Origin of the sequence: Pseudomonas sp. S12(2018), assembly GCF_024355235.1 — a bacterium.
Classification (GTDB): domain Bacteria; phylum Pseudomonadota; class Gammaproteobacteria; order Pseudomonadales; family Pseudomonadaceae; genus Aquipseudomonas; species Aquipseudomonas palmensis.
Genome location: NZ_QLAD01000003.1, coordinates 115,343 through 228,586, shown reverse-complemented (window position 1 = coordinate 228,586; position 113,244 = coordinate 115,343). Strand labels below are relative to the sequence as shown.

Annotated in this window: 107 protein-coding genes, 3 tRNA genes and 1 riboswitch (2 of these 111 only partly in view); of the genes, 59 read left to right on the top strand and 51 right to left on the bottom strand. The window is 64.0% G+C overall.

What is annotated here, in order from left to right; translation table 11 throughout:
* Together DN388_RS08240 and DN388_RS08235 are read right to left on the bottom strand one after the other, a co-directional pair.
* Positions 1-356, bottom strand: the beginning of a protein-coding gene (locus tag DN388_RS08240) for a DUF559 domain-containing protein (RefSeq protein WP_078479643.1). Its footprint begins 610 nt before the window's first position; 356 of the gene's 966 nt are visible here — the first part of the coding sequence; it begins with the start codon at positions 354-356; its stop codon lies beyond the left edge, outside the window.
* A 145-nt stretch (positions 357-501) separates the two neighbouring features.
* Complete coding sequence (locus DN388_RS08235) at positions 502-1,170, bottom strand: FMN-binding negative transcriptional regulator (protein WP_058541302.1); 669 nt, start codon at positions 1,168-1,170, stop codon at positions 502-504.
* Positions 1,171-1,268: 98 nt separating this feature from the next.
* Here DN388_RS08235 and DN388_RS08230 point away from each other — a divergent pair, with 98 nt between their 5' ends.
* Positions 1,269-2,762: a PLP-dependent aminotransferase family protein gene (locus DN388_RS08230; RefSeq protein ID WP_254998607.1), complete on the top strand. Its 1,494-nt coding sequence runs from the start codon at positions 1,269-1,271 to the stop codon at positions 2,760-2,762.
* Here the strand turns inward: DN388_RS08230 and DN388_RS08225 are convergent.
* The 3 genes from DN388_RS08225 to DN388_RS08215 are packed head-to-tail and all read right to left on the bottom strand — an operon-like array spanning position 2,741 to position 4,319.
* Positions 2,741-3,166, bottom strand: a complete 426-nt coding sequence (locus DN388_RS08225) for an HD domain-containing protein (RefSeq protein ID WP_043860821.1) — start codon at positions 3,164-3,166, stop codon at positions 2,741-2,743. The two genes, DN388_RS08230 and DN388_RS08225, sit on opposite strands and share 22 nt — an antisense overlap.
* Positions 3,167-3,178: 12 nt before the next feature.
* Complete coding sequence (locus DN388_RS08220; RefSeq protein ID WP_043860822.1) at positions 3,179-3,694, bottom strand: GNAT family N-acetyltransferase; 516 nt, start codon at positions 3,692-3,694, stop codon at positions 3,179-3,181.
* A 55-nt stretch (positions 3,695-3,749) separates the two neighbouring features.
* Positions 3,750-4,319 carry an SPOR domain-containing protein gene (locus tag DN388_RS08215; RefSeq protein ID WP_054915273.1) on the bottom strand — a complete coding sequence of 190 codons (570 nt, stop codon included), beginning with the start codon at positions 4,317-4,319 and terminating at the stop codon, positions 3,750-3,752.
* A 93-nt stretch (positions 4,320-4,412) separates the two neighbouring features.
* On the opposite strand from DN388_RS08215, the gene DN388_RS08210 reads away from it, so the two are divergent.
* Positions 4,413-4,877: a cysteine hydrolase family protein gene (locus tag DN388_RS08210; RefSeq protein WP_254998600.1), complete on the top strand. Its 465-nt coding sequence runs from the start codon at positions 4,413-4,415 to the stop codon at positions 4,875-4,877.
* Between the two features lie 46 nt (positions 4,878-4,923).
* On the opposite strand, the gene DN388_RS08205 is transcribed toward DN388_RS08210, so the two are convergent.
* The 4 genes from DN388_RS08205 to DN388_RS08190 form a co-directional block, all read right to left on the bottom strand.
* A complete protein-coding gene (locus DN388_RS08205) occupies positions 4,924-7,170 on the bottom strand; it encodes an Orn/Lys/Arg decarboxylase N-terminal domain-containing protein (protein WP_254998596.1) in 2,247 nt (748 codons plus the stop codon).
* An 86-nt stretch (positions 7,171-7,256) separates the two neighbouring features.
* Complete coding sequence (gene dnaQ / locus DN388_RS08200) at positions 7,257-8,009, bottom strand: DNA polymerase III subunit epsilon (RefSeq protein WP_229589435.1); 753 nt, start codon at positions 8,007-8,009, stop codon at positions 7,257-7,259.
* Positions 8,010-8,095: 86 nt separating this feature from the next.
* Positions 8,096-8,551: a ribonuclease HI gene (gene rnhA / locus DN388_RS08195; RefSeq protein WP_043859728.1), complete on the bottom strand. Its 456-nt coding sequence runs from the start codon at positions 8,549-8,551 to the stop codon at positions 8,096-8,098.
* 9 nt (positions 8,552-8,560) lie between these two features.
* Positions 8,561-9,343, bottom strand: coding sequence for a class I SAM-dependent methyltransferase (locus tag DN388_RS08190; RefSeq protein WP_043859727.1), 783 nt, complete (start codon positions 9,341-9,343; stop codon positions 8,561-8,563).
* Between the two features lie 80 nt (positions 9,344-9,423).
* Here DN388_RS08190 and gloB point away from each other — a divergent pair, with 80 nt between their 5' ends.
* The 8 genes from gloB to fabI all read left to right on the top strand — a co-directional run bounded on the left by gloB (position 9,424) and on the right by fabI (position 20,056).
* Complete coding sequence (gene gloB / locus DN388_RS08185; RefSeq protein WP_043859726.1) at positions 9,424-10,203, top strand: hydroxyacylglutathione hydrolase; 780 nt, start codon at positions 9,424-9,426, stop codon at positions 10,201-10,203.
* A gap of 99 nt (positions 10,204-10,302) precedes the next feature.
* Positions 10,303-11,724 carry a LysM peptidoglycan-binding domain-containing protein gene (locus DN388_RS08180; RefSeq protein WP_254998589.1) on the top strand — a complete coding sequence of 474 codons (1,422 nt, stop codon included), beginning with the start codon at positions 10,303-10,305 and terminating at the stop codon, positions 11,722-11,724.
* 119 nt (positions 11,725-11,843) lie between these two features.
* A complete protein-coding gene (locus DN388_RS08175) occupies positions 11,844-13,676 on the top strand; it encodes an extracellular solute-binding protein (protein WP_054915278.1) in 1,833 nt (610 codons plus the stop codon).
* Positions 13,673-15,535: an extracellular solute-binding protein gene (locus DN388_RS08170; protein ID WP_254998586.1), complete on the top strand. Its 1,863-nt coding sequence runs from the start codon at positions 13,673-13,675 to the stop codon at positions 15,533-15,535. The genes DN388_RS08175 and DN388_RS08170 overlap by 4 nt, the downstream gene beginning before the upstream one ends.
* 1 nt (position 15,536) lies before the next feature.
* On the top strand, positions 15,537-16,610 hold the full coding sequence (locus tag DN388_RS08165; RefSeq protein WP_043864486.1) for a microcin C ABC transporter permease YejB: 1,074 nt from the start codon (positions 15,537-15,539) through the stop codon (positions 16,608-16,610).
* Position 16,611: 1 nt separating this feature from the next.
* The gene (locus DN388_RS08160) at positions 16,612-17,631 is read left to right on the top strand and encodes an ABC transporter permease (protein ID WP_043864487.1); all 1,020 of its coding nucleotides are present in this window, start codon (positions 16,612-16,614) and stop codon (positions 17,629-17,631) included.
* A 1-nt stretch (position 17,632) separates the two neighbouring features.
* Positions 17,633-19,243, top strand: coding sequence for an ABC transporter ATP-binding protein (locus DN388_RS08155; protein WP_043864488.1), 1,611 nt, complete (start codon positions 17,633-17,635; stop codon positions 19,241-19,243).
* A gap of 18 nt (positions 19,244-19,261) precedes the next feature.
* Positions 19,262-20,056: an enoyl-ACP reductase FabI gene (gene fabI, locus DN388_RS08150; RefSeq protein WP_043864489.1), complete on the top strand. Its 795-nt coding sequence runs from the start codon at positions 19,262-19,264 to the stop codon at positions 20,054-20,056.
* A gap of 195 nt (positions 20,057-20,251) precedes the next feature.
* Here fabI and DN388_RS08145 read toward each other — a convergent pair whose 3' ends face one another.
* From DN388_RS08145 to DN388_RS08115, 7 genes are all read right to left on the bottom strand, one after another.
* Positions 20,252-22,123, bottom strand: coding sequence for a SurA N-terminal domain-containing protein (locus tag DN388_RS08145; RefSeq protein WP_054915281.1), 1,872 nt, complete (start codon positions 22,121-22,123; stop codon positions 20,252-20,254).
* A gap of 196 nt (positions 22,124-22,319) precedes the next feature.
* Entirely contained in the window at positions 22,320-22,592 is a 273-nt protein-coding gene (locus DN388_RS08140; RefSeq protein ID WP_003183171.1) for an HU family DNA-binding protein, read from the bottom strand.
* Positions 22,593-22,738: 146 nt separating this feature from the next.
* Complete coding sequence (gene lon, locus DN388_RS08135; protein WP_043864491.1) at positions 22,739-25,135, bottom strand: endopeptidase La; 2,397 nt, start codon at positions 25,133-25,135, stop codon at positions 22,739-22,741.
* Positions 25,136-25,287: 152 nt separating this feature from the next.
* Positions 25,288-26,571 carry an ATP-dependent Clp protease ATP-binding subunit ClpX gene (gene clpX, locus DN388_RS08130; RefSeq protein ID WP_043864492.1) on the bottom strand — a complete coding sequence of 428 codons (1,284 nt, stop codon included), beginning with the start codon at positions 26,569-26,571 and terminating at the stop codon, positions 25,288-25,290.
* Positions 26,572-26,676: 105 nt separating this feature from the next.
* Positions 26,677-27,312 carry an ATP-dependent Clp endopeptidase proteolytic subunit ClpP gene (gene clpP / locus DN388_RS08125; RefSeq protein ID WP_043864493.1) on the bottom strand — a complete coding sequence of 212 codons (636 nt, stop codon included), beginning with the start codon at positions 27,310-27,312 and terminating at the stop codon, positions 26,677-26,679.
* A 91-nt stretch (positions 27,313-27,403) separates the two neighbouring features.
* Positions 27,404-28,714: a trigger factor gene (tig, locus tag DN388_RS08120; protein WP_043864494.1), complete on the bottom strand. Its 1,311-nt coding sequence runs from the start codon at positions 28,712-28,714 to the stop codon at positions 27,404-27,406.
* A 263-nt stretch (positions 28,715-28,977) separates the two neighbouring features.
* Positions 28,978-29,283: a DUF6388 family protein gene (locus DN388_RS08115; protein ID WP_043864495.1), complete on the bottom strand. Its 306-nt coding sequence runs from the start codon at positions 29,281-29,283 to the stop codon at positions 28,978-28,980.
* 226 nt (positions 29,284-29,509) lie between these two features.
* Here DN388_RS08115 and DN388_RS08110 point away from each other — a divergent pair, with 226 nt between their 5' ends.
* The 3 genes from DN388_RS08110 to DN388_RS08100 all read left to right on the top strand — a co-directional run bounded on the left by DN388_RS08110 (position 29,510) and on the right by DN388_RS08100 (position 32,945).
* Entirely contained in the window at positions 29,510-31,339 is a 1,830-nt protein-coding gene (locus tag DN388_RS08110; RefSeq protein ID WP_058541306.1) for an SLC13 family permease, read from the top strand.
* Positions 31,340-31,482: 143 nt separating this feature from the next.
* Positions 31,483-32,001 carry a sigma-70 family RNA polymerase sigma factor gene (locus tag DN388_RS08105; RefSeq protein ID WP_043864497.1) on the top strand — a complete coding sequence of 173 codons (519 nt, stop codon included), beginning with the start codon at positions 31,483-31,485 and terminating at the stop codon, positions 31,999-32,001.
* On the top strand, positions 31,998-32,945 hold the full coding sequence (locus tag DN388_RS08100) for a FecR domain-containing protein (RefSeq protein ID WP_254998537.1): 948 nt from the start codon (positions 31,998-32,000) through the stop codon (positions 32,943-32,945). The genes DN388_RS08105 and DN388_RS08100 overlap by 4 nt, the downstream gene beginning before the upstream one ends.
* A gap of 13 nt (positions 32,946-32,958) precedes the next feature.
* Here DN388_RS08100 and DN388_RS08095 read toward each other — a convergent pair whose 3' ends face one another.
* The 6 genes from DN388_RS08095 to DN388_RS08070 are packed head-to-tail and all read right to left on the bottom strand — an operon-like array spanning position 32,959 to position 39,895.
* A complete protein-coding gene (locus DN388_RS08095; RefSeq protein ID WP_058541308.1) occupies positions 32,959-33,723 on the bottom strand; it encodes an ATP-binding cassette domain-containing protein in 765 nt (254 codons plus the stop codon).
* On the bottom strand, positions 33,724-34,734 hold the full coding sequence (locus DN388_RS08090; RefSeq protein WP_054915286.1) for an iron ABC transporter permease: 1,011 nt from the start codon (positions 34,732-34,734) through the stop codon (positions 33,724-33,726).
* Positions 34,731-35,513 carry a hemin ABC transporter substrate-binding protein gene (locus DN388_RS08085; protein ID WP_168186855.1) on the bottom strand — a complete coding sequence of 261 codons (783 nt, stop codon included), beginning with the start codon at positions 35,511-35,513 and terminating at the stop codon, positions 34,731-34,733. The genes DN388_RS08090 and DN388_RS08085 overlap by 4 nt, the downstream gene beginning before the upstream one ends.
* 50 nt (positions 35,514-35,563) lie before the next feature.
* Entirely contained in the window at positions 35,564-36,508 is a 945-nt protein-coding gene (locus tag DN388_RS08080) for a ChuX/HutX family heme-like substrate-binding protein (protein WP_254998533.1), read from the bottom strand.
* A 28-nt stretch (positions 36,509-36,536) separates the two neighbouring features.
* Complete coding sequence (locus tag DN388_RS08075) at positions 36,537-37,469, bottom strand: ChaN family lipoprotein (protein WP_254998531.1); 933 nt, start codon at positions 37,467-37,469, stop codon at positions 36,537-36,539.
* 17 nt (positions 37,470-37,486) lie between these two features.
* On the bottom strand, positions 37,487-39,895 hold the full coding sequence (locus tag DN388_RS08070) for a TonB-dependent receptor (protein WP_254998528.1): 2,409 nt from the start codon (positions 39,893-39,895) through the stop codon (positions 37,487-37,489).
* A 268-nt stretch (positions 39,896-40,163) separates the two neighbouring features.
* On the opposite strand from DN388_RS08070, the gene DN388_RS08065 reads away from it, so the two are divergent.
* Positions 40,164-40,349, top strand: a complete 186-nt coding sequence (locus tag DN388_RS08065; RefSeq protein ID WP_054915290.1) for a hypothetical protein — start codon at positions 40,164-40,166, stop codon at positions 40,347-40,349.
* A 100-nt stretch (positions 40,350-40,449) separates the two neighbouring features.
* On the top strand, positions 40,450-40,842 hold the full coding sequence (locus tag DN388_RS08060) for a RidA family protein (RefSeq protein WP_058541313.1): 393 nt from the start codon (positions 40,450-40,452) through the stop codon (positions 40,840-40,842).
* 99 nt (positions 40,843-40,941) lie between these two features.
* Here the strand turns inward: DN388_RS08060 and DN388_RS08055 are convergent.
* From DN388_RS08055 to DN388_RS08045, 3 genes are all read right to left on the bottom strand, one after another.
* Positions 40,942-41,026 (bottom strand) — tRNA-Leu (locus DN388_RS08055).
* Positions 41,027-41,079: 53 nt separating this feature from the next.
* Positions 41,080-41,155: transfer RNA gene (locus tag DN388_RS08050), tRNA-His, on the bottom strand.
* 41 nt (positions 41,156-41,196) lie between these two features.
* Positions 41,197-41,273, bottom strand: a tRNA-Arg gene (locus DN388_RS08045).
* A gap of 285 nt (positions 41,274-41,558) precedes the next feature.
* On the opposite strand from DN388_RS08045, the gene folD reads away from it, so the two are divergent.
* The 11 genes from folD (at position 41,559) to DN388_RS07990 (ending at position 52,210) form a co-directional block, all read left to right on the top strand.
* A complete protein-coding gene (gene folD / locus DN388_RS08040) occupies positions 41,559-42,413 on the top strand; it encodes a bifunctional methylenetetrahydrofolate dehydrogenase/methenyltetrahydrofolate cyclohydrolase FolD (RefSeq protein WP_054915292.1) in 855 nt (284 codons plus the stop codon).
* Between the two features lie 137 nt (positions 42,414-42,550).
* Positions 42,551-42,754, top strand: a riboswitch (cobalamin riboswitch).
* 120 nt (positions 42,755-42,874) lie between these two features.
* A complete protein-coding gene (locus DN388_RS08035) occupies positions 42,875-44,809 on the top strand; it encodes a TonB-dependent siderophore receptor (RefSeq protein WP_254998520.1) in 1,935 nt (644 codons plus the stop codon).
* 98 nt (positions 44,810-44,907) lie between these two features.
* Entirely contained in the window at positions 44,908-45,249 is a 342-nt protein-coding gene (locus tag DN388_RS08030; protein ID WP_116055008.1) for a ferredoxin, read from the top strand.
* On the top strand, positions 45,246-46,172 hold the full coding sequence (locus DN388_RS08025; RefSeq protein WP_054915294.1) for an ABC transporter substrate-binding protein: 927 nt from the start codon (positions 45,246-45,248) through the stop codon (positions 46,170-46,172). The genes DN388_RS08030 and DN388_RS08025 overlap by 4 nt, the downstream gene beginning before the upstream one ends.
* A gap of 133 nt (positions 46,173-46,305) precedes the next feature.
* Positions 46,306-47,223: a citrulline utilization hydrolase CtlX gene (gene ctlX, locus DN388_RS08020; RefSeq protein ID WP_043864655.1), complete on the top strand. Its 918-nt coding sequence runs from the start codon at positions 46,306-46,308 to the stop codon at positions 47,221-47,223.
* A 23-nt stretch (positions 47,224-47,246) separates the two neighbouring features.
* On the top strand, positions 47,247-48,293 hold the full coding sequence (locus DN388_RS08015) for an ornithine cyclodeaminase (RefSeq protein ID WP_254998505.1): 1,047 nt from the start codon (positions 47,247-47,249) through the stop codon (positions 48,291-48,293).
* A 274-nt stretch (positions 48,294-48,567) separates the two neighbouring features.
* A complete protein-coding gene (locus DN388_RS08010; RefSeq protein WP_088515235.1) occupies positions 48,568-49,347 on the top strand; it encodes an ABC transporter substrate-binding protein in 780 nt (259 codons plus the stop codon).
* Between the two features lie 74 nt (positions 49,348-49,421).
* Positions 49,422-50,147: an ABC transporter permease gene (locus DN388_RS08005; RefSeq protein ID WP_254998502.1), complete on the top strand. Its 726-nt coding sequence runs from the start codon at positions 49,422-49,424 to the stop codon at positions 50,145-50,147.
* Positions 50,144-50,857: an ABC transporter permease gene (locus tag DN388_RS08000; protein WP_043864512.1), complete on the top strand. Its 714-nt coding sequence runs from the start codon at positions 50,144-50,146 to the stop codon at positions 50,855-50,857. Before DN388_RS08005 ends, DN388_RS08000 begins: the two co-directional genes overlap by 4 nt.
* Positions 50,858-50,860: 3 nt before the next feature.
* Positions 50,861-51,703, top strand: a complete 843-nt coding sequence (locus tag DN388_RS07995) for an ABC transporter ATP-binding protein (RefSeq protein WP_236066305.1) — start codon at positions 50,861-50,863, stop codon at positions 51,701-51,703.
* 12 nt (positions 51,704-51,715) lie between these two features.
* Entirely contained in the window at positions 51,716-52,210 is a 495-nt protein-coding gene (locus DN388_RS07990; protein WP_043864513.1) for an Lrp/AsnC family transcriptional regulator, read from the top strand.
* A 49-nt stretch (positions 52,211-52,259) separates the two neighbouring features.
* Here DN388_RS07990 and DN388_RS07985 read toward each other — a convergent pair whose 3' ends face one another.
* Both DN388_RS07985 and DN388_RS07980 read right to left on the bottom strand, forming a co-directional pair.
* Positions 52,260-53,957, bottom strand: a complete 1,698-nt coding sequence (locus tag DN388_RS07985; RefSeq protein ID WP_043864514.1) for a bifunctional diguanylate cyclase/phosphodiesterase — start codon at positions 53,955-53,957, stop codon at positions 52,260-52,262.
* Between the two features lie 21 nt (positions 53,958-53,978).
* Positions 53,979-55,544 (bottom strand): PAS domain-containing methyl-accepting chemotaxis protein, encoded by a 1,566-nt coding sequence (locus DN388_RS07980; RefSeq protein ID WP_254998485.1) that lies wholly within the window; start codon positions 55,542-55,544, stop codon positions 53,979-53,981.
* Between the two features lie 186 nt (positions 55,545-55,730).
* Between DN388_RS07980 and DN388_RS07975 the strand changes: the two genes are divergently transcribed.
* From DN388_RS07975 to DN388_RS07955, 5 genes are all read left to right on the top strand, one after another.
* A complete protein-coding gene (locus DN388_RS07975) occupies positions 55,731-56,045 on the top strand; it encodes a helix-turn-helix domain-containing protein (protein WP_043864657.1) in 315 nt (104 codons plus the stop codon).
* 251 nt (positions 56,046-56,296) lie between these two features.
* Entirely contained in the window at positions 56,297-57,610 is a 1,314-nt protein-coding gene (locus DN388_RS07970; protein ID WP_043864516.1) for a C4-dicarboxylate transporter DctA, read from the top strand.
* 36 nt (positions 57,611-57,646) lie between these two features.
* Positions 57,647-58,351 carry a FadR/GntR family transcriptional regulator gene (locus DN388_RS07965; protein ID WP_043864517.1) on the top strand — a complete coding sequence of 235 codons (705 nt, stop codon included), beginning with the start codon at positions 57,647-57,649 and terminating at the stop codon, positions 58,349-58,351.
* A 14-nt stretch (positions 58,352-58,365) separates the two neighbouring features.
* Positions 58,366-59,052, top strand: a complete 687-nt coding sequence (locus DN388_RS07960) for a GntR family transcriptional regulator (protein ID WP_043864518.1) — start codon at positions 58,366-58,368, stop codon at positions 59,050-59,052.
* Between the two features lie 146 nt (positions 59,053-59,198).
* Entirely contained in the window at positions 59,199-59,564 is a 366-nt protein-coding gene (locus DN388_RS07955; protein ID WP_254998481.1) for a hypothetical protein, read from the top strand.
* A gap of 18 nt (positions 59,565-59,582) precedes the next feature.
* On the opposite strand, the gene DN388_RS07950 is transcribed toward DN388_RS07955, so the two are convergent.
* The 4 genes from DN388_RS07950 to DN388_RS07935 form a co-directional block, all read right to left on the bottom strand.
* The gene (locus DN388_RS07950) at positions 59,583-61,934 is read right to left on the bottom strand and encodes a TonB-dependent siderophore receptor (protein ID WP_254999524.1); all 2,352 of its coding nucleotides are present in this window, start codon (positions 61,932-61,934) and stop codon (positions 59,583-59,585) included.
* A 173-nt stretch (positions 61,935-62,107) separates the two neighbouring features.
* Complete coding sequence (locus DN388_RS07945; protein ID WP_043864520.1) at positions 62,108-63,082, bottom strand: FecR domain-containing protein; 975 nt, start codon at positions 63,080-63,082, stop codon at positions 62,108-62,110.
* Positions 63,083-63,086: 4 nt separating this feature from the next.
* Positions 63,087-63,617 (bottom strand): sigma-70 family RNA polymerase sigma factor, encoded by a 531-nt coding sequence (locus tag DN388_RS07940; RefSeq protein WP_054915299.1) that lies wholly within the window; start codon positions 63,615-63,617, stop codon positions 63,087-63,089.
* Positions 63,618-63,701: 84 nt separating this feature from the next.
* Positions 63,702-64,142 (bottom strand): PACE efflux transporter, encoded by a 441-nt coding sequence (locus DN388_RS07935; RefSeq protein WP_043864659.1) that lies wholly within the window; start codon positions 64,140-64,142, stop codon positions 63,702-63,704.
* A 99-nt stretch (positions 64,143-64,241) separates the two neighbouring features.
* Between DN388_RS07935 and DN388_RS07930 the strand changes: the two genes are divergently transcribed.
* From DN388_RS07930 to DN388_RS07880, 11 genes are all read left to right on the top strand, one after another.
* The gene (locus tag DN388_RS07930; RefSeq protein ID WP_254998475.1) at positions 64,242-65,132 is read left to right on the top strand and encodes a LysR family transcriptional regulator; all 891 of its coding nucleotides are present in this window, start codon (positions 64,242-64,244) and stop codon (positions 65,130-65,132) included.
* A 144-nt stretch (positions 65,133-65,276) separates the two neighbouring features.
* Positions 65,277-67,157, top strand: a complete 1,881-nt coding sequence (locus tag DN388_RS07925) for a methyl-accepting chemotaxis protein (protein ID WP_254998473.1) — start codon at positions 65,277-65,279, stop codon at positions 67,155-67,157.
* Between the two features lie 155 nt (positions 67,158-67,312).
* A complete protein-coding gene (locus tag DN388_RS07920; protein WP_043864524.1) occupies positions 67,313-68,098 on the top strand; it encodes a sulfite exporter TauE/SafE family protein in 786 nt (261 codons plus the stop codon).
* 478 nt (positions 68,099-68,576) lie between these two features.
* The gene (locus DN388_RS07915; RefSeq protein WP_043864525.1) at positions 68,577-68,903 is read left to right on the top strand and encodes a DUF485 domain-containing protein; all 327 of its coding nucleotides are present in this window, start codon (positions 68,577-68,579) and stop codon (positions 68,901-68,903) included.
* A complete protein-coding gene (locus DN388_RS07910) occupies positions 68,900-70,558 on the top strand; it encodes a cation acetate symporter (protein ID WP_058541320.1) in 1,659 nt (552 codons plus the stop codon). The genes DN388_RS07915 and DN388_RS07910 overlap by 4 nt, the downstream gene beginning before the upstream one ends.
* Before the next feature lie 84 nt (positions 70,559-70,642).
* A complete protein-coding gene (locus DN388_RS07905) occupies positions 70,643-71,911 on the top strand; it encodes an OprD family porin (protein ID WP_054915302.1) in 1,269 nt (422 codons plus the stop codon).
* Positions 71,912-72,045: 134 nt separating this feature from the next.
* A complete protein-coding gene (locus DN388_RS07900) occupies positions 72,046-72,348 on the top strand; it encodes a type II toxin-antitoxin system HigB family toxin (protein ID WP_054915303.1) in 303 nt (100 codons plus the stop codon).
* A 4-nt stretch (positions 72,349-72,352) separates the two neighbouring features.
* Complete coding sequence (locus DN388_RS07895; RefSeq protein ID WP_043864529.1) at positions 72,353-72,742, top strand: type II toxin-antitoxin system HigA family antitoxin; 390 nt, start codon at positions 72,353-72,355, stop codon at positions 72,740-72,742.
* Positions 72,743-72,779: 37 nt separating this feature from the next.
* Entirely contained in the window at positions 72,780-73,484 is a 705-nt protein-coding gene (locus tag DN388_RS07890; RefSeq protein WP_254998457.1) for a hypothetical protein, read from the top strand.
* Between the two features lie 38 nt (positions 73,485-73,522).
* On the top strand, positions 73,523-75,400 hold the full coding sequence (locus DN388_RS07885) for a DUF294 nucleotidyltransferase-like domain-containing protein (protein WP_043864531.1): 1,878 nt from the start codon (positions 73,523-73,525) through the stop codon (positions 75,398-75,400).
* Positions 75,397-76,107 carry a 3'-5' exonuclease gene (locus tag DN388_RS07880; protein ID WP_043864532.1) on the top strand — a complete coding sequence of 237 codons (711 nt, stop codon included), beginning with the start codon at positions 75,397-75,399 and terminating at the stop codon, positions 76,105-76,107. Before DN388_RS07885 ends, DN388_RS07880 begins: the two co-directional genes overlap by 4 nt.
* A gap of 139 nt (positions 76,108-76,246) precedes the next feature.
* Here DN388_RS07880 and DN388_RS07875 read toward each other — a convergent pair whose 3' ends face one another.
* Positions 76,247-77,917 carry a BCCT family transporter gene (locus DN388_RS07875; protein WP_054915306.1) on the bottom strand — a complete coding sequence of 557 codons (1,671 nt, stop codon included), beginning with the start codon at positions 77,915-77,917 and terminating at the stop codon, positions 76,247-76,249.
* A 203-nt stretch (positions 77,918-78,120) separates the two neighbouring features.
* On the opposite strand from DN388_RS07875, the gene DN388_RS07870 reads away from it, so the two are divergent.
* Positions 78,121-78,468: a hypothetical protein gene (locus tag DN388_RS07870; RefSeq protein ID WP_254998440.1), complete on the top strand. Its 348-nt coding sequence runs from the start codon at positions 78,121-78,123 to the stop codon at positions 78,466-78,468.
* A gap of 6 nt (positions 78,469-78,474) precedes the next feature.
* On the opposite strand, the gene DN388_RS07865 is transcribed toward DN388_RS07870, so the two are convergent.
* Entirely contained in the window at positions 78,475-79,440 is a 966-nt protein-coding gene (locus tag DN388_RS07865) for a GlxA family transcriptional regulator (protein ID WP_054915308.1), read from the bottom strand.
* Between the two features lie 126 nt (positions 79,441-79,566).
* Between DN388_RS07865 and DN388_RS07860 the strand changes: the two genes are divergently transcribed.
* A complete protein-coding gene (locus DN388_RS07860) occupies positions 79,567-80,208 on the top strand; it encodes an HD domain-containing protein (protein WP_043864536.1) in 642 nt (213 codons plus the stop codon).
* Here the strand turns inward: DN388_RS07860 and DN388_RS07855 are convergent.
* Positions 80,205-80,444, bottom strand: coding sequence for a divalent metal cation transporter (locus DN388_RS07855; RefSeq protein ID WP_254998434.1), 240 nt, complete (start codon positions 80,442-80,444; stop codon positions 80,205-80,207). The two genes, DN388_RS07860 and DN388_RS07855, sit on opposite strands and share 4 nt — an antisense overlap.
* Before the next feature lie 259 nt (positions 80,445-80,703).
* Between DN388_RS07855 and dusA the strand changes: the two genes are divergently transcribed.
* The 3 genes from dusA to DN388_RS07840 all read left to right on the top strand — a co-directional run bounded on the left by dusA (position 80,704) and on the right by DN388_RS07840 (position 84,822).
* Positions 80,704-81,714: a tRNA dihydrouridine(20/20a) synthase DusA gene (gene dusA, locus DN388_RS07850; protein ID WP_254998432.1), complete on the top strand. Its 1,011-nt coding sequence runs from the start codon at positions 80,704-80,706 to the stop codon at positions 81,712-81,714.
* Between the two features lie 120 nt (positions 81,715-81,834).
* Positions 81,835-82,761, top strand: coding sequence for a transaldolase (gene tal / locus DN388_RS07845; RefSeq protein WP_043864539.1), 927 nt, complete (start codon positions 81,835-81,837; stop codon positions 82,759-82,761).
* Between the two features lie 174 nt (positions 82,762-82,935).
* Entirely contained in the window at positions 82,936-84,822 is a 1,887-nt protein-coding gene (locus tag DN388_RS07840) for an alkaline phosphatase D family protein (RefSeq protein ID WP_254998427.1), read from the top strand.
* A 40-nt stretch (positions 84,823-84,862) separates the two neighbouring features.
* Here the strand turns inward: DN388_RS07840 and rssC are convergent, their stop codons facing one another.
* The gene (gene rssC / locus DN388_RS07835) at positions 84,863-85,345 is read right to left on the bottom strand and encodes an anti-sigma factor antagonist RssC (protein WP_043864541.1); all 483 of its coding nucleotides are present in this window, start codon (positions 85,343-85,345) and stop codon (positions 84,863-84,865) included.
* Positions 85,342-86,526: a two-component system response regulator RssB gene (gene rssB / locus DN388_RS07830; RefSeq protein WP_043864542.1), complete on the bottom strand. Its 1,185-nt coding sequence runs from the start codon at positions 86,524-86,526 to the stop codon at positions 85,342-85,344. Before rssB ends, rssC begins: the two co-directional genes overlap by 4 nt.
* Before the next feature lie 270 nt (positions 86,527-86,796).
* On the opposite strand from rssB, the gene DN388_RS07825 reads away from it, so the two are divergent.
* Entirely contained in the window at positions 86,797-87,096 is a 300-nt protein-coding gene (locus DN388_RS07825; RefSeq protein WP_043864543.1) for a PilZ domain-containing protein, read from the top strand.
* A gap of 50 nt (positions 87,097-87,146) precedes the next feature.
* Here the strand turns inward: DN388_RS07825 and DN388_RS07820 are convergent, their stop codons facing one another.
* Entirely contained in the window at positions 87,147-87,851 is a 705-nt protein-coding gene (locus tag DN388_RS07820) for a VacJ family lipoprotein (RefSeq protein ID WP_123752345.1), read from the bottom strand.
* A gap of 206 nt (positions 87,852-88,057) precedes the next feature.
* Between DN388_RS07820 and DN388_RS07815 the strand changes: the two genes are divergently transcribed.
* Both DN388_RS07815 and DN388_RS07810 read left to right on the top strand, forming a co-directional pair.
* The gene (locus DN388_RS07815; protein ID WP_054916180.1) at positions 88,058-88,645 is read left to right on the top strand and encodes a hypothetical protein; all 588 of its coding nucleotides are present in this window, start codon (positions 88,058-88,060) and stop codon (positions 88,643-88,645) included.
* A gap of 124 nt (positions 88,646-88,769) precedes the next feature.
* Complete coding sequence (locus tag DN388_RS07810; RefSeq protein ID WP_043864546.1) at positions 88,770-89,033, top strand: DUF4404 family protein; 264 nt, start codon at positions 88,770-88,772, stop codon at positions 89,031-89,033.
* Positions 89,034-89,082: 49 nt separating this feature from the next.
* Here DN388_RS07810 and queF read toward each other — a convergent pair whose 3' ends face one another.
* Both queF and DN388_RS07800 read right to left on the bottom strand, forming a co-directional pair.
* Entirely contained in the window at positions 89,083-89,913 is an 831-nt protein-coding gene (gene queF / locus DN388_RS07805; protein WP_054916181.1) for an NADPH-dependent 7-cyano-7-deazaguanine reductase QueF, read from the bottom strand.
* 57 nt (positions 89,914-89,970) lie between these two features.
* Positions 89,971-90,492: a plastocyanin/azurin family copper-binding protein gene (locus DN388_RS07800; protein WP_043864548.1), complete on the bottom strand. Its 522-nt coding sequence runs from the start codon at positions 90,490-90,492 to the stop codon at positions 89,971-89,973.
* 152 nt (positions 90,493-90,644) lie between these two features.
* Between DN388_RS07800 and DN388_RS07795 the strand changes: the two genes are divergently transcribed.
* Both DN388_RS07795 and DN388_RS07790 read left to right on the top strand, forming a co-directional pair.
* Complete coding sequence (locus tag DN388_RS07795; protein WP_043864549.1) at positions 90,645-91,325, top strand: heavy metal response regulator transcription factor; 681 nt, start codon at positions 90,645-90,647, stop codon at positions 91,323-91,325.
* Positions 91,322-92,680, top strand: a complete 1,359-nt coding sequence (locus DN388_RS07790; RefSeq protein WP_236176613.1) for a heavy metal sensor histidine kinase — start codon at positions 91,322-91,324, stop codon at positions 92,678-92,680. The genes DN388_RS07795 and DN388_RS07790 overlap by 4 nt, the downstream gene beginning before the upstream one ends.
* A 102-nt stretch (positions 92,681-92,782) precedes the next feature.
* On the opposite strand, the gene DN388_RS07785 is transcribed toward DN388_RS07790, so the two are convergent.
* The 3 genes from DN388_RS07785 to DN388_RS07775 form a co-directional block, all read right to left on the bottom strand.
* Positions 92,783-94,027 carry a lipoprotein-releasing ABC transporter permease subunit gene (locus DN388_RS07785; RefSeq protein ID WP_043864660.1) on the bottom strand — a complete coding sequence of 415 codons (1,245 nt, stop codon included), beginning with the start codon at positions 94,025-94,027 and terminating at the stop codon, positions 92,783-92,785.
* 72 nt (positions 94,028-94,099) lie between these two features.
* Positions 94,100-94,783 carry a lipoprotein-releasing ABC transporter ATP-binding protein LolD gene (gene lolD / locus DN388_RS07780; protein WP_173925058.1) on the bottom strand — a complete coding sequence of 228 codons (684 nt, stop codon included), beginning with the start codon at positions 94,781-94,783 and terminating at the stop codon, positions 94,100-94,102.
* 7 nt (positions 94,784-94,790) lie between these two features.
* Positions 94,791-96,041, bottom strand: coding sequence for a lipoprotein-releasing ABC transporter permease subunit (locus tag DN388_RS07775; RefSeq protein WP_054916186.1), 1,251 nt, complete (start codon positions 96,039-96,041; stop codon positions 94,791-94,793).
* 94 nt (positions 96,042-96,135) lie between these two features.
* Here DN388_RS07775 and DN388_RS07770 point away from each other — a divergent pair, with 94 nt between their 5' ends.
* Together DN388_RS07770 and DN388_RS07765 are read left to right on the top strand one after the other, a co-directional pair.
* Positions 96,136-96,723, top strand: a complete 588-nt coding sequence (locus DN388_RS07770) for a PilZ domain-containing protein (RefSeq protein WP_043864553.1) — start codon at positions 96,136-96,138, stop codon at positions 96,721-96,723.
* 27 nt (positions 96,724-96,750) lie between these two features.
* Complete coding sequence (locus tag DN388_RS07765; RefSeq protein WP_043864554.1) at positions 96,751-97,473, top strand: glycerophosphodiester phosphodiesterase; 723 nt, start codon at positions 96,751-96,753, stop codon at positions 97,471-97,473.
* 42 nt (positions 97,474-97,515) lie between these two features.
* Here the strand turns inward: DN388_RS07765 and sthA are convergent, their stop codons facing one another.
* From sthA to DN388_RS07750, 3 genes are all read right to left on the bottom strand, one after another.
* On the bottom strand, positions 97,516-98,910 hold the full coding sequence (sthA, locus tag DN388_RS07760; RefSeq protein ID WP_043864555.1) for a Si-specific NAD(P)(+) transhydrogenase: 1,395 nt from the start codon (positions 98,908-98,910) through the stop codon (positions 97,516-97,518).
* 187 nt (positions 98,911-99,097) lie between these two features.
* The gene (locus DN388_RS07755; RefSeq protein ID WP_254999523.1) at positions 99,098-100,009 is read right to left on the bottom strand and encodes an FAD:protein FMN transferase; all 912 of its coding nucleotides are present in this window, start codon (positions 100,007-100,009) and stop codon (positions 99,098-99,100) included.
* Between the two features lie 166 nt (positions 100,010-100,175).
* Positions 100,176-101,639, bottom strand: a complete 1,464-nt coding sequence (locus DN388_RS07750; RefSeq protein ID WP_043864557.1) for a glyceraldehyde-3-phosphate dehydrogenase — start codon at positions 101,637-101,639, stop codon at positions 100,176-100,178.
* A 180-nt stretch (positions 101,640-101,819) separates the two neighbouring features.
* Between DN388_RS07750 and mfd the strand changes: the two genes are divergently transcribed.
* Genes mfd through DN388_RS07735 form a run of 3 tightly spaced genes read left to right on the top strand, consistent with a single transcriptional unit; the run spans position 101,820 to position 108,511 of the window.
* Complete coding sequence (gene mfd, locus DN388_RS07745; RefSeq protein WP_043864558.1) at positions 101,820-105,269, top strand: transcription-repair coupling factor; 3,450 nt, start codon at positions 101,820-101,822, stop codon at positions 105,267-105,269.
* 10 nt (positions 105,270-105,279) lie between these two features.
* The gene (locus DN388_RS07740; RefSeq protein WP_043864559.1) at positions 105,280-105,852 is read left to right on the top strand and encodes a CsiV family protein; all 573 of its coding nucleotides are present in this window, start codon (positions 105,280-105,282) and stop codon (positions 105,850-105,852) included.
* A 4-nt stretch (positions 105,853-105,856) separates the two neighbouring features.
* On the top strand, positions 105,857-108,511 hold the full coding sequence (locus tag DN388_RS07735; RefSeq protein WP_254998382.1) for a DEAD/DEAH box helicase: 2,655 nt from the start codon (positions 105,857-105,859) through the stop codon (positions 108,509-108,511).
* A 73-nt stretch (positions 108,512-108,584) separates the two neighbouring features.
* Here the strand turns inward: DN388_RS07735 and nagZ are convergent, their stop codons facing one another.
* From nagZ to DN388_RS07720, 3 genes are read right to left on the bottom strand one after another with little or no spacing between them, the layout of a single operon-like run.
* Complete coding sequence (gene nagZ, locus DN388_RS07730; RefSeq protein WP_173925092.1) at positions 108,585-109,583, bottom strand: beta-N-acetylhexosaminidase; 999 nt, start codon at positions 109,581-109,583, stop codon at positions 108,585-108,587.
* A gap of 22 nt (positions 109,584-109,605) precedes the next feature.
* On the bottom strand, positions 109,606-110,130 hold the full coding sequence (locus DN388_RS07725) for a L,D-transpeptidase (RefSeq protein WP_177333000.1): 525 nt from the start codon (positions 110,128-110,130) through the stop codon (positions 109,606-109,608).
* Between the two features lie 45 nt (positions 110,131-110,175).
* A complete protein-coding gene (locus tag DN388_RS07720; protein WP_043864562.1) occupies positions 110,176-110,889 on the bottom strand; it encodes a TetR/AcrR family transcriptional regulator in 714 nt (237 codons plus the stop codon).
* A gap of 228 nt (positions 110,890-111,117) precedes the next feature.
* Here DN388_RS07720 and lexA point away from each other — a divergent pair, with 228 nt between their 5' ends.
* Both lexA and sulA read left to right on the top strand, forming a co-directional pair.
* Positions 111,118-111,726 carry a transcriptional repressor LexA gene (gene lexA / locus DN388_RS07715; RefSeq protein ID WP_043864563.1) on the top strand — a complete coding sequence of 203 codons (609 nt, stop codon included), beginning with the start codon at positions 111,118-111,120 and terminating at the stop codon, positions 111,724-111,726.
* 12 nt (positions 111,727-111,738) lie between these two features.
* Positions 111,739-112,221, top strand: coding sequence for an SOS-induced cell division inhibitor SulA (gene sulA / locus DN388_RS07710; protein ID WP_054916190.1), 483 nt, complete (start codon positions 111,739-111,741; stop codon positions 112,219-112,221).
* Positions 112,222-112,287: 66 nt separating this feature from the next.
* Here the strand turns inward: sulA and DN388_RS07705 are convergent, their stop codons facing one another.
* The 3 genes from DN388_RS07705 to DN388_RS07695 all read right to left on the bottom strand — a co-directional run.
* Positions 112,288-112,524 (bottom strand): hypothetical protein, encoded by a 237-nt coding sequence (locus DN388_RS07705; RefSeq protein ID WP_043864565.1) that lies wholly within the window; start codon positions 112,522-112,524, stop codon positions 112,288-112,290.
* 50 nt (positions 112,525-112,574) lie between these two features.
* Positions 112,575-113,096 carry a DUF6586 family protein gene (locus DN388_RS07700; protein WP_123752343.1) on the bottom strand — a complete coding sequence of 174 codons (522 nt, stop codon included), beginning with the start codon at positions 113,094-113,096 and terminating at the stop codon, positions 112,575-112,577.
* 89 nt (positions 113,097-113,185) lie between these two features.
* Positions 113,186-113,244: the 3' portion of an HAD-IB family hydrolase gene (locus DN388_RS07695; RefSeq protein WP_123752342.1), read on the bottom strand. Its footprint extends 694 nt past the window's final position; only the last 59 of its 753 coding nucleotides appear in the window; its start codon lies beyond the right edge, outside the window; its stop codon occupies positions 113,186-113,188.

Sequence of the window (113,244 nt, the reverse complement as noted above, 5' to 3'; positions counted from 1 at the left end):
CAACGCTGCGGATGATCCCTGACGTCGCGGTTGGCAAAGCGCAGCACCCGCCAGCCCTGGGAAGTGAGTGCAGACTGCCGCCGCTGCCAGTCGATGAACTCGGGGTGCGACATGCCGGTACCCGTACCGCTTTTGTCATAGCCATCGATTTCGATGGCGATGCGCACGTCTCCCTCTTCATTGATGACAAGGTCGCAGTAGCGTTGCTTGCCGTCATTGTCCTTGAAGGGGTATTGCGCACTCAGCGACTCGTAACGGATGCCCGCCACGAGGCTGAGCACGTTGCTGGCGAACAATCGTTCGTAGTCACTGCCGAACCGCGCCGCATTGGCCTTCAACCACTCGTCCTGGGTCATGTGCTGTCGTCTGCGCTGGAAAGTCGGGCCGGTGCAAAAGCACCCACTCTCGACCGATGCAGTCAAAAAGCCATAACGCAGCCGAGCCGCCGATTCTGGCCGACTCTGTAGGAAAAGTCGATTTTCAGGTGGGATCAGGCGGCGGTCATTCGGGCGCCTTCGCCGGCAAGGCCGGCCCGTGCAGGGGGTGACCGGTGGCGCTCAACATGGCTTCGCCCACTGCTGGTTTGCCCGACGCCTTCAACCCCTGGGCGGCGCCCTGGATATCCCGCGCCTCCTTGTTCTGGCCCAGCTTGAACTTGCCGACCAGACGGGTGATCTCGATCTCGAGCCCGACGATGGCCTTGAGCATGTCGCGGATGTAGTCCTTCGGCGCGTCGGACATCTTCCACGGCACGGGCTGGGATGCTTCGTGGGTGCGCGTGAGCAGGGCCACCAGGCCACGCACGTAGTGCTCGTCATCGTGCAAGGTCACGCGGCCATGGGCGTGCACCACCTGATAGTTCCAGGTGGGCACCTGTTTGTGGGTCTCGTGCTTGCTGGGGTACCAGTTGGGCGAGATGTAGGCATCGGCGCCGCGAAAGATCACCAGCACTTCATCGCCATCCTTGAGTTCGCGCCACAGCGGGTTGGCCCGCGATACGTGAGCATGCAGCACCCCCTGCGTGCCCTCCTGCGGCTTGAAGTGGAACGGCAGATGGTTGGCATCCAGCCCACCCTCGCCGTGGCTGACCAATACACCCAGCGGGTTCTGCATGATCAGTTGATGCAGCACCTCGGGGCGCGACTCGTTGAAAGACTGCGGTACGTACATGGTTTGCATCCATCCGGCACAGGGCGATGGCAAATTGTGTGGCGCAACTGGCCCATGGTATAGATCCACTATCGAACAAAATGACTGGACCAGAAAACATGGCGCGCAAAGCCAATGTGGTGGATATTCCTTCGCTGGGCACGCTGGACCGCAGCAGCGGCCAACTGGGGCGCCAACTGGCCCAGGCGCTGCGTGCGGCGATCCGGCGCGGAGACCTCAAGCCCGGCGAGCCGCTGCCCTCGACCCGCATGCTGGCCAGATCGCTGATGATCGCGCGGGGCACGGCCATCGAGGCGTTCGAGCAACTGACGGCCGAGGGGTTTCTGGAGTCCCGCGGCCGTGCCGGCACGCGGGTCGCGCACAGCCTTGAAGAGCCACCTGCCGCGCACACGACAGGTGTGGCGCGGCCCGCCGCCAGCTCGGCACGCATCGAACGCTTTGCACAACTTGCCCGCCGCTTCGGCGAGGTACCCCAGGTACCGTTCGCCGTCTCGGTACCGCTGGGCAAGGCCGCGCCGGATGATATCTGGCGGCGCCTTGGCAACCGGGTGCGCGCCCGCGGCCCGGGCGCCCCTTCCGGCTATGGCGACCCGCTGGGGGAAATCGAGCTGCGCGAGGCGGTGGTGGACTATGTGCGCAAATCCCGCTCGGTACGCTGCGAGGCCAGCCAGGTGATCATCACCTCCGGCACCCAGCAGGGCCTGTACCTGGCCTGCCAGGTGCTGCTGGACATCGGCGATTTCGCCTGGGTCGAAGACCCGGCCTACCGCGGTATCACCGCCATTCTCGAAAGCGCCGGGCACAGCGGGCAGATGGTGCGCGTGCCGGTGGACGCCGAGGGCATGGACGTGGAACACGCCGTCGCTACCTGCCCCCACGCCCGCGCCGCCTTCGTCACCTCTTCGCACCAGTACCCGCTGGGCATGCCGATGAGCATGACCCGGCGCGAGGCACTGCTGAGCTGGGCCAGAACCCACAATGCATGGGTGATCGAGGACGACTACGACGGCGAGTTGCGCTATGCAGGGCACCCCTTCCCCTCGTTGCAGGGGCTGGACCCTGAACGGGTGATCTACCTGGGCACCTTCAGCAAGATCCTGTTCCCGTCACTGCGCCTGGGCTATGCGATCGTGCCGCCGGACCTGGTGGACGCCTTCTGCGGTGCCCGCGTGCTGATGGACCGTCATCCGGCCAACGCCGACCAGCAGGTACTGGCGGCCTTCATCAACGAAGGCCATCTGGACCGGCACATCCGCCGCATCCGCGGTGTGTACGCCACCATCCATCGCCAGGTGAACGAAGCGGTGGCGCGCTGGCTGGAGCCTGAGCTGGCCTGGCTGCAACCGACCGACCAGGGCATGCACCTGGTGCTGTGGCTGGCAGCCGGTATCGACGACAGGCAGGTAGCGGACCAGGCCGCAGAGGCCGGGGTGGTGGTGCGCGCGGTATCCCCCATGTATGCGGGGCCGCACGGCAGGCCCGGGCTGGTGCTCGGCCTGGGTGGGTTCAGTGGCGAAGCCATCGATGCGGCGATGCAGCGCCTGGCACGGGTGATCGAAAGCGCCAGCGTTCAGGCCAGCGCCTGCAGGTAGGCGCTGGCCTGTTGATAGCGCTGCAGGCGCGCGATGTCTTCGGGGCCGGGCATGGCGATGCGCGAAAGGTCGCTGTTGTCGGCAAGGTCGGCAAGCTTTACCACCCGTGCCAGCGGGTCGCTGCCCAGCCGTGCGACGAAGGCCTCGTAGCTTTCGTCATCGCGCCGGCTCAGCGCCTGCACCGCCGCCAGTATCTTCAGGGCGAAGCCTTCGCGGGCCAGGTCCGACAAGCTCATGCTGGTATCTTCAAGCACGTCGTGCAGCACCGCGACGATGCGCTGTTCGGTGGTCTGCACCCTCAGCATCACCCGCAACGGGTGCAGGATATACGCAGTGCCGCCCTTGTCCTGCTGCCCTTCATGGGCCCTGGCGGCAACCGCAATGGCTCGCTCCAGTGTGGACATAAGCCCCCTCCTCTAACCCTCGCGCCGTCGCAGGCGCGCCATGCTGCAGGCATCGGTGAACACACCGTCACGTAAAGCATAGTCGCGCAAATGCCCTTCCACCTCGAAGCCGTGGCGCCGGTACAGCGCCAGTGCCGGCTGGTTATCGGCGTAAACAGTGAGTTCGACGCGCTGCAGGCCCATCCAGTTGTCCGCCACCTCGAGCACCGCCGACAACAGCCGTGTGCCCACCCCCTGCCCTTGCCAGGCCGGGGCGACGCCCATGCCGATGCCGCCGCAGTGGCCGCGACGTACACGTATGAACTGCTCGAGCGTACAGCTGCCGATCACCTCGCCTTGATGTAAGGCCACCAGAAACACCATTCGTTCGTTGTCGGTGGCGATGCGTTTGCGCCACAGGTCGGCGCTCTGATACGGCATCTGCAGCACCTGCCGCGCCACCTGTGGGTGGTTGTACAGGGCCGTGAGCCCCTCGACGTGCTGTTCGGTACAACGTTGAAGGGTAATGGCGAAGGGCGAATCACTCATGACGGCTCATCCTTGAAGACAAGCCGTGAGTGTAAGAGGCGCCGCCGCGTGCTGGCTAGCGCTCGGCGCCGTGCTGGATGACCACCGAATCGGTACCCAGGCGCGCCATCACATCGTTCTTGCTGGCCAGGGCCTCCTCTTTTGTCGGATAAGGGCCCAGGAGTACCACCGGCTTGCCGTCGCGGTACACCACCGAGGATGGAATCTGTTTTTCGATCAGGCGCGCGGTCATGTCGCTGAGGGCGCCCATGTTCGGGCCCTGGATGATCTCGACGTCCCAGCCTTCGGGCGCGGGCTGGTCGGCCAGGGCATCGGCACGGCGCTGCAGGTCGGCACCACCGCAGATTTCGCGGATGCGCAGGTCGCCGCCGGTTTCGTCGATGATGATCTGGTAGTCGTCGCCCTGCTTGATGGCCACGTAGCTGCGGTAAGGCTGGAACACACCGGCCGCGTCCTTGCCACGGAACTGGCCGCAGATATCGCCCTGCTTGTTGAATCGCACGTTGGCGAACTTGGCCGTCTTCGGGTTATCCAGATGCTCGGCAACCTGCTTGTGTACCCGTTCGGCATCGTTGTCACAGCCGGCCAGGGCCAGCACTGCCATTACCACCGCCACTTTGCGCACGCGTCTATCTCCAGGTTTCAAGCGGCGGATTTTAGCATCTGTGCAAGGCCGGGGGTTACAATCGCCCGGCCTTGAACTTCCATAGGGCATTCCATGCGCCAGGTACTGCTGATTATCGACGTACAACCCTCGTTCAACCCGCCGCAATGGCTGGTAGACGGCATAGCATCACTGATCGGCCGCATGCCGTCGGTGGCGAGCGTGGAGCGCCATGATGAATCGGTGACCCCGTTTCAACGTCAGCTGGGCTGGCAACCGGCGGCGCACGACCAGAGCCTGGTGGCGGCAGATCGCATCTTCATCAAGCATGGCTACGCCCCTACGGCCGAGATGCTGGATTACCTCAGGCAATTGAACCCCGAGCGCGTGCTGGTGTGCGGCATACAGACCGACACCTGCGTGCTGGCGGCGGGGTTCGCGCTGTTTGATGCGGGGCTGCAGCCGACCCTGATCAGCGACCTCACGGTAGGGTCGTCGCTGGATCGCTCGGGGCAGTTGGGGGTGAGCCTGTGGCTGCATCATTTCGGGCACGTGGTGAGTACGCAACAGTTGCGGTGAAGGCTTCGCCGGCAAGGCCGGCGAAGCGGCCAGCACAAGCCATCCCTCATTCGCGGATGCAATCCACCGTATACACGTCCCCCACCTCATGCTGCAGCCCGTGCACATCGGCCACAAACCCGGGGAACCCACGGTCGAACGCCCGTGCAAAGCTCAGGTAGTCGATGATCGAGCGTGTCGACTCGGTAAAGCGCTCCCCGGGCATGATCAACGGAATCCCCGGCGGGTACGGCACCAGCATCACCGCCGCCACCCGCCCGATCAGGCGCTCGATCGGCACCGCCTCGACCTCGCCGCGCACCAGCTTGTCATACGCATCCCCCGGCTTCATCACCACCTCGGGCAAGCGCGTGTACAAGCGCTTGAGCTGCTTGGCCGTGGCGTTGGCGCGGTAGCATTCGTGCAACTGCTCGCACAGGTCGCGCAGGCCCATGCCGTGGTAGCGCAACGGGTCCAGCTGCGCCACGCACGGCAGGCTCTGCAGCAGCGCGGTATTGGCGTCGTAGTTGCGCTTGAACTCCAGCAGTTCGGTGAGCAAGGTGCTCCACTTGCCCTTGGTGATCCCCATCGAGAACAGCACCAGAAACGAATACAGGCCGGTCTTCTCCACCACCAGCCCGCGCTCCCACAGGAACTTGCTGACCACTGCCGCAGGAATACCATGCTCGCCCAGGCTGCCGCCCGCATCCAGCCCCGGCATCACCAGCGTGACCTTGATCGGGTCGAGCAGCACGTAGTCTTCGCTCACATCGCCAAAGCCGTGCCATTCGGCCTGGGGTTGCAGCAGCCAGTCCTCGGTCGCCACGCGGTGAATGCCACCCACCTGCGGCGGTTGCCAGATACTGAACCACCAGTCGTCGTCGGCCAAGTGCTCGCGCAGGTTGGCCAGCGCACGCCGGAAGCTCAGCGCCTCGTCGAACATTTCCTGCAGCAGCGAGCGCCCAGCCGGGCCTTCCATCATCGCCGACGACACGTCCAGCGAGGCCAGGATGCTGTACTGGGGCGAGGTGGAGATATGCATCATGAACGCCTCGTTGAATCGATCACGGTCGAGCTGACGTGCACCGCCGTCCTGCACGTGGATCATCGAGGCCTGGCTGAACGCGGCCAGCAGCTTGTGGGTGGAATGGGTGCTGAACACCAACGGGCTGTCGGCACTGCGCGAAGTACCCATGGCGTAACGCCCGGCAAAGAATTCGTGAAACGCCGCGTAGGCGTACCAGGCCTCGTCGAAATGCAGCACCTCGACACTGTTGCCCAGCACCTGCTTGATCATCTCGGCGTTGTAGCACAGCCCGTCATAGGTGGAGTTGGTCACCACCGCCATCTTCACCCGCGGCTCGCGACCTGCGGCCAGCGGGTTGGCCGCGATCTTGGCCTGGATCGCCTCGCGGCTGAACTCGCTCAGCGGGATGGGGCCGATGATGCCCAGCTCGTTGCGCTCCGGACACAGGTACAGGGGGATTGCGCCGGTCATGATGATTGCGTGCAACACCGACTTGTGACAGTTGCGATCCACCAGCACCAGGTCGTCACGCCCGACCATCGAGTGCCAGACGATCTTGTTGGCGGTGGAGGTGCCGTTGATCACGAAGAAGGTGTGGTCGGCGCCGAAGTTGCGCGCCGCACGCGCTTCGGCCGCCGCCAGGGGGCCGGTATGGTCGAGCAGCGAACCCAGCTCCGGCACCGACACCGACAGGTCCGAACGCAGGGTGTTCTCGCCGAAGAACTGGTGAAACGCCTGGCCCACCGGGCTCTTGCGATACGCCACGCCACCGCCATGGCCCGGCGTGTGCCAGGAGTAGTTCGATTGCGCGGTGTGCTGCACCAGAGCCTTGAAGAACGGCGGCAGCAGGCCGTCCAGGTAGTTGTGCGCCGCCCGCGCCACTTGCCGGGCCAGAAACGGCACGGTGTCTTCGAACAGGTAAAGGATGCCGCGCAACTGGTTCAGTTCGCTCATGGCGTCGGCCGGGGCGTTCTCCAGGGTCACCTGCTCGCCCAGTGCGAAGATCGGCAAGTGCGGTGCGCGCACCCGCGCCAGGCGGATCAGCTCGACCATGTTCTGCAGCAGGTGGGTGTTTTCCCCCGCGCCTTCGGCCGCAATCAGCATGCAGGCCAGGCCGTGGTGGGTGGCCGCTACCAGGCGGCCCTCGGCGTAGTCCACCGCCGGCAGAATGGTAAAGCCGTCCTGGGCCAGTTCCTGGGCAATGCCGCGCACGCGATCACCGGCCACACTGTCGGCCTTGATATCGCGGTGCACGATGAGTATCGGAAACTTGAGGTCCTTGTACATGGGCGCCGGCACCTTCTGAGCGACAGGCCGTGAGGCCGTTCATTTCAGGGTAGAAGGTCGGCGCCAGGTACGCGGCGGGATTTGCTTCAGCGGGCCTCGAGCAGTTGCTGCCACAAGGCCGGGCCACCGGTGGATTTTGCCACCGCTTCAAGGCGCGCCATGTGCGCTTGCAGTTCTGCCTCGGTGGCCGGGATGATGCGCCCCGGTTGACGCCCCACCAGCCGACGGATCTCGCTGCCCTGGCTGGACTGGCCTTCGCCCTCGCTGTCGCTGCCGGCCAGTGACAGGCTGGTCTGGCCACCGGTCATGGCCAGGAACACGTCCGCCAGCAACTCGGAGTCGAGCAACGCGCCGTGCAGTTCGCGGCCGGAGTTGTCTACGCCATAGCGTTTGCACAAGGCATCGAGGCTGTTGCGCTGGCCGGGGTGACGCTCACGGGCCATCAGCAGGGTGTCGAGCACCTCGCAGTGCTGTGCGATATCGGCGCGATCGTGCTGGCCGAGCATGGCGAATTCGTTGTTGATGAAACCAACGTCGAACGCCGCGTTGTGGATGATCAGCCGCGCGCCCTTGATGTACTCGAAGAACTCGTCGGCGATTTCGGCGAAACGCGGCTTGCCCACCAGGAATTCGTCGGTGATGCCGTGCACCCCGATCGCGCCTTCGTCGCTTTCGCGGTCAGGCTGCAGGTACACGTGGAAATTGCGTCCGGTCATGCGCCGGCCGACCAGCTCGATACAGCCGATCTCGATGATGCGGTGACCATCGGCCACCGGCATACCGGTGGTTTCGGTGTCGAGCACTACCGACCTGTTGTTCTGCATCTCCACGTCGGTCATCTCCTGCCGCGTACTGCCTGAATATTGAAAGCGGCGGATTTTACCTCACCCGGGGCAGGATGTGGCGAATTCGCTAAAGGGAGGGTTCAGCGTTGCTTGCGCAGATCGTCGACGCCGCGGTTGGCCAGCTGGTCGGCACGCTCGTTGCCGGCGTGACCGACGTGCCCGCGCACCCACTGCCATTTCACGTTGTGGCGGTTGACCTGTTCGTCGAGCTGCTGCCACAGGTCGGCGTTCTTGACCGGCTCCTTGGCGGCGGTCTTCCAGCCACGCTTCTTCCAGTTGACCATCCACTCGGTGATGCCTTTCATCACATATTGCGAGTCGGTTACCAGCAGCACATCACACTGGCGCTTGAGCGCCTCGAGGCCCTTGATGGCGGCCATCAGTTCCATGCGGTTGTTGGTGGTTTCGCGCTCGCCGCCCCACAGCTCCTTTTCGACGCCCTTGCAGACCAGCAGCGCGCCCCAGCCGCCCAGGCCAGGATTGCCCTTGCAGGCACCATCGGTGTAGATCTCGACGCTTTCGACGCTTTCGCTCATGTACAGCCTTTATTCATCATTGAAGGTGCGGCCCTCGGGGTGAGGCGTGCGCCGGTTGACCTTGGCCATCGGCAACGGCAGCAGCTTGCCCATCGGCTCGCGGCGCACCTGGCGCAGCGGGCGCAGGCCCACCACCATCTTGCGCGCCACCAGCACGTACACACCGCCACCGGATATCTGCCAGCGCCCGGCAGCACGCTCCCAGCCAGACAACCGTGCCTGCCAGGCCGGCGAGGCAAGCGGCGGACGATAGCACCCGAAGCGGCGTTTCTCCAGCGCGAAGCCCAGCAGGTTGAGCCAGTCGCCCACCCGCGACGGCGAGATGCAGCGCGCCTTGCGCAACGCATCATGGGCAAACACCCGGCGCAGGCCCCAGGTGCTCCAGGGGTTGATCCCGACGATCAGCAGGTGCCCGCCAGGGCGCACGCTGCTGGCCGCCTCGCGCAGCAGGCCGTGGGGCGAGAGGCTGAAGTCCAGCCCGTGCTGCAGCACCACCACGTCGGCGGCGTGCTCGCTCAGGGGCCAGGCCTGTTCTTCGCACACGATCTCGACGCCCGGCAGCGGCGCCCCCAGGCGCACGTTGCGTTGCACCTGCGGGGCATTGGGCGGTGCCTCGGCGCAAGGGCCGTAATGCACCAGGTAGCCACCGAAGAAGCGCCCCAGCTCCTCTTCGAGCAGGCGCTGTTCCCCGGCGAGCAGCTGCTGGCCCAGCGGGCCGGCGAACCACTCGCGCGCCTGGCTGATCAGCTCGAGCCACTGCGGGTCGGCCTGGGCAAAGGCTTGATCGGTCATTGCTGTCTCCCTTGGAAGGTTCTCGACAACGCACATAGCTACTAAGATGCACCCATGTCCACCGTTTGGCGAATCGCACGATGATACAGATACAGGCCCTGCCCGCTTTCAGTGATAACTACATCTGGTTGTTACAAGATGCCGTGAACCAGCGTTGTGCGGTGGTCGACCCGGGCGATGCCGCCCCCGTGCTGGCCTGGCTGCAGGCGCATGCCGACTGGCAACTGACCGACATTCTGATCACCCATCACCACCACGATCATGTGGGCGGCGTTGAGCAGCTCAAGGCGCACACCGGCGCCCGCGTCAGCGGCCCGGCCAACGAACGCATACCCGCCCGCGACCAGGCCCTGAACGACAATGACCGCCTCGAGGTGCTGGGGCTTGAGTTCCAGGTGTTCGCCGTACCCGGCCACACCCTGGGGCACATCGCCTATTACTGTGCCCAGCCGCAGTTGCCGATGCTGTTCTGTGGCGACACGCTGTTCGCCGCCGGCTGCGGGCGCCTGTTCGAGGGCACGCCGGAGCAGATGCACCACTCGCTGGAGCGCCTGGCAGCGCTGCCGGCGGCCACCCAGGTGTATTGCGCCCACGAATACACCCTGAGCAACCTGCGCTTTGCCTGTGCGGTCGAGCCGCAGAACCCGCACGTTATCCAACGCTTCGAAGACGTTACCGCACTGCGCGCGCAGGATCGCATCACTTTGCCCTCCACCATCGCGCTGGAGAAGCTGACCAACCCGTTTTTGCGGGTAGCAGAAACATCCGTTAAACAAAAAATAGACGAACGGGTGGGCCGCATAAACCCTACGCCCAGTGCTGTTTTTGCAGGGTTGCGGGCCTGGAAAGACACGTTCTAAACAGGCGCTGTGAAGGTCGGAAAATTCTCAAAGGTTGACCGATGGGGGGTGCCTTTCTAGAATCGCCCGACATTTTTGCCCGGAACTTTCCCCCAGCCAATGTCGTCCCCTAGCCGCAGAACCTTCAATTCCGTTGCCCTGACGCGCCTGGCCCAAGCCAGTGCGCTGGCCCTGGCCGCCACCCTCGTGGGCTGCCAGAGCACGCGCCAGGTCGATGAATCCGATAGCGTTCGCGCGCACAACTTCCAGGCGCGGATCAAGCAGAAACCGATCTTCGTGCATGACAAGAAGCCGGTCGAGCCAGCCGTGGCCCAGGACGTCTGGGAACGCATGCGCCAGGGCTTCCAGTTGCAGGACGGCATTGCGGTGAACCCGCGCATCGAGCAGCAGCGCCTGTGGTTCGCCAGCAACCCTTCGTTCCTGGAAGGCGCCGGCGACCGCGGCAGCCTGTACATCCACTACATCGTCGAGCGTCTTGAAGAGCGCGACATGCCGCTGGAGCTGGCCCTGCTGCCGGCAATCGAAAGTGCCTACAACCCGATGGCCTATTCCCGCGCCCACGCGGTGGGCCTGTGGCAGTTCATCCCGTCCACCGGGCGCTACTTCAACCTGCGCCAGACGCGCTTCTACGATGGCCGTCGCGACATCACCGCCTCGACCAACGCGGCGCTGGACTACCTGACCCGCCTGCACGACATGTTCAACGGCGACTGGCTGCTGGCCCTGGCGGCCTACAACGCCGGTGAAGGCACGGTCAGCCGCGCCATCGAGCGCAACGAGAAGCTCGGCCTGCCAACCGACTACTGGAACCTGCCGCTGCCCAAGGAAACCCGCGACTATGTGCCAAAGCTGCTGGCCCTGTCGCAGGTGGTGCTGACCCCGCAGGCGTACGGCGTGAACCTCAACCCGATTGCCAACGAACCCTACTTCGAAGCCGTGGCGATCAAGGACCGGCTCGACCTGTCGCGGGTCGCCGCACTGGCCGAGATCGACGAAGACGAGCTGTTCCAGCTCAACCCGGCCTTCAAGAAACGCATGACCGTGGACGGCCCGCAGCAGTTGCTGGTACCCACCGCCAAGGCGCAACTGCTGACCACCAGCCTGTCGAACATGAAGCCCGAAGAGCTGCTCAGCCTGCAGCCGAAAAAGGCGGTATTCGAGGCAGCCCTGGCCGAAGCCTCGACGCCGGTGCGCAACAGCCGCTACCGGGTCAAGCGTGGCGACAACCTGGGCAGCATCGCCCGGGCCAACAAGGTCAGCGTCAAGGACCTGCAGCGCTGGAACAAGCTGCGCGGCAACAACCTCAAGGTCGGCCAGACCCTGGTGATGCAAGGTGCGCAGCCTGCCAGCGCGGGCGGCAACCAGAAGAAGCCTACCCAGTACAAGGTACGCAAAGGCGATTCGCTGTACATGGTGGCCAAGCGTTTCAACGTTGAAATGCAGCACCTCAAGCGCTGGAATCCGCGCAGCGGCCACGCCCTCAAGCCCGGCCAGACCCTCACCGTCTACCTGCCGCACTGAGACCCGGGCCAGGCCCGCCTGGCCGCGGCCCCGGCGATCTCCGGGGCTGCTCTTTTTCCTGCCGATACAAGCTGTTACTGTAGCCGGAATAAAGCCCAAGCCCGGATCGGATCGCCGACTTGATACGTCCCCTCCTGTTGCTGTCATTCAGCCTGGCCTTGAGCTTTCCCGCGGGCGCGACCATCAGCGAAAGTCACGGTTACGCCCAGTTCGGCACGCTCAAGTACCCAGCCAAATTCACCCATTTCGATTGGGTAAACCCGCAAGCGCCCAAAGGCGGCACCTTGCGCGCCATGGCATTCGGCACGTTCGATACCCTCAACCCCTATACCTTCAAGGGCTCAAGCCCGGTCACCACGCCCAACTTCCTGCAGTACGGGGTGAACGAGCTGAACGAGACCCTGATGGTGGGCACCGGCCAGCGCGACCCGTCCGGCGATGAAGCCACCTCCAGCTACGGGCTGATCGCCCGTTCGGTGGAGTACAGCGAAGACCGCAGCTGGGTGGTGTTCAACCTGCGTCCCGAGGCACGCTTTCACGATGGCCGGCCGATCACCGCCGCCGACGTGGCGTTCTCCTACCGCACCCTGCTCAAGGAAGGCCACCCGCTCTACCGCACCAACCTGCAGGAAGTGCAGCGGGTCGACATCCTCAACCCCAAGCGCATCCGCTTCGTGTTCAAGCGTGCCGGCAACCCGCTGCTGATCTTGCGCCTGGGCGAAATGCCGGTGCTGCCCCAGCATTACTGGAAAGGCCGCGACTTCAAGGCCACTACCTTTGAACCGCCACTGGGCAGCGGCCCGTACCGCATCACCCAGGTACAGCCAGGTCGAAGCCTGGTGTTCGAGCGGGTCAAGGACTACTGGGGCAAGGACCTGGCAGTCAACCGCGGCAAGTACAACTTCGACCGCGTCGAGTTCGAGTTCTACCGCGACAGCGATGTGGCCTTCGAGGCCTTCAAGGCGGGTGAGTTCGATGTCTACATCGAGCACCAGGCCAAGAACTGGGCCACCGGCTACAACTTCCCCGCTGTGCGTCGTGGCCAGGTGATCCAGGCGCAGATCGCCCACCAGATCCCGACCCAGACTCAGGGGTTGTTCATGAACAGCCGGCGCGCCGCCTTCAGCGACGACCGCGTGCGCCAGGCGCTGGGCCTGATGCTGGACTTCGAATGGACCAACCGCACCCTGTTCAGCAGCGCCTACAAGCGCGCCAGCAGTTACTACCCCAACAGCGAGTTCAGCGCCACCGGCCTGCCGGTGGGCAAGGAGTGGCTGCTGCTGGCGCCGTACCGCGACCAACTGCCTGCCGCCCTGTTCACCCAGCCCTACAGCGTGGGCAAGACCAACGGGCGCGGTATCGACCGCGATACCCTGCGCCAGGCCCTCAACCTGCTCGGCCAGGCAGGCTGGAAGCTCAGCGGCCAGCGCCTGCTCAACAGCAACGGGCAGCCGCTGAAGCTGGAAATTCTGCTGGTGAACCCGAACCTGGAGCGGATCCTGCAACCTTATGTCGAAAATCTTGCCAGCATCGGTATCGACGCGCGCTTGCGCACGGTAGACCGGGCCCAGTACAAACAACGGCTGGACCAATTTGATTTCGACATGATTCTGATGACCCTGAACCAGACCCTGAGCCCGGGCCTCGAGCAGTGGCTGTATTTTCATTCCAGCCAGGCCGCCACCAAAGGCAGCAAGAATTACGCGGGCGTGAAGAGCCCGGTGGTCGACCACCTGCTAGAGTCCCTGCTCAATGCACAGAGCCGCGACGACCAGGTTGCTGCGGCGCGCGCCCTCGATCGAGTGCTGCTATGGCAGCACTACATGGTTCCCAACTGGTATCTCGACTATCACCGCCTGGCCTACCGCAACCGGTTTGCCTTTGTCGCCACGCCGCCCTACACCCTGGGGCTGAACAGCTGGTGGCTCAAGCCCACGGAGAACGCCCAATGATGCCATTGCCGTGCCTGCGCCTGATCGCAGGCGGCCTGCTGCTGGCCAGCCTGAGCCTTCAGGCCCTGGCCGCCCCGCAACATGCAGTGACCCTCTACGACGAAGCGCCCAAGTACCCGGCCAACTTCAAGCATTTCGACTATGTGAACCCCGACGCGCCCAAGGGCGGTACCTTTCGCGTGAACGGCTCAGGCAGCTTCGACAGCCTCAACCCCTTCATCAACAAGGGCGTGCCGGCCGACAACATCGATCTGGTATACGACACCCTGGCGCGCAATAGCCTTGATGAGCCATTCACCGAATACGGGCTGCTGGCCAGGCAGATCGAAACAGCCCCCGACAACAGCTGGGTGCGCTTCTACCTGCGCCCCGAGGCGCGCTTTCAGGATGGCCATCCGGTTCGTGCCGAAGACGTCGTGTTCACCTTCAACACCCTGGTCACCAGCGGCGCACCGCTTTACCGCGCCTACTATGCCGACGTCGACGAAGTGATCGCCGAAGACCCGCTGCGTGTGCTGTTCAAGTTCAAGCACAAGGGCAACCGTGAACTGCCGCTGATCCTCGGCCAGTTGCCGGTGCTGCCCAAGCACTGGTGGGCCAACCGCGACTTCACCAAAGGCAACCTGGAGATCCCCCTGGGCAGCGGGCCGTACAAGGTCGCCGAGGTCAAGGCCGGGCGCTCGGTCCGCTACGTGCGCGACCCCGACTACTGGGGCAAGGACCTGCCGATCAACCGCGGCTTCTACAACTTCGACACCATTCGCGTCGACTACTACCGCGACAACACCGTGGCGCTCGAGGCGCTCAAGGCCGGCCAGTTCGACTACTGGCTGGAGGTCAGCGCCAAGAACTGGGCCACCGCCTACAACATCCCGGCAGTTCGCCAGAACCGCCTGATCCGCGAAGAGATCGCCAACGGCAACCCGACCGGCATGCAGGGCTTCGTGTTCAACCTGCGCCGCCCGATCTTCCAGGACGTGCGCGTGCGTGAGGCACTGAGCCTGCTGCTGGACTTCGAGTGGACCAACAAGCAGCTGTTCAATGGCGCCTACACCCGCACCACCAGCTACTTCGAAAACTCCGACATGGCGGCCAGCGGCCTGCCGGATGCGGCCGAACTGAAACTGCTGGAACCGCTGCGCGGGCAGATCCCCGACAAGGTGTTCACCGAAGCGTTCAAGAACCCGGTCACCGATGGCAGCGGCATGATCCGCGAGCAGCAACGCCAGGCCTACAAGCTGCTGCAGGAAGCCGGCTGGCGCATCCAGGACGACAAGATGGTGGATGCCCAGGGCAAGCCGGTGGTGATCGAGTTTCTGCTCGCCCAGACCGAGTTCGAGCGCATCCTGCTGCCCTACAAGCGCAACCTGGCCGACCTGGGCATCGAGCTGAACATTCGCCGGGTGGACGTATCGGAGTACATCAACCGCCTGCGCTCGCGCGACTTCGACATGATCGTGGGCGGCTTCCCGCAATCCAACTCGCCGGGCAACGAGCAACGCGAGTTCTGGCAGAGCGCCAGCGCCGACAAGCCCGGCAGCCGCAACTTCATGGGCCTCAAGGACCCGGCCGTGGACACCCTGGTGGACGGCCTGATCAATGCCGACTCGCGCCAGAGCCTGATCGAACACACCCGTGCCCTGGACCGCGTGCTGCAATGGGGCTACTACGTGGTACCCAACTGGCACATCAAGACCTGGCGCGTGGCGTACTGGAACCATATCGGCCACCCGGCCACGCCGCCCAAGTACGACATCGGCATCAACACCTGGTGGATCAAGCCGGACGTGAAACCGGTGGTGCCGGGGGCCGCAGATGCCGCCCCAGCCGATGCTGCCCCAGCGGGCGAGGCACCTTGACATGCTGGCCTATATCTTTCGCCGCCTGTTGCTGATCATCCCCACCCTGCTGGGTATCCTGATCATCAACTTCGTGATCATCCAGGCCGCGCCCGGTGGCCCGGTGGAACAGATGATCGCCAAGCTCGAGGGCTTCGACGGCGCCACCAGCCGCATCGCCGGTGGCGGTTCGGAAGTATCCGTGGCCGGCTCCAACTACCGTGGCGCCCAGGGCCTGGACCCTGCCCTGGTGAAGGAAATCGAGCGCATGTACGGCTTCGACAAGCCGGCGCCGGAACGCCTGTGGATCATGATCAAGAACTACGCCCGGCTGGATTTCGGCGACAGCTTCTTCCGCGACGCCAAGGTCATCGACCTGATTGCCGAGAAGATGCCGGTGTCGATCTCGCTGGGGCTGTGGAGCACGCTGATCATGTACCTGGTGTCGATCCCCCTGGGGATCGCCAAGGCTACCCGGCACGGCAGCCACTTCGACGTGTGGACCAGTTCGGCCATCATCGTCGGCTATGCGATCCCGGCATTCCTGTTCGCCATCCTGCTGATCGTGCTGTTTGCCGGCGGCAGCTACCTGGACTGGTTCCCCTTGCGCGGGCTCACCTCGAACAACTTCGATGAACTGAGCACCACGGGCAAGATCCTCGATTACTTCTGGCACCTGACCCTGCCGGTGACCGCGCTGGTGATCGGCAACTTCGCCACCATGACCCTGCTGACCAAGAACAGCTTCCTCGACGAGATCAACAAGCAGTATGTGATCACCGCCAAGGCCAAGGGCCTGAGCCCCAACCGGGTGCTCTACGGGCACGTGTTTCGCAACGCGATGCTGCTGGTGATCGCGGGCTTCCCCTCGGCATTCATCGGCATCTTCTTCACCGGCTCGCTGCTGGTGGAGGTGATCTTCTCCCTCGACGGCCTGGGCCTGATGAGCTTCGAGGCGGCCATCAACCGCGACTACCCGGTGGTGTTCGGCACGCTGTTCATCTTCACCCTGCTGGGCCTGGTGGTGAAACTGATCGGTGACCTGACCTACACCCTGGTCGATCCGCGGATCGACTTCGACAGCCGGGAGCACTGAGATGACCCTATCCCCTCTCAACCGCCGCCGCTTCGAACGCTTCAAGGCCAACCGCCGTGGCTGGTGGTCGCTGTGGCTGTTCCTGATCCTGTTCGGGCTGAGCCTGGGCGCCGAGCTGATCGCCAACGACAAGCCGCTGGCGGTGCGTTACGACGGCGAATGGTACTTCCCCGCCCTCAAGCGCTACCCCGAGACCACCTTCGGCGGCGAGTTCCCGCTGGAGGCCAACTACAAGAGCCCGTACATCCGCGAGTTGCTGGCAGCCAAGGACAGCTGGGTGCTGTGGGCACCGATCCCGTTCAGCTACCAGAGCATCAACTACGACCTGAAGGTGCCCGCCCCGGCACCGCCCTCGGCGCAGAACCTGCTGGGCACCGACGACCAGGGCCGCGACGTGCTGGCGCGGGTGATCTACGGCTTTCGCATCTCGGTGCTGTTCGCCCTGACGCTGACGGTGTTCAGCTCCATCATCGGGGTGATCGCAGGCGCCCTGCAGGGCTTCTATGGCGGCTGGGTCGACCTGGCCGGGCAGCGCTTTCTGGAGATCTGGTCGGGGTTGCCGGTGCTGTACCTGCTGATCATCCTGGCCAGTTTCGTGCAGCCCAACTTCTGGTGGCTGCTGGGCATCATGCTGCTGTTCTCGTGGATGAGCCTGGTGGACGTGGTGCGCGCCGAGTTCCTGCGCGGGCGCAACCTGGAATACGTGCGCGCTGCGCGGGCGCTGGGCATGCAGAACGGCGCGATCATGTACCGGCACATCCTGCCCAACGCGATGGTCTCGACCATGACCTTTTTGCCGTTCATCCTGACCGGCGCCATCGGCACCCTCACGGCGCTGGACTTTCTCGGCTTCGGCCTGCCACCGGGCGCGCCGTCGCTGGGCGAGCTGGTGGCCCAGGGCAAGTCCAACCTGCAGGCGCCGTGGCTGGGCATGAGCGCCTTCGCGGTACTGGCACTGATGCTCAGCCTGCTGGTGTTCATCGGCGAGTCCGCCCGCGATGCCTTCGACCCGAGGAAATGAGATGAGCAACGACACCTTGATCGAAGTGCGCGACCTGTCGGTGGAGTTCGTCACCGGGGCGCAGCAGCAACGCGTGGTCGAAGGCATCAGCTTCGACATCCGTCGTGGCGAGACATTGGCACTGGTGGGCGAAAGCGGCTCGGGCAAGTCGGTGACCGCGCATTCGATCCTGCGCCTGCTGCCCTACCCGCTGGCCCGCCACCCCAGCGGGAGCATCACCTACGAAGGCCAGGACCTGCTCAAGCTCGAAGAAAAACAGATGCGGCGCATTCGCGGCAACCGCATCGCGATGATCTTCCAGGAGCCGATGACCTCGCTCAACCCGCTGCACAACATCGAGAAGCAGATCAACGAGATTCTCATGCTGCACAAGGGCCTGCGCGGCAAGGCGGCCACCGAGCGCACCCTGGAGCTGCTGGAACTGGTGGGCATTCCCGACCCGGTCAAGCGCCTCAAGGCCCTGCCCCACGAGCTGTCGGGCGGTCAACGCCAGCGGGTGATGATCGCCATGGCCCTGGCCAACGAGCCGGAGCTGCTGATCGCCGACGAACCGACCACCGCGCTGGACGTCACCGTGCAGCTGAAAATCCTCGAATTGCTCAAGGACCTGCAGGCGCGCCTGGGCATGGCGCTGCTACTGATCAGTCACGATTTGAACCTGGTGAAAAGAATTGCCCACCGCGTATGTGTCATGCAGCGCGGTTGCATCGTCGAACAGGCGTCGTGTGACGAATTGTTCCGTGCCCCGCAGCATCCGTATACGCAAATGCTGCTCGGTGCCGAGCCCAGCGGCAAGCCTGCCGACAACCCGGTGGGCCCGCCGCTGCTGGAGGTCGAGGACCTGCGCGTGTGGTTCCCGATCAAGAAGGGCCTGCTGCGCAAGACCGTGGACCACGTCAAGGCGGTGGACGGCATCAACTTCAGCCTGCCCCAGGGCCAGACCCTGGGCATCGTGGGCGAGAGTGGTTCCGGCAAGTCTACCCTGGGCCTGGCGATCCTGCGGTTGATCGGCAGCCAGGGCGCGATACGCTTTGAAGGCCAGGCGCTGGACGGCCTGACCCAGCAACAGGTGCGGCCGTTGCGCCGCCAGATGCAGGTGGTGTTCCAGGACCCCTTCGGCAGCCTGAGCCCGCGCATGAGCGTGAGCGATATCGTCGGAGAGGGCCTGCGCATTCATCGGATTGGCACGGAGGCAGAGCAGGAACAGGCGATCATGGAGGCGCTCGAGGAAGTAGGACTGGATCCGCAAACCCGGCACCGCTACCCTCACGAGTTCTCCGGTGGCCAGCGACAACGTATTGCCATTGCCCGGGCACTGGTATTGAAACCGGCGCTGATACTGCTGGACGAGCCCACTTCGGCGCTCGACCGGACCGTTCAGCGCCAGGTGGTGGAACTGCTGCGTACGCTGCAGACCAAGTACAACCTGACCTACTTGTTCATCAGCCATGACCTGGCGGTGGTCAAGGCGCTCAGCCACCAGTTGATGGTGGTCAAGCAGGGCAAGGTGGTGGAACAAGGTCCGGCTACGGGTATTTTCAGCGCCCCGCAACATCCCTATACACAGCAGCTGCTGGAAGCCGCCTTTTTGGCCCCCACAGCTGTCGATTAACCTGAAGAGGAACAACACATGGGTTTTCTCGCCGGTAAGCGCGTACTGATCGTCGGTGTCGCAAGCAAACTGTCCATCGCATCCGGCATCGCTGCCGCCATGCATCGCGAGGGTGCAGAACTTGCCTTCACCTACCAGAACGAAAAGCTCAAGGGCCGCGTCGAAGAGTTCGCCGCTGGCTGGGGCTCCAGCCCTGAGCTGTGCTTCCCCTGTGACGTTGCCAGCGATGAAGAAATCGCCAAGGTCTTCGAAGAACTGAGCAAGAAGTGGGACGGCCTGGACTGCATCGTGCACTCCGTAGGCTTCGCGCCGGGCGACCAGCTCGACGGCGACTTCACCCAGGCCACCACCCGTGATGGCTTCCGCATTGCCCACGACATCAGCGCCTACAGCTTCGTGGCCCTGGCCAAGGCCGGTCGCGACATGATGAAGGGCCGCAATGGCAGCCTGCTGACCCTGTCGTACCTGGGCGCCGAGCGCACCATGCCCAACTACAACGTGATGGGCATGGCCAAGGCCAGCCTGGAAGCCGGCGTGCGCTACCTGGCGCGCAGCCTGGGCCCGGAAGGCACTCGTGTGAACGCCGTTTCGGCCGGCCCGATCCGTACCCTGGCAGCCTCGGGTATCAAGAACTTCCGCAAGATGCTGGACGCCAACGAAGCGCAGACCCCGCTGCGTCGCAACGTCACCATCGACGAAGTCGGCAACGCCGGCGCGTTCCTCTGCTCGGACCTGGCGTCGGGCGTGAGCGGTGAAATCATGTACGTGGACGGTGGCTTCAACACTACTGCCATGGGCGACCTTACCGAGTAAGGTTGGCAGGATGGGAAAAGGCCGCTGATGCGGCCTTTTCTTTTGTCCGGGATCTGGCTATTCGCCGGCAAGGCCGGCTCCTGAAGAGGTTGCGATCCCTGTAGGAGCCGGCCTTGCCGGCGAACGCCCCCGTACAACCAACACAAAAACAGAAAGGGCCGCATCAGCGGCCCTTTCCGTTTACAGCAGCATCACTCAGTAACGGGTGATGTCCGCCTTCTCTTCCAACTGCTTGCGGTACGCAGCGAAGTCCTGCTGGCCAGCACGCGACGCCAGGAAGCGACGGTAGGCCGCCTTCTCTTCGTCACTTGCCGCAGCACCTTCGTTGACGCCGTTCAGGCGCAGGACCACAAAGCTGCCGTCGTTCAGGGTGACGCTACCGAAGGTCGGCTTGTCCTTGGCTTGCGGCTTGCTCATGCGGAACACCGCCTGCAGCTCGGCTGGGTCGATGGCCTCCTGGTTGCGTGTGACCGCTTCCTGGACCTTCCAGCTCTGCCCTTCCTGGCTGGCTGCCAGTTCGACCTTGCCGTCGCGCAGGCCGGCGATCAGCGCCTCGCCCTTGGCCTTGGCCGCCGCACTGGCGTGCTCCCTGGCCAGGTGCTTGCGAATGCTGTCGCTCACCACTTCCAGCGGCAGTTGCTCAGGCTTGCGGTGCTCCTTGACACGGATGACCACGACCGTCTCCGGGTCCAGCTCGATGGCGGTGCTGTTGGCACCCTCTTCCAGCACTTCCGGGCTGAACGCCGCCTGGATCACCGCACGGTTGGCCGTGATGCCATCGCCACCTTCACGGCCGAACGGCGCCGAAGTGTTCAGCTTCAGGCCAAGCTCCTGGGCCGGCTGGGCCAGGTCGGAGGCTTCGAACGCCGAGTCCTCCAGCTGCTTGGTCACTTCGACGAAGCGCTGTTCGACCTGCTGGGTCTTGAGCTCGCGGGTCAGCTTGTCTTTCAGGCTGGCGAAGGTCGGCACTTCAGGTGCCTGCACATCCAGCAGCTTGATCAGGTGCCAACCGAAGTCGGTACGCACCGGCGCCGATACCTGGCCCTTGTTCAGCGCATACAGCGCCTCTTCGAAGGCCGGGTCGTAGACGCCCTGGCCGGCATAGCCCAGGTCACCACCCGTTGCGGCAGAGCCCGGGTCCTGGGAGAACTCCTTGGCCAGCTTGGCAAAGTCTTCGCCTTTGTCCAGACGCTGCTTGATCTCTTCGATGCGGGCCTTGGCCTGGGCATCGTCAAGCTTGTCGTTGACTTCGATGAGGATGTGCGCGGCATGACGCTGCTCGGCCAGGTTGGCGATTTCCTTCTGGTACAGCGCCTGGAGCGCCTCGTCGTCGACCTTGACCTGGTCGAAGAACGCGGCCTTCTTCAGCTCGATGTAGTCGATGACCACCTGATCGGGGCTCATGAACTCCTTGGCGTGCTCGTCGTAGTGCGCCTTGATCTCTTCGTCGGTGACCTTGACCGCGGCCGGGTCGGCCTTGAAGGTCAGCGAAGCGAAATCACGGGTCTGCTTCTCCAGGCGGGCAAATGCCTCGACCTGCGAATCGGTAACGAAACCGCTGCCGGCCAGGCCAGCACGCAGTTGGCCGATCAGCATTTCCTGCGCCAGCATGTCGCGGAACTGCAGGCGACCGTAGCCCAGCTGACGAATCACCTGGTCGAAACGCTCGGGGCTGAACTTGCCGTCAACCTGGAACTCCGGCGTTTGCAGGATGACCTGGTCAAGCGCGGCTTCGGAGAAGCTGAACTTGGCATCCTTGGCGCCCTGGAGCAGCAGCTTGCGCTCGATGAGGCCCTTGAGTGCTGCTTCACGCAGCATTTTTTCATCCAGCAGGGAGGCGTCGAAATCCTTGCCCAGCTGTTGCATCAGTTGCCGACGTTGCATGTCGACAGCCTGGCTCAGCTCATTCTGGCTGATGGTGTCGCCATTGACCTTGGCAGCGTCCTGGCTATGGGTGGTGGCCTGGAAGATGGCATCGAAGCCGGTCAGCGCCATCAAGGCCACGATGACACCGATGATGGTCTTGGCAATCCAACCTTGTGAATTGTCCCTGATATTTTGAAGCATGCGTCCCCCAGAAACGGCCGTACTAAATAAACAACCGCGGAGCGTGGGTAGAGTCCTGATAGAAGAAAGGCGCATCCGAGGATGCGCCTTCTCGTAACTGGCGAAGCACACGGGAATCTGTTTTTGCGATTCCCCGTGCTGCGCTACCAGGCCAGGCGAAACCCGACCCGGTTAGGCGAAGCCTGAAAGAGACGCCTTAGTTGACGGCTTCTTTCAGTGCTTTGCCGGCCTTGAAGCCTGGCTTCTTGGCAGCAGGAATTTCCAGAGTCTTGCCGGTTTGCGGGTTGCGACCGGTACGGGCAGGACGATCGGTTACCGAGAAGGTACCGAAACCGACCAGCACCACGGAATCACCGGCTTTCAGGGCGCCGGTGACGGATTCGATGACTGCGTCCAGCGCACGGCCGGCAGCAGCTTTCGGGATATCAGCAGATGCGGCAATAGCGTCAATCAGTTCCGACTTGTTCACTCTAAGTCCCCTTATCTCTATTTGAGTTTGTTTCTAAGTATGTAATGAAAAGCAAAACGATTGCCGGGTGGCCCACCGACAAGTGGGCGCCGCTTTATAACAAGGGCCCGAATTAACGTCGTGGAGGCCCCCCAGCCAAATACGTACTAATGGGTACTGATTCGTTCCTTGGAATCGCTGTCGCGCTTTTCATCCTTGGCGACAATCTCGGGAGCCACATCTGGCAAGGGCTCCGGGGCGTATTGCAGCGCAATTTGGAGGACTTCGTCAATCCATTTGACAGGTTTAATCTGAAGATCCTGTTTAATATTGTCAGGAATTTCCTTCAGGTCGCGCACATTCTCTTCTGGAATGATCACGGTCTTGATCCCGCCGCGGTGTGCTGCCAGCAGTTTTTCCTTCAAACCGCCAATGGCCAGCACCTGGCCACGCAGGGTGATTTCCCCGGTCATGGCCACATCGGCGCGCACCGGAATCCCGGTCAGGGCCGACACCAGTGCAGTGCACATGCCGATGCCAGCGCTCGGGCCGTCCTTGGGGGTAGCCCCTTCCGGCATGTGAATGTGGGTGTCGCGCTTCTCGTGGAAGTCGGCCGGGATCCCCAGGCTGCGTGCACGGCTGCGCACCACGGTCTGCGCGGCAGTGATCGACTCGACCATCACATCGCCCAGCGAACCGGTCTTGATCAGTTGACCCTTGCCCGGAATCACCGCGGCCTCGATGGTCAGCAGCTCGCCGCCCACCTGGGTCCACGCCAGGCCGGTTACCTGCCCTACCTGGTCCTGCTGCTCGGCCAGGCCGTAGCGGAACTTGCGAACGCCCAGGTAATGCTCCAGGTTGTCACCATCGACCTTGACGGCCACCTGCTTGAGCCCGGCATGTTCCTTGACGACCTTGCGGCAGATCTTGGCGATCTGGCGCTCCAGGCCCCGCACACCGGCTTCGCGGGTGTAGTAGCGGATGATGTCGCGGATGGCGGCAGTGTCGATCTCCAGCTCGCCCTTCTTCAGGCCGTTGGCCTTGATCTGCTTGGGCGAGAGGTACTTGACCGCAATGTTGATCTTCTCGTCTTCGGTGTACCCCGGCAGACGAATCACTTCCATCCGGTCGAGCAGCGCCGGCGGGATATTCATCGAGTTGGAGGTGCACAGGAACATCACGTCCGACAGGTCGTAATCGACCTCCAGATAGTGATCGTTGAAGTTGTGGTTCTGCTCGGGGTCGAGCACTTCGAGCAGTGCCGAGGCCGGGTCGCCACGCATGTCGCTGCCCATCTTGTCGATTTCATCGAGCAGGAACAGCGGGTTGCGCACACCCACCTTGGTCATCTTCTGGATCAGGCGACCTGGCATCGAACCGATGTAGGTACGGCGGTGACCGCGAATTTCTGCCTCGTCACGCACGCCACCCAGGGCCATGCGCACGAACTTGCGATTGGTGGCGCTGGCAATGGATTCGGCCAGGGAGGTCTTGCCCACACCCGGCGGGCCGACCAGGCACAGTACCGGGCCGCGGATCTTCTTCACGCGCTTTTGCACGGCGAGGTATTCGAGGATGCGTTCCTTGACCTCGTCCAGGCCATAGTGGTCGGCATCCAGGATCTCTTCAGCCTTGGCCAGGTCAAGGCGCACCTTGCTCTGCGCCTTCCACGGCACCTGCACCAGCCAGTCGAGGTACGAGCGCACCACGGTGGCTTCGGCCGACATCGGCGACATCTGCTTGAGCTTGTTCAGCTCGGCCTGGGCCTTGGCGTAGGCATCCTTGGGCAGGCCGGCAGCGTCGAGGCGCTTTTTCAGCTCTTCGACTTCGTTGTGGCCTTCGTCGCTGTCGCCGAGCTCTTTCTGAATGGCCTTCATCTGCTCATTCAGGTAGTACTCGCGCTGACTGCGCTCCATCTGCTTCTTGACCCGACCACGGATGCGCTTCTCGACCTGCAACAGGTCGATTTCGGCATCCAGCAAGGCCAGGACATGCTCGACCCGGGCGCCCAGGTCGATGATTTCGAGAATTTCCTGCTTCTGCTCGATCTTCAGGGCCATGTGGGCGGCCATGGTGTCGACCAGGCGCCCCGGCTCGTCGATGCTGTTGAGCGACGAGAGGACTTCAGCCGGGACCTTCTTGCCCAGCTGCACATACTGTTCGAATTGCGACAGCAGGCTGCGCACGAAGACTTCGGACTCGCGATCGGCGGCCTCGACTTCGTCGATCAGCGCCACATCGGCGCGAATATGCCCGTCGACTTCGACAAAGCGCTCAACCGCACCGCGCTGCTCGCCCTCGACCAGCACCTTGACGGTGCCATCGGGCAGTTTGAGCAGTTGCAGTACGGTTGCGATGGTGCCGACACGGTACAGGGCATCTTCACCTGGATCGTCATCAGCTGGATTCTTCTGGGCCAGCAGGAGGATCTGCTTCTCGCCCGTCATCGCGGCCTCGAGGGCCTCGATGGACTTTTCACGCCCCACGAACAGCGGGATGACCATGTGCGGGTAAACGACGACATCGCGCAATGGCAAAAGAGGCAAGTCGAGGGTTGTCTTCATGATTTCGCCTCTACAGCGGCCTTATGGCCGTAATCCGATGGAAATTTGAGCATGGAGTTAATGTGGGGGCAGGCCCGCAAAAAAACAAGCTCTGCGACAGGAAAAGCAAAGGGGCCCGTAGGCCCCTTGCTGGTTTGCTGCCGTCACCCGACTCAGGCGTCGGGTGCAGCCTTGGCTTGCGGCTCGCTGTTCTCGTAGATCAACAGCGGCTTGGACGAGCCATCGATGACGCTCTCGTCGATCACCACCTTGCTGACATCCTTCTGCGAAGGAATCTCGTACATGGTGTCGAGCAGGATGCCTTCGAGAATCGAACGCAGGCCACGGGCACCGGTCTTGCGCTCCAGTGCCTTGCGGGCCACCGACTTGAGCGCATCGCTGCGGAACTCCAGGTCGACGCCTTCCATCTCGAACAGCTTGCCGTATTGCTTGGTCAAGGCGTTCTTCGGCTCGGTGAGGATCTGCATCAGTGCAGCCTCGTCGAGCTCGTCGAGGGTTGCCAGTACCGGCAGGCGGCCGACGAACTCGGGAATCAGGCCAAACTTGACCAGATCGTCCGGCTCGACTTCACGCAGCGACTCGCCAACCTTCTTGCCTTCTTCCTTGCTGCGAACTTCCGCACCAAAGCCGATGCCACCGCGGGTGGAACGGTTCTGGATGACCTTTTCGAGGCCCGAGAACGCACCGCCGCAAATGAACAGGATGTTGCGCGTATCGACCTGCAGGAACTCCTGCTGCGGGTGCTTGCGGCCACCTTGCGGCGGTACCGAGGCAACCGTGCCCTCGATCAGCTTGAGCAATGCCTGCTGCACGCCTTCGCCCGAAACGTCACGGGTGATGGACGGGTTGTCCGACTTGCGCGAGATCTTGTCGATTTCGTCGATGTAGACAATGCCCATCTGGGCCTTTTCCACGTCGTAGTCGCACTTCTGCAGCAGTTTCTGAATGATGTTCTCGACATCTTCACCGACATAACCCGCTTCGGTCAGCGTGGTGGCATCGGCAATGGTGAACGGCACATTCAACAGACGCGCGAGGGTTTCGGCGAGCAGGGTCTTACCCGAGCCCGTCGGTCCGATCAGCAGGATGTTGCTCTTGCCGAGCTCGACATCGTCGTTCTTCTTGTCACGTTGGTTCAGGCGCTTGTAGTGGTTGTACACCGCTACGGCCAAGACTTTTTTCGCGCGCTCCTGACCAATGACGTACTGGTCCAGGATGCCGCTGATTTCTTTCGGCGAAGGCAATTTATGCGCGCTGCTCTCGGCCTGGGCTTCCTGCACCTCCTCACGGATGATGTCGTTGCACAGGTCGACGCACTCGTCGCAGATAAAGACCGAGGGGCCGGCAATCAACTTGCGTACTTCATGCTGGCTTTTGCCGCAGAAGGAGCAATAGAGCAATTTGCCGTTGTCCTCGCCGTTACGGGTGTCAGTCATTCGATCGATCCAATCCGGTAGGCTTGCAACACAAGATGAAGGCAATTGCGGGCTTTTTCAAGTCCACAGGTGGCGGGAAGGCCCGGCCACCCGCTTGGCTGCCTATCAAACAGGCCGCTTGTGGAGCACCGAGTCGATCAGGCCGTATTCGGCAGCACGCTCGGCGCTCATGAAGTTGTCGCGGTTGGTGTCACGCTCGATGGTTTCGAGGTCCTGCCCGGTGTGATGGGCCAGCAGCTCGTTCAGACGCGAACGGATCTGCAGGATTTCCTTGGCGTGGATCTCGATATCCGAGGCCTGACCCTGGAAGCCACCCAGCGGCTGGTGAATCATCACCCGCGAGTTCGGCAGGCAGAAACGCTTGCCATGGGCACCGGCAGCCAGCAGGAACGCGCCCATGGAGCACGCCTGACCGATGCAGGTGGTGGAAACGTCGGGCTTAATGAACTGCATGGTGTCGTAGATCGACATGCCTGCTGTCACCGAACCACCCGGCGAGTTGATGTAGAGATGGATGTCCTTGTCCGGGTTTTCCGCTTCAAGGAACAGCAATTGCGCTGCGATCAGGTTGGCCATGTAGTCCTCTACCGGGCCGACCAGAAAGATCACCCGCTCCTTCAACAGGCGCGAGTAGATGTCATAGGCGCGTTCGCCACGAGCGGATTGCTCGATAACCATCGGGACCAGGCCGCCTGCGGCCTGGATGTCAGAGCTCTGCTGATAATAAGAATTGCGGGACATGTCCTGCACTCACTCCCAAATAGTCATGTCTTGAATACGCACAAGCCAGCTCGAAGGCTGGCTTGTGGTGTTTTCCTACAAGAGAAGGAAATCAGTCAGCGGCAGGTGCCTGCACCGGCTTGACAGCTTCTTCGTAAGAGACCGATTTGTCGGTCACAGTCGCTTTCTGCAGAACAGTATCCACAACTTGTTCTTCCAGCACAACCGAACGGACTTCGTTCAGCTGCTGGTCGTTCTTGTAGTACCAGGCCACGACTTGCTCAGGCTCCTGGTAGGCCGAGGCCATTTCCTGGATCATTTCGCGAACGCGGTCTTCGTCTGGCTTGAGGTCGAACTGCTTGACCACTTCGGCGACGATCAGGCCCAGCACGACGCGGCGCTTGGCTTGCTCTTCGAACAGCTCGGCCGGCAGTTGCTCAGGCTTGATGTTGCCACCGAACTGCTGAACGGCCTGCACGCGCAGACGGTTCACTTCGTTTTCCAGCAGGGCCTTTGGCACTTCGATCGGGTTGGCAGCCAGCAGGCCGTCCATTACCTGGTTCTTGACCTTGGTCTTGATGGCCTGGCGCAGTTCACGCTCCATGTTCTTGCGAACTTCGGTGCGGAAGCCTTCGATGCCGGTTTCCTTGATGCCGAACTGGGCGAAGAACTCTTCGGTCAGCTCAGGCAGTTTTGGCTCGGAAACGCTGTTGACGGTAACGGTGAACTCGGCGGCTTTGCCAGCCAGGTCCAGGTTCTGATAGTCCTCGGGGAAGGTCAGGTTCAGAACGCGCTCTTCACCGGCCTTGGCGCCGACCAGACCTTCTTCGAAGCCTGGGATCATGCGGCCGGAACCCAGCACCAGCTGGGTGCCCTGGGCCGAACCACCGGCGAACACTTCACCGTCGACCTTGCCGACGAAATCGATGTTCAGCTGGTCTTCGTTCTGGGCAGCACGATCGGTCGCTTCAAAGCGAACGTTCTGCTTGCGCAGCACTTCCAGCATGTTGTCCAGGTCGGCGTCAGCCACTTCGGCGCTCAGGCGCTCGACGTTGATCGACTCGAAACCGGCAACGGTGAACTCAGGGAACACTTCGAAGACGGCAACGTATTCCAGGTCCTTGCCCGCTTCGAGCGACTTTGGCTCGATCGACGGCGAACCGGCCGGGTTCAGCTTCTGCTCGACCACGGCTTCGTAGAAGGAGGACTGGATCACATCGCCTACTGCTTCCTGGCGAGCGTCAGCACCGAAACGGCGCTTGATTTCGCTCATTGGAACTTTGCCTGGACGGAAGCCAGCGATCTTGGCCTTTTGGGCGGTCTGCTGCAGACGCTTGTTGACCTGGCTCTCGATACGCTCAGCCGGCACGGTGACGCTCATGCGGCGCTCGAGAGCGGAAGTATTTTCAACAGAAACTTGCATGGATATTCCTCGTTGCACAGACGTTAGCCGGCGATACCGACTCCAGAATCAAGGGCAAGCATTCTAGTGACTCAAACACCAGAAGTCACCCCGTTCAAATCAAGGAGAACAGGCCGCGGCACATTTGAATTTCGCACAACTGCCCCGAAGCCTCTTGCCCGGGCGCCGGAACCCGCCGTTGAAGGCGTTGCGGCCTGACCGGCGGGCATCCCGATGCCCAGTGGAGGCTATGGAACAGAAACTTTTCAACACACTACCGCGCCTCAGGGCGCAGCATCTTCAATTTCGTTGAACTCGCAGTATTCCTGCCAGCTCAGGCCCAATGCCTCGGCCACTTCGCGGTGCACTTCAAGACGCATCTCGCGCAGTTGTTCGGGCGACTCGGCAATCAACTCCAGGGTCAACTCCCAGGATTGAAGGCCACGCTCCTGCGCCTGGTCATCGAACGCCCACTGGATCTGCTGCTGTTGCTCGTGGGCATTGAGCCCGGCTATCTCTTCGAGCAACTGCGGGTTTGCCTGGGCAAACCGCTCTAGCGCGACCGCCTGGCGTGATTCTTTTGCAATCATGGTGCATTCCTTCCTGCGGCCGATAACCCGGCCACTGCTTCAACCGCCTGAAATCTATCAGCTTTGGCTTATTTGTCACTAGCCAGGGTGACATCGGCGACAGGTGAACAGCAGAATGCCGCGCACCTTAACATCTGGCCCTGTGCCACCCAAGCGCTGCAGCAAATCAACAAACGGCCGCCCGGTTTCTGCCAGACTCACCGGCGTCTTCTTTTCGGATACCTGCATGAATCACGAATTGTTCTGGGTCCTTGGCCTGCTGTTCAGCGCCGTCGCGCTGTTTGTCATCAATCGCCCGCGCATGGACGTGGTGGCGCTGCTGGTGATCGTCGCCCTGCCCCTGCTCGGCATCCTGAGCGTGCAGGAAGCCCTGGCCGGCTTCAGCGACCCCAACGTGGTGCTGATTGCCGCGCTGTTCGTGATCGGCGAAGGGCTGGTGCGCACCGGTATTGCCTACCGCATCGGCGAGTGGATGGCCGAACGCGCCGGCAACAGCGAAACTCGCCTGATCGTGCTGCTGATGGTGTCGGTGGCAGGCCTGGGCTCGGTGATGAGTTCGACCGGCGTGGTGGCGATCTTCATCCCGGTAGTACTGAGCATCGCCGCACGCATGAAGGTGTCGCCCAGCCGCCTGATGATGCCACTGGCCTTCGCCGGGCTGATCAGCGGCATGCTCAGCCTGGTGGCCACGCCTCCCAACGTGGTGGTGCACAGCGAGCTGGTACGCCACGGTGAAACCGGTTTCAGCTTTTTCAGCTTCACCCCTTTCGGCCTGGTGATCCTGGTGCTGGGGGTGGGCTACATGCTGCTGACGCGCAACTGGCTGGGCAGCGCGACGCGCAAGGACGGCAGTACCGAAACCCGCCGCACCCTGCTCGACCTGATCATCGACTACAAGCTGGCCGGGCGTGAACGACGCCTGCGGGTCAGGCCCCATTCGCCGCTGATCGGCCACAGCCTGAGCGAGCTGAAGCTGCGCACCGAGCACGGTGCCAACGTGGTCGGCATCGAGCGCCAGCACAAGTTCAGCACCCGCGTGATCAGCCCCGACTCCAGTACCCTGGTGCACGAAGGCGACGTGCTGCTGCTTGACCTGTTCTCGCCCAAGGACGACCTGCGCAGCCTGTGCCAGACCATGCGCCTGGAGCCTCTGCACTTCAAGGCCGCCTACTTCATCGACCAGTCGCGCGAAGTGGGCATGGCCGAAGTGGCGCTGCCACCGGGCTCGCAGTTGATCGGCAAGAACCTGCTGGAGCTGACGTTCCGCAGCCGCTGGGGGCTGAACGTGGTGGGCCTGCGTCGCGACCAGGCGGCCATCGACGAGCAACTGGTGGAAGAAAAGCTCAAGCTGGGCGACACCCTGCTGGTGATCGGCACCTGGAAGGCGATTCGCCAGCTGCAGACGCAACCGCGAGACTTTCTGGTGCTGAGCCTGCCGGCGGAAGTGGACAACGTGGCCCCGGCCCTGAATCAGGCGCCTTATGCGCTGATCAGCCTGGCGGTGATGGTGGGCCTGATGATCAGCGGCCTGGTACCCAACGTGATCGCCGCGCTGATCGGCTGCCTGCTGATGGGCGCCAGCCGCTGCATCGACATGGAGAGCGCCTACCGGGCGATCCACTGGCAGAGCCTGATACTGATCGTGGGCATGCTGCCCTTTGCCCTGGCGTTGCAGAAAACCGGAGGCATCGCCCTGGCGGTGGACGGCCTGGTGGGCGTGCTGGGCGGTGCCGGGCCCTACGTGATCCTCGCCACGCTGTTTGCGATCACGGCGCTGATCGGGCTGTTCATTTCCAACACCGCAACAGCGGTACTGATGGCGCCGGTTGCGATCACCACCGCACAGCAACTGGGCGCATCGCCCTACCCGTTCGCCATGATCGTGGCGCTGGCCGCATCCGCCGCGTTCATGACGCCGGTGTCGTCGCCGGTGAACACCCTGGTGCTGGGGCCGGGGCAGTATCGCTTCGCCGACTTTGTGAAGGTGGGGGTACCGTTCACGATCCTGGTGATGATTGTGAGCGTGCTGATGGTGCCGTGGATTTTTGCTCTGTAGACGGCGGTGCTGCCTTCGCCGGCCATGCCGGCTCCTGCAGGAGCCGGTTTGGCGGCCACAACCCACTAACAATAACAATTATCATTTGAGAAATAATCTCGTTATACTCCGCAGCCTCATCAGCCCTGCACCGATCGCACTCGATGGAATCCAGCCCACACGCCCCTGCCAGCGCCCATGCGTACCTGCAGACGCTGTACACCGATCACCATCGCTGGCTACGCCAATGGCTGCGCAACCGTATGGGTTGCCCGGAGTCGGCGGCTGACCTGGCCCAGGACACGTTCCTGAGCATCCTGGCCTCCAAGGACCTGTTCAGCATCCGCGAGCCGCGCTCGTTCCTGTCCACCGTGGCGCGGCGCCTGATGGCGAACGTACACCGGCGCCGACTGGTGGAGCAGGCCTATCTCGAAGCCCTGGCCAACCTGCCCGAAGCCGTGGAGCCCTCGCCCGAGGTGCGCACCCTGGCCCTTGAAGCCCTGACCCTGCTGGACAGGCTGCTCGACGAACTGCCGGCCAAGGTCCGCGAAGCGTTTCTGCTGTCGCACCTGCAGGGTCTGAAGATCGCCGAGATCGCCGAGCGCCTGCAAGTCAGCACACGCTCGGTGAAGCTGTACCTGGTGCGCGCCAACCAGCACTGTTTTTTTGCGCAGCTGCCATGAGCACACCGCAACCGGCCTTCAAGCCCCGCACCACCCGTGAGGCTGCCCACTGGCTGACCCTTTGGATGGACGGCGACCTGCCGCCCGAGCAGGCCCAGGCCTTTGCACGCTGGCGCGCCGCCGACCCGGACAACGAACGCGCCTGGCTGCATATAGAAAGCCTGCGCGGTCGCCTGGCCGGGCTGGAGCCCACCGCCGGCTACCGCAGCCTCAGCCACGGCGGCGGCAGTCGTCGGCGGGTGGTCAAGGCATTGCTGCTGCTTGCCCTGGCCGGCGGCACCGGCGGCCTGGCCTACCGCGAGCCCTGGCGCAGCGGTGCGGGCCTGGCCTACCACAATGGCGCCAGCGCCCCTCGACACATCACCCTGGCCGATGGCAGCCAACTGACCCTGGATGCCGACAGCACGGTGGAGGTGGACTTCACCCCCACCCAGCGCACCCTGCACCTGCGCAGTGGGCGGCTGCTGATCAGTACCGGGCATGATGACGCGCAGCGCCCCTTCAGCGTGAAGACCGCCCAGGGCAGCGTCCTCGCGCTGGGCACCCGGTTCGTGGTGCAGGTGCAGCCCGAGCGCACCGATGTGCAACTGTTCGAAGGCGCGCTGAAACTCAGCCCGCGGCACACCACGCCACAGCGGCTCAGTGCCGGTGAGCGCACACGCTTTACTGCCATGCGCATCGACGACAGCACCCGGGTGGGCCGCGAGCCTTCATGGGGCGTAGGCGCACTGGAGGCCGACGACATGCGCCTGGGGCACTTCATTGCCGAACTGTCGCGCTATCGCCCCGGCCTGTTGCGCTGCGCCAGTGAAGTGGCCGACCTGCGCATCTCGGGGGTCTACCCGCTGGCCGACAGCGATGCGGTACTCGACGCGCTGACCCAGTCGCTGCCGGTCAGCATCAACCGGCGCTCGCGCTACTGGGTCACGGTCAGCGCCCGCTGAGGGAACTGGCCATTCAGCACGCCAGCTCGATGCCCACCGCGTGGCCGGGCCCCGCCGTTACACTGACCTGGGCCCCGAACACCGTCTCGATGGTATGTGCATTCAGTACCTGTGCGGGGGTCCCGCTGGCGCACAACCGGCCCTTTTCCATCAGCCACAGCCGATCGCAGTAGCGCGCCGCCAAGTTGAGATCATGCAGCACGCACACCACCGCGATATGTGGCACGCGGGCCAGCCGGCGCAACAGGCGCATCAGATTCTGCTGCTGGCCGATATCCAGCGCGCTGGTGGGCTCGTCGAGCAGCAGCAGGCGCGGCGCCTGGCCCTCGGTGGGGCCCGCAGGGCTGATGGCCAACTGGTTCAGCGCGCGGGCGATGGTCACCCGCTGCAACTCGCCGCCCGACAGCGACAGCACACCGCGGTCGAGCAGATGAGTGATGTCCATGGCCTCGACGATGCCGGCGCACGGCAACCCGGCATGCCCCTGGCCCAGCTGGATGAATTCGCCGACCTGCCAGTCGAACGCACTGTCCATGTGCTGGGTGACAAGGGCGCGGTTGCGCGCCAGCTGGCGCGGCGAATAGGCGCTCAACGGCTGATCGAGCAGCCGCACTTCGCCGCAGTCGGGCGTGATATAGCCGGAGATCAGCGACAACAATGTGCTTTTGCCTGCGCCGTTGGGGCCGATCAGCCCCAGTAGCTGGCCGCCCTGTATGGCCTCGGTGACCGGGCTGAGGGCAAATGGCCGATGCAGGCCGACAGCGAGAAGATCGAGCATTCAGAACTCCCGGACCTTGCGGCCCAGCAACAACCAGAGAAAGTACGGCCCGCCGATCACGCTGGTGACCAGGCCGACCGGAATCTCGGCAGGGCTGACCAGGCTGCGCGCCAGGGTGTCGGCAAGCAGCAGCAGAATCGCCCCGCACAGCATCGAGGCCGGAATCAGCAGACGGTGGCCCGGCCCGAAGTACAGGCGCAGGCAGTGCGGCACCAGCAGGCCGATGAAGCCGATGATGCCGGTGAGTGCGACGCACAGGCCCACGCCCAGCGAGGAGGCCAGCACAATGCGATTTTTCAGGCGCTCGGCATTGAGCCCCGCCGCATGGGCAGACACCTCACCCAACTGGAACAGGTCCAGGTCGGCGGCGCTGCGCACCAGCACCAGCAAGGTCAACGGCAACACCACCAGCGCTACGCTCAGGGTCGACCACTCGGCACTGCCCAGGCTGCCCATGCCCCACAGGCTCAATTGGCGCAACTGTTCTTCGCTGGCCATAAAGGTCAGCATGCCGCCCACCGCGCCGGTCAGGGTATTGATCACCAGGCCGGCCAACAGCAGGGTGATAGTCGATTCACGACCCTTGTAGCCGCGCCCGATGCGGAAGATCACCAGCGTTACCAGCAACGCCCCGACAAACCCGGCCAGAAACTGCCCATACAGCTCCAGGCCGGCAAAACGCCCATTGAACAGCACGATCCAGATCGACACCGCCAACCCCGCACCGCTGGCCTGGCCCAGCAGCGTGGGGTCGGCCAGCGGGTTGCGAAACAGCCCCTGCATGGCGGTGCCGCCTGCTGCCAGGGTCGAGCCCACCAGCACCGCCAGCAGCAGCCGCGGCAGGCGTACCTCGCTCCACACTTGCCATTCCAGCGGCGCGGGCAGATGGCCCAGCAGGATGCGCGGCGACAGGCCGATGCTGCCCACCAGCGAGCACAGCGCCAGCAAGGCGCACAGGCCGGCCAGCATCAGCAACAGCGTGGGCAATGAGCGGGTGTGCGAGCGCGTCATGGGAACAGCGCCCCGGCATCACGGCGCAGTTGCAGCATGGCCGCCACGGTGCGTGGGCCCAGGTTGAGCAGCGCCTGATCGTCCACCTGCACCAGGCGCCGGTGCTGACCGGCCGGGGTCAGCGCCAGGCCGCCGAGCTTCCACAGGTTGTCCTCGCCGCCCAGGGCCTGCAACCCGGCGCGGCTGATGATCACGAAATCCGGTGCAAGCGACACCATCGCTTCGGCCGCCACCTGCTTGTAGGCACTGAACGGCGCGCAGTTCTCGATGCCCGCCTGCTCCAGTGCGGCATGGGCTTCGGTGCCGCGCCCCATGATCAGCGGGATCATGCCCGCTCGATTGAAGATGAACAGCGCCCTGGGGCCCTTGAGCGGCGCCAGTGCAGCCAGCTCGGCGGCCAGACGTTGCTGCTCTGCAACCAGCGGCTGGCTCAGGGTTTCACGGTCGAAGGCCTTGGCCACCTGTTCTATCTTGCGTGGGATATCGGCGATGCGCTTGCCCCTGGGCACTTCGATGACCTCGACGCCCACGGTATCCAGCTGGCGCAGCACCACGGCCGGACGCGCCGCATCGCTGAGCACCACCCGCCGCGGATGCAGGCTCAGGATGCCTTCGGACGACAACTGGCGCAGATAGCCCACCGACGGCAGGCGAGCCACTTCGGGTGGGTAGTGACTGGAATCGTCACGCCCCACCAACCGCGAAGTGGCCTGCAACTGCGCGGCAATCTCGGCCAGGTCGTTGCCGATGACCAATGTGTCGGCCTGATCGGCATGCACGGGCGCTGTACCTATTAAAAGAAGCAGGCACACACTCAGCAGCCGAGCGCTCATTGCCCCGACTCCAACCGATCGAGCAACTCGCGCCAGGCTGGCTGTTCGGGCTGCCCGGCAGGGCGACGCCCGAACAGTTGCACGATCAGGCGCTGCTCGGCATCGAAGATCTCCAGGCTGTTGACCCCGCCTACGGCATTGGGTTTGTACACGCGCCAGGCTTCGGCTTCGACAGTGTCACGTATGCCGAAACGGGTTGGTGCGGCGTCACCGTCACCCGGCATGTCGAACACCAGGCTGTCGCCCTGCCGCGTGGCGCCGTCGAGCTTGCCGGTGTAGATCTGCGTGGAGCCGGGGCTATAGATGAAGACCATCAGTTCCAGCCCGCTGTCGGCCAGTTGCCCGAGCAGCGCCGCAGTGCCCGCGCTGCCGATACGCCGGGCAAACTGCGGGGCCACGCCCTGGTTGCCCTGATAGCGGGTCAGACCATGACGCTTGAGCAGCGCGAAGTGGTCATGCACATCCCCCATCGCCGCCCAGTCGTCGACCAGCCCGGCGACCTGTACGTCTTGTTTGACCAGCGCCTCGCGCGGTGTGAAGTGCGGCTGCTCCAGGCTGCCCTGGGCATACAGCTCGGCCCACGCCTGCAGGTTCGAGCCGGGTAGCGACGCCAGGCGCAACAGCGGCGCGGCATGCCGGTCGAACACCCGCAGCTCGAAATCACCAGCGGCCTGGCCACGGGTGAGGCACAGCCAGTGCCAGGCGCGCAGGTTCAGGCGCAGGTCCAGGCCATCTTCGCCAAGCACCAGACCGACCTGGGCAACATCGTCCGACCGTGGGAAGCGCCCCACCTGGTCGAGGAATGCATGACTGGCCTGGGTCATGACCCTCAGCGGGCCAAGGTGATACAGCCGGGCCGCCACTTCGGCGGCAGGCAGGGCGAGGCTGAGGCAGTCTTGCCCAAGGCGTTGGCGGAGGTCGCTGGCAGTAATAGCAGGCATGTGGGGATTCCTTGTGAGCAGAAAAGGTTCAGTGAAGGGGTGGCTGCAAGGGTGCGTCGCAGCTGGCAGCCGCCGGGGCAAGCGCAACGCCGTCGCCGTCCTGGCTGGGCAACAGCCACACGAAGTCGGCATCCTGCACGGCTGGGGCCTGGCCCTCCTCACCCAGCACCAGCACCTTCAAACCGGGATCGCGCGCGCCATGCCTGAGGTACTGGGGCGCGCCCTGGGACTTGAGGGTGTGCAGCACACCGGCGAACAACAGGCGCGGGGCCGGCGCGGCGTCGAGCACCTGGGCCATGCGCCGGTCGCGACCGTGCTGAATGGCGAGCATGGCGTTCAGTCGCGGCAGGTCGATCTCGCCACAGTGCATCTGCACGATGCGCTGACGTTGCACCTCGGCGATTGCCGCTTGCGGAAACAGGCTGGCCGCATCCGCAGGCGCGTCGGCTGCCACCTGCTTGCGTTCGCGGGGAGACAGGTTGCCGGCCAGCACCGGGGCCGGGGCCTGCATCAGTGCCTGCATCAACGGGCCGTATTGCTCCCAGCTCCAGCGCTCATCCCACTGCATGATCTTGCGCAGACGCGCCAGCCGCACGTGGTTGCCTGCGCCCAGCCACGCCTGCACATCGCCAACCGGGCGCTGCTGATCGCTATCGAGCATCTCGAGCACCACGGCGCCTTGCTGGCGCCGCTCGGCCAGGCCGGTGGCCAGCCACTGCTCGATCAGGTGATGAGCCACGTTGTCGTGGGTCTCCCCCACCATCACCGTGGGGGCTTGCGCCAGTACGTCGAGCAATTGCCCGGCATCGATCTGCTGGCCGCTGCGCACATCCACGATCGCGCCCCAGCCGGGGATATTGGCTTCGACACGGGCATAGGCGGTCTGGGCCGGCGGCGTATTGACCGTGGCGCAGCCGACGAGCAGGGCAAGGCATGCCCCAAGCAGGCAGTTCGTATACATGAGAGGGTCCTGTGGGGTCAGTATTCGAACGTGACGCCGAACGAGGTGGTACGCCCACGCCCGGTACCGCGGTCCAGTGAGGCGGACATGATCGAGTCCACCGAGGCGTTGTAGCTGTAGGTCTTGTTCTCCACGTTCTCGACGTTGAAGAACAGGCTGACGTTCTGCTGCACCTGCCAGCTGCCGTAAAGGTCCCAGATCACGCCGGTGGACTGTGTCTTCCTGGTTTCGTACCAGTCCCAGCTTTCTTCGGCAGGGCCGGAGTACTCGCCGCGGGCGCCGAGCACCACGCGCTCGTCGAACCAGCGCGTGCCCAGGTCGAGGGTCCAGTAGCGGTCGGGCTGGCTGTTGATGTCTTCGAGTTCGATGCCCGAGGTGGTCGGCGCCTTGGTGGTGGCGCGGGTCCAGGAGAGGTTGGCGTAGACGAAGCCTGCGTCGTAGCGGCCCTCGATCTCGTAGCCGCTCATGCGCACCTGCTCGGGCCAGTTGACCCAGTTGGCCTTGGCCGAGTATTCGCCGTCGTCATCGACGATGTCGAACGACTGCGGGGTGATATAGCCGTCGATCTTGCTGATGAAGCGGTTGACCTTGAGCTGGGCGTAGTCGTTGCTGCTGAACAGCCCGGCGCGACTGAGATTGAAGCCGAACTCGTAGTTGGTGGAGCGCTCCTGGCGCAGGTACGGGTTGGCCCCCACGCCGTCGGCATCGCTGGCATCGGCGGTCATCGGCACCTTCTCGAAGAACATCTCCTGCACCCGCGGTGCACGCGAGGTGCGCGACCAGCTGGTGTAGAGCTGCATCCAGTCATAGGGCTTTACGGCAAAGCCGATACGCGGGTTGAAGCTGTGCTCGCGGCGGGTGATGTCCACATCGCCCCCGCCGATACCCGTGCACTCGCGCAAAATCGAGCACTTGGGCACGTGGCCGCTGACCTTGTAGCCGTCGTAGTGCATGCCCAGGGTCATGGCATAGATGTCGTAGTCCAGCTCCAGGGTACTGAACAGGCTTTCGGTCTGCTGCTTGCCTTCGGGGTTGGCCCCGCGTTTTTCCGGCGTGTCGGCAACGAAGTCGTCGGTGTAGTAGCGCATGCCGTTGCTCCAGCTCGCTTCCACCGGGCCGAGGTTGAAACGGCTGAGGTTGGTGAAGTCGAAACCGTGGGCATCGTCGTGGGTCTTGCGGCCGATGAAGGTGGATTCCTCCACCGGCGGGTAATCGAGCTGGGTCTTGTTCTGGTAGGCGTTGACCGTCAGGTTCACCCATTCGTTGTAGGGCGTGTAGGCGTACTTGGCGCGGTAGGTTTCGTTGCGCAGTTCCCATGGGTAGTTGTGGTAGAACTCGTTGCGATACTGCACGCCGCTGAGGTCCAGGCGGTGCAGGTCGTTGGGCTGCAGGCGCACCTTGAGCAGGCCCGAGCGCGGGCTCTGCTTGGTGGTGTCGTAGTGGTTTTCCTGGCCGGAGCTGGTCTTGTATTCGCCGGTTTGCGAACTGCTGGCGGCGGCGACGATGCCGTACACGCCCTCGCTATCCTCGGGACGGGTTCGTGCGCCAGCGGCGAGCATGCGCGTGTTGCCGTAACCGTTGTTGCCGGTGCGGTAGGTGCTGCGCACACCCACGCGGTGGTCGGGCTTGACGATGTCGTCGATATCGAAGGTGCGGAAGTTGGCGGTGCCCCCCAGGGTATTGGCCCCTTCGGCGCCGTCCACCGCGCCGCGCTGCACATCGACACCGGCCAGCAGGTTGGGGTCGACGAAGGCCATCGGCCCGCCCGAACCGTGACCGGCGTTGTTGCGGAAGGTCTGGGTCACGCCGTCGATCATGGTGTTGACCCGCCCCAGGCCCGACAGCCCGCGGATGTTCACCGAAACCCCGGGCTGGCTGCGTGAATGCAGGGTGTAGGTACCGGGCATGGAACGCACCAGGCTGTTGAGGTCCTGGCGTTCGGCGTGCACTTCGCGGCTGCTGCGGATCACGCCCGGGCGCTCGCCCAGTGCGTTGACCAGCGTGGGGCCCACCTCCAGCGCGCTGCGGCTCTGTTCATCGGCGCGCAGCACGAAGCTCTTGTCCTTGAGCTGCACGATGCGCAGCCCGGTACCCATCAGCAGCAGGTCGAAGGCTTCCTTGCGGTTGTACTCGCCATCCAGGCCCTGGGTCTGGCGCTTGTCGGTCAGCTCCGGGGAAAAGGTCAGCATCACGCCGGTGGCGCCCGCCAACTGATTGAGTGCGGGCGCCAGCGGGCCTGCCGCAATCTGGTAATGCTTGCGTACAGCTGCGTGCTGAGCGGTGGGCGCCTCCATGGGCGCCGCCATTGCAACGCTGGCACCACTGACGGCAAGCGCCAGCACAGTAAGCGCGCCCTGCGCCGCCTTGAAAACACGGTGCCTGTCGGGCTGCTGGCCTGGATTTACGGTCGGCGCGATGCGTTTCACGTGAAGCTCCCTGGAACGTTGCAATGGTCTTGCAATAGAGGTCACGTGAGGCAGGCAAAAAGGGAAATGAAAATCAGTATTATTTTTAAAATCATTCATCAGCATGCGCGCGGATAAATGTTGGAACAGTTCTGCCCGTGGTGTTCACGCGCCTACGGCGCAAAGGACGCTATGCTTGCAGGGCCTTCCGTTGACGAACGGTGCCACAGCACCCGCACACGGAACGGCCGACTCGAGTGGCAGGGAGGCCGTGATAAAGGAACCGCACATGGAAAAATACCGATTGGCCGCTGCGCAGCTCGACGAGAGCCTCAGCAGAATTCGCGAACAACGCGATCACCTCCTCGCACTGGGGGAGGCGGAGCAAGCCGCTCCACTCACCAGAATCCTCAACATCGTTCGACTGGAGCTTGAGCTGTCACCGGTAGGTGGGCCCAAGGCGACCAGGCATTGACGCGAGGGCAATGAAACGCGAAAGCCACCTTGATAGGTGGCTTTTCTGTTCTATAGAGTGGCGCGTCGCTTGATAGCCCTACTCCCCTGGACCCTGCCCCATGACTGATCGCCAGATTATCGTCCCCGACGAGATGAAATTGCTTTGCGAGCGTGCTGGTTATGCCCCCGCGGTAAAGGTGGGCAGAACCCTGTACTGCGCCGGGCAGGTGGGTCGAACGCCGGAGCTGGAGGTGATTGAAGACCCGGAGCAGCAGTTTCTGGCGGCCTGGGAAAACCTTCGCCTCGTGCTCGCGGCGGGCGGTTGCGGGTTTGACGACGTGGTCGAAATGACGACCTATCACATCGACATGCAACGCCATATGCCGCTGTTCAGGAGCGTGAAGGACAAGGTCTTTCCAAGGGGCACCTGTGCATGGACCTGCATAGGCGTCAGCGAACTCGCCCGACCAGGGTTGCTGGTGGAGATCAAGTGCATTGCGGTGCAGCGGTAGGTGCGGGTAAGGAGTAGAAGCCCAGAAACGAAAAAAGCCGCTCAAGGCGGCTTGTTCCGGGCTTCAACGCACTTCAGCGAAGGGCGGTGAAAGCATCTATGGTGCGGACGAAGAGACTCGAACTCTTACAGCTTGCGCCGCTGGAACCTAAATCCAGTGTGTCTACCAATTTCACCACGTCCGCGTGAAGCTTTTAAAGCAAAGGCGCCGGATTTTCATCGGGCGCCTTTTAGAATATGGGGTGGACGATGGGGATCGAACCCACGACAACAGGAGTCACAATCCTGTGCTCTACCAACTGAGCTACGCCCACCATATTGCTTTACTGCTTTTACTTGTGCCAGCTGCCTGTATTGGCGCACCCGGCAGGACTCGAACCTGCGACCATCCGCTTAGAAGGCGGATGCTCTATCCAGCTGAGCTACGGGCGCATATTTAATCTGCTTTCTGTTAGGATTACAAATTAACTTTTAGTCATACCGAACAAGCTATCAAAACCACTTATTCTGCCTGACCTTGCTAACCAGTGCTAGGCTCTGCCCGACAAGTGCGATGAATGTTATAGACGAGCGGCAAAGTCGTCAACACCTTTTTGAAAAAAATTCATTTTATTTAAGGGGTTAGGGGAATTGCCAGACCAAGCGCCTTTGCCCTGCGCCCCGGTCATGCGAGAATGCGCGCTCTTTTTATTCCCTCTCGATGGTTAATCACGCGTCATGACTGCACAACTTATCGACGGCAAGGCGATCGCCGCCAGCCTGCGCCAGCAGATCGCCCAACGTGTCGCGCAACGTCGCGAGCAAGGCCTGCGCACCCCCGGCCTGGCAGTGATCCTGGTAGGCAGCGACCCCGCCTCCCAAGTCTATGTTTCGCACAAGCGTAAAGACTGTGAAGAGGTCGGCTTCAACTCCCAGGCCTATGACCTGCCCAGCGACACCACCCAGCAGGCGCTGACCGACCTGATCGACCGCCTAAATGAAGACGCCGACATCGACGGCATCCTGCTGCAGCTGCCACTGCCGGCGCACCTGGATGCCTCGCTGCTGCTCGAGCGCATTCGCCCCGACAAGGACGTGGACGGTTTCCACCCTTATAACGTAGGCCGCCTGGCCCAGCGCATCCCGCTGCTGCGCCCGTGCACCCCCAAAGGCATCATGACCCTGCTGCACAGCACCGGTCAGGACCTGTACGGCATGAATGCGGTGGTAGTGGGCGCCTCGAACATCGTCGGCCGCCCCATGGCCATGGAGCTGCTGCTGGCCGGCTGCACCGTGACCGTGACCCACCGCTTCACCAAGGACCTGGCCGGCCACGTCGGTCGCGCCGACCTGGTGGTGGTGGCTGCCGGCAAGCCGGGGCTGGTCAAGGGTGAATGGATCAAGGAAGGCGCCATCGTCATCGACGTGGGCATCAACCGCCAGGAAGACGGCAAGCTGGTGGGCGACGTGGTCTACGAGACCGCCCTGCCCCGCGCCGGCTGGATCACTCCGGTGCCAGGCGGCGTCGGGCCGATGACCCGGGCGTGCCTGCTGGAGAACACCTTGTATGCGGCCGAAGAGCTGCACGGTTGACCCCGCTGGATTTAAGTTCCAGCGGCGCTAGCCACTAAAGGAACGGCACCTGAGAAGGTGCCGTTTTTTTTGGCCTGGAACAAACGCACGCTCGTCAGCAAAGGCCGTCAGGTTGACGAACGGTCATGACAATGGTCAGATGCGGCCCAGTTTCAGGTGCCTGCTGCCGCCGTGCAGCAGGTGAAACGGGAAGCCGGTGCGTCTTGCATGACTAGTCCGGCGCTGCCCCCGCAACGGTAAGCGAGTGAAGCATCCAACAGGCCACTGTGCGCAACGCATGGGAAGGCGGATGACTTCGAGCCTCGCAAGCCCGGAGACCGGCCTGCAAACCCACGACTGTTGAAAGGATGCGTTCAGTCATTTTGGCAAACCTGCGGTGGGCGGGCACGAGCCGGTATTCTGGCGCGCGTTCGCCGGAACCCTCCTGTGCGCTTCCCGAAAAATCCTTTTTCGAGAAGTAGATGAAGACACGTCGTTTTACCCTGATCGGTTGCCTGATCGGCAGCCCGGCCCTGGCGGCCAGCGAACCCCTGACCCTCGACCAGCAGATCGTTTCCGCACCCTCGGTGGAGTCCACCACGGTGGCCGAGATGGCGCGCTATGGCAGCAAGGTGGAGGTCGTGGACCGCGAGCAGATCGAGCGCGCCGGCCCCAGCGCGGACATCACCCGCGTGCTGCAGATGTTCGTGCCCGGCCTGTATGTGGCGCCCAAGCAGGGGCCGTTCGACTATGGCACCTATTCGCTGCTGGGCGGGCGCAACGACGACACGCTGATCATGCTCGACGGGGTGCGCCTGAACAACCGCCTCTACGGCGGCATCTATATAGACACCCTGCCCGCCGCCGCCATCGAGCGCATCGAGGTACTCAAGGGCGGCCAGAGCCTGCTGTTCGGCACCCAGGCCGTGGCCGGGGTCATCAACATCGTCACCCGTTCGGCCCATAGCCGCGACCCCTCGGGCCAGGTCAACCTGGGCGTCGACAGCTTCATGGGGCGCAACGGCGATGCACGTATCGAGCGCATCTTCAGCAACGGCCTGGGCGACCTGGGGCTGCTGGCCTACGTCAGCCACAACGTGTCCGAGGGCTACCAGCCCTACCACAGCAGCCAGATCACCTCGACGGTCAGCGACAAGAAGCGCAGCTACGAGGTCAACACCTTCGGCGCCAAGGCCGCACAAAGCCTGGGCGATGACAGCCGCCTGGAGCTGTTCTACCAGTACAGCGCCGCCAACCTGGACTTCCTGCGCCCGGACGCCAACCGCCGTACCACCAACGACCGCGTGCAGCAGATCGCCACGGCCACTTTCGAGCAGCGCCTGAACCCCGACTTCAGCTACTTCGTCAAAGGCCACATGAACGATTGGGATACGCGCTACACCCGCATCTACAACAACACCGACGGCAGCACCCGTACCCTCAACCACGACGACTACTGGGGCTTCAGCGACTGGGGCATGCAGGCCGAAGGCAAGGCCGTGCTCCCCGGCGAGCACACCCTGGTGCTCGGTACCGACAACCAGTGGTTCAAGGGCAAGGACGACGTGCTCAAGATCGATAACAACCAGGCCGAGGCCCATGCGCTGTATGTGCAGCTGCGCCCTGTCATCCACGCCCTGCCTGACTGGCACCCCAGCATCGGCGTGCGCCGCGAGCACCTGAGCGGCGGTGACAGTGCCACGGTGGGCATGCTCACCTCGCTCTACGACCTGACCGACCAGCTCAAGCTGCGCGGTCAGTTCGGCACCGCCTACAAGCTGCCCAACGCCGAGCAACTGTACGTCAACGAACCGGGCGACGAGATGGGCAACCCCAACCTCAAGCCGGAGAAGAGCCGCAATGCCGAACTGGGCCTGGACTACACCGGCCTGATCCAGGGCCAGCCTTACAGCCTGAGCGGTACGCTGTTCACCCGGCGCATCGAGGACCTGATCACCATCGTGGATGCACAATGGGTCAACGGCGATGGCGAGATCCAGGTGCGCGGCGTCGAGGTCAACGGGCAGTTCCAGCTCAGTGACCGCTGGCAGCTGGCGGCAGACATGACGCGCAACCTGAGCGAGTCGCGCAACGGCGCCACCCTCAACAACATTCCCGGGTTCTTTGCACGCAGCCGGCTGGGGTACGAGTCGGGTGACCGAATGTGGGGCGCAGGCGCGGCGGTGCGCTACATCGGCACGGTGAAAAGCCCGCGTGATGTGGACTACGGGCATTACACCGTGGTGGACGCCGATGCCTACCGCTACCTGGACGGCGCCCGCCAGCATCGCCTGAGCCTGCTGCTGGAGAACCTGCTGGACCGCGACTACACCACCAGCATGGACAGCGGCGCGCGCAAGGTGCAGAACCTGGGAAGGCCGTTCACCAGCGAAGTGCGTTACACCTACAGCTTCTAGAAGCAGCGCGGGTCAATCCCGCTCCCACAGGCTCATCCGTCACCTGTGGGAGCGGGCTTGACCCGCGAAAGCCGCACCACGGACTCAAGGACAAGCCCATGCCCATCCCCAGCAAACCCGAGTGGTCGCACATTCCCGCCCACGCCCGCCACGTGATGCTGTGCACCGGCCCGCGCTGCACCCAGCGCGGCGCGCAGCAGGTGTGGAAAGTGGTGCGCAACGAACTGCTCGCCGCCCAGCGCATGGAAACCGCCGACGGCGTGCTGCTGACCCGTACCCACTGCCAGTTCCCGTGCAACCTGGGCCCGGTCGCCACCGTCTACCCCGAGCGCTGCTGGTACCGCATCGCCAGCGCCGACGATGCCCGCCGCCTGGTGCGCGAGCACCTGGTCGCAGGTACCCCGGTCAGCACACTGCTGCTCAATGGTGATACCCCATGACGCGCCTGCTCTGCCTGCTGTTGTGCCTGCTCGGCACCACGGCCCACGCCCAGACCTACCGTAACTGCGGCCAGGACTGGACCCTGCCGCACGCCCCGCCGCAGCGCATCCTGGCGCTCAACCAGCATGCCGCCGACCTGCTGCTGGCCCTGCAGGTCGGCCCGTCGCTGGTTGCGGTGAGCTACATCGATGACGACCCCGAGGCGCTGGCCTCCCGGCGCTACCGCGGCGTGCCCCTGCTGTCGCGGCTGTATCCCTCGCCGGAGGTGTTCTATGCCCAGCGCTACGACCTGGTGGTCGGCGGTTTCGCCAGCGCCTTTCGCGATGGCGTGGGCGCCCGTACCCACCTGACCCGCAATGGCATCGGCAGCTATCTGCTGGAGAACGCCTGCGACCCGCGCCCGGCCTCCGGTTTCGCGGCCATCGAAGACGACCTGCGCAGCCTGGGCAAGCTGCTGCAGCGCGAACCCCAGGCCGCTCGGCTGATCGCGCAGCAACGAGCAGACCTGGACCGCGCCCGCCAGCTCGCCGCGCAGCATTCCCCGCTTTCGGTGTTCTACCTGGACAGCGAGCACCAGGGCCTCGACAGCGAGGGCAGCCGCGGCTTCATCACCCAACTGATCCAGGTTGCCGGTGGGCGCAACCTGTTCGCCGACGTCGACCTGCACCGCGTGACCGTCGACCCCGAAACCCTGCTGCAACGCGACCCGGACGTGATCATCCTGGCCGACGCCGTCTGGTCGCCGGCCCGGCGCAAGCGCGAGTACCTGCACAACCACCCGGCCCTCTCGAAGTTGCGTGCGGTGCGCGAGGGCCGGCTGATCGACCTGCCCTTCACGCACCTGGTGGCAGGCGAACACAGCGCCCGTGCTGCCGTCGCGCTGGCCAACCAGTTGCGTGACATGGCCGAGCACCTGCCCTGAACCGGCACAGCCGATTACGCTGCAATACCCCGCTTTTCAGCTTTCCCCGCTGAGCGCCCCGCGCGCTTCAGCCGGGATTGCAGCGCCACTGCATCGACAATAGACGCACTGCCAACCCCGGATGCGTGCCTCGATGCAAACCACCAATACAGTCTTGATGATCCGCCCCGCGCGGTTCGCCTTCAACCCGGACACCGCACTCAACAACCGCTTCCAGCAGCCTGCACTGGACCCCGACCAGGCACAGCATAAAGCGCTGGAAGAGTTCGACGGCTATGTGGACACCCTGCGCCAGCATGGCGTCGAGGTGCTGGTGGTGCAGGACACGCCGGCCCCGCACACGCCTGACTCGATCTTCCCCAACAACTGGTGGAGCAGCCACGCCGACGGCAGCCTGGTGCTCTACCCGATGGAGGGCCACAACCGCCGGCTGGAACGCGACAAGGGCGTGCTGCAGGTGCTCGCCGACCGTTTCAGCATTCACAACACCATCGACCTGAGCCCGCTGGAGCAACAGAGCATGTTCCTGGAAGGCACCGGCAGCATGGTGCTCGACCGCGAACACCGCATCAGCTACGCCTGCCACTCCGGACGCACCCACACCGAAGCACTGCGCCAGTTCGCCGACAGGCTCGACTACCGCCTGTGCCTGTTTCACGCCGTCGACCGACACCGGGCGCCCATCTACCACTGCAACGTAATGATGAGCGTGGGCCGCGGGCTGTCGGTGGTGTGCCTCAAGGCACTGCCCGATGCCGACGAGCGCCGTACCCTGGAACACAGCCTGCGCGCCACCGGCAAGGACATCCTGGCCCTGGACTTCGACCAGCTCGAAGGCTTCGCCGGCAACATGCTCGAAGTGCACGACAAGCAAGGCCAGCCGCTGCTGGTGATGTCGCGCAGTGCCTGGCGCTCGCTGCACCCCGAGCAGCGCCGCCAGGTCGAGCGGCACACCCACCCGGTGGTGGTGAACATCGACAACATCGAACGCATCGGCGGCGGCAGCGCGCGCTGCATGCTCGCCGAAGTGCACCTGCCGGTGCGCAATTGACCGACCACAAGAAGGAGCTCCCCATGACCCGTTACATCGACGTCAACGACCTCAGCCAACTGGTCGCCCGCAAGGGCCTCACCATCTGCCTGGAAGAAATGGCCGAGTACATCCGCCAGGACTACCTGCGCTGGCACGACTTCGAAAAGTGCGCGCGCCTGGCCAACCACTCGCCAGACGGGGTGATCGAGCTGATGCCGGCCTCCGACGCCAACCTCTACGCCTTCAAGTACGTCAACGGCCACCCGAAGAACACCCAGCGCGGCATGCTCACCGTGATGGCGTTCGGTGCGCTGGGCGATGTCGACACCGGCGCGCCATTGCTGCTCAGCGAAATGACCCTGACCACCGCGATCCGCACCGCCGCCACCTCGGCCCTGGCCGCACGCTACCTGGCGCGTCCCGACAGCCGCAGCATGGCGCTGATCGGCAACGGTTCGCAGAGCGAGTTCCAGGCCATCGCCTTCCACGCGCTGGTGGGCATCGAGGAAATCCGCCTGTACGACCTGGACCCACAAGCCACGGCCAAACTGGCCGCGAACCTTCGCGCCTTCCCGGCGATCAAGGTGGTACTGGCCAGCTCCGTGGCCGATGCGGTACGCGGCGCCGACATCGTCACCACGGTCACCGCCGACAAGGCCTACGCCACCATCCTGACCGCCGACATGATCGAGCCGGGCATGCACCTGAACGCGGTGGGTGGCGACTGTCCGGGCAAGACCGAGCTGCACCGCGACATCGTCGACGCCGCACGGGTGATCGTCGAGTACGAACCGCAGAGCCGCATCGAGGGCGAGATCCAGCAGATGCCAGCCGACTCGCCGATCACCGAGTTCTGGCAAGTGGTCAACGGCCAGGTGCTCGGCCGCGAGAACGACACCCAGGTCACCCTGTTCGACTCGGTGGGCTTTGCCATCGAAGACTACTCGGCCCTGCGCTATGTGCTGGATGTGGCCAAGGCCCTGGATATCGGCCATGAAATCGACCTGGTGCCGGCCCTGGAAAACCCCAAGGACCTGTTTGCACGGCTGCTGCCCAAGGTTCAGGCGGTGCACAAGAAACGCGCCTAGACCGGGCCTGCACGTCAATCCAGGCGGCCGTGCACCTTGCACGGCCGTACACAGCAAGCTGCCCCGAAGCCAAAACAGGAGGTCATGCAGCCGATTCGGCTGACACCGAATCGCCAACAGCAGAATCCGGCAGCCAGCGCCGGCCCAAACGACACAAAAAAAATGCTGCCTTCACGCATTCTGACGCCAGACCGAAGAGTCACACACAGACCAAGGCTCAGGCCAACGAAGCGTTCACTGCCCTACATCAACTACAAGACACAGGGATACCTTTATGACCTCGCTGCGAAAGCTGCTCAGCGTGCTGCTCCTGCCCATGTGCGCGAGCACAGTCCAGGCCCAGGAATGGAAAGAAATCCGTTTCGGCGTGTTCCCCGAATACCCGCCCTTCGAATCCGTCGCCGCCGATGGCAGCCTGCAAGGTCTCGACATCGAGCTGGGCAATGCCATCTGTGAAAAGCTGCAGGTCAAGTGCACCTGGGTGCACAACGAATTCGACGGCATGATCCCGGCCCTGCGTGCACGCAAGTTCGACGCAATCATGTCGTCCATGGCGGTGACGCCGGCCCGTCAGAAGCAGATCGAGTTTTCCGATCGCCTGTTCCTCAGCCCCACCTCGGTGATCGTGCGCAAGGGCGCCGACTTCGGCGACACCCCCGAATCGCTCGAGGGCAAGACCGTTGGCGTGTTGCAAGGCTCGCTGCAAGAGGCCTACGCCCGCGCCAAGCTGGCGCCGCTGGGCGCCCGGGTCAAAGCCTACCAGGCCCAGAACCAGAACTATGCCGACCTCATGAACGGGCGCCTGGACGCCACCCTCACCGACAAGCTCGAAGCGCAGCTGAACTTCCTCAACACCCCCGAAGGCGCCGACTTCAAGAGCGGCCCGGCAATCAAGGACCCCACCCTGCCCCTGGACATCGCCATGGGCCTGCGCAAGAACGACGCCGAGCTCAAGGCGCTGATCGACAAGGGCATCGCCGCGGTGCTGGCCGATGGCACCTTCGCCAGGATCCAGCAGAAGTACGTCGGCGACCTCGATATCTACAACGAGTAATCGCCTGCAGAGCCCGGGCCTGCACGGCCCGGTGCGCTGTCGCACCCGCCTTTGGTCCTACCGAGAGTTTTCCCGTGAACGACTTCCTCACCTCCACCGGCTTGCAGGCGCTGAGCCTGCAGGGCTTCGGCCCGCTGTTGCTGCAAGGAACCTGGATGACCCTGCAACTGGCCTTTCTGTCACTGGGCCTGAGCCTGCTGCTGGGCCTGATCGGCGCCAGCGCCAAGCTGTCCTCGCTGCGCATGCTGCGCATTCCCGCCACCCTCTACACCACGCTGATTCGCAGCGTGCCCGACCTGGTGCTGATCCTGCTGATCTTCTACACCCTGCAGCTGTGGCTCAACGACCTGACCGAGCTGCTTGGCTGGGATTACGTCGAGATCAACCCGTTCATGGCCGGCGTGATCACCCTGGGCTTCATCTATGGCGCCTACTTCACCGAGAACTTTCGCGCAGCGATCCTCAGCGTGCCCCATGGCCAGCTGGAAGCGGCTACCGCCTACGGGCTGAGCCGCGTGCAGCGCTTCCAGCTGGTGCTGTTCCCGCAACTGATGCGCTTCGCCCTGCCGGGGCTGGGCAACAACTGGCTGGTGCTGCTCAAGTCCACCGCGCTGGTGTCGATCATCGGCCTCTCCGACCTGGTAAAGGCTGCGCAGAACGCCGGCAAGACCACCAATGAGCCGTTGTACTTTCTGCTGTTCGCGGGGCTGGTCTACCTGCTTATCACCACCCTTTCCAATCGCCTGTTCAAGGTGCTGGAACGGCGCTACAACACCGGCATCAAGGGGTTGGCATCATGATCGAACTGCTTCAGGAATACGGCCGGGCCTACCTGTACAGCGATGGCGCGGGCATGTCGGGGCTGGCGATGACGCTGTGGCTGTTCATCGTGACCATGGTGCTGGGTTTGGTGCTGTCGTTGCCACTGGCGCTGGCGCGGGTGTCGCGCAAGCGCTGGCTGCGCTGGCCGGTAGAGCTGTACACCTTCGTGTTTCGCGGCACCCCGCTGTATATCCAGTTGTTGATCTGCTACACCGGGCTGTACGGGCTGGAGGTGGTGCGTGACAACGCGCTGCTCGACCAGTTCTTGCGCAATGCGCTCAACTGCACGCTGCTGGCCTTTGTGCTCAACACCTGCGCCTACACCGTGGAGATCTTCGCCGGGGCCATTCGCAACATTCCCCATGGCGAGATCGAGGCCGCCCAGGCCTACGGCCTGCATGGCTGGCGCCTGAACCTGTTCGTGGTGCTGCCGGCAGCCCTGCGCCGTGCGCTGCCGGTGTACAGCAACGAGCTGATCCTGATGCTGCATGCCACCTCGCTGGCGTTCACCGCCACCGTCGCCGACGTCCTCAAAGTGGCCCGCGACGCCAACGCCGCGACCTTTCTGACGTTCCAGGCCTTCGGCATCGCGGCCATTCTGTACATGCTGCTGTCCTTCGCGCTGGTCGGGCTGTTTCGCCTGGCCGAACGCCGCTGGATGCGTTTCCTTGTTCCTGCCCGAGGCTGACCCATGACCCTTTGCGCACACCCCCTGCCGGCCCATGGCCAGGCCCTGTACGAAACCCCCACCGCCCCGCGCGTCAGCAGCGCCGCCATCAAACTGAGCGTGGATGCCCTGCACAAGAGCTATGGCGATCACCAGGTACTCAAGGGCGTCTCGCTGCAGGCGCGCAAGGGCGACGTGATCAGCCTGATCGGTGCCAGCGGCTCGGGCAAGAGCACCATGCTGCGGTGCATCAACTTTCTCGAACAGCCGGACTCGGGCGTGATCACCCTCGACGAGCAGAGCATCGAGATGCACCAGGGCCGCGCCGGCACCCGCGCGCCGAACCCGGCCCAGCTGCAGAACCTGCGCACGCGCCTGGCCATGGTGTTCCAGCACTTCAACCTGTGGAGCCACATGACCGTGCTGGAGAACATCTGCCTGGCGCCGCGCCGCGTGCTTGGGGTGAGCCCGCGCGAGGCCGAGGCCCGCGCCCGCGCCTACCTGGACAAGGTCGGCTTGCCAGGGCGCGCGGCCGATCAGTACCCGGCATTCCTGTCTGGCGGGCAACAGCAGCGCGTGGCCATTGCGCGGGCGCTGGCGATGGAACCGGAGATAATCCTGTTCGACGAACCGACCTCGGCACTGGACCCGGAACTGGTTGGCGAAGTGCTCAAGGTGATACAGACGCTGGCCGAGGAAGGCCGTACCATGCTGATGGTCACCCACGAGATGGGCTTTGCCCGCCAGGTGTCTAGCCAGGTACTGTTCCTGCACCAGGGCCGGGTCGAGGAACAGGGCGGCCCGCAGATGCTCGACCAGCCGCAGAGCGAACGCCTGCAGCAATTTCTTTCCAACCGTTTGAAGTGAACCGACGCCACCATGGACACCAAGGCCAACCGCTTGCATGACACGCCGCCTCTGGATCGGATCGACGAGGCGATCATCGACGTACTGCGCCACAACGGGCGCATCACCTACGAAAAGCTGTCTTCGCTGGTGCACCTGACGCCCAGGCCTTGCCTGGAGCGGGTGCGCAAACTGGAGCGACGCGGGGTGATACGTGGTTATGGCGCGATCATCGATGTGCAGCGGGTGTCGCCAGGGTTGTCGCTGCTGGTGCTGGTGGCGTTGTCCAACCAGAGCGGGCGCTCGGCCCAGCGGGCCTTCGAGGCCTGCATGAAGGCCTGCCCGCAGGTATTCGAGTGCCAGCTCATCAGCGGGCATTTCGACTACAGCCTGCGCATGCGCTGCCGGGACATGGAGCATTACCGGGTGCTGAGCGAAACCTGGATGAACAACGACGAGCTGCACATCGACAAGCTGGTGGCGCACCCGGAACTGGCGGTGGTGAAGAACACGGCGCCGCAGTTGTAGCACCGGCCCTGCAGCAGCCGGCCTTGCCGGCCAAGGGCCCGATGCGGCATTACGCCTGGCGCAACACCACCCACTCATGCGGCTGCACATACTCGCGCACCCATCCCACCACCTCCGCCGCCGGCATCGGCCGGGCGATGCCGTAGCCCTGCGCCACATCGCAGCCAAGCCCCATCAGCACCTCGCCATGCTCCACCGTCTCTACCCCCTCGGCGATCACCTGGCGCCCGAAGGCCCGTGCCAGGCCGATCACCGCGCGGGTCAGGGCCAGGTCATCCTGGTCATGCAGGATGTCGCGCACGAACGACTTGTCGATCTTGATCGCCTGGGTGGGCAGGCGCTTGAGATAGCTCAGCGACGAATAGCCGGTGCCAAAGTCATCCAGTGAAAACTGCACCCCCAACTGCTGACACGCCTCCAGGCATTCGCTGACCCGCTTGATGTTCTCGATTGCCACCGACTCGACGATCTCAAGGTCGAGCATGCGCGGCGCAACCCCGTCATGACGCGCAAGCAACAGGCGCAGGCGCTCGACGAAGTCAGACCGTTGAAAGTGGCGCGCCGCGATGTTCACGCTCACCGACCAGCGATACCCGGCGTCCTGCCAATGCTGCATCTGCGCCATCGCGCGGTCGATCACCCACTCGCCGATGTCCACGATCAGGTCGGTCTGCTCGATCAACGGCAGGAACTCCGCTGGCGGCACCAGCCCCTTGACCGGGTGCTGCCAGCGCAGCAAGGCCTCGAAGCCCAGCACCTCGCCACTGCGCATGTTCACCTTGGGCTGGTAGAACAGGCGCAGCTCGCCATTCTTCATGGCGCGGCGGACCCGCTCAACCGTCTGGTGCGTGGCCTTCACTTCCTGGTCCAGCGATACGTCGAACAGGTGGAAGCGGTTGCGTCCGCTCTGCTTGGCCACGTACATCGCCTGGTCGGCATGGCGCAGCAGGGTGTCGGCATCATCGTTGTCGGCCGGGTACAGGGTCACGCCGATACTGGCGCTGACACTGATCTGCTGGCCACGAATCGAATACGGCGCCGCCACCGCCGACAGCACCCGCCCCAGCACCGTGCGCAACTGCGCCTGGCCCTCGACATGGCGCAGAATCAGCACGAACTCGTCACCAGACAACCGCGCAACCGCATCGCCGCCACGCAGTATGCCCTTGAGCCGCGCCGCCACCTCGACCAGCAGCAGGTCGCCGCAGGCATGCCCATAGCCGTCGTTGACCGCCTTGAAGCCGTCCAGATCGAGCATGCACACCGCCAGCGGGAACTGCTCGGTGCGCGAGAATTCCAGGGCCTGGTTCAGCAGGTCCGAAAGGAATGCGCGGTTGGGCAGCCCGGTGAGCACGTCATGCCCCACGCGCCATTGCAGGGTGTGCACCAGCTGGCGTTTCTCGCTGACGTCGAAGCGGATCGACACATACTTGCGGACCTTGCCGGTGGCCGGGTCCAGCAGTGGCACCATGGTGCTGTCGACCCAGTACAACGAGCCGTTCTTGGCGCGGTTGCAGATCTCGCCCTTCCAGACCTTGCCGGCTACCAGCGATGCCCACATGCTCTCGAAGAAGTCACTGCCGTGCAGGCCGGAATTGAGGATGCGGTGGTTGGCCCCCAGCAGCTCTTCACGGCTGTAGCCGGAGATGCTGCAGAACTGCTGGTTGACGTAGGTGATGCGTCCGGCGAGGTCGGTTTCGGAAAAGATCGCGGCCGCGTCGACGGCCGCGCGGTAGTTGTCATCCATGCTCGTTCACTCGCCTGGCGGCTATCGGTTGAAGCGTTCAACCAAGGCACGCAGGCCGCTGGAAATATGCTCAAGCTCGCCACCACGGGTGGCGGCGGCATTGGCGTTGTCGGCAGTCTTCTGCACCGTGCCGGCTACCCGATTGATCTGCTGCGACACGTCCTCCGCCACGTAGGACTGCTCCTGCGAGGCGGCCGCCATCTGCTGGGTCATATCGGTGATGCGTGCCACCGCCTCGCGAATGCCTTGCAGTGCGCGCTGCGCCTCGACCACCTGCGCCACGCCCTGCTCGGCCTCCTGGATGCCCAGGTTGGCGATGCTCACCGCGTCATCGGCGCCGCTGCGCAGGGTCTCGATGATGCCCTGGATCTGCTGGGTCGACTGGCGGGTCTTGCCTGCCAGGGCGCGCACCTCATCGGCCACCACGGCAAAGCCGCGGCCCTGCTCGCCGGCCCGCGCCGCCTCGATGGCAGCGTTGAGCGCCAGCAGGTTGGTCTGGTCGGCAATCGCCTGGATCACGCTGGCAGCCAGCATGATGTCCTGGGTCTGCCCGGCCAGGTGGCCGACCGCCTGGTTGATCTGGGTGACGGTGCTGGCCAGCAGCTGGATCGCCTCGCGCGAGGTACCGGCCACCTGGCTGCCCTGTTCGGCCAGCTGGTTGGCGGTGCCGGCCTCGCTGGCGGTCTGCTGTACATGCACCGCCACTTCGGCGATGGATGCCGCCATCTCGGTCATCGCCGCCGCGGTCATGTCGGTTTCGGCGCGCTGGTCGAGCAGCGCCAGCTCGGTGGCATTGGACAGCCGGCTGGAATCGCTGGCGGCCACGGCCATCTGGTTGGCCAGGTCGCTCAGGCGCGTCAGCGCGGTTTTCAGGCGCGCCTCTTCACTGATCAACACCATCTGCAGTTGCGCGGTCGGCCCCAGCGCTTCGCTGTAGGCCAGCGCACTGATCGAGTCGGAGAACGTGTTGGGGGTGCTGCGCACGATCTGGCGCACTTCATGGCGCAGGCGATTGTGCCCCCACAGGCCCACCGCCACGAACAGCGCCAGCGTGATGCCCTGCCCGCCCCAGCCCGGCAACAGCCGGTTGGCGCCTATGGCCAAAGCGGCTGCCAGCAACGGCAGCGCAAGCACGCGGCCCTGCAGGGCCAGGCGACGCCCGAAGGGCACGGGGGGCTTGCCTTCACGCAGACGGGCATACAGCGCTTCGGCGCGCTGCACCTGATCGCGAGTGGGCTTGACCCGTACCGATTCGTAGCCGACCAGGCGGCCGTCCTCGAGCACCGGTGTGACGTAGGCGCTGACCCAGTAGAAGTTGCCGTTCTTGCAGCGGTTCTTGACGATGCCCATCCAGCTCTGGCCGGCCTTGAGGTACTGCCACATCAGGGCAAATACGGCAGGCGGCATGTCCGGGTGGCGCACCAGGTTGTGCGTGCTGCCGATCAGTTCCGCCTGGCTGAAGCCACTCATGGCGGCGAATTCGGCATTGCAATAGGTGATGTTACTGTCGGTATCGGTGGCGGAAATCAGCCGCTGATGGTCCGGAAAGGTCTGTTCGACAGCCGTGACCGGCAGATTGAGACGCACGTTAAAACTCCCTGAAGCGCACGCTAAAGCCTTGTCCAGCGGCCCTGAAACCTGCAGCGTAAATGTCGGTCCAAGTGAACGATTCTACGAAATACATCACATTTTGCAAGGAAAGGTGATGAAACGTGGCGTTGTGCAATGCCAATATTTATCGTTAAGTTCTTGATTCTAAATGGGAATCGAGCGATGGAATTATCTAGTTTGGGTCCAGCCATCAGACGCTATCGCAAGGTAGCCGGGCTTACTCAGGCTGAACTTGGCGAAAAAACCGGTTTTGACCCCAAAACCATAAGCCGCTTTGAAACCGGCACCTACACCCCCAGTGTCGAAGCGCTGTTCACCTTTGCCGACGTGCTGGGCGTCAAGCTCAATGCCTTTTTCGCCGACCTGGAAGATGCGGACGAGCAACGTGCCTACTTGTTCGGTGTTATTCACAAAGCTCCACCCAAGGACCTGGGAAAGCTGATTGCAGCGGTAGACCTGGCCCTTTCCAAGCCTTGATCACTGCCCTCGCAAAAGCGTGACAGGCGCCTGCCACTGTTGCTTGAAGCGCTTTTGTCGTCGATAAGTACTGCAACTGGTCAGACCGGTAAAACCGATCTGATGCCCTGGATTCGCGAAATACTTGCAAACCCGCAAAAACCCCGCCTACACTGCGCCTGCACTGGACATACCGGTAAGACCACAATAATTAAGTCTGTCGCTCGGCGCTTGTTGCCAGAAGCACGGACACCGACCAGAGATCCCTCCCCATGCTCAAATGGTGCTCGCGTTCGATCTTCCTCCAAGTGGTGCTCGGCCTGATGCTCGGCATCGCCTGCGGCCTGAGCTTTCCTGAAGTTTCCCTCCAACTCAAACCCCTCGGTGACGGCTTCATCAAGCTGATCAAGATGCTCATCGGGCTGATTGTGTTCTGCGTGGTGGTCAGCGGCATTTCCGGTGCCGGCGACCTCAAGAAGGTTGGCCGCATCGGCCTCAAGTCGGTGATCTACTTCGAAGTGCTGACCACCATTGCGCTGGTGCTGGGGCTGGTACTGGCATTCACCTCAGGCATCGGTACCGGTGCCAACATCCACCTCGACCAGTTGTCGACCGCCGATGCCGGCGCGCTGGCCGAGCGTGGCCAGCATATCCAGGGTACGGCAGCGTTCCTCATGGGCCTGATACCCAATTCGGTGCTCGGCGCCTTCGCCGACAACAACATCCTCCAGGTGCTGCTGTTCTCGGTGCTGTTCGGCAGCGCCCTGAACCTGGTGGGCGAGGCCGCGTCGGGCATCACCCGGCTGATAAACGAACTGAGCCATGTGATCTTCCGCATCATGGGCATGATCGTGCGCCTGGCGCCGATCGGCGTGTTCGGCGCCATCGCCTTCACCACCAGCCAGTACGGCCTGGACTCGCTGCAACACCTGGGCGGCCTGGTGGCGCTGTTCTACGTGACCTGTGCAGGCTTCGTGCTGGTGATCCTGGGGACAGTGATGCGCGTCTCGGGCCTGAAGCTGTTCCCGTTCCTCAAGTACATGCGCGAAGAACTGGGCATCGTGCTGGGTACTGCTTCGTCCGATGCGGTCCTGCCGCAGATCATGCGCAAGCTCGAACACCTGGGCATCGGCAGCTCCACCGTCGGCCTGGTGATCCCCACGGGCTACTCCTTCAATCTGGACGGGTTCTCGATCTACCTCACCCTGGCCATCGTGTTCATCGCCAACGCCACCGGCACGCCGCTGGCCATGACCGACCTGCTGACCATCCTGCTGGTGTCGCTGATCACCTCCAAGGGCGCCCACGGCATTCCGGGGTCGGCGCTGGTGATTCTGGCCGCCACCCTCACGGCAGTACCGGCCATCCCGGTGGTGGGCCTGGTGCTGGTGCTGGCGGTGGACTGGTTCATGGGCATCGGCCGCGCGCTGACCAACCTGATCGGCAACTGCGTGGCCACCGTGGCCATCGCCCGCTGGGAAAAGGACATTGATCTGGAACGCGCCAACAACGTACTCAACGGCAAGCAGGGCTTCAGCTTCCAGACGCGCAAGCTGCCCACCCCTGCCCATCAACAGGAATTCTAGGCAACGACGTATGCATGTGTTTTCAGGGAGCAAACAGTGATTACCTCATCGACGGTAGTGAATGCGGTAGTGGAGAAACTGCGCCAGGCACTGGCCCGTGGCCAGTGGCGCTCGGGCGAGATGCTCCCGGGTCAGCGAGAACTGGCCGAGCAACTGGGCATCAGCCGGCCAAGCCTGCGCGAGGCGGTCACGGTGCTGGAGACCCTCGGCCTGGTGCGTTCCATGCCAGGCAAGGGAGTGCTGGTGCTCGACCCCGGTACCCAGGAGCTGGTACAGGCCCCCGCGGCCGTGGCCGGAGCCAGCCTGGAGGACGTACTGCAGCTGCGTTACACGCTGGAGCCGTTCATTGTCGGGCTAGTGGCGCAGTCGGTCAGCAGCAAGGAAATCGGCCAGTTGCGCCTGACCCTGATGGACATGCGCGAGGCCCTGGAGGCCTGCGACAGCGAAGCCGGGGTGCGCGCCTACCTGGCATTTCACGAAGAGCTGTTCGCACTGACCGCCAACCCGATTTTCCAGAGTGTGGTGCAGCAGACCAGCAATGCCCTCAAGCAGAGCGCCCAGGTGCTGCACAACTCGCCCGAGCACCTGGCCGCGCGCCTGGAAGAGAACGAGGCGGTGGTGCGCGCCATCCGCAACAAGGACAGCGCCCAGGCCAGTGCGCAGATGCGCCGGCACATTCTGCAGGAAGGCCTGCGCATGGGCATCGAATTGACCATTCCGGATGAACACCCGGGCAACTGACCAGGAGAGCGACCATGAACGCCTGCCCTGCTACCCCGTCCGCGATCGCCCTGCCCGCGCTGCTGGCGGCCGGCGAGCAGCGCCTGAGCGCTGACGAGATCTACCCGCGCCTGTTCGATGCGATCCTCGAACAGCGCCTGGCGCCAGGTACCGCGCTGACCGAGCAGGCGCTGGGCCAGGCCTTCGGCGTGAGCCGCACGGTGATCCGCCGCGTGCTGGGGCGCCTGTCCGACCAGCAGGTGGTGGTCCAACGCCCGGCGCACACCGCCCGGCTGGCCGCACCCGACCCGCAGCAGGCGCGCCAGGTGCTCAGTGCCCGGCGCCTGGCTGAAACCACGCTGATCGGGCTGGCGGCGCGGCGCACCAGTGCCCCACGCATCCGCCAGTTGCGCGAGCTGATTGCCCGCGAGCGCAAGCACCACGAGCAGGGCCATCGGTGCACGGCGATTCGTCTGGGGGGCGAGTTTCACCTGAAGCTGGCGGAGATGGCCGACAATGCCCCGTTGACGCGGTTTCTCAACGGGCTGGTGCCCATGACGTCGCTGATCATTGCCCAGTACGAGACCCAGCCTTGCGAACACTGCGCCTGGCAGGAACATGCAGCCCTGGTGGACGCACTGGAGGACGGCGACAGCGAGGCGGCGCTGCAGTTGATGCACCAGCACCTGGACCGCATCGAGGCCAAGCTGAGCCTGGATTGAGAATGGCGGTGCGCCTTTCGCCGGCAAGGCCGGCTCCTGCAGGAGGTGTTGTGCAGGAGCCGACCTTGCCGGCGAAGGGTCTTGCTGCGCTTGACCTGCCAACGACAAACCGCGCAGCATCGGGCATCCCCACAAGAGCCCGCCCCGTGACCCCAGAACAACGCCACAACGTCCGCGCCCTGCTCTCCGAGTCGTTCGTCGACAGCTGGGTGGACTACGCCTGGATCGCCCGCGAACTCGAACCCTTCGACCTGGCCGAGCTCAAGCGCATCTTCTACGAGGAAGTCGCGCCGGTCTGCTACTACAACATCGTGGCGCCGGTACCACCGGTATGGACCGGTTTCGAGCCGGTATCGCTCAACGAAGAAATCGAAGAGCTGCTGGAGTCGCGCCGACGCAACCCGTTGCGCCGGCACTGGGACCGCCTGTGGGCCGCCACCTGGATCCGCCTGTGGAGCCAGGAATGCTGGGACGCGATCCACCAGGCCTGCCTCGCCCAACGGCAGGCCTGATACCTCGGCACGCTGGCCTCAGAAGTCCCAGCGAGTGGTCACCATCACGTTGCGCGGGTCGCCATAAGAGGCCGAGTTGTAGAAGCCGATATTGGTGAAGTAGGCCTTGTCGAACACGTTGTTGACGTTCAGCGTGGCCGACAGCTGCTCGCTGATCTGGTAACGCGCCATCAGGTCCACCAGCCAGTAAGGGTCCTGGGCAAACTCCTCGTCGCGCTTCTTGACGTTGTTCGACAACACCTGCCAGCCCTTGCCCTGCCAACGCGCACCGCCACCGATGGTCAAGCGGTCGAGCGCCCCCTTGAGCTTGTAGCTGGTGTAGAAACTGACCTGGTCCTCGGGCTCCCAGGTCGACACCTTCTTGCCCTGGTCATCGCGGATCACCTTGTGGGTGTAACCCCCTTGCAGTTGCCAGCCCTCGGCCAGTTCGCCGGAGATCTCTGCCTCATAACCCTTGGTCTTGGCCTTGATGCCTTCGTAGGCATACTCGACCGCCGGGTTGGTCGGGTTGCCGTTGTAGGCCCGGTCCTCTTCGCCCCGGCTGCTCTGGTGAATCTCGAAATACGCCAGGCTCGCATTCAGGCGCCCGTCCAGGAACTCACCCTTCAGGCCCACCTCGTAGTTCTGCCCTTCATCCGGGTCGAGCAGGCGGTTGTTGCGGTCGCGGTACCAGGCATCCTGCGGCATGAAGATATCGGTGTAGCTGGCATACAGCGACAGGTAGTCATTGAGGTCGTACACCGCCCCCAGGTAGGGCAGCAGGCGATCGTCCTCGCGGCCGTTGGCGGTCACGCCGTTGATGCGGTAGTTGGCCAGGCGTGCACCGAGCAGCAGCGTCAGATCGTCGGTGGGGTGCAGGCGGGTGGTCACGTAGGTGCCGGTCTGACGCACGCGGTCATCCACGGTCTGGGTCTGCTCCCCCCAGTCCGGTTCGGGGGTGTTGCCGTTCCAGCTGCCGTAGTCGACGGAGTTGCCATTGGGGTATCTGGCGCTCCACCAGCCCTTGCCTTCCCAGTGGGACTGGGCAAACGAGGTACCGATCACCAGTTCGTGCTCACGCCCCAGCAGCTCGAACGGCCCGCTGGCGTAGAGGTCGGCCGAATTGCTCACCGTCTCGCCCGTGTATTTGGCCGAATAGAGGCTGGCGGTGCCGTCGGCGCGCGGGTAGTAACCCTGGATCGAGCCCAGCGGCGCGTCATAGCCGTTGATCTTGTGGTCCAGCTGCGCCTTGGCAACCCAGCCGTTGGCCAGGTGATGCTCCAGGCTGGCAAACACGGTGCGGGTGTACTGGTTCCAGTGGCTCCACTTGGCGCCGTTGTTGAAGTGGCGTGGCAGGTCGTTGCGGTTGCCCTGGGCATCGAACAGCGGAATGCTGCCCGACCAGCTCGAGCCTTCCGGCTTGTTGTCCTGGTAGTCACCGCCCACGGTGAGCAGGGTGTCCGGGCTCAGGTCGAATTCGAGGACGCCGTAGTAGACGTTGGTCTTGCGCTGGTAGTGGTCCATGAACGAGTGCTTGTCCTGGTAGGCCGCCACCGCACGGCCGCGCACGTTGCCGCTGTCGGTCAGCGGGCCGCCCACGTCGAGTTCGCTGCGGTAGTTGTCCCAGCTGCCGGCGCCCAGAGTGAAATGCCCCTTGAAATCGGCAGTCGGCTTCTTGCGCACCAGGTTGATCGTGGCCCCCAGCGACCCCGCGCCGGTGAGCAGGCCGGTAGCGCCCTTGAGCACTTCCACGCGGTCATAGATGGCCATGTCGCTCAAGGTGTTGCCGGCCGAATAGCCGACGTTGCGCGCCGTCGAGGGGATGCCGTCGTACTGGAAGTTGTTGATCGAGAAGCCGCGGGCATAGTAGCTGGTGCGGTCGCTGTCGAAGGCCGACACGGTGATGCCCGGGGTATGGCGCATCACATCGTCGATGTTGTTGAGCCCGAAATCGTCCATGTGCTGACGGGTGAGCACGGTGATGGTCTGTGGCGTTTCGCGCGGTGTCAGCACCAGCCGTGTGGCGGTGGCGATGGTGCCTGGCGTGTAGGAGCCGCTGTCTTCGGTGATGGTACCCAACTGGTTGCTGGTGACTTCGGTCACGCCCAGGTTCAGCGCCCCGGCAGTTTGCGGCAGCGGTGCCAGGCTGTAGCGCCCATCGTCTTCACGCACGGCCATCAGGCCATTGCCCTCGAGCAACGCCTGCAGGCCCTGCTCGACACTGTAACGCCCGTGCAGGCCGGCGCTGGCCTTGCCCGCGGTCAGGCTCGGTGCGAACGACAGCACCACGCCGGCCTGGGCGGCGAAGCGGTTCAGAACCTGACCCAGGTCGCCCTGGTCGAGGTTGTATTCGGTCGGTGTGGTGCTGTCGGCGTGCGCAATGCCCGGCATCGCCAGCGGCCACAGCAGGGTGGAGCACAACAGCGTGGTACGCAGCCTTGCCGCGACCGGTGATCGGGTATTCATCGGTTCTTTTCTCTTCTGGTTGGCAGTCAGGCCATCACGCCTGCATGCCTAGAAGTCGAACGAAGGAGCGAATACCTATCATTTACGAAAAATATTTTTCAGGTGGTGAGGGGTTCGATGCTTACCCAGTATTTTGTGCGCCGCTCGACCCGCACCGGCAGGGTCTTGCCGATGGCGCGCAGAATCTGCTCGGTGTCGTCGAGCTTGAAGGTACCGCTGATACGCAGGCTGGAAACCTCGTTGGCACAGTTGAGCCAACCGGGGCGATAACGCCGCAGCTCGGCGATGAATACCCCCAGCATCTGGTCGTTGGCAATCAGCAGCCCCCTGCGCCAGGCATCGCGGTCGGGCTCCAGTGGCGAGCCAAGCACGAACTTGGGGTGTGAAAACCGCACCTGATCCCCGGCGTCGACCACCGCCCCCCCCATGCCATCGCGCGGCATCACGCCCACCTGGCCCTGGTACACCGCCAGTTGGGTGCTGCTGGCGTCGCTGTCGCGGCGCACCAGAAAGCGCGTGCCCAGCGCCTCGACGGTGCCGTTGACGGTCTGCACCCGCAACGGGCGCCCGGCCTTGTCGGCGGCGCTGGTGATCATCACCTCGCCCTGGCGCAGTACCAGCAGGCGCTGCTGGTTGTCGTAGCGCACATCCAGGGCAGTGTCGGTGTTGAGTTCGAGCCGGGTGCCATCGGCCAGGGTCAATGCCTGACGCTTGCCGACGCGGGTATGGTAGTCCGCCGTCCACGGCCCGCTGCTCAGCTCTCGGTAGCCGGCCCAGCCCAGGCCGCTGGTGCCGGCCAGCACCAGTATGCCCTTGAGCACGCCGCGCCGCGGGATCGCGGCAGGCTGCCCGGCGATGTCCAGGGTACGCCCGGCCAGCCCGCCAGATAGCTGGCCAAGCCGCTGCTGAACCTGGACGACCTGTTGCCAGGCCCAGCGATGCTGGTCGTGGGCGTCCAGCCAGGTCTGCCACGCTTGCCGGTCGGTATCATCCACGGCATCAGCATTGAGGCGGGCGCGCCAAAGCGCAGCCTGTTCCAGCGCGGCGCGCTGGAGAGGGTCGAGAGTAGCCATGGGGTCACGTGTCGGCTTGCAGGCTGTACAGCGTACAGTGGTGAAAGGCCTTGGCGATATAGCGGGTGACCGTCACCTCGGAAACCCCCAGCTCCTCGCCGATCAGCCTGTAGGTCATGCCATCGAGCTGCGACAGCAGAAAGGCCCGGCGTATGCGCGGGCCGAGCCCCGCCAGCATGGCATCCAGCTCGCACAGGGTCTGCAGCAGGATCAGCCGCTCCTGCTCGGATATCTCCACCGCTTCGGGCTGCTCGGCCAGTGCCTGCAACCAGGCCCGCTCGAGGCGGGCACGGCGAAAGTAGTCGATCATCAAACGCCGCGCGATGGTGGCCAGGTAGCCGCGTGGTTCGCGTACCGCGCCGAGCCGGTCGCTGGCGTCCGGGGCGCTGAGCACCCGCACGAACACGTCCTGCATCAGGTCGGCCGCCAGGTGCCGACAGGCCACCCGCGGACGCAGCCAGCCCTGCAACCAGCGGTGGTGGTCCTGATAGATACGGCTGACCTGTTCGCGCAACGCGGGATCGGGAGTGGACATGGGCGACCGGGGGTACGAATGAGAATTCCTATCATTCTATGCCTAGCCGACGCTCAGAAGCAAAGCATCGCGGGCCTGCACGACCTACACGGCGGGCGATACCTGTGCCGATGCCGAACTCGGCAGCCCGAACACCCGATCGAACAGCCAGTTGTAGAGGAACGTGTAGCAGGGGATCAGGATGATGAACGCCAGGTCCACCACGAAGGCCTCCCAAAGCGAAATCCCCAGCCACCAGGCAATCAGCGGGATCAGGTACACCACCAGGGTCAGCTGGAACCCGATCGCGTGCGCCACGCGCCGGGCCACGCTGCGCCCCCGTGTGGCCTGGCGGCTCTCCCAGTACTCGAACAGGGTGTTGTAGATGAAATTCCACACCATCGCGATGGTGGTGATCATCACGGCCAGCGGCCCGGTGTTGCTGGGCGCGGTGCCGGACAGCAGCGCCAGCCCGAGTGTCGACAGGCACAGCCCGATACCTTCATAGGCCGTTACATACACCAGCTTGCGTTTCAGACCTTGCACCTTTTCACCCCTCGGCAAATCAAATTCGGCCGGCAGGATGCGTCAATTTTCTTGACAGAAAAAGTCAGCAGCTATCAGATCTACTGAAAGGAGAGGCTGATGAATTTTTCCAGCGACACTATCGAACTGTTTCTTGCGGTGCTCGACCGCGGCTCGTTCTCGGCTGCCGCCCGGGCATTGGGGCGGGTACCCTCGGCAGTCAGCATGGCCATCGCCAACCTGGAGGCGGAGCTAGGCTTTGCCCTGTTCGAGCGTACCCACCGTGAAACCCGCCCCACCCCGCTGGCTCTGGCGCTGGAGCCCCATGCCCGGCTGATCGCCGACCAGCTGACGCAGCTTCAGGTGCACGCCATCGAGCTTTCCCAGGGCCTGGAAAGCACCCTGGCCATCGGCGTGGTGCCCGACATCGATCACCAGCCGCTGTTCCAGGCCATCGGCCAGATCAGCCAGCGCCACCCGCTGCTGCAGGTGGAGGTGCTCAGCGCCCCGCAGGAAGATGCGCTGCACCTGCTGCACGAGGGTCGCGTGCAGCTGTGCCTGGCGTTTGCCGGGCTGACGGTCGACCCGCGCCAGCGCTTCGAACAGGTCGGCATGGAGTCGCTGACCGCCACCCTCTCGCCCCATCACCCCGCGCTGGGCGAGCAGGTGCGCTACCTCGAAGACCTGGTCAACGTGCGCCAGATCGTGGTGGCCAGCCGCGATTTGCCGATGCTCGACCCCCGCGTGCTGATCGGTGCCTCGCACTGGCGCACCGACAGCCTCAGCATGGCCATCGAGATGGTCGAGGCCGGGCTTGGCTGGGGCGACTTCCCGCTGTCGCGCATTGCCCCGCTGCTCAAGGCCGGGCGACTGGTGCAACTGGATTTTCGCAACACCCGCAATGAACTGCGCCTGCCGGTGCATGCCTTCTGGCTCAAGCAGCAGCCGCTGCAACGCGCTGCCCAGGAGCTGGTGAGGTTGCTGAGACAGACCGCAGCCCTGGCCGACTGACCCCGCGTCAAAATGGTACGTAAATATTTCGTGGTTTCAGCCGATACCTGAAAGGTCAGTCGCGTGCAATTCACGATGGCGGTGCTCACAAGGCTCCGACCCGTGACGCCGTCACTTCCCCTATCTGGCTAAAGGTCTCGAAACATGAACCTGAAATTTCGCCACAAGATCCTGCTCAGCGCCGGCGCAGTCGTCGTGCTGGCCTTTGCACTGTTCACCCTCTACAACGATTACCTGCAACGCAACACCATCCGCCAGAACATCGAATCGTCGGTCAACCAGGCCGGCGCGCTGACAGCCAGCAGTGTGCAGAACTGGATGAGCGGGCGCATCCTGGTGCTGGAAAACCTGGCCCAGAACATCGCCCATCAGGGCGCCAATGCCGACTTCCCCGGGCTGGTCGACCAGCCCGCCTTCACATCGAACTTCCAGTTCACCTATGTGGGCCAGACCAACGGCGTGTTCACCCAGCGCCCGGACGCAAAAATGCCCGACGGCTACGACCCGCGCCAGCGTCCCTGGTACACCGCCGCTGTCGCCGCCGGCAAACCCATGCTCACCCCACCCTACCTGGCGGCTGTCGGCGGGCTGGTGGTGACCATTGCGATGCCGGTCAAGAGCAACGGCGAACTGGTCGGCGTGGTGGGCGGCGACCTGAGCCTGGCCACCCTGGTGGACATCATCAATGCCGTGGACTTCGGCGGTATCGGCCACGCCTTCCTGGTCGACCGCGACGGGCAGATGATCGTCAGCCCGGACAGCGACCAGGCCATGAAGAACCTCAAGGACATCTACCCCGGCAGCAACCTGCAGGTCGCCGCCGGCCTGCACGACGTGACCCTCAACGGCGAACAGCGGATCATCTCGTTCGCCCCGGTCAGCGGCCTGCCGTCGGCCGACTGGTACATCGGCCTGTCCATCGACAAGGCAAAGGCCTACGCCCCGCTGAGCCAGTTCCGCACCTCGGCCATCATCGCCATGCTGATCGCCGTGGCCGCCATCGCCGGCCTGCTGAGCCTGCTGATTCCGGTGCTGATGCGCCCCCTCACCACCATGGGCCGCGCCATGCAGGACATCGCCCAGGGCGAAGGCGACCTGACCCGGCGCCTGACCGTGGAAAACAAGGATGAATTCGGCGAACTGGCCGGTGCCTTCAACCAGTTCGTGGAGCGCATCCATGCATCGATTTCCGAAGTGGCCTCGGCCACCCGCCAGGTGCACGACCTGTCGGAACGCGTGATGAGCGCCTCCAACGCCTCGATCATCGGCTCCGAGGAACAGAGCCTGCGCACCAACAGCGTGGCCGCTGCAATCAACGAACTGGGCGCCGCCACCCAGGAGATCGCGCGCAACGCCGCCGATGCCTCGCAACATGCCAGCGGTGCCAGCGACCAGGCCAACGATGGTCGCCAGGTGATGCAGGAGACCATCAGCGCGATGACGGCGCTGTCGCAGAAGATCAGCGAGTCGTGCGAGCAGATCGAAACCCTCAACGCCAGCACCGATGACATCGGCCAGATCCTCGACGTGATCAAGGGCATCTCGCAGCAGACCAACCTGCTGGCACTCAACGCCGCCATCGAGGCAGCACGGGCCGGTGAAGCCGGTCGCGGCTTTGCCGTGGTGGCCGACGAAGTGCGCAACCTGGCGCACCGTACCCAGGAATCGGCCGAAGAGATCCACAAGATGATCACCACCCTGCAGGTGGGGTCGCGCGAGGCAGTGCACAACATGAACGCCAGCCAGGTGTCCAGCGAGCAGAGCGTGCAGGTCGCCAACCAGGCCGGCGAACGCCTGACCAGCGTGACCATGCGCATTGGCGAGATCGACGGCATGAACCAGTCGGTAGCAGCCGCCACCGAGGAACAGACCGCCGTGGTCGAGAGCCTGAACCTGGACATCACCCAGATCAATGTGCTCAACCAGCAGGGTGTGGCCAACCTCAACGACACCCTCAAGCACTGCGATGACCTGGCGCGTCAGGCCGGGCGCCTCAAGCAACTGGTAGACAGCTTCAAGATCTGACCCCCGCCCTCGCCCATCGGCCGCCCAGGCGGTCGATGGCACCCTGGCCTGCTGCGTTACGGTTATAAACTAATAACGAACAAGTCTATTTGGCTATAAAAAAACCTTTATGCTGGCGCCATCCGATCACGGGCTCGCTGGGTGTTTAGGTATTTATGGATGTAGGTTCTTTTGGTTTCACCATCGCAGGCCTGGTTGTTGGGTTCATTGTCGGCATGACCGGCGTTGGCGGTGGTTCGTTGATGACCCCGATCCTGCTCTGGTTCGGCATCAACCCGGCCACTGCAGTGGGCACCGACCTGTTGTATGCGGCCATCACCAAGGCCAGTGGCGTCTGGGTGCACAGCAAGCAAAAGAACATCGACTGGAAGATCACCGGGCTGCTGGCCATGGGCAGCGTGCCAGCGGCGGCCTTGACCCTGTGGTTTCTGAGCACCCTGCATACCGACACCCAGACGCTCAACGGCGTGATCAAGCAGGGCCTGGCGGTGGTGCTGATCCTCACGGCGCTGGCCATCCTGTTCAAGTCGCGGTTGCAGGCGTTTGCCAGCAAGCACGCCGGTGACCGCTACCACCTCAGCGAACGCAGCCTCAACGCCCTTACCGTGGTCACTGGCGTGGTGCTGGGCGTGATGGTGTCACTGACCTCGATTGGCGCGGGCGCCCTGGGCACTGTCGCGCTGTTTCTGCTGTACCCGTACCTGGTCACCCGGCGCCTGGTGGGCACCGAGATCGCCCACGCCGTACCTTTGACCCTGGTCGCCGGCCTGGGCCATGCGAGCATGGGCAACATGGACTGGTCGTTGCTGGGCTACCTGCTGCTGGGCTCGTTGCCCGGGATCTACCTGGGCAGCCACCTGACCGGGCGCATTTCCGACAACGTACTGCGCCCTTGCCTGGCGGGGATGCTGTTGCTGATCGGGTACAAGCTCGCGTTCTGAGCGCATCTTTCCGACAGCGCGTCGACGCCATTCGCCGGCAAGGCCGGCTCCTACCGTGATCATGTAGGAGCCGGCCTTGCCGGCGAAGCTTTTTATGACGCAACGTATAGTAGTATTACCATACACCGCAGGTAGTACTTCCATAACAACCCGACATTGTTATATAAGATGCCCGGAGCCATCTGCGCTGCCGCCACCGACAAGGGGGCAGCTGACATCAAGAGCTAACAATCAGCCAACGGGTGCCACACATGTCGAATTCTCACCAGGGCCTCGCCCCTGCCTGTACGAGCCTGCTCAACCTCGGCTCACCCCCGCGCACGTTACCTCGCCCCGCGACCTGATCGCGGCGCGCCGGCGCCTGCCCCACAGCATTTACCGTCTGGCTGCGAGCCCTGCCCGCCGCCCTGACGCCCCACACCCGCAACAAAGTCGATGGCCCGCCCCAGGCAATAAAAACAACAAAGGAGCCCCACCCATGACGCACGCCCCAACCGATCACGCGCAGAGTTGCGACCGCATCCGCGCCAACCCCAAATTCCAGCAACTGGTGCGCACCCGATCGCGCCTGGCCTGGTCACTCAGCGCCGCAGTGCTGGGTGCCTACTACCTGTTCATGCTGGTGGTGGCGTTCTACCCGCAGGTGCTGCACACACCGCTGGGGGACGGTCGCCAACTGACCCTCGGCATTCCCGTGGCCTCGGCACTGATCGTGCTGTCGTGGCTGCTGACCGGCTGGTACGTGCGCAGCGCCAATACCCGCTTCGACAGCCTCAGCGCACAGGTACTGGAGGAGTCGAAATGAACCGCACCGCACTGCTAGTGCTGAGCAGCCTGCTGCTGACCCCGGCGGCTTTCGCGGCGCCGCTGGTGGCCGACAAACAACCGGTCAACCTGCACGCCATCGCGATGTTCTTCGTGTTCGTGCTGGGCACCCTGGCGATCACCTGGTGGGCCGCGCGCCAGACCCGCTCCACCTCCGACTTCTACACCGCCGGCGGCGGCATCAGCGGCTTCCAGAACGGCCTGGCGATTGCCGGCGACTACATGTCGGCGGCCACCCTGCTGGGCCTGTCGAGCCTGGTGTTCGCCAAGGGCTACGACGGCTTCATCTACACCGTGGCGTTCTTCGTCGGCTGGCCGATCATCACCTTCCTGATGGCCGAGCGCCTGCGCAACCTGGGGCGCTACACCTTTGCCGACATCGTGTCGTACCGCCTGGACCAGACCCGCATCCGCACCTTCGCCGCCTTCGGCTCGCTGACCGTGGTGTGCTGCTACCTGGTGGTGCAGATGGTGGGTGCCGGGCAACTGATCAAGCTGCTGTTCGGCCTGGACTACAGCACCGCAGTGATGGTGGTGGGCGCCCTGATGCTGGTGTACGTGATCTTCGGCGGCATGATCGCCACCACCTGGGTGCAGATCATCAAGGCCGTGCTGTTGCTGGCCGGTGGCACCACCCTGGCGCTGCTGGCCATGGCCGAGTTCGGCTTCAGCCTGGAAACCCTGGCCAGTCGCGCAGTGAACGTACACAGCACAGGCTGGAGCATCATGGGCCCCGGCTCGATGCTGGCCGACCCGATCAACGCCGCGTCGCTGTCGCTGGGGCTGGTGTTCGGCATCGCCGGGCTGCCGCATATCCTGATGCGCTTTTTCACCGTGCCCAACGCCAAGGAAGCACGCAAGTCGGTGTTCTACGCCACCGGCTTCATCGGTTTCTTCTTTCTGGTGGTGATGGTGCTGGGCTACGCGGCCATCGTCATCGTCGGCACCGACCCGCAGTTCTACGTGGACGGCGACCTCAAGGGCGCGCTGATCGGTGGCGGCAACATGGTCGCCATGCACCTTGCAAAGGCAGTGGGCGGCAACCTGTTCCTGGGCTTCCTGTCGGCGGTGGCCTTCGCCACCATTCTCGCGGTGGTGTCTGGCCTGGCACTGGCCGGTGCGTCGGCCATCTCCCATGACCTCTACGCCACCGTGTGGAAAAAGGGCACCGCCAGCGAAAAGGACGAGATGCGCGTGACCCGTATCGCCACCGTCGGCCTGGGCATCATCGCGATCCTGCTGGGCATCCTGTTCGAGAAGCAGAACGTGGCCTTTCTGGTGGGCCTGACCTTCGGTATCGCCGCCTCCACCAACTTCCCGGTGCTGATCATGGCCATGTACTGGAAAGGCCTGACCACCCGCGGCGCGCTGGCCGGCGGCTTTGCCGGGCTGATCACCGCGCTGGGGCTGGTGATCCTGTCGCCGGCGGTGTGGGTGTCGGTGCTGGGCAACGCCCAGGCGATCTACCCCTATGACCATCCGGCACTGTTTTCCATGCCGCTGGCGTTCCTGGTCACGGTGATTGTGTCCAGGCTCGACCGCAGCGCCCGCGCAGCCCGCGAACGTGCCGCCTTCGACGACCAGTTCGTGCGCGCACAGACTGGCCTGGGCGCCGCCACCGCCGTCAGCCACTGAACCACTGCAACCCCTGTCACGGTCCGCTACGGCGGCCCGTGCGGGCATCGCTGCACCTCATAAAAACAAAAAAGAGGATTTACCATGCACCGCACTTTCCCACCGTTCAGCCTTGGCCTGCTGGCCACGGCAACACTCGCCGGCGTTTGCAGCACGGCCAACGCGGCCTTTGTCGATGACAGCAAGGCCAGCGTGGAACTGCGCAACTTCTACTTCAACCGCGACTTTCGCCAGCACGAGGCCCCGCAGTCCAAGGCCGAGGAATGGGCCCAGGGCTTTGTGCTGCGCTACGAGTCCGGCTTTACCGAGGGCACCCTGGGCGTTGGGGTGGACGCCATAGGCCTGCTCGGGCTCAAGCTCGATTCCAGCCCCGAACGCAGTGGTAGCGGCCTGCTGCAGCGTGACCGCGAGGCACCGCGCCGTGCCCAGGGCGAATACAGCGAGCTGGGCCTGACCGCCAAGGTGCGCGCCAGTCACAGCGTGTTGAAGGTCGGCACCCTGATACCCAGGCTGCCGGTGCTGATGCCCAACGACTCGCGCCTGTTGCCGCAGACCTTTTCCGGCGGGCAGCTGAACGTGCAGGAGCTGGAGAACCTGAACCTCGACATCGGCCGGCTGCGCCAGGTCAACCAGCGCGACTCCACCGACTACGAGGACATGGGCGTGACCACGGGCGCGGCAAAAAACATCGTGGCCCGGCGCAGCGACAGCGATCGCTTCGACTTCGCCAGCCTTAGCTACAAGTGGACCGACAGCCTGACTACCAGCTACAGCTACGGTGCGCTCGACAACCTCTACCGCCAGCACTTCGTGGGCCTGAACCACACCTGGGCGCTGGGCGAGGGGCAGTCGCTCAAAAGCGATATCCGGTTCGCCCGCTCCAGCGATGACGGCGCCAGCAACGTCGACAACAAGGCGCTGGGGGCGATGTTCACCTATGGCATACAGGGCCACGCCTTCGGTGTGGGCTACCAGCGCATGCGCGGCGACACCGGCTTTGCCTACCTCAACGGCGCCGATGCCTACCTGGTGAACTTCGTGCAGATCGGCGACTTCGCCAACAAGGACGAAACCTCGTGGCAGGCCCGCTACGACTTCAACTTCGCCAGCGTGGGCCTGCCGGGGCTGACCTTCATGACCCGCTACCTGCGCGGCGACGGCATCGACCTGGGTGCGGGGCGGCCCGATGGCAAGGAGTGGGAGCGCGACACCGATATCGGCTACGTGGTGCAAAGCGGCCCACTGAAAAACGTCGGCGTGAAGTGGCGCAACGCCACGGTACGCTCCACGCATTTCGGCAACGACCTGGACGAGAACCGGCTGATCCTGTCGTACACCGTTGCACTCTGGTAATTGAACATTGGCCATTCGCCGATAACACTCAGGCGTTGCTCGTGGTCCAGAGGGCAACGTCTGACGTCATCAAGCGACGAACAACTGGAAGTCGCGCTTGAAAAAGTCCCACCTTGGGACCAGAATGGGGCCTTATGAGAATCATTGCCATCAGTCACCTGAAAGCATTTTCCGAGAAGCATCCTGCATCCAAGCAACCCTTGCTCTCATGGATTGACGAAGCCAGGCAGGCAAGATGGTCCACGCCTGCGGATATCAAGGCGCAGTTCGGCAATGCCAGCATCCTCAAAAGTCGCAGAGTGGTGTTCAATATCAAAGGCAATGACTATCGGATCGTGGCTGCCGTGGCCTATCGCTTCGAAGCCATCTACATCAAGTTTGTCGGTACTCACGAACAATACGATGGCATTGACGCCGACACCGTTGAGATGGAGTGATCCTGTGAACATTCACCCAATTCATACCGAGCAGGACTACAAGGCCGCGTTGAACGCAGTGTCCGAGCTGTTCGACAACGAGCCGGAACCCGGCACGCCCGAAGGTGATTACTTCGATGTCATGGTCACGCTGATAGAGGCGTATGAGACCAAGCAGTTTCCGCTCGACCTGCCCGACCCCATCGAGGCTATTCGCTTCAGAATGGAGCAGTCCGGCCTGAGCGCCGCCGACCTGGTACCGGCAATCGGCCGGAAGAACCGGGTCTACGAAGTACTCAATGGAACGAGAGCGCTGACACTGCCGATGATATGGCGGTTGCACGAAATGTTCGGAATTCCGGCGCAAAGCCTGATAAAACCTCGACAAGTACAGGGCGTCGACACTACACGTTGACTGCTTGCGCAGCGCTATCGAGCCAGGGAGGCCCGGCATGTTGCACGTTCTGTTCCACCGTTTTCCACTTGCCCTGGCCCTGAGCGCCCTGCTCGTCGCCTGCGTGCCCTACCCGCGAGAGCGCCCGGCCTATGCCGACCTGTGCGAGTCGCGCCAGGTGTTCGAGGTGCCGACCGCGCACGGGGTCAAGACCTTCTACCTGTACACCTACCTCTACGACCATGCGCTGATGTGGAGAGATCGACCCTACACGCAGGGTTACTTCAGCGTGCCCCATGGCTCGCCACAGCGCGAGTTCTACGTGCAGGTGATCGGCTTCAACAAGAATCGCCAGCAGCCTCTCAAGGCAGGGTCGGGCGAAGCGCCCATCCCCATGCTGTACGACAGCCGCAAGGCCTACCTGACCTTCGAGAATGGCCAGCGCCTGGCGGCCCGCCCGGACCTTTACCTGGGCGCGCTGAACAACGACTTCCCGCTTTCGGGCAAGGACTACGTGCGCCCCTCGCCGTTCGACATCAACAGTGACGAGGTGCACCGGCGCATTCCCAAGCTCACCAACAACAGCCGCTATGGCTCGGTCTACGTCGCGTTCAACACCCCGGACTTCAACGCCGACACCAAGTGGACGATCAACCTGGGCACGTTGGAAATCGACGGGCAGTCGGTTACTGTGGCGCCACTGCAACTGTGCCACCACCCGAAAAAATCCTGGATCGGCGTCGAGCCGTTGATGCGGCCCTGAGCCCCGGTCCACTTCACGCCCACATTCAGCGAGGTTGCATGCAGATCGAGCTTCTGGAGGTTCGCGATCACCTCCACCGTTTCGCCCCTTTCGACGCCCTGCCCGAAGAAACCCTCAACGGCATTGCGCCACGTATCCAGGTGAGCTATTTCAAGGCCGGCAGCACCATCCTGGAAGCAGGCGCCAGCATCCAGGACCTGCACTACGTGCGCAGCGGTGCGGTGGAGATCTACCGGCGCAACGGCGAGCTCTACAACCGCCTGGGCGAAGGCGACATCTTCGGCCAGGCCGGGTTGCTGCGCAGCAACAAGGTGCGCTTTCCGGCCAAGGCGCTGGAAGACAGCCTGATCTACTTCATTCCGGCAGACCTGTTTGCCGAACTGTGCGAGCAGCACGACAGCTTTGCCGAGTTCGTCGAGGCCGAAGGGCATTCGCGCCTCAAGTCCGCTGTCGAAGGCCAGGGCCGCGCCAGCGAGCTGATCCAGCTCAAGGCACGCACCCTGCTCTCGCGCAGCCTGGTGTGGGTGAGCCAGGACACTTCGATTCTGGACGCGGCGCGCCTGATGGCCGCCGAAAGCGTGTCGTGCGTGGCAGTGGTCGAACCGGTACCGGATGCCCCCGACAAACTGCTGGGGCTGGTCACCGACCGGGATCTGCGCACCCGCGTGCTGGCCGCCGACCTCAGCAGCAGCCTGCCCATCAGCACGGTGATGTCGAGCGATCCGGTGGTGATCCAGGCCAACGACTCGGTGTTCGAAGCCATGCTGTGCATGCTGCGGCGCAACATCCACCACCTGCCGGTGGTGCACAAGGGCCGCACGCTGGGGCTGATCAACCTGTCGGACATCATCCGCCACGAGTCCCAGAGCAGCCTGCACCTGGTCAACAGCATCTCCAACCAGAACAGCGTGGCCGGCCTGCGCTCGCTGCTGCGCGACCTGCGCGGCACCTATGTGCGCATGGTGCGCGATGGCGCCACCGCGCACATGATCGGCAGCGCGATTTCCGGCATCGGGCGCGCCTTCACCCAGCGCCTGCTGGAACTGGCCGAACGCGACCTGGGCCCGCCGCCCGTGCCGTACTGCTTCATGGCGCTGGGCTCGATGGCGCGGGACGAACAGTTGCTGGTCACCGACCAGGACAACGCCCTGGTGCTGGACGACAGCTTCGACCCGGTGCAGCACGACGCCTACTTCCTCAAACTCGCCACCTTCGTCAGCGACGGCCTGGCCGCGTGCGGCTACAGCTACTGCAAGGGCGGGATCATGGCCACCAACGACCAGTGGCGCCAGCCGCTGCGGGTATGGAAGGGCTACTTCACCCAGTGGATCGACAAACCCAACGCGGCCACCCTGCTCAACAGCAGCATCTTCTTCGACCTCGACGGGGTGTATGGCCAGCTGGAACTGGTGGAAACCCTCAAGACCCTGTGCGCGCAGAAGTCCAGCGCCAGCCCCGCCTTTCTTACCGCCATGGCGCGCAATGCACTGAACCGTACGCCGCCGCTGGGGTTCTTCCGGACCTTCGTGATGGAAACCGACGGCCGCCAGAAACAGATCATCAACCTCAAGGGCCGCGGCACCGCACCGCTCACCGACCTGATTCGCGTACATGCCCTGGCCTGCGCCAGTACCGCGCAGAACTCGGTCGAGCGCCTGGAAGCCATCAGCGCCACCAAGCTGATGCAGCCGGCGGCCATCGAGCACCTGCGTTATGCGCTGGAGTTCCTGTCGATGGTGCGCATTCGGCACCAGGTGGACGCCCTCGAAAACGGCCAGCAGCCGGACAACTACATCGAGCCCGAGCGCTTCTCCAGCAGCGAGCGACACAACCTCAAGGAAGCGTTCCAGGTGCTGAGCCATGCGCAGAAGTTCCTGCGCTTTCGCTACCCTGGCATCGTGCGGCACTCGCGATGAAGCCGCGTGGTATCGACCGTATCGACTGGGCAACGCGCTTTCAGGCATTGGCAGCCCAGGCGCGCAACCCGCTGCTGAAGAACTTCTATGCCGCCGGCGTGGTGCCGGCTGGCACTCCCCTGGAGCAGGTGCCGTTGCTGGCGCTGGATGTGGAAACCACCGGGCTGGATGCGCAGAAGGATGCCATTGTCAGCATTGGCCTGATGCCCTTCACCCTGCAGCGCATCCGCTGCGCCGAGGCGCGCTACTGGGTGGTGAAACCGCGCACCGAACTGAGCGACGAGTCGGTGACCTTCCACCACATCACCCACAGCGACATCCGCCATGCGCCCACCCTGCCCCATGTGCTCAACGCGTTGCTGGGAGCCATGGCCGGGCATGTGATGGTGGTGCATTACCGCAACCTGGAACGCGGGTTTCTCGACAATGCGGTGCGACGGCACCTGGGTGAGGGGTTGGAGTTTCCGGTGATCGACACCATGCAGCTGGAAGCACTGCTGCACCGTGGCAAACGCAGTTGGCGGGACCGCCTGCTGCGCCGGCCGCCAGCCTCGATACGCCTGGCCGACAGCCGCGCGCGCTATCACCTGCCGCCGTATCACGCGCACCATGCCCTGACCGATGCGTTGGCCACGGCCGAGCTGTTGCAGGCCCAGGTGGCACATCGGTTCGAAGCGGGAATGGAAATCGGGCGGCTGTGGGATTGAACGCCAGCAAACTGGCTTTGTGCAGAAGCCAGCCTTGCTGGCGATGCCCGGCTACGCCGGGCCAGGGGCGCCATGCACGCCATCGCCGGCAAGGCCGGCTGCTACGCCCCCACAATAAAGTTGCTGCGCCGGGCGGGCTTTAACCGCGCGGCTCCGACATCAGTCCCTTGACCAGCGACACACAGCCGAGCAGCAACACGATGGCGAACGGCAGGCCGGTCGACACCGCCATCGCCTGCAGCGCAATCAAGCCGCCACCGAGCAAAAGCGCAATCGCGATCACGCCCTGCATCACCGCCCAGAACACCCGCTGCGGCACCGGTGCATCCACCTTGCCACCGGCGGTGATGGTATCGATCACCAGCGAGCCGGAGTCGGACGAGGTGATGAAGAACACCGCCACCAGCACGATGCCGATGAACGAGGTGATCTCCTTGAGCGGCAGGCCGCTGAGCATCGCGAACAGCTTGAGCTCCAGCACCGCATCGGTCACGCCGGCAAAGTGCTGGTTCACGGTCTGATCGATGGCGGTGCCGCCGAAAGTGGTCATCCACAGTACCGATACCAGCGAGGGCACCAGCAACACGGCGATGAGAAACTCGCGCACCGTGCGGCCACGGCTGACACGGGCGATGAACATGCCCACGAACGGCGACCAGCTGATCCACCAGGCCCAGTAGAAGGCAGTCCAGCCCTGGGTGAACTCGGCATCCTCGCGCCCCACCGGGTTGGACAACGCCGGCAGGTACTCGATGTAGGCCGTGAGGTTTCTGAAGAAGCCGGTGAAGATCGCCAGGGTCGGCCCGACCACGATGATGAACACCAGCAGCAGCAACGCCAGGCCCATGTTCACCTGGGACAGCATCTTCACGCCCTTGTCCATGCCGGCCAGCACCGAGCCCAGTGCGATGATGCTGATGCCGATGATCAGCAGCACCTTGCTGACATTGGTCGAGGGGATCGCGAACAGGTATTCGAGCCCGGCTGCCGCCTGCTCGGCACCGATCCCGAGGGAAGTGGCCAGGCCGAACAGCGTGGCGAACACCGCCAGGATATCGATCACATGCCCCGGCCAGCCCCACACGCGCTCACCCAGCAACGGGTAGAACACCGAGCGGATCGACAGCGGCAAGCCCTTGTTGTAGGTGAACAGCGCCAGCGACAACGCAACGATCGCGTAGATCGCCCACGGGTGCAGGCCCCAGTGGTAGATGGTGGCCGCCATCGCCATGTCGGCCGCCACCTTGGCATCACCGCCTGCACCGCCCAGCGGCGCCCAGTCGGTACGCACGCCGTTGGCGTCGAGGGTGACCCCGCCCATGGCGGCCGAGAAGTGCGACATCGGTTCGGCCACGCCATAGAACATCAGGCCGATACCCATGCCGGCGGCGAACAGCATCGAGAACCAGCCCACATAGGAATGGTCCGGCACCGCTTCGCGCCCGCCCAGGCGCACCTTGCCCAACGGCGAGACGATCAGGCCCAGGCACAGCAGTACGAAGATGTTCGCGGTGCTCATGAAGAACCACGCCAGGTTGGCGGTCAACCAGCTGCGCATGGCGCTGAACACCGGCTCGACTTCGTTCTGCAAGGCCAGGGTGAGGATGACGAACAGGAAGATGGTGGCGGCAGAGATGAGGAACACCTTGCCGTGGATATCTAGCGAGAAGGAAAACTCGCCCTTGAAATTGTCCTGGCCGACGACGTAGTCGGTATCGATCAGGTTTACTTCACCGCTGGGAGCTGGAATGCCGTCGACGGTCGGCGGCTGAGAATGCCCGGGTGTGTCGTTGGAGGGGGTTCTTCCCACGAAATAGCTCCTTGAATTGCTGGCACGCTTCGACGTGCAGTGATCTGATAGCCCCGCTGTTCCTATGGCAAAACGAGAAATGTGAAGGCCACAGGGTAGCAGGCCTGAGGTCGGACCGCCGCACCCGTCATCGGTTCAAGGCTTTTTGCCATTATTTGCATTCACCTTGCCGGCCCTTTATTGCACGACTCAAGCGAGCCCCCATGTCCCGATACGCCATCGCCGTCACCGCCGCCGACCACAAGCCAGGGATCGTCAAGCTGCTGCGCCAGTGGTCTGCCGACAGCATCGGCGAGCTGATGCGCAAGGTGGGCACGCAAATGCCGGTCGTGCTGTTCGATACCACGGACTTCGCCCTGGAGGTGCCCAGCGAGCAAGGCACGGTGACGCAGCAGCAAACGCTGCTGGCAATCATCGATGCGCTGGAGCAGGCCGGCGCCAGCCTGCGCATCACCCACCATGCGGGCTCGATGGTGGAGCCGCTGACGCGTGAGATGCTGGAGAACCTGTTCGAAAGCGAGCTGCTCTACCTGGGCCAGGAGCACGACTGAGCGTTGCTACGCCCCGCCGTGCCCGTAACGCTTGCGGTACTCGGCAGGTGTCACCCCCACGTGCTTGAAGAACGCCCGGCGCAGGGTGTCGGCGTTGGCGAAGCCGCATTTGGCGGCGACCTGCTTGGGCGCATCACCACCGGCCTCCAGCAGGGCGCGTGCAGCGGCCACCCGCGCCGACTCCACCCAGGCCGCGGGGGTGACCCCCACCTCGGCATGAAACAGCCGGGCAAAATGCCGGGGGCTGAGGCCGGCATGTTCGGCCAATGCCTCGACTGTCAGCGCCAGCTGCGGGTTGGCGGCCACCCAGCGCTGCACTTGCTGCAACACCGAACGCCCGGCTGGCTGCGCCTCGCCCTTGCGGCTGAACTGCAACTGCCCGCCCGGGCGCTTGAAGAACATCACCAGTTGCGCCGCTACCCGCAGCGCGATTTCACGGCCCAGGTCTTCCTCCACCAGCATCAGCGCCAGGTCCAGCCCGGCAGTGACCCCGGCGGCTGTGCGCAGCTTGCCGTCGCGCACATACAGCGCGTCCTCTTCCACGCTCAGGCTCGGGTAACGCTGTGCCAGGGCCTGTGCCGCGGCCCAGTGTGTGGTCACCCGCCGCCCATCCAGCAACCCGCTGGCCGCCAGCGCGAAGGCGCCGGTGCACACCGAGCCGAAGCGGCGCGACTGGCCCGCGCAATCGCGGATCCAGGCCAGCAGCGTGTTGTTCAGTTGCATCCGCGCCGCATCCGGCGCCCCGGCCACCAGCAAGGTGTCGAAGCACTGCCCGGGCTCACCTGCCACCAGGTCGGGCAACAGCCGCGCACCGGACGAGCTGTGAATGGGCCCTGGCTCGCACGCCACCACCTGCAACGTGTAGACCTGCCGACCCGCCTCGACATTGGCCTGGGCGAACACATCCAGCGGGCCCGACACATCGAGCAGTTGAACACCGGGCAGCGCGAGTACGGCAATGGTTCTGGTCATGGCGAAGGGCGAACCTCAAGGCGTCGTGATTCCACGTGAAATGGCAGTATATGGCGTATCACGCCATTTGAGGACAGCAGTGTCGAGCCTGACAATGGAGGCGAACCGCAACTCGGAGCCTGCCCCATGACACTCGACATCCACGGCATCAAGATCCCCGACAGCCAGCTCGCCCGCGAAATCACCGAGGTGGTACGCGATACGGCCTCGCCCCTGCTGTTCCACCATTCCAGCCGCGTGTTCTACTTCGCCGCCCTGGCGGGCCAGAAGCGCGGCCTGAAGTTCGACGCCGAGCTGCTGTACTGCGGCTGCATGTTCCACGACATGGGCCTGACCCATCAGCACAGCAGCGCCTGCGAGCGTTTCGAAGTGGATGGCGCCAATGCCGCACGCGACTTCCTGTGCGGCCACGGCATCGCCCAGCAGGACATCGATACGGTATGGACCGCCATCGCTCTGCACACCACCCCAGGCATACCCGAGCACATGCACCCGGTGGTGGCGCTGGTGACGGCAGGGGTCGAGATGGACGTGCTGGGGCTGACCCACGGCCAGTACGGCGCTGCCGAGCGCGAAGCCATCGTCAGCGCCCACCCGCGGGGCGAGCATTTCAAGGAAGACATCATCCAGGCCTTCTACGACGGCATCCGCCACAAGCCGCAGACCACCTTCGGCAACGTCAAGGCGGATGTGCTGGCCGACAAGGACCCCGCCTTCAAGCCCGGGAATTTCTGTGCGGTGATTCGCGGCTCGAAGTGGGCGAGCTAGGCACCTGCTGGCCCGTGGTGCTTGATAGTGGCGGCCAGGCCGCGACGGGTGATGTAGCCGATGCGTGCACTCACCAGTTGAATCGCGATCATCAGGGGCAGGGTCAGCACCACGGTCCACAGCATGGAGAAGCCAAACTGTGCGCCGGCTTGCGAATAGGTGGCGATACCGCTCGGATCGTCGTCGGCAGCGCCGGTGATCAACCCGGGCCCAAGCCGTCGCAGGCTGCGGCGCAATCCGATTTTCCTGACAGGCTTCATGGCCGCGCCTCGATTCACCTGCGGGGGTGGGCCGAACATTGCGCAGGGGACAGCAACAGACTAGCCCGCCCACGGCCGTTTGGGCGCCGGCATGACGGGCTTGCAGGCGAAGGTTGCAGACTCTTGGTAAACTGGCGCACTTGTGTTTTTGGGGCTGGCCGGTGTGACGCGGTGTCAGCGCAGAACGCCCATCGCCCGAAACACCCCGAATTGGCTGCACCACACGTAGACGAACATGCTCTCAGAACCTGTTACAACTCCTGTAGATACGCGGCCCGAGCCGTCCCGCCGGTTCAGCGTTGCACCCATGATGGACTGGACCGACCGCCACTGCCGCTTCTTCCTGCGCCTGCTGTCGCGCAATGCCTTGCTCTACACCGAAATGGTCACCACCGGCGCCCTGCTGCATGGCGACGCCGAGCGTTTTCTGCGCCATGACGAAGCCGAGTACCCGCTGGCCCTGCAACTGGGTGGCAGCGTGCCGGCGGACTTGGCCGCCTGCGCCGTACTCGCGCAAAACGCCGGCTACAACGAAGTGAACCTCAACGTCGGCTGCCCCAGCGACCGCGTGCAGAACAACATGATCGGCGCCTGCCTGATGGGCCATCCGGGGTTGGTGGGCGATTGTGTCAAGGCCATGCTCGACGCAGTGCAGATCCCGGTCACGGTCAAGCACCGCATCGGCATCAATGGCCGCGACAGCTACGCCGAGCTCTGCGACTTCGTCGGCCGGGTACGCGACGCAGGCTGCCGCAGCTTCACCGTACACGCGCGCATCGCCATCCTCGAGGGCCTCTCGCCCAAGGAGAACCGCGAGATCCCGCCACTGCGCTATGACGTTGCCGCGCAGCTCAAGGCCGACTTCCCGGACCTGGAGTTCATTCTCAATGGCGGCATCAAGACCCTCGCCGAATGCCAGCAGCACCTGCAGACCTTCGACGGCGTGATGCTCGGCCGCGAGGCGTACCACAACCCTTATGTACTGGCCGAAGTCGACCAGCAGCTGTTCGGCAGCGACGCCCCGGTGATCAGCCGCAGCGAAGCGCTGGCCAGGCTGCGCCCGTACATCGCCCAGCACCTGCAGAACGGCGGCGCCATGCACCATGTCACCCGGCATATCCTCGGCCTGGGCCAGGGCTTCCCCGGCGCTCGCAAGTTCCGCCAGCTGCTGTCGGTGGACATCCACAAGAGCTCCGACCCCCTGGGCCTGCTCGACCAGGCGGGGCTGCTGCTGGAAGGACGCTAGGAACCTGCGCGCGGCTGGACACTCCAATCGTTACCCTCCCCCGATAGCCTGCCGCACAGCCCTTGAGCGGCCGGCAGCGCTCGGGTAATGTCGTCCAACCGCACAGGACAGAGCACGCTCATGACTTCCAAGCTGGAACAACTCAAGCAGTTCACCACGGTCGTCGCCGACACCGGCGATATCGATGCGATCAGCCGGCTCAAGCCGGTCGACGCCACCACCAACCCGTCCCTGTTGCTCAAGGCCGCCGCCATGCCCGGCTATGCCGAGCTGCTCGATGACGCGCTCAAGCACAGCAAGGGCGACCTGGGCCTTGCCTGCGATGCATTCGCGGTATCGGTGGGCAGCGGAATTCTCAAGGTGATCCCGGGCCGTATTTCCACGGAAGTGGACGCCCGACTGTCCTTCGACCAACCTGCCCTGCTGTCCAAGGCGCGCCAATTGATCGAGTTGTACGACAAGGCCGGCATCGGCCGCGACCGCGTGCTGATCAAGCTGGCCTCCACCTGGGAGGGCATCCGCGCCGCCGAGGTACTGGAAAAGGAAGGCATCCAGACCAACCTGACCCTGCTGTTTTCCTTCGCCCAGGCGGCTGCCTGTGCCGATGCCGGGGTGTTCCTGATTTCGCCGTTCGTGGGCCGTATCTACGACTGGTACAAGAAATCGACCGGCAAGGAGTATGTCGGGGCCGAAGACCCGGGCGTGAAGTCGGTCACGCGTATTTACGATTACTACAAGGCCAACGGCTACGACACCGTGGTCATGGGCGCCAGCTTCCGCAACATCGGCCAGATCGAGCAGTTGGCCGGCTGCGACCGCCTGACCATCAGCCCTGAGTTGCTGCAGCAGCTCAGCGATGACCAGGGCACCCTGGCGCGCAAGCTCACCCCGGGCAAGGCTGGCGAGCCACGCCTGACACTCGACGAAAGCCAGTTCCGCTGGCTCTCCAACGAAGATGCCATGGCCACCGAGAAACTCGCCGAGGGCATCCGCCAGTTTGCGCGGGATCAGGAGAAACTCGAGGCGTTGTTGGCTGCAAAGGCCTGATACAAATACGGTTTGCCAGGCAAGGTGTGAAGGCGGAGCATTAGCGGTTTTGCACGCTGGATCTTGCAGACCTCTTCGCCGGCAACGCCGACTCCTACAGGGCTGCACGATACTGTAGGAGCCGGCATTGCCGGCGAAGCGCCGAAGGCGCACCCATCCATCTTCGAGTAATCAATGCCCGAAAACACCCCGCTGCCCCTGGTACTGGCCGGCCCGTTGCTGCGCCGCCTGGAGCCTGCGCGCATGGTCCTGTGGCTGATCGGCTCACAGCCGTTGCAGCCCGAACTGCACCTGCAACACTCCACCGAATACACCCTGAGCTGTCAGGTCATCCCCATCGGCCAGCACGCCTTCGTGCACCTGCTCGATATCCAGCTGCACACCCCACTGCCCACCGACGTGCAGATCGACTACGACGTGCTGATCGGCGGCCAGGGCATCGCCACCTGGGCCCCACACCTGCTGTATGAAGGCGCCCGCCTGCCCAACTTCGTGATACGCGAGCGCCTCGACCAGTTGTTGCATGGCTCGTGCCGCAAGCCGCACCACCCCGCCGCCGATGGCCTGTTGTGCGCCGACCGCCTGCTGGCCGCGCCCCACGCACCCGCCGAGCGCCCGGCGCTGCTGATGATGAGCGGTGACCAGGTGTACGCCGACGATGTGGCCGGCCCCATGCTGCGGGCCATCCACGGGCTGATCGAGCGGCTGGGCCTGTACCACGAGCACCTGGAAGGCGCCGTGGTGCAGAACAGCGCCGAGCTGTACCGCCACCCGGCCAGCTACTATCACCGTGCTGACCTGCTGCCAGCCCTGGAGAGCAACGAAACCCTGCGCGAGCGCTTTTTCGGCGGCACGCGCAAACCCATCTTCACCAGCAGCAACGCCGACAACCACCTGGTAACCCTGGCCGAGATCATGGCCATGTACCTGCTGGTCTGGTCGCCTGTGCCCTGGACCTTGGTCGACACCCCCATGCCATCAGGCCTGACCACCCAGCGCCAGGCCCGCTACCAGCGCGAACAGCACTGCCTGAAGGGCTTCGTCGAAGGGCTGGATGGCGTGGCGCGGGTACTGGCGCACCTGCCCAGCCTGATGATCTTCGATGACCACGACATCACCGACGACTGGAACCTCTCGGCCCAATGGGAAGAAACCGCCTACGGGCACGCCTTCTCGCGGCGCATCATCGGCAACGCGCTGATCGGCTACATGCTCTGCCAGGGCTGGGGCAACAACCCGGACGTGTTTGGCGAGCTGCTGCAAAGCTGCCAGGCCCTGAGCCACAGCGCCGATGACGACGGCTATTTCGACCGCGCTGCGCAAGATGGCCTGATCAAACAGCTGCTGCGCTTTCAGGAGTGGCACTTCGTGCTGCCCACCCAGCCTGCGCTGCTGGTACTTGATACCCGCACACGTCGCTGGCGTAGCGAGAGCAAGCTGCAAAAGCCCTCCGGGCTGCTGGACTGGGAAGCGCTGTGCGAACTGCAGCAGGCCTTGCTGGACCACCCCTCGGCCATCATCGTCTCCCCCGCCCCGCTGTTTGGCGTGAAGCTGATCGAAACCATCCAGCGCGTGTTCAGCTGGTGCGGCTATCCGCTGCTGGTGGACGCCGAGAACTGGATGGCGCACCGGGGAGCGGCGCAGGTGATTCTGAATATCTTCCGTCACTCGCGCACGCCAGGGCATTACGTGATCCTCTCGGGCGACGTGCACTATTCCTTCGTGTACGAGGTAATGATTCGTCACAAACGCGGCGCCCCGCACCTGTGGCAGATCACCAGCAGCGGCATCAAGAACGAATTCCCGCGCCGACTGCTCGATGTGTTCGACCGACTCAATCGCTGGCTCTACGCCCCACGATCACCGTTGAACTGGTTCACCAAGCGCCGCCTGATGCAGGTGGTGCCGCGTACACCCGCGCACAGCAAGGCCGGCGAGCGCCTGTGGAACAGCGCCGGGCTGGGCCAGGTGTTCTTCAACGCGCAGGGGCAGCCCGAGCGCATCTTCCAGCTCAACGCCAACGGCGCGCCGCCCACGGAGTTTCCCCGCGAGGCTGAATGAAAAGGTGAGTTCGGCGCCCGCTACAGGGCGCCAGGATCGATCAGGTCCGCTCCAGGGCGTTGACCAGGTCGTGGAAGGCTTCGCGGTTGGAGTCGTTCAGGCCCATGAGGATCTTGTGCGCTTCCAGCACCTTGGCGCGCACTACCTCTTCGTTCTGGTCCTGGGACGGCAGATCGGTCAGGCACTCAGGGCACGGGATTGGACGATCGACGATGTTGAACACCTGATCGAAGCCCATCGACTGCAGAAGCCGGGTGATATCGGCATGGGTAGTCACCACCGTGGGCAGCAGGCCGACCTTCTGCCGCGACAGGATCGACAACTTGGCCAGCAGGCCCAGAGTGGTGCTGTCGATACTGTTGGTTTCGGTAAGATCGATGACGATCGCCGAGAAATTCAGCGCCGTGAAGATCTTTTCAATCGTTGCATCCAGCGCCGAACACAGGGTCAGACGCACTTCACCGACGAACTTCAGAACAAAGGTGCCATTCTGCTCGGCAAACTGGATTCTTCCAGTACTCATTGAAGGTTCCTGCTCAACACCATTAGGGCGATATCATCCGGCATCTCCCCAAGCGTAGCCAATTCGAATCGTTGGCGCAGCCCATCCAGGCTGCCACCTGCTGCCTTGATGATTTCAGGCAAGGCAGCCTCCTTATCTTTGAGCGTGTCGCCAGGCAAAAGGTCCAGAATGCCATCAGACAGCAATGTGAGGCTGAACTGCGGCGGCAACTCCAGAACGTGATCCTGGTAGGTGGCCTCGTCGAACAACCCCACCGGCAGGCCGCGCCCTTCCAGGTAGCGGGTGTCGTCCGGGGTGTACAGCACCGGCAACGGCAGATGGCCGCCGATGCTGTAGGTCATCAGCCCGGTGTGCTCGTCGATCACGCCGCCCACCATGGTCACGTGCTTGCCCAGCCTGCAATTGATCAGGCCGCGGTTGATATGCCCGAGCACCTCGGACGGCTTGAACTCGGGCAAGGTGCCGGCGCGCTTGAATTCGAACAGCAGGCGCGTGGTCATGAACTTGAGCAGCACAGTCACGAACGCCGAGGAGGCACCATGGCCGGACACGTCGGCCAGGTAGAACGCCACGCGTCGCTCGTCGACACGAAAGTAATCGGTGAAATCGCCAGACAGGTACAGAGACGGAATGATCTGGTGTTCGAAACGCAGGTCTCCGGCCTTCCACGGGTTCTCCGGCAGCATGTTCATCTGCACCTGGCGCCCGGCAGTCTGGTCTTCCTGCAGCAGGTGCAGGCTGGCCTCCAGCTCACGGTTGGCGGTTTCGAGCTTGTCGCGGTAACGCTGGTTTTCCAGTACCAGATGCGCCCGATCCAACGCCCGGCGAACCGAGTGCTCCAGCACTGCCAGGTCTTCCAGGGGCTTGATCAGGTAGTCGGCAGCACCCAGGCGCAACGCTTCGACGGCATCGTTCATCACGCCCGCGCCCGACACCACGATCACCGGCAGGTCGGGGGCACGCTCGGTAACCTGGCGAATCAGCTCCAGGCCGCCCATTTGCGGCATGCGCAGATCGCAGATCACCAGATCAGGCTGTTCCTGCTCGAAGACCTGGAGACCCTGCTGGCCGTTGCTTGCCTGCAGGACGCTGAAGCCGCTGTCTTCCAGGTAGGCGGCGAGGCTCGCACGCACTACATCGTCATCATCGATTATCAGCAGCGTTGCACTGTTTTTCTGCATGTGGGCAAACGGCGCCAGAAATAGGTTGGGGTAGGCGGCCAGGCAAAACGAGGCCCGCTTACTGGATTCACTTCTAGCCACTCTTGCATTTCAGGTGTAGGACAAAAGGCCTGCCCGGCAAATGTCAGAGGTGCCCTGTAAGGCGCAGACGGTACTCCCATCCGCCGGGGGTTTCAAGCATGCACCGATGGTCGCCTGTGCTCTTTACAGCACAAATCACCGGGAGTTATAAAAACCCCTTCTATCGCAACCCAATGGAAGGATGCAGGCATGAGCCAGAACCACGCCGACTATAGCGAGAAGCGTGATTTCATCAGGATGCGGGTAGATACCGACGTTACTCTGATACATGCCGAGCAAGTGATTGCGGCGGTGTGCCTGGACCTCTCGAGCAGCGGCATGCAGGTACAGGCAGCGAAAACCTTTCAGGTTGGAGACAACCTCAGCGTCAGCATCGATTCGGACCACCCTTCACTCAAGGGCCTGCACGCCACAACGCAAGTGGTGTGGATTGCCGATCAGCCCCAGGGCCAGCAGAAGCTGGGCCTCAAGATCCTTGCGATGAGCTGAACAGCAGGCATGAAAAAGGCGGCCATGGCCGCCTTTTTCATGCATCACGATCAGAAATCGTCTTTTACATCCCCGTCCTTGACCTTGAACTCGCGGTTCTGCAGGTAGGCGTTGCGGATGAAGCTGTACTTGTCGCCACGGATCATCTTCTCGGCTGACAGCAGGCTGGCACGGGTGTCCACCACGTCCACCGCGATTGCGGTGTTGCGGGTGGGCACATGGTCCATGTAGCGGTAGGGTTCGGTGTAGGTGTCCGGGTACTTGGCGATCGCATCGCGCACGGTGCTCGGCCCAAGCAGCGGCAGCATCACGTACGGGCCACTGCCTACACCCCAGTAGCCGAGGGTCTGGCCGAAGTCCTCGTCGCTGCGCTGCAGGCCCATCTTGGTACCCACATCGAAGAAGCCGGCCAGGCCGAAGGTGGTGTTGACGATCAACCGCGCGGTATCGACGCCGGCTGCGTGGGGCTTGAGCTGCAACACGTTGTTGGCAAGGTTGGTCAAGTCACCGAGGTTGCGGAACATGTTGTGGATGCCGTCCTCGAGAAACTGCGGCGTCACCCACTGGTAGCCCTGGGCCAGCGGCTTGAGCGCGTAGGTATCGATCGTGTCGTTGAACCGGAAGATCGGCCGGTTGATGCTCTCCCACGGGTCTTCCTCGGTCGCCGCCTGGGCCAGTACCGGCGCCAGCAGCAGGCTCGCGCAGACACAGGCACGGGTCATACGATCGATCACGCCAGCACCGATCCCACGCATAAAATTTCTCCTAGGCAAACATTGCACTGCGCCGGCATCAGGCCGTCGACAGCCAAAAGGAAACAAGTATAAAGCCTCTCTGGCAGATTAGGCAGCTTCCTCCAACCTGCGTCGATATTTTGTGAAAGCCGCCTGAAGGTCATCAAAGCGTCACGCCACGGTCACACCCCGACGTTAGCCTTGCTGGTTATTTCAGGGACGTTGCCATGCCCCATTCCCCCGCCTTCACCGCCGTGCTTTTCGGCCTGCGCGGCTGCCTGGTCGACTTCGGCGCACGATGCCAGGCGCCCGGCAACGCACCGGCCAGGCCTACGCCAGGCGCCCTGCCCGCCCTTCACTGGCTGCGGGAACACGGCGTGCCCTGTGCCTGGCTCGACGAACTGCCGGCTGCCCTGGGCCAGCACCTGAGCCAGGCGCTGCCCGCCTGGGTGCGCCGACCGGATACCACCGGCCACGCGCCCTGGCCCGCGCCGGATGCCTGCTGGCACGCCCTGATGCAGCTCAAGGCCGACCGGCTCGATGGCTGCGTGCTGGTCAGCGGCGAGCCGCGCCTGCTGCAGGCCGGGCTCAACGCCGGGCTGTGGACCGTGGGCCTGGCCTCGTGCGGCTCGCTGTGCGGGCTGGACGAGGCTACCTGGCAGGCACTGGAGGAACGCGAGCGCGAACTCAAGCGAGGCAAGGCTACCGTTCACCTGTTCGGGCTGGGGGTGCATTCGGTGATCGACCAGCTGGAACAACTGGCCGATTGCCTGGCCGATATCGGCCTGCGCCGCCTCAAGGGCGAAAAACCCTGATACAGGCACATTGATCAGGGTCATGCAAAGCGGCGCCGGGTGGATTAACCTGAACAGCGAGGCACGGACCTTTCGCCCGCGCGCGGGGTCCATGTCTGAGCCTATTCATAGAGGGAGAACACCCATGCCTGCCCGCGAACTTCAAGCGCAACTCGACGCCCTGCGCGAGCAACTGGAGCAAAACCCACCGCTCTCGGAACAGGAGCGTGTCGAGCTGCACGAACTGATGGCGCAGATCCAAGCGAAAATCGAACTGGAGGCCGTAACCCCGGACAACAACCTGGTCGACGGCGTCAACCTCGCCGTCGAACGTTTCGAAGTCGAGCACCCGGGCCTGACCGCCACCCTGCGCAACATCGTTCAGAGCCTGCAAAGCATGGGCATCTGAACCCTGCGGCAAAAACGAAAGCCCCGTCACACTGGACGGGGCTTTTTCGTTACTGGCGAACCAGGCGCAGGTTCTTCAGGGTGACCGGCCCGGTGCTGCGGTACGGGTTGATGTCCAGCCCGCCCCGGCGCACGTAGCGCGCATACACCGTGAGGGTTTCGGGGTTGAGCAGGCGCTTGAGGTCCAGGTAGATACGTTCCACGCATTGCTCGTGGAAGTCGGCATGCTGACGAAAGCTGATCAGGTAGGTCAGCAGGCTGGCATGGTCCAGCGCCGCGCCACGGTAATGGACAGTCACGCTGCCCCAGTCCGGCTGCCCGGTCACCGGGCAGTTGGATTTGAGCAGATGGCTGTGCAGGGTCTCTTCCACCACACGCTCGGCATCGCAGCGCAGCAGCTCCGGTTGCGGCTGCTCGTAGTTGCTGATGCTGACCTCCAGGTCATCGATGCAGGTGCCCGGCAGCGCCATCACACCCTCGCGCTGAACCTCGGCCAGGCTGCGGATACGCACCCCTACCGGCTTGCCGGCTGCCGCAGACAGGTCCTTGACCAGGCAGGCCTGCACCGCCTGCGCCGAGGCGAACTCGGTCTGGTTCAGCGAGTTCAGGTACAGCTTGAACGACTTGGACTCGATGATGGCCGGCGAATCGGCCGGGATGGCGAACTCGCCGATGGCCACCACCGGCTTGCCCGAAGGCAGCAGCCAGGACAGCTCGAAGCAGTTCCAGTAATCCACACCCGACCACGGCAACGTTTGCGCGGTGACCCCAAGCTCGGCCCATTTGGCTGCACGCGGGATGGGGAACAGCAGCGACGGCGTGTAGGTGCTGATGTATTCACTGGACTTGCCCAGTGGCGAATGTTCGGCGGCGGGATGCATGGCTCAAACCTGAAGGACGAAATTGGTCTAGTTTATCGGGTTTGCGCGCTGCATTGGTCATTTGGCGATAGTCAGCTTGCCCACCATGCCGGCCTGGTAATGCCCCGGCACGTTGCAGGCGAACTCGATCGGCGTGCTCTGGCTGAAGGTCCAGGTCAGTTCGGCGCGCTTGCCCGGCGCCACCATCACCATGTTCGGGTCGTCATGCTGCATGCCGCCGCTACCCATCGCACCATGATCATCACCGCCATGATTCATGCCGCCATGTCCCATTGCCGAATGATCCATCTGCCCCTGCATGGCGAGCATCTCCTGCTGGTGCCGGGCGTGCATGGCCGCATCCCCCAGGTTGAACTCGTGGGGCACCTGGCCGTTGTTCACCAGCACGAAACGCACCGTTTCGCCGGCCTTGACCTGCAGCGCGCGCGGCTCGAAGTACATGTCGCCCATCACGACCTCCACCGTGCGCGTGGCCTGCGCCGCCGCAGCCGGCTTGCCGAAGGCGTACTCGTGCCCGGGTGCCGCCAGCAGCGGCAGGCTCCACAGCGCCAGGGCGCTCGCGATCATCAAGCGTTTCATCGTGCATCCTCTATCATGTGCAAGCTCATGCCCCGCACTGTAGAAAACTGCCGCTGGCAACCACCTGACGAAAACATTACAACTTTGTCAGCTTTGCCCCGCGCACCCTGCCACAGGGTATAAACCCAGCCCCCAACGCTGCCGAGAAGCCCATGAAACTGTTGATCGTCGAAGACCAGCCCAAGACCGGCCTCTACCTGCGCCAGGGCCTCAACGAAGCCGGCTTCAGCACCGAACTGGCCACCGACGGCGATACCGGTCAGCACCTGGCCCTGAGCGGCGACTACGACCTGCTGATTCTCGACGTGATGCTCCCCGGGCGTGACGGCTGGCAGATTCTGCAGGCCGTGCGCGAGGCCGGCTTCGACACCCCGGTGCTGTTCCTCACGGCCCGCGATGCGGTAGAGGACCGCGTGCATGGCCTGGAACTGGGCGCCGACGACTACCTGATCAAACCCTTTGCGTTCTCCGAACTGCTGGCGCGGGTCCGCACCCTGCTGCGCCGCGGCGCCAGCCCGCCCCAGGAAACCACCCTGAACCTGGCCGACCTGCGCCTGGACCTGATTCGCCGCCGGGTGGAACGCGCCGGGGCACGCATCGACCTCACCGCCAAGGAGTTCGCCCTTCTCGAACTGCTGCTGCGCCGCCAGGGCGAGGTGCTGCCCAAATCGCTGATCGCCTCGCAGGTGTGGGACATGAACTTCGACAGCGACACCAACGTGATCGAAGTGGCGATCCGGCGCCTGCGTCTGAAGGTCGACGATGGCCACGACAACAAGCTGATCCACACCGTGCGAGGCATGGGCTACGTGCTCGAGGAGCGCCCGGCGTGATGCGCAGATTGTCCCTGGGCGCACGCCTGGCGCTGTTGTTCGCCGCCTGCACGGCGGCGGTGTCACTGGCGGCGGGGCTTCTGTTCAGCCGGGCAAGCGAGGCGCACTTCATCGAGCTCGATCAGCAGTTGCTCGACAGTCGCCTGTCGGTACTGCGCCAGGCGCTCGTTGGCGTGCACGACCGCCCGAGCCTGGCAGCGCGGCTACCGCTGCTGCGCGGCGAACTGAGCCACCAGGCCGACCTTGCACTGCGCATTCGTGGCAGCGACGGGGCGCAGTGGTTTGCCAGCCGCCCCGGCCTGCCTGACGCACCCGACATACCGGGCCTGAGCACCCTGCGCAGCGAGGGCATGGATTTTCGCAGCCTGTGCGTGGTGCTTGAAGGCGGCAGCCGGCTCACTCTGTTTCTGGATATCACCCACCACCAGCACTTTCTGCAACGCATGCAGCGCCTGATCTGGCTGACGATGGGCCTTTCGGCGCTGGCCACCGCGCTGCTCGGTGCCTGGGCCGTGCGCCGTGGCTTGCGTCCGCTGCGCCGGATGGGCGAGGTGGCAGCCGGCGTTTCGGCGCGTTCGCTGACCACACGCCTGCCCCAGGCCCAGATGCCGCCAGAGCTGGCGCAACTGGCCGGCACCATGAATGCCATGCTCGAACGTCTGGACGATGCCTTCCAGCGCCTGTCGGCCTTCTCGGCCGACATTGCCCACGAGCTGCGCACGCCGCTGTCCAACCTGCTGACCCACACCCAGGTCACCCTCACCCGCCCGCGCAGCCTGGAGGAGTATCGCGAGGCATTGCACGGCAACCTCGAGGAACTGCAATGGATGGCGCAACTGGTCAACGACATGCTGTACCTGGCCAAGGCCGACCACGGCCTGCTGATGCCCAATCGCGAGCCTCTGGCGCTGGACCAGGAGGCCGATGCCTTGATCGAGTACTACGCGCCATTGGCCGAGGATGCACAGATCAGCCTGAGCCGCGAAGGGCTGGCCGAGCTGACGGGAGACCGCAACATGCTGCGACGGGCCCTGTCCAACCTGCTGGACAACGCGCTGCGCTTTACCCCGGCACAGGGCGAGATACGGGTCGAGATTGCGCAGGGTGATGGCAGGGTTCGCCTGGTGGTTGCCAATCGCGGGGCGCCGATCGATGCAGCGCTATTGCCGCGGCTGTTCGACCGGTTCTACCGGGCCGACCCGGCACGCCGGGAAGGCAGCAGCGAACACGCGGGGCTGGGGCTGGCGATCACCCGTTCGATCGTGCAGGCGCACGGTGGGGTGATCAGTGCCGAATCGGCGCAGGGGTGGACGCGGTTCCTGATCGACTTGCCGGAACACAACGCAGCCCTGTAGGAGCCGGCGTTGCCGGCGAAGCGGACACACTGCCTGGCCATGTTCAGGCATGTCGCATGCGCCGATTCGCCGGCAACGCCGGCTCCTACAAGAGCGGTGGCATCACTCGTACCGCAAGGCGTACGCCGGCTCGACCTGCGAAGCACGCCACGCCGGATACAGGGTGGCCAGAAAGCTCATCACCAACCCCGCCGTGCAGATCAGCGCCACATCGCCCCATTGCAGTTCCGATGGCAGCGTACTGATGAAGTACACGTCCGAGGTAAAGATATGCTGCCCGCTGACCCGCTCCAGCCAGCCGACGATCTGGCTCACATTGAGCGCCGCGATCACGCCGAGCACACCACCGATCAAGGTGCCCACCACACCGATCAGGCTGCCCTGCACCATGAACGTGCCCATTATCTGCGCCGGCGTCGCGCCGATGGTACGCAGGATGGCAATGTCCGCGCCCTTGTCGTTCACCACCATGATCAGGGTGGCGATGATGTTGAACGCCGCCACCGCAATGATCATCATCAGCAACAGGCCGATCATGGTCTTTTCCATCTTCATGGCACTGAACAGGCTGCCCTGGGTGTGGGTCCAGTCATCCGCGCGGTACTGCTCGCCCAGTTCGCCCACTATCGCCCTGGACACCTGCGGCGCGGCATACAGGTCCTTGACCTTGAGCCGCACGCCCTGCACCTGGTTCGGCGCCCAGCGCTGCATGCTCGCCGCATCGGCCATGTGGATCAGGCCCATGGAGCCATCCAGCTCGGCGCCCACCTTGAACACGCCGACCACGTTGAGGCGCTGCATGCGCGGGGTGATGCCGCCGGGCGCGGTGCTCACCTCGGGCACGATCAGGGTCAGCTTGTCACCGACCCTGAGGCCAAACCGACGCGCCGTCATCTCGCCTACCACCACGCCGAACTCGCCCGGCTTGAGGTCGTCGAGTCGGCCCTGAACGATGTGGTCGGCCACGATCGAGACCTTGCCTTCCTGCGCAGGGTCGATGCCGCTGATCTGGATCGGCTGCATCGCGCCCTTGTAGGAGAGCATGCCTTCCATCTCGGTCAGCGGCGCAGCGGCCAGCACTTCGGGGTTCTTCAACGCGGCATCGGCCACCGCCTGCCAGTTGTCCAGCGGCTGGGCGCCCAGCACGGCGGCATGCGGCACCATGCCCAGGATCCGCGCACTCATTTCACGCTGGAAGCCGTTCATCACCGACAGCACCACGATCATCGCCAGCACGCCCAGGGACAGGCCGATCATCGAGGTCATCGAGATGAACGAGATGAAGTGGTTGCGGCGCTTGGCACGGGTGTAACGCGCACCGATGAAAATTGACAAGGGTCTGAACATGAACTGAAGCACCCAGGTAAAGAAAAGAGACAAGGGGCCCGCCATGCACGGCGGGCCACCTGTACTGCCAGGTCAGATCGAAACCAGACGCCCGTCTTCCAGGCGCAGCACACGGTCCATCTGCCGCGCCAGGTTGAGGTCGTGGGTCACCACCAGGAACGCAGTCTGCGAGGAGCTGCTCAGCTCCTGCATCAGGTCCTGGATGCCCTGTGCGGTGTGGTGGTCGAGGTTGCCGGTAGGCTCGTCGAGCATCACCAGCCCGGGCCGGTTGACCAGCGCCCGGGCAATCGCCACGCGCTGACGCTCGCCGCCGGACAGCTCGGATGGCTTGTGCGTCAGGCGATGGCCCAGGCCGACACGCGTGAGCAGCGCCTCGGCACGTTCGCGCGCCTCGGGGATCGGCGTGCGGCCGATCAGCAGCGGCATGCACACGTTCTCCAGCGCGGTGAACTCCGGCAGCAGGTGGTGGAACTGGTAGACGAAGCCCAGTGCGCGATTGCGCAGCAGGCCACGTGCACGCTCGCCCAGCGCCGACAGCTCTTCACCGGCCAGCCATACGCTGCCCTGGGTCGGGGTATCGAGGCCACCCAGCAGGTTGAGCAAGGTACTCTTGCCCGACCCTGAACTGCCGACGATCGCCACACGCTCACCCGGGTGCAGCTCCAGCTGCAGGCCCGACAACACTTGCACCGACTCCGGGCCTTCCTCGTAGGACTTGCCCAGGTTGCGGCAACTCAGCACTGCTTTATCACTCATGCCCAACTCACTCATAACGTAGCGCCTCCGCAGGCTGGGTGCGCGCCGCACGCCAGGCCGGATACAGGGTGGCGAGGAAACTCAGGACCAGCGCCGCACCGCAGACCATCCACACGTCTTCGGCCATGACCTGGGACGGCAGGTAGTCGATGAAGTACACGTCGGCGTTGAGGAACTTGTGCCCCATCAACCGCTCGAGGCCGGCAATCGCTGCACTCACGTTGAGCGCGGCGGCGATGCCGACCACGGCGCCGATCAGGGTGCCGACCACGCCGATCACGGTGCCCTGCACCATGAAGATGGCCATGATCTGACCCGGCGTGGAGCCCAGCGTGCGCAAGATGGCGATGTCGCCCTTCTTGTCGTTGACCACCATCACCAGGGTGGAAATGATGTTGAACGCCGCCACCGCGACAATCAGCAGCAACAGCAGGCCGATCATGGCTTTTTCCATGCGGATGGCCTGGTACAGGTTGCCGTGGCTGCGGGTCCAGTCACGGGCGTAGAACTCGTGCTCGCCCAGCTTCTGGGCGATGTTCCAGGCCTCGCGGGGTGCCTGGAACAGGTCGTCGAACTTCAGGCGCAGGCCCTGCACCTGGTCGGCCTTCCAGCGGTGCAGGCGCGACAGGTCCGACAGGTTGGTCAGGCCAAGGTAGCCGTCGATCTCGCCGGCGCCCACGTGGAAGATGCCGACCACGGTGAAGCGCTTCATGCGCGGGAACATGCCGGCCGGGGTCACGGTAACCTCGGGGGCGACGAAGGTCAGCTTGTCGCCGATGCCCACGCCCAGCTTGGCTGCGGCCTTGTCGCCGATCATGATGCCGAAGCTGCCCGGCGCCAGCGCGTCGAGCTTACCCTCGCGCACGAAGTCGTCGATGATCGACACCTTGCGCTCTTGCGCCGGGTCAATACCGTTGAGCAGCACCTTCTGTACCTTGCCGTCATGGGTCAGCAGGCCCTGCATCTGGGTGAACGGCGCCACCGCCAGCACCGCCGGGTTCTGCTTTACTGTATCGGCAAGGGCTGGCCAGTCGCTGATCGGCTGTCCGGTCTCGAGGGTGGCATGGGGCACCATGCCCAATACGCGGGTACGCATTTCATGATCGAAGCCATTCATCACCGACAGCACCACGATCATCACCACCACGCCCAGGGCGAGGCCGATCATCGAGGTCAGCGAAATGAACGAGACGAAGTGATTGCGACGTTTGGCACGGGTGTAACGCGTACCGATAAATACGAAAAGAGGTCTGAACATGTCGGGGCTTGTTCGGAGGAAAGAGGAACGTCCTTGTGGCGGGGCTTGAATAGCAGCTTTACACTCAGACCACCGCCGCTACCATGGGTTCGCCATGTCGACATTAGATGAAGAAGATCGCCGCGAATACTACCGTATCGAGGACAGGATCGCACTGGAAATTACCCCTCTGAGCGCCGCCGAGGCCTTGGGCGGCGAGTTGTTGCAAGATGCTTCACCACTCTTCAACCTGCTCAGCGAACTGCACCTGAGCGAGTTCGAGTCCCAGCACCTGCTGCGCCAGCTCAGTGACAAGGACCGCACCCTGGCAGCCTTTCTCAAGGCCCAGAACAAACGCATCGACCTGCTCAGCGCCGTGGTTGCGCAAACCCTGCTGGGGCAGATCGGCGAGGCGCGCCCGGTGACTCTCTCCGAAGGTGGCGTCGAGGTGCACCAGGCCCAGGCCATCACCGCCGGCAGCCGCGTCTCGGTGAAGATGGTGCTGATGCCCCAGGCCCTGGGCCTGCTGCTGCGGGCCAAGGTGACCCACTGCGACAAGGCCGCTGATGGCCTGTTCGACATCGGCGCCGAATTCGTCGAGATGACCGACGCCCAGCGCCAGTTGCTGGCGCGCTATATCCTGCAGAAACAGGCACTGCAACGCCGCCAGGCACTGGAACAGAACACCCCGCCTGCCTCCTGATTTTCCGTCTTGCTTGAAGGAACGAACGTGACCCTGATTTACGGCCACCGCGGCGCCAAGGGCGAAGCCCCCGAGAATACCCTGACCAGTTTCCAGCAATGCCTGAGCCACGGCGTTCGCCGTTGCGAGCTGGACCTGCACCTGTCCTCCGACAACGAGCTGATGGTCATTCATGACCCCAGCCTCAAGCGCACCACCGGCCGTGGCGGCAAGGTGGTGGAGCACAGCGCCGCCGACCTGGTGACCTACGATGCGCGCAAGGGCGGCCCGGGCTGGGTCAACCCCTGCCCGATTCCACGCCTGGAAGAGCTGTTCGAGAAATGTGATTTCGACCACTGGCAGCTGGAGGTCAAGAGTGCCTCGCGCACCCGCGCTGCCACCACGGTGCTGGCGATTCGCGAAATGGCCCAGCGCTTCGGCCTGCTGGACAAGGTCACCATCACCTCAAGCTCGCGGGAGGTGCTGGGCGCCGCCCTGGAGCTGACCCCGGACGTGTCCCGCGGGCTGGTCGCGGAATACACCTGGCTCGACCCGTTGAAGGTCGCGCAGAACTACGGTTGCGAACTGCTGGCGCTGAACTGGACGCACTGCACCCCCGAGCGCCTGGCCAAGGCCCAGCGTCAGGGGTTGCATGTGTCGGTGTGGACAGTCAACGAGCCGGCGCTGATGCTCCGACTCGCCGACTTCGGCGTAGACAGCCTGATTACAGACTTTCCCGGTTTGGCCAGCGCCACCCTCGAGAATCGCTGAAATCGGTCTCCCCGGCCGGCTCAGGCCACCGGCCGGAGCCGCTCAAAAAAGCCGGTTGAGACCGTCGTAGGCGGCAACCCGATAGGCTTCGGCCATGGTCGGGTAGTTGAAGGTGGTGTTGACGAAGTACTTCAACGTGTTCTGCTCGCCCGGCTGGCCCATGATCGCCTGACCGATGTGCACGATCTCCGAGGCCTGGTAGCCGAAGCAGTGCACGCCGAGGATCTGCAGCGTCTCGCGGTGGAACAGGATCTTGAGCATGCCTTGCGGCTCGCCGGCGATCTGCGCCCGGGCCATGCCCTTGAAGAACGCCTTGCCCACTTCGTACGGCACCTTGGCCTGGGTCAGCTCCTGCTCGTTCTTGCCGATCGAGCTGATCTCCGGAATGGTGTAGATGCCGGTCGGCACGTCGTTGACGAAGCGCCAGCTGCCATTGTCGACGATGCTGCCGGCGGCCGAGCGGCCCTGGTCGTGGGCGGCACTGGCCAGGCTTGGCCAGCCGATCACGTCACCGGCACCATAGATGTTCGGCACGCAGGTGCGGTAGGCCTCGTCCACTTCGATCTGGCCACGGCTGTTGACCTTCACGCCGATGTTTTCCAGGCCCAGGCGGTCGGTGTTGCCGGTACGCCCGTTGCACCACAGCAAGGCGTCGGCCTTGATCTTCTTGCCCGACTTCAGGTGCAGGATCACACCGTTGTCCAGGCCTTCGACGCGCTCGTACTCTTCGTTGTGGCGCACGGTGATGTTGTTGTTGCTGAAGTGATAGCTCAGGGCCTGGGAGATTTCCGAGTCCAGGAAGCTCAGCAACTGGCCGCGGTTGTCCACCAGTTCCACCAGCACACCCAGGCCGCTGAAGATCGAGGCGTACTCGCAGCCGATCACGCCGGCGCCGTACACGATCAGTTTGCGCGGGGTGTGGCCCAGGCTCAGGATGGTGTCGCTATCGTAGATGCGCGGGTGATGGAAATCGATATCGGCCGGGCGATACGGGCGCGAGCCGGTGGCGATGATGATGTGCTTGGCTACCAGCTTCTCGACCACACCGTTGGCGCAGACCACTTCGATGGTCTGCTCGTCGGCGAAGCTGCCGGTGCCGAAGAACACGTCAACGCGGTTGCGGGCGTAGTAGCCAGTGCGCGAGGCGACCTGCTTGGAGATGACCTTCTCGGCGCTTTTGAGCACGTCGGGGAAGGAGAACCAGCGCGGCTCACCGATGGCCCGGAACATCGGGTTGGTGTTGAACTGCATGATCTGGCGCACCGAGTGACGCAGGGCCTTGGACGGGATGGTGCCCAGATGGGTGCAGTTACCGCCGACCTGGCGACGGCTATCGACCATCGCTACCTTGCGTCCTGCTTTGGCGGCGTTCATTGCCGCCCCTTCTCCTGCCGGGCCGGAACCCAGCACCACTACGTCGTAGTTGTAGACAGCCATGCGTACTCCTTCAGAACAGGCCCGGACGCCAGATTGACCTCCGGGGCTACATCATGCCGCCATCGGCGCCATGCAAAAATTCGGGTGCAGTCTAATCAAGCTTGAACGCCGCGCACATTAACCCTTGGTCGCGTCGTAGGCTATTTTTCTCTGCACTACATGTAGGCCGCCTTGCTGGCGAAGCCTTTCATTTCCCCGCAATGCTGTTGAATGCTGGCGTGGCCCGGGAAACGAATCCACCCTCGACCCGATTCACGAACACTGCCGCAATCCGATGCTCGACCGCGAAGCGCCAACCCTGCTCCGGGCCCAGGATCAGCAACAGGGTCGAGTACCCGTCAGCCATCAGCGCAGTGGGCGCCAGCACCGTCACCGCCGCCAACGCATGGGCCACCGGGGTGCCCAGGCGCGCATCGAAGGTATGCGAATAACGCTGGCCATTCTCCTCGAAATAATTGCGGTAGTCACCCGACGTGGACACCCCGTACCCCTCCAGCGGCAACACCTGTTGGGCTATCTGCAGATCGTCACGCGGCAGTTCGAGTGCAATGCGCCAGGCACTGCCATCGGGCTTGCGCCCAATTGCCTTGAGCTCACCGGTAGCTTCCACCAGAAAGCTTTGGACCCCCAGGGCTTGCATCCGTGCCACGATCAGGTCGACCGCATGCCCGGCGGCGATGCTGTTGAAGTCGACCTCGACGCCAGCGTCCTTGCACAGTTGCTGGCCATCGATACGCAAGTGGGTATACCCCACCCGCTCGCGCACCTGCGCCAGCCGCCGGGCATCGGGCACCTTCTCTTCACGCGCCTGGGGCCCGAAGCCCCACAGGTCGAGCAGCGGCTCCACCGTGAGATCGAAGGCCCCGTCACTCTGGCGCGAGAGCTGCTCACCTACCCGCACAAGCTGCAGCACGTCGGCCGGCATCGCCTGGCAGCGGTTGGCGGGCAACTGGTTGAACTGCCCCACCAGTGAATCGCTGCGGTAGGTGGAGAAGCGCTGGTCGATGCCCTGCAGGATCGCCTCGACCTCCTGCTGCACCTGCCCAGGCGTCGGGCCGCCGGCCTTGCGCACGTACTGCACGGTGTAGCTGCTGCCCATGGTCGGGCCACTGATGCGCTCGATCGAATCCCTGTGCTCGCAACCGGCCAGCAATGCCACCAAGGCAGGCAGCGCAGCCCATCCCTTTTTCACACGACGCCTCCTTTTCTGAAGCCAAAAAAAACGGGAACCCGCAGGCTCCCGTTCTTTCAACGCAACGTAATGCTTAGCGTGGGAACGCTGGCGGGTTGACCCCGGCCATGTCTTCCATCACGCGCACTACCTGACAGCTGTAACCGAACTCGTTGTCGTACCAAACGTACAGTACAACGCGGTTGTCGTTGCAGATGGTGGCCTCGGCATCGACCACACCGGCGTGACGCGAGCCGACGAAGTCGCTGGAAACCACTTCCTGCGAGCTGACGAAGTCGATCTGCTTGTGCAGGTCCGAGTGCATGGCCATCTGGCGCAGGTACTCGTTGATCTCGTCGCGGCTGGTGGCCTTTTCCAGGTTCAGGTTCAGGATCGCCATCGAGACGTTCGGCGTCGGAACGCGGATCGCGTTACCGGTCAGCTTGCCCTTGAGCACTGGCAGCGCCTTGGCGGCGGCAGTGGCGGCGCCGGTCTCGGTGATGACCATGTTCAGCGCAGCGGAACGACCACGGCGGCTGCCCTTGTGGAAGTTGTCGATCAGGTTCTGGTCGTTGGTGTACGAGTGAACGGTTTCGACGTGACCGTTGACGATGCCGAACTTGTCGTTGACTGCCTTGAGCACCGGCACGATGGCGTTGGTGGTGCAGGAAGCCGCCGAGATGATCTTGTCATCAGGGCTGATGTCGGCGTGGTTGATGCCGTGCACGATGTTCTTCAGCGCGCCCTTGCCCGGTGCGGTGAGGATAACGCGTGCGGCACCCGGGCAGGCCAGGTGCTGGCCCAGGCCGTCGGCATCGCGCCAGACGCCGGTGTTGTCGACCACCAGGGCGTTCTCGATACCGTACTGGGTATAGTCGACTTCGCTCGGGTTCTTCGCGTAGATAACCTGGATCAGGTTGCCGTTGGCGGTGATGGTGTTGTTTTCTTCGTCGATGGTGATGGTGCCATCGAACGGACCGTGCACCGAGTCGCGACGCAGCAGGCTGGCGCGCTTGATCAGGTCGTTCTCGGCGCCCTTGCGCACAACGATGGCACGCAGGCGCAGGCCGTCGCCACCACCGGTCTTCTCGATCAGGATACGCGCCAGCAGACGGCCGATACGACCGAAGCCGTACAGGACCACGTCGGTGCCCTTGCGTGCGGAGGCGTTCTGCTGGCCAACCACGTCGGCCATTTCTTCACGCACGAACTGCTCGGCGCTGCGGCCGTTGCCTTCTTGCTTGAACTTGTTGGCCAGCTTGCCCAGGTCGACCGAAGCGGCGCCCAGCTTGAGCTCGCTCATGGCCTTGAGCAGCGGGAATGTCTCGTGGACAGACAGTTCGGTTTCGTCGGTCTGGCGATGACGGGCAAAGCGGTGGGCTTTGAGGATCGCGATCACCGAACGGTTGATCAGGCTACGGCCATAGATCGAGCTCACCACATTGTTATTGCGGTAGAGCTGACCGATAAGCGGGATCATCGCTTCTGCAAGCGCTTCACGATCGATCCACTCACCAAGACACTGGTCGGGCTTCTGAGTCACGGGAACCTTCCACATGTAGGGACAGAAAAAAGGGGCTACATTATGACGCCCCGCGTCGCTTCGAGCAATGAGCGCCTGTCGCCGGCGCCGCACGGCATGATCCGGGCCCCACATTCAGGCGGCTGAAACCTGACAGCAATGCCCCGCGCCCGGTACAATCGGCGTTTTGTCGCAACGCTTGGAGCTCGACCTCCCGTGCCTGTTCTGCGTCTACCTCACCTGCCGGCCAGCGCCGGCAAACACACCTGGGGCAACCTGCCCGGTGCCGCCCTGAGCCTGGCCATCGCCGAGGCCGCCAGCGCCGCGAAGCGCTTCACCCTGCTGCTGACCGCCGACAGCCAGAGCGCCGACCGGCTGGAGCAGGAGCTGCGTTTCTTCGCCCCGGAACTGGCCGTGCTGCCGTTCCCCGACTGGGAAACCCTGCCCTACGACCTGTTCTCGCCGCACCAGGACATCATTTCGCAGCGGATCGCCAGCCTGTACCGGTTGCCGGAGCTGGACCACGGCATCCTCGTGGTGCCGATCACCACCGCACTGCACCGCCTGGCGCCCACGCGCTTTCTGCTGGGCAGCAGCCTGGTGCTGGACATCGGCCAGAAGCTGGATGTGGAACAGATGCGCACGCGCCTGGAGGCCAGCGGCTACCGCTGCGTCGACACCGTGTACGAGCATGGCGAGTTCGCCGTGCGCGGTGCCCTGATCGACCTGTTCCCGATGGGCAGCAAGCTGCCGTACCGCATCGACCTGTTCGATGACGAGATCGAGACCCTGCGCACCTTCGACCCGGAGAGCCAGCGCTCGATCGACAAGGTCGACTCGGTACGCCTGCTGCCGGCCCGCGAGTTCCCGCTGCAAAAAGACGAAGTCACCCGCTTCAAAGCGCGTTTTCGCGAACGCTTCGACGTGGACTTTCGCCGCAGCCCGATCTTCCAGGACCTGAGCAGCGGTATCGTGCCGGCCGGCATCGAGTACTACCTGCCGCTGTTTTTCGAGGAAACCTCGACCCTGTTCGACTACCTGCCGGAAAACACCCAGGTGTTCTCCCTGCCCGGCGTGGAACAGGCCGCCGAGCACTTCTGGAGCGATGTACGCAACCGCTATGAAGAGCGGCGCATCGACCCTAACCGCCCTCTGCTGCCGCCTGCCGAGCTGTTCATGCCGGTGGAAGACTGCTTCGCCCGGCTCAAGGGCTGGCCACGGGTGGTGGTCAGCCAGGACGACATCGACGCCGGCCCCGGCCGCGAGCGCTTTGCCGCGCAGACGCTGCCCAACCTCGCCATCGAAGCCAAGGCCAACCAGCCCCTGGCGGCGCTGTCGGGGTTTCTCGAGCAATTCCCCGGCCGCGTGCTGTTCACCGCCGAATCGGCCGGGCGCCGCGAAGTGCTGCTGGAACTGCTCGAACGCCTGAAACTGCGCCCGCAAACCGTCGATGGCTGGCACGAGTTCGTCGCCAGCAAGCAGCGCCTGGCAATCACCATCGCACCACTGGACGACGGCCTGCTGCTGGACGATCCGGCCCTGGCGCTGGTTGCCGAGAGCCCGCTGTTCGGCCAGCGCGTGATGCAGCGGCGGCGCCGCGAGAAGCGCAGCGACGTCAACAACGACGCGGTGATCAAGAACCTTACCGAGCTGCGCGAAGGCGCCCCGGTGGTGCATATCGACCATGGCGTGGGCCGCTACCTGGGCCTGGCGACACTGGAGATCGACGGCCAGGCCGCCGAGTTTCTCACCCTTGAATACGCCGAAGGCGCCAAGCTGTATGTGCCGGTGGCCAACCTGCACCTGATCGCGCGCTACACCGGCAGCGACGATGCGCTGGCACCGCTGCACCGTCTGGGCTCCGAGACCTGGCAGAAGGCCAAGCGCAAGGCGGCCGAACAAGTGCGCGACGTGGCTGCCGAGCTGCTCGACATCTATGCCCGGCGCGCCGCGCGCAAGGGCTATGCGTTTGCCGACCCGTCGGTAGACTACGCCACCTTCAGTGCCGGCTTCCCGTTCGAGGAAACCCCGGACCAGCAGTCGGCCATCGAAGCGGTACGCGAGGACATGCTCGCCGCCAAGCCGATGGACCGCCTGGTGTGCGGCGATGTCGGCTTCGGCAAGACCGAAGTGGCCATGCGCGCCGCCTTCATCGCCGTGCACGGCGGGCGCCAGGTCGCGATCCTGGTGCCCACCACCCTGCTCGCCCAGCAGCACTACAACAGCTTCCGCGACCGCTTTGCCGACTGGCCGGTAACCGTCGAAGTGATGAGCCGCTTCAAGTCGGCCAAGGAAGTCGGTGCCGCCGTGGCGGACCTTGCCGAAGGCAAGATCGACATCGTCATCGGCACCCACAAGCTGCTGCAGGACGACGTCAAGTTCAAGGACCTGGGCCTGGTCATCATCGACGAGGAACACCGGTTCGGCGTGCGCCAGAAAGAGCAGCTCAAGGCGCTGCGCAGCGAAGTCGACATCCTGACCCTGACCGCCACGCCGATCCCGCGCACGCTGAACATGGCGGTGGCGGGCATGCGCGATCTGTCGATCATCGCCACCCCGCCGGCACGCCGGCTGTCGGTGCGCACCTTCGTGATGGAGCAGAACAAGAGCACCATCAAGGAGGCGCTGCTGCGCGAACTGCTGCGTGGCGGCCAGGTGTACTACCTGCACAACGACGTGAAGAGCATCGAGAAGTGCGCCGCCGACCTCGCCGAGCTGGTACCCGAGGCGCGCATCGGTATCGGCCACGGGCAGATGCGCGAACGCGAACTCGAACAGGTGATGAGCGACTTCTACCACAAGCGTTTCAACGTGCTGATCGCCTCGACCATCATCGAGACCGGCATCGACGTGCCCAGCGCCAACACCATCATCATCGAGCGTGCCGACAAGTTCGGTCTGGCCCAGTTGCACCAGTTGCGCGGCCGCGTGGGGCGCAGCCACCATCAGGCGTATGCCTACCTGCTGACGCCCCCACGCCAGCAGATCACCCCCGACGCCGAAAAGCGCCTGGAGGCCATCGCCAATACCCAGGACCTGGGCGCAGGCTTCGTGCTGGCCACCAACGACCTGGAGATCCGCGGCGCCGGCGAACTGCTGGGCGAAGGCCAGAGCGGGCAGATCCAGGCGGTGGGCTTCACCCTCTACATGGAAATGCTCGAACGCGCCGTCAAGGCGATTCGCAAGGGCACCCAGCCCAACCTCGACCAGCCCCTGGGCGGCGGCCCGGAGATCAACCTGCGCGTACCGGCACTGATCCCCGAGGACTACCTGCCCGACGTGCATGCGCGCCTGATCCTGTACAAGCGCATCGCCTCGGCGGTGGACGAAGATGGCCTGAAGGATCTGCAGGTGGAGATGATCGACCGTTTCGGGCTGCTGCCCGAGCCGACCAAGAACCTGGTGCGCCTGACCCTGCTCAAGCTGCAGGCCGAGAAGCTGGGCATCAAGAAGGTCGACGCCGGCCCGCAAGGCGGACGGGTGGAATTCGAGGCCGAGACCCCGGTCGACCCGCTGGTGCTGATCAAGCTGATCCAGGGCCAGCCCAAGCGCTACAAGTTCGAAGGCGCGACGATGTTCAAGTTCATGGTGCCCATGGAACGCGCCGATGAACGCTTTACTACAGTGGAGGCGCTGTTCGAACGACTCGCCCCGAAACCCGCTTGAAGGATGATCCATGCGTGCAATTCGTAGCTTGACCCTGCTGCTGGCGCTGATTGCGCCGGCCGCCTTTGCCGACAGCCAGTACCAGGTCGAGATGTTCCTGCTGCGCCAGAATGCGGTGCCCGCGATCACCAGCCAGTTCGCCCCGGAAGACTGGCGCCAGGGCGCCAAGGCCCCCAGCGACTACGACGTGCGCAAGCCGGTGCTGACCGCACAGGCCGAAAAGCTGGCCGCCGACAGCAACTACACCGTGCTGCTGCACAAGGCCTGGCAGCAGCAGGTAGGCAGCGAACCGTCGCGGGTTGCCATCAGCGAGGGCCAGGAGCAGTTCGGCCACTTCCCGGTCGAAGGCAATGTCAGCCTCAGGCAGGGCCGTTTCATCGAAGTGCAGGCCAACTTCTGGGTCAACCAGCTCGATGGCAATGGCAGCGTGATCCAGAGCGAACAGCTCAGGCAGGTCAACAGCACGGTGAAGAACAACGAACTGACCTTCCTCGATGGCGGGCACCTGGCGGTCCTGTTCAAAGTGATCGCCGCCGGCACACGCACCACCTCTCCTGCTGAAGCGGAGATGATGGAACAGTAGAGCCATGTCGACCACACTGCAGCGCGCGCTCAAGAGCAAGCTCTGGCGCGAACAATTCGGCCCCAAGACCCTCACCCGAGGGCTTGACTATGCAGACAACAAGCGCGTCAGGCTCGTTTCGGTCGACGACAAGGGCGCGACCACCCTGTGCCACGGGTCCGGCGGCAACCTCTACCGGCAGACCCTGCTGATCGAAGGCGACGTTCACCCCCTCCTGATCGCCACCTGCAGCTGCCCTGTCCGCCAGAACTGCAAGCATTGCGCAGCGGCGCTGTACACCCTGACGGAGCGGCTGACGGCCAACGACTTTCCGCCGCCTCCAGCCACGGCGACCTACCAGAACCAGGTCATCGAAAATGTACCGGCTGTTGCGCACCTCACCCTGGGCAGCTACGAATTCACCGCCTACATGCCCAAGACCGGCAAGATGCAGCGCCAGTTGCAACACCGTGCGGCACTGGCGTTCACCTATGACGGGCAGCGCACCAGCGACAAGAGCAGCAGCGAAGTCATCCGTATCGACGGCAACGTCCGCCAGCGTATCCAGCGTCAGCCAGACGCCGAAAAGGCGCTGCGCCAGACCTTGAAGAAAATGGGCTTCAGCGTTGCCACGCGCCAGAGCAAGGCATTGCCCGACAGCGCCGGCGAAATGCTGCAGATGGCCGACGACCAGGCCTGGCTGCAGTTCGCCCGCACCGGCATCGATACCCTGCGTGCAGCCGGCTGGGAGGTGGAAGTGAGGCCCGACTTCGCCTTCAACCTGCATGACATCGACGACTGGTACGCCGATGTCGAGGAAGCGCCGGGGCGCGAATGGTTCGACCTGGAGCTGGGCATCGTGGTCAACGGCCAGCGCCACAGCCTGCTGCCGATCGTGCTGCACCTGCTGCGCAGCAACCCCGAACTGCTGCGCCCCAGCGAACTGGCCCGGCGCAGCGACGACGAGCACCTGCTGATCGACCTGAACCGCGCCCGCCATGACAGCCCGGCGCTGCGCGTGGCCTTGCCCTACGCACGCATCAAGCCGCTGATGGCCACCCTGGGCGAGCTGTACCTGGGCAATGACAGCGGGCCTTCGCTGCGCCTGGCAGCGCCGGATGCCGCGCGCCTGAGCAGCATCGACGACATGGCGCTGACCTGGCGCGGCGGCGACCGGGTACGCGACTTTGCCCGCCGCCTGCGCGAGTCCAGGCGTACCGACATCACCGCCCCCGAGGGCCTGAACGCCACGCTGCGACCCTACCAGCTCGAAGGCCTGAACTGGTTGCAGACCCTGCGCGAACTGGAGGTCGGCGGGATCCTGGGCGACGACATGGGCCTGGGCAAGACCCTGCAGACCCTGGCGCACCTGCTCACCGAAAAGAACGCGGGGCGCCTGCAGCGCCCTGCCCTGGCCGTGATGCCGACCAGCCTGATCCCCAACTGGCTCGACGAGGCGCAGCACTTCACCCCGCAGCTGCGCGTGCTGGCCCTGCATGGCCCCGGCCGCACCCGACACTTCGCCGACCTTGACCAGTACGACCTGGTACTGACCACCTACGCCCTGCTGCCCCGCGACCTGGCTCACTTCACCGCGCAGCCCTGGCACCTGCTGATTCTGGATGAAGCGCAGAACATCAAGAACGCCAACAGCAAGGCCGCCGAAGCGGCGCGCGAGATCCAGGCCAACCAGCGCCTGTGCCTGACCGGCACACCGATGGAAAACAACCTGGGCGAACTGTGGTCGATCTTCCACTTCCTGCTACCCGGCTGGCTGGGCGACAGCAAGGCCTTCAGCCGCGATTACCGCACCCCTGTCGAACGCCATGGCGACGTCGAGCGCATGGCGCATCTTGCCGCGCGCATCAAGCCATTCCTGCTGCGCCGCACCAAGGAACAGGTGGCCCGCGAACTGCCGGCCAAGACCGAGATCGTGCATTGGGTGGAGCTGAGCGACGCGCAGCGCGACACCTACGAAACGGTGCGGGTGGCGATGGACAGGAAGGTCCGCGAGGAAATCACCCGCAACGGCGCGGCACGCAGCCAGATCGTGATTCTGGATGCGTTGCTCAAGCTGCGTCAGGTGTGCTGCGATCTGCGCCTGGTCAAAAGCATTGCGCCAAGAACCACCCATTCGGACAAGGGCAAGCTGGGCAGCCTGATGCAGATGCTCGACGAACTGCTCAGCGAAGGGCGACGCATCCTGCTGTTCTCGCAGTTCACCTCGATGCTCGAACTGATCGAGCAGGAGCTGCACAAGCGTGGCGTCCGCTACAGCCTGCTGACCGGTGAAACCCGCGACCGGCGCACCCCGGTGCAGCAGTTCCAGAGCCTGCAGACGCCACTGTTTCTGATCAGCCTCAAAGCGGGCGGCACCGGCCTCAACCTCACCGCGGCCGACACGGTGATCCACTATGACCCGTGGTGGAACCCGGCCACCGAAAACCAGGCCACCGACCGCGCCTACCGCATCGGCCAGGACAAGCCGGTGTTCGTCTACAAGCTGATTACACGGGGGACGGTGGAAGAGAAGATCCAGAAGTTGCAACAGGAGAAGGCAGCGCTGGCTGCAGGCTTGCTGGAGGGGCGTCAGGCGGGGGACTGGAAGCTGGCGGATGAAGACATTGATGCGCTGTTTGCGCCGTTGCCCGGGAAGCGGCAGGCCGCGAAAATTAGTTGAGCCTTTCGCCGGCAAGGCCGGCTCCTACAGGTATCGCAGCACCTGCAGGAGCCAGCCTTGCCGGCGCAGGACCTCAGTCGATCAGTTGTGCATCTTTCAGCGCGCCAAGCGCCTCCAGCCAGCGGGGCTGCTGGCGGTAATCGGTACGCGCAAAACCCTGCCCGCGCATCTGCGCGATCCGCGGCGACGGCCTCACCCTCAACCGCTGCGCCGCCGACAACGCAAGCTCGGCAGCCGCCCGATCATTGCACACCAGGCCCATGTCGCAACCGGCACTCAGCGCCGCCTCGATACGGCTGGCGGCGTCCCCCACCACATGCGCACCGGCCATCGACAGGTCATCGCTGAAGATCACCCCGTCAAAGCCCAGCTCGCCACGCAGAATCTCCTGCAACCAGCGCCGCGAGAAGCCGGCCGGCTGGTTATCGACCTGTGGATAGATCACGTGCGCCGGCATCACCGCCGCCAACTGCCCGCTCAGGCGCGTGAACGGCACCAGGTCGGCTGCGCGGATCTGCTCCAGGCTGCGCTCGTCGGTGGGTATCGCCACATGCGAATCCGCCTCGGCCCAGCCATGCCCCGGGAAGTGCTTGCCGCAGGCCGCCATGCCCGCCGCGTTCATGCCGCGAATGAAGGCACCGGCAAGCAAGGTGGCGCGCTGCGGGTCACCCTCGAAGGCGCGACTGCCAACCACCGCGCTGCGCTGGTGGTCAAGGTCCAGCACCGGGGCAAAGCTCAAGTCGAGCCCTACCGCCAGCACTTCGGTTGCCATCAGCCAGCCGCAGTGTTCGGCCAGGCGCTCGGCATTGGGGTTGTCGGCAATCGCACGCATCGCGGGCAAGCGCACGAAGCCCTGGCGCAGGCGCTGTACGCGACCACCCTCCTGGTCCACGGCCAGGATCAGGTCCGGGCGCACGGCACGAATCGACGCACTCAGTTCGCGCACCTGGCGCGGGCATTCGATGTTGCGGGCAAAGATGATCAGGCCGGCCACTTCGGGCTGACGCAGCAGGTGGCGGTCTTCGGCAGTCAGCCAGGTGCCGGCCACGTCGACCATCAGGGAGCCTTGCAGGCGGGTACTCATAAATGATCCTTCAGTTGAGGGGCGCGCTCGCCCACTGGGGGCAGGCGGCTTCTTCGATCTGTACCGGGCAATGCACAGGCACCCGGTCGAACAGCGCTACCAGGTCGGCGTTGCGCAGGCGTATGCAGCCGTGGGACAACGGCACACCCATGGGTTCGCTGTCGGGCGTGCCGTGCAGGTAGATATAGCGGCGGAACGTATCCACCGGCCCGAGGCGGTTGCGCCCCGGCTCGCGGCCGCTGAGCCAGAGAATGCGCGAGAGAATCCAGTCGCGCCCAGGGAACTGCGCGTGCAGGTCGGGCGTCCAGACCTCGCCGGTCCAGCGACGCCCGCGCAGCACCGCGCCCTGGGGCAAGCCCGCGCCGATCTTCGCACGCACCTGATGCAGCCCGCGCGGTGTACAACCGGAGCCGTTGTGCTCGCCCGGGCCATTGAGTGCGGTGGACACCGCAAGACGCACCGCCAGTCGCCCCTGGGCGAACCCATAAAGGCACTGGTCGGCGATGGAAATGTGCAGCAAATCGAGAATAGGCATGGGCGCTAGCTTAGCCGAAGCCGGCTGTGCCGCCCAGCCGGGGAATCAGGCCTTTGCCGGTACCGGGGCGTGGCTGGTCTTGCTGCGCGGACGCAACTGCGCCGCCGCCATCGCCTCGTCCGTGACCCCGCTGTCGGCACGCATGCCGGCGGCCAGGAACGGCACCATCAGGCGCATGACCTGCTCGATCGAGGTATTGACCCCGAAATCGGTCTCGGCAATCGCGCGCAGGGCCTTGATGCCCGACATGCTGAACGCTGCAGCGCCGAGCATGAAATGCACGCGCCAGAACAGTTCAAGGGGAGGAATCTGTGGCGCGGCCTCGTTGACCAGCAGCATGTAGCGGCGGAACACCTTGCCGTACATGTCTTCGAGGTAACGACGCAGGTGGCCCTGGCTCTGGCTGAAGGCCAGGCCCAGCAGGCGCATGAAGATCGACAGGTCATTGCCGCTGCGCGGCTGCACCACCAGCGCCTGCTCGACCAGCATCTCCAGCAGTTCTTCAAGGCTGGGCTTGTGCTCGGGGCGCGCCTGGCGCCGCTCGAGCTCACGCTCCAGGCTCTGGCAGAACGGCCCTAGAAAACGCGAGAAGACCGCCTGGATCAGCGCCTTCTTCGAACCGAAATGGTAGTTCACCGCCGCCAGGTTGACGCCGGCCTTGCTGGTGATCAGCCGCAATGAGGTTTCGGCAAAACCTTTTTCCGCGAACAGCTGCTCGGCAGCATCGAGAATGCGTTCAACGGTTTCCGACTGGGCCATGACTACTCCGCGAGACAAACACTTGTTTGAAACATACGTTTCAAGGCAGGGTTCTGTCAAGTACGCACGGGCGTTTTGTGCCCGGCCGGTCATGGTATTGAAGGCAGCGACAAGCCACAAGCCGGAAGCGGCAGGCAACTGCGGGCACGCTTGGAGCTTGCCGCTTGTAGCTTGCCGCTATCACTGTATATAATCCCAGTCACTGTATAAAAAGACAGAGCGATCGACATGCTAAAACTGACGCCACGCCAAGCTGAGATTCTGGCTTTCATCAAGCGCTGCCTCGAAGACAACGGCTTCCCGCCCACCCGCGCGGAAATCGCCCAGGAACTGGGGTTCAAATCCCCCAACGCCGCCGAAGAGCATCTGAAGGCACTGGCCCGCAAGGGTGCAATCGAGATGACCCCTGGTGCCTCGCGCGGCATCCGCATTCCGGGGCTCGAGAGCAAGCCCGATGAAAACGCCCTGCCCATCATTGGCCGCGTGGCCGCGGGTGCCCCTATCCTCGCCCAGCAGCACATCGAGGAATCCTGCGCCATCAACCCGGCCTTCTTCCACCCCCGCGCCGACTACCTGCTGCGCGTGCACGGCATGAGCATGAAGGACGTCGGCATCGTCGACGGCGACCTGCTGGCCGTACACACCTGCCGCGAAGCGCGCAATGGTCAGATCGTCGTAGCCCGCCTGGGTGACGAAGTCACGGTCAAGCGCTTCAAACGGGAAGGCAACAAGGTCTGGCTGATCGCCGAGAACCCCGAATTCGCCCCTATCGAAGTCAACCTGAAAGAGCAGGACCTGGTCATCGAGGGCTTGAGCGTCGGCGTTATCCGCCGCTAATAAGGAGGCGTCATGCAGTTCCCCCACGTACCACAGCAAGCACAGTTGCCCTTGTTCGAAGCATTCCTGGCCCAGCCGGTACTGCCGCGGGTCAAAACCAGGCAGCCCGCCCGGCAAAGCAACAAGCCGCAGGCATTCAGCGAGCTGTCCTTGCGTGGCGCGCTGGAGCACTGCCAAAGCCTGCTGGCACCGGTGCTACGCGACCTGAGCGAACTGAGTGAAGAGCATGACGCCCGCTGGCTTACCCTGATCGCCCCACCCGGTAGCCTTACCCAGGCCTGGCTGAGGGACGCAGGGCTCAACCGCGAACGCATACTGCTGCTGCAGCCTCGCGGCAACCAGAGTGCGCTGCAACTGGCCTGTGACGCCCTGCGCCTTGGGCGCAGCCATACGGTGGTCACCTGGTTCAATCCGGTCAGCAACGGCGCCCGCCTGCAACTGACCAATGCTGCCCGTGCGGGTGACGCACAAAGCCTGAATATCCGCCTGGGCTGATACTCGCTGAACGCTCGAAGGGTATGCAGCAGGCTTCCTCAGGACGAGGAAGCCGGATACTGACGGTCAGTGCAGAACCCGTGGGCCTGCATGTTCCTGTTCGATCTCGCCTTCAACCAACTTGCCGGCCATCTGCACACCAACGCTGAGCATGGCCTTGGCCACCTCGACGTGTTGGCCCTGCAGGAACGCCTTGGCATCTTCCGAAAAATCCAGGGTTACCAACGACCCCTCGTCCTCGGCGCGGCGCAACTCGATGCGACCGTCAGGCAACTCTACAATTTCTAGAAAGGACGTGGGCATAAAAGACTGTTCTCCAGGAAAGGCCGGCATTGTACCAGCCACTGGCAGGATCAGCACTCACTCAGACCTTCGCGAAAACGCACCACGAGGCGTTTGAGATTCTGCCGCCAGCTCTCCAGTTCTTCGCGCGACAGCGCTGGCGCCTCGGGTTCATCCAGGCTCACGGCCTGAATCAACGGTTGGGTCACATCACCTTTGGGCGCCTTGCTCGCGACAGGTGGTCGGAACAAATCGGCATAAGCCCTGAGCAGTTGCGCCAGCCAGGTTTCAGGCTGCTCGGCAAGTTCGACCAGTTCAGCCAGCTCGGGAATGGCGATGGTCGCCAGTACTTCACGGCTCAGCAGTTGCTCGGCACGCAGCGCGCCGGCCTGGGGCAAGCGATAATAGCCACCGACCTCATGACACAGCCCCAACAGCGCACCATACAGGTGAAACAGCGCAGACTCCCGCTCGGCCTGGGTCTGCGCCTGGGCGTTCATGGCGCGACTGTCCTGCGCCTTGCCCAGTGCCTCCAGGGCCAGACCGGCGAAATAGATCTTCTGGTTGGTACGGGTATAGAGTTCCTGGGCCATCGAGGCGCGCTCCGAGGGAGTGTGAGGCGGGGGCTCAGTTTCTGTGATGGATCGCAGGCACGCAAGCTGAATCACCGCAGGCGTGAGGCTCAACCGCCCTTGCGGTCATCGTTGCGCGGCAAACCGCCAACCGTGGTTGCAGCCGAGT

Excerpts from the sequence above, each read along its gene's own strand:
- gloB (WP_043859726.1), top strand. The coding sequence starts at position 9,424 with ATGATACAGATACAGGCCCTGCCCGCTTTCAGTGATAACTACATCTGG.
- DN388_RS07975 (WP_043864657.1), top strand. The coding sequence starts at position 55,731 with ATGGAATTATCTAGTTTGGGTCCAGCCATCAGACGCTATCGCAAGGTA.
- dnaQ (WP_229589435.1), bottom strand. The coding sequence starts at position 8,009 with ATGACCGACGTGGAGATGCAGAACAACAGGTCGGTAGTGCTCGACACC.
- DN388_RS08100 (WP_254998537.1), top strand. The coding sequence starts at position 31,998 with ATGAGCACACCGCAACCGGCCTTCAAGCCCCGCACCACCCGTGAGGCT.
- DN388_RS07970 (WP_043864516.1), top strand. The coding sequence starts at position 56,297 with ATGCTCAAATGGTGCTCGCGTTCGATCTTCCTCCAAGTGGTGCTCGGC.
- DN388_RS08000 (WP_043864512.1), top strand. The coding sequence starts at position 50,144 with ATGATCGAACTGCTTCAGGAATACGGCCGGGCCTACCTGTACAGCGAT.
- DN388_RS08155 (WP_043864488.1), top strand. The coding sequence starts at position 17,633 with ATGAGCAACGACACCTTGATCGAAGTGCGCGACCTGTCGGTGGAGTTC.
- DN388_RS08170 (WP_254998586.1), top strand. The coding sequence starts at position 13,673 with ATGATGCCATTGCCGTGCCTGCGCCTGATCGCAGGCGGCCTGCTGCTG.
- ctlX (WP_043864655.1), top strand. The coding sequence starts at position 46,306 with ATGCAAACCACCAATACAGTCTTGATGATCCGCCCCGCGCGGTTCGCC.
- DN388_RS07905 (WP_054915302.1), top strand. The coding sequence starts at position 70,643 with ATGCACCGCACTTTCCCACCGTTCAGCCTTGGCCTGCTGGCCACGGCA.
- sthA (WP_043864555.1), bottom strand. The coding sequence starts at position 98,910 with ATGGCTGTCTACAACTACGACGTAGTGGTGCTGGGTTCCGGCCCGGCA.
- DN388_RS08095 (WP_058541308.1), bottom strand. The coding sequence starts at position 33,723 with ATGCTCGATCTTCTCGCTGTCGGCCTGCATCGGCCATTTGCCCTCAGC.
- DN388_RS07910 (WP_058541320.1), top strand. The coding sequence starts at position 68,900 with ATGAACCGCACCGCACTGCTAGTGCTGAGCAGCCTGCTGCTGACCCCG.
- DN388_RS08145 (WP_054915281.1), bottom strand. The coding sequence starts at position 22,123 with ATGCTTCAAAATATCAGGGACAATTCACAAGGTTGGATTGCCAAGACC.
- rnhA (WP_043859728.1), bottom strand. The coding sequence starts at position 8,551 with ATGAGCGAAAGCGTCGAAAGCGTCGAGATCTACACCGATGGTGCCTGC.
- DN388_RS08060 (WP_058541313.1), top strand. The coding sequence starts at position 40,450 with ATGACTGATCGCCAGATTATCGTCCCCGACGAGATGAAATTGCTTTGC.
- DN388_RS08230 (WP_254998607.1), top strand. The coding sequence starts at position 1,269 with ATGGCGCGCAAAGCCAATGTGGTGGATATTCCTTCGCTGGGCACGCTG.
- DN388_RS07920 (WP_043864524.1), top strand. The coding sequence starts at position 67,313 with ATGGATGTAGGTTCTTTTGGTTTCACCATCGCAGGCCTGGTTGTTGGG.
- dusA (WP_254998432.1), top strand. The coding sequence starts at position 80,704 with ATGCTCTCAGAACCTGTTACAACTCCTGTAGATACGCGGCCCGAGCCG.
- DN388_RS07995 (WP_236066305.1), top strand. The coding sequence starts at position 50,861 with ATGACCCTTTGCGCACACCCCCTGCCGGCCCATGGCCAGGCCCTGTAC.
- DN388_RS07720 (WP_043864562.1), bottom strand. The coding sequence starts at position 110,889 with ATGGCCCAGTCGGAAACCGTTGAACGCATTCTCGATGCTGCCGAGCAG.
- rssC (WP_043864541.1), bottom strand. The coding sequence starts at position 85,345 with ATGAGTACTGGAAGAATCCAGTTTGCCGAGCAGAATGGCACCTTTGTT.
- DN388_RS08115 (WP_043864495.1), bottom strand. The coding sequence starts at position 29,283 with ATGATTGCAAAAGAATCACGCCAGGCGGTCGCGCTAGAGCGGTTTGCC.
- DN388_RS08025 (WP_054915294.1), top strand. The coding sequence starts at position 45,246 with ATGACGCGCCTGCTCTGCCTGCTGTTGTGCCTGCTCGGCACCACGGCC.
- DN388_RS07705 (WP_043864565.1), bottom strand. The coding sequence starts at position 112,524 with ATGCCCACGTCCTTTCTAGAAATTGTAGAGTTGCCTGACGGTCGCATC.
- DN388_RS07740 (WP_043864559.1), top strand. The coding sequence starts at position 105,280 with ATGCGTGCAATTCGTAGCTTGACCCTGCTGCTGGCGCTGATTGCGCCG.
- DN388_RS07795 (WP_043864549.1), top strand. The coding sequence starts at position 90,645 with ATGAAACTGTTGATCGTCGAAGACCAGCCCAAGACCGGCCTCTACCTG.
- DN388_RS07860 (WP_043864536.1), top strand. The coding sequence starts at position 79,567 with ATGACACTCGACATCCACGGCATCAAGATCCCCGACAGCCAGCTCGCC.
- folD (WP_054915292.1), top strand. The coding sequence starts at position 41,559 with ATGACTGCACAACTTATCGACGGCAAGGCGATCGCCGCCAGCCTGCGC.
- DN388_RS07870 (WP_254998440.1), top strand. The coding sequence starts at position 78,121 with ATGTCCCGATACGCCATCGCCGTCACCGCCGCCGACCACAAGCCAGGG.
- DN388_RS07865 (WP_054915308.1), bottom strand. The coding sequence starts at position 79,440 with ATGACCAGAACCATTGCCGTACTCGCGCTGCCCGGTGTTCAACTGCTC.
- tig (WP_043864494.1), bottom strand. The coding sequence starts at position 28,714 with ATGCAAGTTTCTGTTGAAAATACTTCCGCTCTCGAGCGCCGCATGAGC.
- DN388_RS08080 (WP_254998533.1), bottom strand. The coding sequence starts at position 36,508 with ATGCCTGCTATTACTGCCAGCGACCTCCGCCAACGCCTTGGGCAAGAC.
- DN388_RS08180 (WP_254998589.1), top strand. The coding sequence starts at position 10,303 with ATGTCGTCCCCTAGCCGCAGAACCTTCAATTCCGTTGCCCTGACGCGC.
- lon (WP_043864491.1), bottom strand. The coding sequence starts at position 25,135 with ATGAAGACAACCCTCGACTTGCCTCTTTTGCCATTGCGCGATGTCGTC.
- DN388_RS08010 (WP_088515235.1), top strand. The coding sequence starts at position 48,568 with ATGACCTCGCTGCGAAAGCTGCTCAGCGTGCTGCTCCTGCCCATGTGC.
- DN388_RS07820 (WP_123752345.1), bottom strand. The coding sequence starts at position 87,851 with ATGCGTGGGATCGGTGCTGGCGTGATCGATCGTATGACCCGTGCCTGT.
- DN388_RS07950 (WP_254999524.1), bottom strand. The coding sequence starts at position 61,934 with ATGCCGGGCATTGCGCACGCCGACAGCACCACACCGACCGAATACAAC.
- DN388_RS08030 (WP_116055008.1), top strand. The coding sequence starts at position 44,908 with ATGCCCATCCCCAGCAAACCCGAGTGGTCGCACATTCCCGCCCACGCC.
- DN388_RS07815 (WP_054916180.1), top strand. The coding sequence starts at position 88,058 with ATGCCCCATTCCCCCGCCTTCACCGCCGTGCTTTTCGGCCTGCGCGGC.
- DN388_RS07960 (WP_043864518.1), top strand. The coding sequence starts at position 58,366 with ATGAACGCCTGCCCTGCTACCCCGTCCGCGATCGCCCTGCCCGCGCTG.
- lolD (WP_173925058.1), bottom strand. The coding sequence starts at position 94,783 with ATGAGTGATAAAGCAGTGCTGAGTTGCCGCAACCTGGGCAAGTCCTAC.
- DN388_RS07945 (WP_043864520.1), bottom strand. The coding sequence starts at position 63,082 with ATGGCTACTCTCGACCCTCTCCAGCGCGCCGCGCTGGAACAGGCTGCG.
- DN388_RS07800 (WP_043864548.1), bottom strand. The coding sequence starts at position 90,492 with ATGAAACGCTTGATGATCGCGAGCGCCCTGGCGCTGTGGAGCCTGCCG.
- clpP (WP_043864493.1), bottom strand. The coding sequence starts at position 27,312 with ATGTCCCGCAATTCTTATTATCAGCAGAGCTCTGACATCCAGGCCGCA.
- DN388_RS07840 (WP_254998427.1), top strand. The coding sequence starts at position 82,936 with ATGCCCGAAAACACCCCGCTGCCCCTGGTACTGGCCGGCCCGTTGCTG.
- DN388_RS07825 (WP_043864543.1), top strand. The coding sequence starts at position 86,797 with ATGAGCCAGAACCACGCCGACTATAGCGAGAAGCGTGATTTCATCAGG.
- DN388_RS07900 (WP_054915303.1), top strand. The coding sequence starts at position 72,046 with ATGAGAATCATTGCCATCAGTCACCTGAAAGCATTTTCCGAGAAGCAT.
- DN388_RS07810 (WP_043864546.1), top strand. The coding sequence starts at position 88,770 with ATGCCTGCCCGCGAACTTCAAGCGCAACTCGACGCCCTGCGCGAGCAA.
- DN388_RS07880 (WP_043864532.1), top strand. The coding sequence starts at position 75,397 with ATGAAGCCGCGTGGTATCGACCGTATCGACTGGGCAACGCGCTTTCAG.
- DN388_RS08075 (WP_254998531.1), bottom strand. The coding sequence starts at position 37,469 with ATGTATACGAACTGCCTGCTTGGGGCATGCCTTGCCCTGCTCGTCGGC.
- DN388_RS08205 (WP_254998596.1), bottom strand. The coding sequence starts at position 7,170 with ATGTACAAGGACCTCAAGTTTCCGATACTCATCGTGCACCGCGATATC.
- DN388_RS08210 (WP_254998600.1), top strand. The coding sequence starts at position 4,413 with ATGCGCCAGGTACTGCTGATTATCGACGTACAACCCTCGTTCAACCCG.
- DN388_RS07885 (WP_043864531.1), top strand. The coding sequence starts at position 73,523 with ATGCAGATCGAGCTTCTGGAGGTTCGCGATCACCTCCACCGTTTCGCC.
- DN388_RS07725 (WP_177333000.1), bottom strand. The coding sequence starts at position 110,130 with ATGCCTATTCTCGATTTGCTGCACATTTCCATCGCCGACCAGTGCCTT.
- DN388_RS07930 (WP_254998475.1), top strand. The coding sequence starts at position 64,242 with ATGAATTTTTCCAGCGACACTATCGAACTGTTTCTTGCGGTGCTCGAC.
- DN388_RS07925 (WP_254998473.1), top strand. The coding sequence starts at position 65,277 with ATGAACCTGAAATTTCGCCACAAGATCCTGCTCAGCGCCGGCGCAGTC.
- DN388_RS07770 (WP_043864553.1), top strand. The coding sequence starts at position 96,136 with ATGTCGACATTAGATGAAGAAGATCGCCGCGAATACTACCGTATCGAG.
- DN388_RS07775 (WP_054916186.1), bottom strand. The coding sequence starts at position 96,041 with ATGTTCAGACCTCTTTTCGTATTTATCGGTACGCGTTACACCCGTGCC.
- DN388_RS07990 (WP_043864513.1), top strand. The coding sequence starts at position 51,716 with ATGGACACCAAGGCCAACCGCTTGCATGACACGCCGCCTCTGGATCGG.
- DN388_RS08190 (WP_043859727.1), bottom strand. The coding sequence starts at position 9,343 with ATGACCGATCAAGCCTTTGCCCAGGCCGACCCGCAGTGGCTCGAGCTG.
- DN388_RS07785 (WP_043864660.1), bottom strand. The coding sequence starts at position 94,027 with ATGTTCAGACCCTTGTCAATTTTCATCGGTGCGCGTTACACCCGTGCC.
- lexA (WP_043864563.1), top strand. The coding sequence starts at position 111,118 with ATGCTAAAACTGACGCCACGCCAAGCTGAGATTCTGGCTTTCATCAAG.
- tal (WP_043864539.1), top strand. The coding sequence starts at position 81,835 with ATGACTTCCAAGCTGGAACAACTCAAGCAGTTCACCACGGTCGTCGCC.
- DN388_RS07750 (WP_043864557.1), bottom strand. The coding sequence starts at position 101,639 with ATGTGGAAGGTTCCCGTGACTCAGAAGCCCGACCAGTGTCTTGGTGAG.
- DN388_RS07735 (WP_254998382.1), top strand. The coding sequence starts at position 105,857 with ATGTCGACCACACTGCAGCGCGCGCTCAAGAGCAAGCTCTGGCGCGAA.
- DN388_RS07890 (WP_254998457.1), top strand. The coding sequence starts at position 72,780 with ATGTTGCACGTTCTGTTCCACCGTTTTCCACTTGCCCTGGCCCTGAGC.
- DN388_RS07940 (WP_054915299.1), bottom strand. The coding sequence starts at position 63,617 with ATGTCCACTCCCGATCCCGCGTTGCGCGAACAGGTCAGCCGTATCTAT.
- rssB (WP_043864542.1), bottom strand. The coding sequence starts at position 86,526 with ATGCAGAAAAACAGTGCAACGCTGCTGATAATCGATGATGACGATGTA.
- queF (WP_054916181.1), bottom strand. The coding sequence starts at position 89,913 with ATGCATCCCGCCGCCGAACATTCGCCACTGGGCAAGTCCAGTGAATAC.
- DN388_RS07915 (WP_043864525.1), top strand. The coding sequence starts at position 68,577 with ATGACGCACGCCCCAACCGATCACGCGCAGAGTTGCGACCGCATCCGC.
- DN388_RS07985 (WP_043864514.1), bottom strand. The coding sequence starts at position 53,957 with ATGGATGACAACTACCGCGCGGCCGTCGACGCGGCCGCGATCTTTTCC.
- fabI (WP_043864489.1), top strand. The coding sequence starts at position 19,262 with ATGGGTTTTCTCGCCGGTAAGCGCGTACTGATCGTCGGTGTCGCAAGC.
- DN388_RS08110 (WP_058541306.1), top strand. The coding sequence starts at position 29,510 with ATGAATCACGAATTGTTCTGGGTCCTTGGCCTGCTGTTCAGCGCCGTC.
- DN388_RS07755 (WP_254999523.1), bottom strand. The coding sequence starts at position 100,009 with ATGGGCAGCAGCTACACCGTGCAGTACGTGCGCAAGGCCGGCGGCCCG.
- DN388_RS08015 (WP_254998505.1), top strand. The coding sequence starts at position 47,247 with ATGACCCGTTACATCGACGTCAACGACCTCAGCCAACTGGTCGCCCGC.
- DN388_RS08105 (WP_043864497.1), top strand. The coding sequence starts at position 31,483 with ATGGAATCCAGCCCACACGCCCCTGCCAGCGCCCATGCGTACCTGCAG.
- clpX (WP_043864492.1), bottom strand. The coding sequence starts at position 26,571 with ATGACTGACACCCGTAACGGCGAGGACAACGGCAAATTGCTCTATTGC.
- DN388_RS08090 (WP_054915286.1), bottom strand. The coding sequence starts at position 34,734 with ATGACGCGCTCGCACACCCGCTCATTGCCCACGCTGTTGCTGATGCTG.
- DN388_RS08225 (WP_043860821.1), bottom strand. The coding sequence starts at position 3,166 with ATGTCCACACTGGAGCGAGCCATTGCGGTTGCCGCCAGGGCCCATGAA.
- DN388_RS08065 (WP_054915290.1), top strand. The coding sequence starts at position 40,164 with ATGGAAAAATACCGATTGGCCGCTGCGCAGCTCGACGAGAGCCTCAGC.
- DN388_RS08220 (WP_043860822.1), bottom strand. The coding sequence starts at position 3,694 with ATGAGTGATTCGCCCTTCGCCATTACCCTTCAACGTTGTACCGAACAG.
- DN388_RS08235 (WP_058541302.1), bottom strand. The coding sequence starts at position 1,170 with ATGTACGTACCGCAGTCTTTCAACGAGTCGCGCCCCGAGGTGCTGCAT.
- DN388_RS08160 (WP_043864487.1), top strand. The coding sequence starts at position 16,612 with ATGACCCTATCCCCTCTCAACCGCCGCCGCTTCGAACGCTTCAAGGCC.
- DN388_RS08035 (WP_254998520.1), top strand. The coding sequence starts at position 42,875 with ATGAAGACACGTCGTTTTACCCTGATCGGTTGCCTGATCGGCAGCCCG.
- sulA (WP_054916190.1), top strand. The coding sequence starts at position 111,739 with ATGCAGTTCCCCCACGTACCACAGCAAGCACAGTTGCCCTTGTTCGAA.
- DN388_RS08165 (WP_043864486.1), top strand. The coding sequence starts at position 15,537 with ATGCTGGCCTATATCTTTCGCCGCCTGTTGCTGATCATCCCCACCCTG.
- DN388_RS07700 (WP_123752343.1), bottom strand. The coding sequence starts at position 113,096 with ATGGCCCAGGAACTCTATACCCGTACCAACCAGAAGATCTATTTCGCC.